A 99,541-nucleotide genomic window follows, 5' to 3' on the forward strand; every position below is an offset into this window, starting at 1 on the left:
CAGAAACCGGTCCTCGAACGCGCGCATCTGGTGGCTGGCGCGCACGAGAATCGCCATCGCATCAAGCCCCAAAGGCGCCATGCCACGGGTGCCGCGCTGGCTCGCCTCGATTTCCTCGCCGATCCAGCGCGCCTCTTCCTCGCCATCCCAATGGCCGATCAGGCGGACCTTTTCACCCTCTTTGACAGAGGTGAACAAGGTCTTGCCCAAACGCCCCTTGTTGGCGGCAATCACGCCGGAGGCAGCAGCCAGAATATGCGGGGTAGAGCGGTAATTCTCTTCCAGCCGCACCACATGCGCGCCCGGAAAATCCGCCTCGAACCGCAGGATATTGCCCACTTCCGCCCCGCGCCAACCATAGATCGACTGGTCGTCGTCCCCCACGCAACAGATGTTCTTGTGCCCCGCCGCGAGCAGGCGCAGCCACAGATACTGGGCGACGTTCGTATCCTGATATTCGTCCACAAGGATATAGCGGAACCGGGTCTGGTACTGGCGCAGCACATCGGGGTGTTTCTGGAAGATCGTGACCATATGCAACAGAATGTCACCGAAATCGACGGCGTTCAGGTCGATCAGACGGCGCTGATAGGCGGCATAAAGATCCACGCCCTTGCCATCAAAGGCCCCGCTTTCGGCAACGGGCACCTTGTCGGGCGTCAGCGCCTTGTTCTTCCAGCCGTCGATGATCCCCGCCAGCATCCGCGGCGGCCAGCGTTTTTCGTCGATGTCGGATGCAACCACCAACTGTTTCAACAGCCGCAACTGATCATCGGTATCGAGAATCGTGAAACTCGATTGCAGCCCCACCAGTTCGGCATGACGGCGCAGCAGTTTCGCGCTGACCGAATGGAACGTGCCCAGCCACGGCATCCCCTCGACCGCCTCGCCCATCAGGGCAGAAATGCGGTTCTTCATCTCGCGCGCGGCCTTGTTGGTAAAGGTGACGGCCAGCACCTCTTGCGGGCGGGCCGACCGCGTCGCCAGAAGATGCGCGATCCGGCTGGTCAGCGCCTTGGTCTTGCCCGTCCCTGCGCCCGCCAGCATCAGCACTGGCCCGTCCAGCGTTTCCACCGCCTGCCGCTGTGCGGGGTTCAGCCCGTCCAGATAGGGCATCGCAGGCCGCGCCATCGCGCGCTGGCTCAACGGCACCGCCGCCTCGAAGGCGTCATTTTCGGAATAATCACTCATCCCCCAGACATAGCGCCAACGCGGCCCCATGAAAAGCCTTGTTCTACTTCCGTTCCATCCCATCTTTCGAGCAAAAATATCCCCGCCGGAGGCCTCCCGGCCATTGCAAATGGCGGGAAATCCCCCCTAACGTCTGGGCATGAACGCCCATGCCCGATATCCCGCGATCTCTGACCTGAAATCCCGCGCACGCGGACGTATTCCGCATTTCGTCTGGGAATATCTCGACAGCGCCACGGGGGTCGAGGCGACGCAAAGGCGCAACCGCACCGCCCTTGATCGCGTACTGATGAATCCCTCGATCCTGCATGGCGAATTTGTGCCCGATCTGTCCACCACCCTGCTGGGGCGCGACTATCCCTTGCCCGTCGGGATCGCGCCCGTGGGCATGTCGGGGCTGATCTGGCCGGGGGCGGAACAGATGCTGGCGCGCACGGCAGCACGCGAGAAGATCCCCTACACCCTGTCCACCGTGGCCAGCCAATTGCCCGAGGATGTGGGGCCGCCGGCCGGCGATCAAGGCTGGTTCCAGCTTTATCCGCCGCGCGATCCGGTGATCCGCGACGATATCCTCAGCCGCGCCAAGGGGGCGGGTTTTCACACGCTGGTGCTGACGGTCGACGTGCCCGTCGCCTCGCGCCGCGAACGCCAGACGCGCGGCGGGCTGACGCAGCCGCCGAAACTGACGCCGCGGCTGGCCTTGCAGGCGGCGCGCTGCCCCGCTTGGCTGATGGGCATAAGGCAGACCGGCATGCCGCGCCTGCGGCTGATGGAAAGCTATAGTCAGGTCAAAGGCTCGCTGCCGTCCAACCAGCATGTCGGCTATCTTTTGCGGACCTCGCCGGATTGGGATTATTTCAAGGCCCTGCGCGATGCATGGGACGGCCCACTTGTGGTCAAGGGCGTCGGCCGCGCCGATGATGCCGCGCGCCTGACTGACGAAGGGGCCGATGCAATCTGGGTCAGTACCCATGCCGGCCGCCAGTTCGACGGTGGCCCCGCCAGTATCGAAACCCTGCCCGCGATCCGTGCCGCCACGACGCTGCCCGTCATCTTCGACAGTGGCATCGAAGGCGGGCTCGATATTTTGCGCGCGCTGGCCCTTGGCGCGGATTTCGTGATGCTGGGACGCGCCTTTCATTACGGCCTTGCCGCCTTGGGCGAACCGGGGGCGGCGCATGTACTGGATATCCTGCGGCAGGACATGATCTCCAACATGGGCCAACTGGGTGCGCGCAGCCTGAAAGATCTGCCTGCCTGCCTGCGCCAGAACCCGTAAACGTTCTAGACGCCCCGCCATTTGCCGCTTACCAATGCTGCAACTGCGAAGGAGACGACAATGGCCGATTTCAAGAAAATCCTGATTGCCAACCGTGGCGAAATCGCGATCCGCATCATGCGCGCCGCCAACGAGATGGGCAAGAAAACCGTCGCCGTCTTTGCCGAAGAGGACAAGCTGGGCCTGCACCGCTTCAAGGCGGACGAGGCCTACCGCATCGGCGAAGGCATGGGGCCGGTCGCCGCCTATCTGTCCATCGATGAGATCATCCGCGTCGCCAAGATGTCGGGCGCTGACGCGATCCACCCGGGTTATGGCCTTTTGTCGGAAAACCCCGATTTCGTGGATGCCTGCACGTCGAACGGGATCACCTTCATCGGCCCCCGGTCTGAGACCATGCGCCAATTGGGCGACAAGGCCAGCGCGCGCCGTGTCGCAATGGCCGCAGGCGTGCCTGTCATCCCCGCGACCGAAGTTTTGGGCGATGACATGGACGCCATCCGCAAGGAAGCAGCCGAGGTCGGCTATCCCCTGATGCTCAAGGCGTCATGGGGCGGCGGCGGACGCGGCATGCGCCCCATCATGAACGAAAAAGAGCTCGAGGAAAAAGTCCGCGAAGGCCGGCGCGAGGCCGAGGCCGCATTCGGCAACGGCGAAGGCTATCTCGAAAAGATGATCATGCGCGCACGCCACGTCGAGGTCCAGATATTGGGCGACAGCCACGGCAATATCTATCACCTGTGGGAACGCGATTGTTCGGTCCAGCGCCGCAATCAAAAGGTCGTCGAACGCGCCCCTGCCCCGTATCTCTCCGATGTGCAGCGCGAGCATATCTGCAACCTCGGCAAGAAAATCTGCGCCCATGTGAATTACGAATGTGCAGGCACCGTCGAATTCCTGATGGATATGGATTCGGGTGAATTCTATTTCATCGAGGTGAACCCCCGCGTGCAGGTCGAACATACGGTGACCGAAGAAGTCACCGGCATCGACATCGTGCGCGCGCAGATCCTGATCGCCGAAGGCAAATCACTGGTCGAGGCGACAGGCTGCGCATCGCAATATGATGTGAAACTCGACGGTCACGCCCTGCAATGCCGTGTGACGACCGAGGATCCGCAGAACAATTTCATCCCCGATTACGGCCGCATCCAGATGTATCGCAGCGCCACGGGTCCGGGCATCCGCCTTGACGGTGGCACCGCCTATTCCGGCGCCGTCATTACGCGCTATTACGACAGCCTGCTGACCAAGGTCACCGCCCGCGCCCCCACGCCTGAAATGGCGATTGCGCGGATGGACCGTGCCTTGCGCGAATTCCGTATCCGCGGCGTCAGCACCAATATCGCCTTTGTCGAAAACCTGCTGAAACATCCCACCTTCCTGAACAACGAATACCACACCAAATTCATCGACGAGACGCCGGATCTCTTCAATTTCACCAAGCGCCGCGACCGCGCGACGAAGATCCTGACCTATATCGCCGATATCACCGTGAACGGGCATCCCGAAACGGCGGGCCGCCCCCGCCCTGCCGCCGATGTCCGCCTGCCGCGCCCGCCCGTCAAACCCACGAGCAACCTGACCCCCGGCACGCGCAATATCCTCGACGCCCAAGGCCCCGAAGCGGTGGCGCAATGGATGCGCGACCAGAAACAGGTGCTGATCACCGACACGACGATGCGCGACGGGCACCAGTCCTTGCTGGCCACGCGGATGCGGTCGATCGACATGATCAACGCCGCCCCCGCCTATGCCGCGAAAATGCATGGCCTGTTCAGCGTTGAATGCTGGGGTGGTGCGACCTTTGATGTGGCCTATCGGTTCTTGCAGGAATGTCCGTGGCAGCGCCTGCGCGACATCCGCGCGGTCATGCCCAATATCATGACGCAGATGCTGCTGCGCGCCTCCAACGGTGTGGGCTATACCAACTATCCCGACAACGTGGTGCAAAGCTTCGTGGCACAGGCCGCGACATCGGGTGTCGATGTGTTCCGTGTGTTCGACAGCCTGAACTGGGTCGACAACATGCGCGTCGCGATGGATGCGGTGATTGCCGCGAACAAGGTCTGCGAAGGCACGATCTGCTATACCGGCGACATGCTGGACCCCGCGCGCAGCAAGTACGACCTGAAATACTACATCGGCATGGCCAAGGAACTGGAAGCCGCAGGCGCGCATGTGCTGGGGCTGAAGGACATGGCGGGGCTGCTCAAACCCGCCGCCGCCAGCGTGCTGATCAAGGCGCTCAAGGACGAGATCGGCCTGCCTGTGCATTTCCACACGCATGACACATCGGGTGCGGCGATTGCCACCGTGCTGGCTGCGTCAGCGGCAGGCGTGGATTGCATCGATGCGGCGATGGATTCGTTCTCGGGCAATACATCGCAGCCGACGCTTGGCTCTGTTGTCGAGGCGTTGCGCGGCACCGACCGCGACACCGGCCTCGATATCGCGGCGATCCGCGAGATCAGCAATTATTTAGAACAGGTCCGCGCGCATTACGCCGCCTTCGAATCGGGGCTGCAAGCGCCCGCTTCCGAGGTCTATCTGCACGAAATGCCCGGCGGCCAGTTCACCAACCTCAAGGCGCAGGCGCGCTCGCTCGGGCTGGAGGACCGCTGGCACGAGGTGGCACAAACCTATGCCGACGTGAACCAGATGTTCGGCGATATCGTGAAGGTCACGCCCTCCTCCAAGGTGGTGGGCGACATGGCGCTGATGATGGTCAGCCAGAACCTGACCCGCGCGCAGGTCGAAGACCCCAAGACGGATGTGTCCTTCCCCGACAGCGTGATTGACATGATGCGCGGCAATCTGGGCCAACCGCCGGGCGGCTGGCCTGCCGCCTTGCAGAAAAAGATCCTCAAAGGCGAAAAGGCGCAGACCGAACGCCCCGGCAAATCGCTGCCCCCTGTGGATCTGGCGAAAACCAAGGCGGATTTGCAGACGAAATTCGAGGATGTGATCATCGATGACGAGGATCTGAACGGGTATCTGATGTATCCCAAGGTCTTTCTTGATTACACCGCGCGGCATGAAATCTATGGCCCTGTGCGCACCCTGCCCACACGCACCTTCTTTTACGGGATGGAACCGGGCGAGGAAATCGCCGCCGAGATCGACCCCGGCAAGACGCTGGAAATCCGTATGCAGGCCGTGGCCGACATGAACGAGGATGGCGAGGTCAAGGTGTTCTTCGAACTCAACGGCCAGCCCCGCACGATCCGTGTGACGAACCGGCTTGCCGCCGCCGACAAGGTCAAGCGGCCCAAGGCGGAACTGGGCAATCCGGGCCATATCGGCGCACCGATGCCCGGTGTCGTGGCCAGCGTCGCGGCTGTCGCCGGCAAAGAGGTCAAGGCAGGCGATCTGCTCTTGACGATCGAGGCGATGAAGATGGAAACCGGCATCCACGCCGAACGCAATGCGGTGATCAAGGCGGTGCACGTGCAACCCGGCAGCCAGATCGACGCCAAGGATCTGCTGGTCGAGCTGGAGTGATGGCTGAAAAGACATTTGCATTGTTATTTGAAGCTATCTCAGCGGCGGAAACCGGTTTCAGAATTGGAGCGCGGCATGCGATATTAGCGTTCGCTCGTGGGCAGAATGGAGAAGATGCTAAATCCAGAGCTGCCGATCGTCTGCATGCCAATGGCTGGCTTCATCCAAATCTCAAGAAGGTCAAGGAAGCTGGCAATCCTGATCACATGTCAGACGATATACTTCGCTCTGCGGCACATGAAGCTCAGAAAGCGGGTTTTGGTTTTGTGGTCTATCGCGAGGAAATCAGACCGGATGCCTAATCATGCCGCTCTGTTCTGACTTTTGAGAAAATCTGGCGCGACCTGCAATTTTAGCCTTGCGGACTGCGCCAAGTGTTTGTAATCCACGCCTCACCAACGGACGCGGGCGTAGCTCAGGGGTAGAGCATAACCTTGCCAAGGTTAGGGTCGAGAGTTCGAATCTCTTCGCCCGCTCCAATTGGTTCACTGGCCCAGCGGGCCGTTTGCAAAGGCCGCCTGTCAGGGCGGCCTTTTGCATTTTGCTCAGGCCACCTTGACGGCAGGGTCGCGCGGCGGCAAGGACGGCGGGGTCATCACCAGATGCGGCCGCACATCGGCGAAATCGCCCCAGCCACGCCTGCGCGCCTGTCCGATTTCGTCCAGCGCAGGGCCGGCAAAGACCGCGTCGGCGGTATCGTCCTGATCTTCATCCTCCTGATCATCCTCATCCAAAAGCGACAGATCGGCGTCATCCGCCATCAGGTCGAAATCATCCGCTGGCGCTGCCAGTTCGGCGGCATCGGCGGCCAGTTGGCGGTCGATCCGGCGCGCAGCCTCTTCGGTATTGGCGACGGCGGACAGCACGATCTTGCCCAGAATATCCGCCCCCGTACGCGTACCGATCAAGGCATAAAGACTGGGGATCAGACCGTAAAGATCATCGGTCGCCTCTGCGCCCTTGTCGGTCATGATGATGGTGCTGACGAATGGATTGCGCCGTTCGGCTGACAGCGCCAGCGTGTGGGTCAGTTGCATGCCGATCCGTTCGTCCATCACCATCAGGTCGATCACATCGGCGCGGATCATCGCCTGCGCGATGTCGCGGCTGGTCACACAGAGGGTCTGGAACCCTTTGTTGGCCAGAATATGGGCTGTCTGCACCGCATCGGCGGCGTCGTCGCGCAAGATCATTGCTTTCATGGGATTCTCCTGACAAGGCTTCATGCCCCTCTGCATGACAGCGAATCTTTAAAACTTGCTGAAAAGCGCTGGCAGCGGGCCTGCGGACTTGGCGGTGGCGCGTGATGCCCCTATAGACATGGCCAACAAGGCCGAGGGACAGCAGAAGATGCGCACAGCCACCATCACCCGCAAGACAGCGGAAACCGATATCGCGGTCACCATCAATCTCGATGGCAGCGGCACTTATGACAACGACACGGGCGTCGGGTTTTTCGATCACATGCTGGATCAATTGTCGCGCCACGCGCTGATCGACATGAAAATCCGTGCCTCGGGCGATCTGCATATCGACGATCACCACACGGTCGAAGATGTGGGTATCGCCCTTGGTCAAGCGCTGACGCAGGCGCTTGGGGACAAGCGCGGCATCCGCCGCTATGGGTCCTGCCATCTGGCGATGGATGACGCGCAGGTGCGCGCCGCACTTGATCTGTCGGGGCGGCCTTATCTGATCTGCAATCTGGACCTGCCCTTTGGCAAGATCGGCACTTTCGACACCGAACTGGTGCGCGAATTCTTTCAGGCTTTGTCCACACATGGCGGCATTACCCTGCACATCGACCGGCTGCACGGCTTCAACGCGCATCACATCACCGAAGCCGCGTTCAAGGCGGTGGCGCGCGCCTTGCGCGACGCCGTCGAAGCCGACCCGCGCAAGGGCGATGCGATCCCGTCGACCAAGGGCAGCCTATGACCACGGCTCTGGTCGATTACGACAGCGGCAACCTGCATTCGGCGCAAAAGGCGTTCGAGCGGATGGCGGCAGAGGTGGGCGCAGGCCCGATCGTGGTGACCGCCGACCCCGATGTCGTGGCCAAGGCTGACCGGATCGTGCTGCCCGGCGACGGGGCCTTTCCGCATTGTCAGGCGCAGCTGCACGCGCATTCGGGTCTGGCCGAAGCGATCACTGACGCCGTCACCCGCCGCGCCGTGCCATTCTTTGGTATCTGCGTGGGGATGCAGATGCTGGCAAGCATGGGCCACGAATACGAGGACACCCCCGGTTTCGGCTGGATCGCGGGCGATATCCGCCGCATCACCCCCGCCGATCCCGCGCTGAAAGTGCCGCATATGGGCTGGAACGATCTGGTGATCGACACCCCCCATCCCGTGCTTGACGGCATCGCGACCGGCGAACACGCCTATTTCGTCCATTCCTATGCGATGCAGGTCACCAACCCTGCCGAACGGCTGGCCCATGTCGATTACGGCGGCGATGTCACCGCCATCATCGGGCGCGACAATATCATCGGCACGCAGTTCCATCCCGAGAAAAGCCAGCATGCGGGCCTGCGCATGATCGCCAATTTCCTGCTATGGAGACCCTGAGAATGACAGCCATCCGCCTTTTCCGACGCATGATGCTGCTTGGCGCAGCGGCCAGCTTTGCCGCCTGTGCGCGCGGTGGCGACGCGGTGGCCAGCCGCGCCACCTTTGACAGCAGCAACATCCCGCTGCACCCAAACGAGACCCCCGAACTGCGCGCGCTGATCAACAAATACGCCGACATCCATGATATGCCCGTGACCTTGCTGCACCGCGTGATCATCCGCGAAAGCACCCATAACCCCGCAGCGCGCAACGGTCCCTATTACGGATTGATGCAGATCCTGCCGCAGACGGCACGCACGATGGGGTTCCGCGGCGAACCGCGCGATCTGCTCGATGCGGAAACCAACCTGCGCTATGCGGGCCGCTATCTGCGCGGCGCGTGGCTGTTGTCCGACGGGGACGAGGCGACAGCGGTGGGCTGGTACGCACGCGGCTATTATTTCGAGGCCAAACGGCGCGGCATGCTGGTCGAAACCGGCCTGCGCGCGGCCTGAAGAAAAATGGCCCCGCACTGCGGGGCCATCCGTTTCACTCGACCCGGACCCAGTTCTGGCTGGCACAGATCAAGCCACCGGCCACACAGCCGCGCAGGCGCAGGGCGTTGCCCTCCACATCCATCTTGCCGACATAGATCCGGTCGTTCGACGGACGCCAGACTTGTCCGTTGTAAGACCCGTCACCGTTCGGCGCCATGTTGATGACGATCTGGCGGCCGATGTTGGGGGACGCATATTCGCCTTCGGTGTTGAAGGTGCGCGCGATGGTGCCACAAACGGCCGGACCGCATTGGTCCATCGTGACATAGGCGAACGCGCCGTCATCGACTTCGGTCTGCCATGTGCCAAGGGCGGCATCCTGTGCGCTGGCGGCGCCGGCCAAGGCAAAGGCCGCAACAGCGGCCAGGATTAGGTGTTTCATTTGATCTCCTCCCTGAAGATGCAGACAGTTTGATCCTGACGCATTTGCGCAATCAAGTCTGACGTTGGGTCCGGTGGCTGCGTTGCATTCCCTCGCGCGTCATGCATAACGGGCGCGACCATGCGAAAGGCTGCGACGATGATCCTTTACCCCGCCATCGACCTCAAGGATGGACAGGCCGTGCGCCTTGTGCATGGCGATATGGACCAGACCACCGTGTTCAACGACGACCCAGCCGCACAGGCGCGCGCCTTTGTGGATGCAGGCTGTCAGTGGCTTCATCTCGTGGATCTGAACGGCGCATTTGCAGGCATGCCCGTGAACGCGGCCCCGGTCGAGGCGATCCTGAAAGCCTGTCCTGTCCCTGCGCAACTTGGTGGCGGCATCCGCGATATGGCGACCATCGAGGCCTGGCTCGACAAAGGCCTCGCGCGGGTGATTCTGGGCACGGTGGCGGTGGAGAACCCCGATCTGGTGCGGCAGGCCGCGCGCGCCTTTCCGGGGCAGGTCGCTGTGGGCTTAGACGCCCGCAACGGGCGTGTGGCCACCCGTGGCTGGGCCGAGGAAACCGATGTGATGGTCACCGATCTGGCGCGCAGTTTCGAGGATGCAGGCATTGCCGCGATCATCTACACCGACATCCTGCGCGACGGCGCGATGAAAGGGCCCAATATCGCGGCCACTGCCGACCTCGCCCGCGCGGTCAGCATCCCCGTCATTGCCTCGGGCGGGGTGTCGTCACTGGCGGACCTTGCGGCGCTGCGCGATACCGGCGTCATCGCTGGCGCGATTTCGGGCCGCGCGCTCTATGATGGCGCGCTCGATCTGGCAGAGGCGCTGCGCCTGCTTGCCGAACCCCGCACGCGGGCCTAAACAAAGCCATGCTCAAGGTCCGTATCATCCCCTGCCTCGACGTCGCTGAAGGGCGCACCGTGAAAGGCGTGAATTTCGTCGATCTGGTCGACGCGGGCGATCCGGTCGAACAGGCCATCGCCTATAACGCGGCAGGCGCGGACGAGCTGGTCTTTCTCGACATCAAGGCCACGCATGAAAATCGCGGCACGATGTTCGATCTCGCGACCCGCACGGCGGAACAATGTTTCATGCCACTCACCATCGGCGGCGGGGTGCGCACGCATCATGATGTGCGCGACCTGTTGCTGGCGGGCGCGGACAAGGTCAGCTTCAATTCCGCCGCCGTCGCGAACCCCGATGTGGTGGCCGAAGCCGCGATGCGGTTCGGATCACAATGTATCGTGGTGGCCATCGACGCCAAAACCGTCAGCCCCGGCAAATGGGAGATTTTCACCCATGGCGGCAGGCGCGCGACCGGCATCGACGCGGTCGAATTTGCCCGCACCGTGGTGGAAAAAGGTGCAGGTGAAATCCTGCTGACCTCGATGGATCGCGACGGAACCAAGGCGGGGTTCAACCTGCCGCTGACACGCGCCATCGCGGACGCGGTCGATGTGCCGGTGATCGCCTCCGGCGGCGTTGGCACGCTCGACCATCTGGTCGAAGGGGTGACGATCGGCGGGGCCTCTGCCGTGCTCGCCGCCTCGATCTTCCACTTCGGGACCTACACGATCGCGCAGGCCAAGGCGCATATGGCCGCGGCCGGCATCGCGGTGCGGCCATGACGCTGGATGAGCTTGCAGCCCTGATCGCGTCCCGCAAGAACGCCGATCCCGCCAGCAGTTGGACCGCGCAACTCCTCGCCAAAGGCCCCGAGAAATGCGCCGAGAAATTCGGCGAAGAGGCCATCGAGGCGATCATCGAAGCCGTCAAAGGCGACCGCGAGAAACTCACGTCAGAGGCGGCGGATGTGCTCTACCACCTGCTCGTCATGCTGACCGCGCGCGATGTCACACTGGCCGAGGTCGTGGCCGAACTTGCCCGCCGCCAAGGCACCTCGGGCATAGATGAAAAAGCGGCCCGCCCTTCCTGATCCACACTTCTTATTTCCAAAAATACTCATCTTGTCCCGGACATCGTCCGGGAGAGGGGCGCTAGAGCTTCGACGAAATGATCCCCGTCGCAAAGCCGCCCATTCGCAATTCGCCGAACAGCCGCTGGTATTCGATCTTGGGGCAACGGTCCTGCACCACCGTCACACCGCGTGCGCGGGCCTTGGCCGCCGCCTCTGCGTGGGTCACACCGATCTGCATCCAGATCGTCTGCAAGGCGGGCCAGCGCGCCAGCGCCTCGTCGACCAGCGCAGGCACGGCATCGGGCTTGCGAAAGATGTCGACCATGTCCACGCCATCCGGGATATCGGCCAAGGTCGCATAAACCGTCTCGCCGAACAGGGTCTGGCCCGCCAACCCCGGATTGACAGGGATCACGCGAAACCCTTTCAGCCCCAGATAGCGCGCCACGAAATAGCTGGGGCGCACGGGATTGGCCGACACCCCCACAACCGCAATCTTGCGGGTACGTTTGAATATGATGCGCAGGCTGTCGTCACTGATGATCATGCGCCCACGCTAGCCCAAGGCCTGACAAGAAAAAAGCGCCCAAGGAAACCTTGGACGCCAGTTATGGAACGAGGGACAGTGAGTTTGGCACGACCGGTTCCAAAGGCCGCGCCACTCCACGTAGATGGTAAATCGCTTTGACGACAAAAGGTTCCCTCAGCAAGACGTGATAGTTGCGTGATGGCGTCCTTTAGTCGAACACGTCTTCGATGATATCCCACAGCTCTGAAAACACCTTGCGGCCAAAGCTTTTGCCCTTGCGCCGCTTGTGCGGGCGGGCGACCTGCATCCGTTCGGGGTGGGGCGGGGTATAAGGCCGCTTTTGCCGGGGGGCGGTGGGCGCTGCGGCGGTGGGCAGCATCTTCATCGCATGCAACGGCGCGCCGCAATTGCTGCAACTCAGCTCGTGCCGGTTCTGGCCGCGCAGCACCAGTGCCGCGCGTGTCCCGCAATAGCAGCAGGTCGCGATTTTCGTTCCAGCCATGGCAGGTCCCTTTTGTCAGCCTCTGGCTGCATATAGGGCGACGGCGGCCGCATTTGAAACGTTGAGAGAGCCGAAATCCGCACTTGCGTCGATCCTGACCAGAATGTCGCAGGTTTCGCGCGTCTTGTCGCGCAGCCCCGGACCTTCGGCCCCCATCACCAGCGCCACGGCGCGGTCGCGCTTGCCCTCGACGGCGGCTTCGATCGTGGTTTCCGCCGCGCCATCAAGCCCCAGCACCAGATAGCCCATCTGCTGCAGTTCCACGATGGCATCCGCCAGATTGCGCACCCGTAGATAGGGCTGGCGTTCCAGCGCGCCACTCGCCGTTTTGGCCAGCGCGCCGGTTTCGGGTGCGGCATGGCGCTGCATCGCGACCACCGCGCGCGCGCCGAACACCTCGGCCGAGCGCAGGATCGCGCCCACATTATGCGGGTCGGTCACACGGTCGAGCAGCACGATGCGCGGCGGCATCGGGCCTTGGCGCAAGGCCACATCCTGCAGACTGCCCCAGTCGAGCGGTTTGACCTCGAGCGCGGCACCCTGATGCACCGATTGCGGATCAAGGGGGGCCGCGAATTTGCGCGGATCGCTGATTTCGGGTTCCATCCCGCTGGCGGCCACCGCCTCGCCCAGACGTTCCAGCGCGTTGCGCGTCACGATCAGGCGCAATTTCTCGCGCGCGGGGTTTTCCAGCGCGTCGCGCACGGCGTGCAGGCCGAACAGCCAGACGGTTTCATTGGCCGCCACACGCTTGGCCTGTTCCTTGGCGATCACCCATGTCGGCTTTTTCATTCTGGCATCCGTCCTCGCTTTTCCTAGCCGATACGCGACATTGCCCGCGCTGTGAAGAGGCAGCCCGAAAGCCGCGACTTTTGCTGTTGACGCCAATCGGGGCCGCAGGTAATCACGCCCGCAGTGGGCGACAGGCCGCAAGGTGTGGCAGGGGACTGTAACTCCCTCGCGGAGACGCACGCCTGGTTCGATTCCAGGGTCGCCCACCACTTGCCCCCCTGTCTGCACTGTTATCCGACCGCATCTTGCCTTAGGCAAAAGCGCAAGCAGTGACACAGGAATCCGCCACATGCCGCAGCCTTTCAACATCATGATCGTCGGTCAGGGCGGGCGGCTGCAGTATGAGGCGCTGGTCTTTGTGGCCAGCCTGCGCGCCAATGCGCCGGGGTGCGTGGGGCGGATGATCGTCGCGGAACCGCAGCCGGGACCGCTTTGGGCCGACGATCCGCGGATGACGCCGGACATCAGGGGGGCGCTGGCCGATCTGGGGGCAGAAATCATCCCCTTCGCGTCGCGGCATTTCGGGCAAAGCTATCCGCATGGCAACAAGATCGAAGGGTTGCAAGTCCTGCCTGCGGGCGAACCATTCGTGTTTTTCGACAGCGATACGCTGATCACGGGCGACATCGGCACGGTGCCGTTCAATTTCACGCGGCCTGCCGCCTCGATGAACCGGACGGGGACATGGCCGGTGGAGGAGCTTTACTGGCCAGGCTACACGGCGATCTGGAAATCGCTTTACGACAAGTTCGGGCTGGATTTCGCATCCTCGCTTGATCTGTCAAAGCCGGATGAATTCTGGGAACGCTATCTCTATTTCAACGCAGGCTGGTTTTTCGGGGCCGATCCTGCGGCTTTCGGCGCGCTGTTCACCGAATATGCCGTGGCAATCCGGGATGCGCCGCCACCCGAACTGGTGATCCAGCCGCTGGACCCGTGGTTGGATCAGGTGGCCTTGCCGCTGGTCATCCACGCGCTTGGCGGTGGCAGGCCAGATGCGGCGCTGGCGGGGCTGGATGGTGACCTGACCTGTCACTACCGCCTGCTGCCCCTGCTTTACGCGCGCGGCAGTGATGCGCAGATCGCGAAGCTGGAAGATGTCTGCGCGCCCAACAAGATCAAGAAACACCTCAGGCAGCACATGCCTTTCAAGCGGATGGTCTATCAAGGCCAAGGGCAGAAGGTGCGCGCGCTGTTCGACAGGACCGCCCTGCCCCGCCATGAACGCGCGATCCGCAACCAGATCAGGGCGGCGGGATTCTGGATGCGCTAGGGCTGCCGGAACAAGGGGATTCCATGCAGAATCGCACCGTGGCTATCGCGTCCCGTGCCTGCACCCCGCCCGAAGCCGTGACCCCGACGGTCAGGATGAACACGGCAAGCGCGTAGATTTGCGGGGTGGTCATCCCGTTTTGCACGGACTTGGATCCGTGGCCCGCAGCAATCGTATCGGCTCGCCCGGTCGCGGCGGTGGCGGCGTATCCGGCGGCACGTGCCCAAGGTCGGGGTCCGGCATCGGATTGGGGTAATTGTCGGGATCAGGCCGTTCGTCGGGTGGTGGCAGATCAGCGGGTGGGATATCCGCCGGGTGCTGTGTTGCAACTACGGTCAGCATGATGTGTCCTTTCGTTTCTGACGAGGTCTGCGTTGTCGCGTTTCCAATGGGTCAACCCCGCAGACCCGTTGCATGTTCCCGAACGCCAAAAGCCGCATGCCTCCACGCCAGGTTTCGCTGTCGGCATAGGCTGCATGGCCGCTGGCGAGCGCGACAGGATCAGCACCGCCGCAAGCAAACGGGCACAGGTTTGTGCCTTGGTCGTGCCGCGATGCGGATTTCAAGCTTGGTCCGACGCGCAGCGCGCTGTCGTGCGCATCAGTGCCGGAACCACCAGGCACATGCGGATATTCACGGGTGTTCTCGGACGGGTGCTGCCCCAGATCGGCCTTGCTGATGAACCGGCTTTCGCCATCCGCCGCACGGGACGGATCGCGCTGCCCTCGTTCAAGTGCCTTTGCGCGCACCGTCCTTTTTGGGGTCAGTCTGTTTGTCGCCGGGATCGTCGTTCAATTCCTTGAGCGGCTGATCCTCGCGTTGATGATCCTGCTTCTGCGAGCTTTGTTTCGTTTTGCGCGTCGTGTCGTTGATATCATAAGCATTTGTCATTTCGTTCTCCGTCACTGTTGCTTTGAGAAAACGCACGACGGAAGCAACCGTTCCCCGCGCCATGCGCAAAACACGAAATGTATCTTTGAATAGACCCATTCCGAAATGAGCCAGTTTTCGCCCAAAGAGTAAATTTTCATTCAAATCACTGTCATGAACAGGAATTACATGTTGTCGTTCAAACGTAGAATCCAAGAAAGGATGCCGCGATGAGTGACTGGAAAAATATCAGTGTGATTTCATGTGTCGGTGGGTCTGGCGAGGAATTGTCCGTTATCAAGCAGTCCCGTACGGGCCGGACCAGCGCCACCTTGGCGATGGATTCGCAGGACGGCACCACCGACCGCTACGTTCTTGGCAACGGCGCCGAGGTCGAACCGCTGGACACGAACAGATTTGTCCTGCTCGACACCCGCGAGATCGTGACACGCGTTTCCTAAATGGCAATGCCGGAACAATGTGATGCCACATCCGTTGGCCTAGCATGGGCACCGCATTTTCACATTCGATCCTTGATACGATCGCGCGCATCCTTGAAGGTGCGGGCGTCGTGGCAATTCTGGTCGGCGCCGTTCTTGCCGTCTATGCGGGGGCGCGCGGGGTTTTGCGCCGCGATGACGGGCAAAAGGTGTTCGAATTATTTCGCACCCGTCTAGCGAAAAGCATCCTGATCGGTGTCGAATTCCTGATAGCGGCGGATATCATCGGCACCGTGATCGTCGCGCCGTCGATGGACAGTCTTGCTGTTCTGGCGCTGATCGTGCTGATCCGCACTTTCCTCAGTTTCAGTCTGGAGGTGGAAATCGAAGGCCGATGGCCGTGGCAACGACACATTGACCGCCGCCCGGACAAGTGACGAACATATCCCGAAGGAGCAAACCATGCCACGTGGCGACAAATCCAAATATACCGACAAGCAAAAGCGCAAGGCCGAACATATCGCCGAAAGCTACGAAGACCGCGGCGTCAGCCACGACGAAGCCGAAAGCCGGGCCTGGGCGACCGTCAACAAGGATGACGGCGGCGGCAACAAGAGCGGGTCCGGGCGCGGCACGCATACGGGAAACCCGGCCGCCACCAAAGGCGGCGAAAAGGGCGGCGCCGCATCTGCAGCCAGGCCCGAGGAGGACCGCAAAGCCGCTGCTCGCAAAGCGGCGCAGACCCGCAAAAAGACACAAGATTGACAGCACAGGTCGGCACTGCCGCCAAGTCCACAGCCTGCGTGACAAACCCATGACCCATCACGCGGTGACGCTCCTCAAGCGGCCGAGTTCGGACGATCTTCACACCGGTGCTGCCGCGCGGCATCAGCGCGTGGCAACTCTATCCGCAAAGATAATCGGGTCCCGCATGATCAAATCCGATTTTATCGGGAACAACCTTGGCAGATCGGTGTTGACACACTGAAGACCGGCACAGTCCCCGTCCGGTCCTTCTCGGTGACACATCCCTGCTTCCAGTCACCGGCAATACGCGGCGGCGTCGCCTGACCCCGCTCCCGTCCTCGTGACGCCGCCGTCCCTCATCCCGAAAAAAATCGCGAAGACGGTCGTCAAACCGCCGGTCACGTTTCAGGCCGCCCTGTGACGATGAACGGCAGATGTTTTCGAGCGGATCATTGTGCCGCAACCATCCTCCGGCCAAGGCTGGTTGCGGTTCCGTGCGCGCGGGCCGTCAGTGATGATCGGGCGCGTCCTTTGCCAAGGTCGATTTGTTTTCGTCCTTGTGGGCTTCAGGATCGTGCAAACGGTCCTCGGTCTTCTTTTTGCTGACCATTGCCGCGATGATGACGGCGGCAAAGGTAAAAATCGACAGAGCCGCAAGAAAATATCCGGGTTCCATGATGGTCTCCTTTTCGGTTCGGGTTCAGGAAATCAACAAGCGTCCCCAGCAAAGGTTCCGTCGCTGCAACCGCGACATTCTGACAGCGGAACAATTGCCCGCGCGGGTGGTTTTGCCTTCACAGGCACCCCGCCTTCACCGCGAACCACACAAACAGGAGAGACGCATGAGCCATTCAGAAGACAATATGGACCGCCAGGTCAAACGCCACAAAGGCCCGCTGGTCGGGTTCATCGCGATCATCGCCTTCGTTGCGGTTCTTCTCGTCTGGTGGTTAGGCGGCGAGGTGGAACAGGCACAAGACACGACTGCGCCAGGCGACGGCACAGCAACATCGGCGCCGGTGACTGGTCCGACGACGGACACGGCCGATGACGGCGTGGCGACCGTGCCCGCGCAGAACCCCGCTGCGGAAAGCGCCGATGAACCGACCGCACCAGTCGTCGCAGATTGATGCAGGCCCCTGCCGGGACGGTCGCCGGATCGCCCGGTCGCTATTGGATGAGCGGCCATGATCTCTGCCAGCGCGCGGGCTGCTGGTTCACATTCACCTAGGTCCGTTGCGGGGATGACCCGCCGCTGTCGCGACAGTTCGGCACCATGTCGCCACGCCACAATCGGTTCCTTAGGGTCAGACAGGGAACATCCCCCTGCCCCCGTCGTTGATGATCCAAGGACCGCAGCGACGGGATGGATGCAATGCCCTGCCGGCCAAGGATACTTGTGCCGCGCATGGGCCGCCCGCCGATGACGAAGGGCGTGCCAACCACGGTGCCGACCGGCACCCATGGCCCGGACCGTCGCTGCGGTGACCCTTGATAACAACCCAACGCAAGTCCAAGGAGGACGAAGATGACAGATATCGACCGCGCACGCACCGATCCCAAGGGAACAATCTGGAAAGAACTCGCGGCAGTTGAGGCCGGGATGCTGGGGATCACAGGCACCGGCCAGCACATGCAGCCGATGTCGCATCATGTCGACGAAAAGGGCGGACAGCTGTGGTTTCTGACGACCCGCGACACCGATCTGGCCAAGGCGTTGCAGCCCGGCAGTGCGGCTCATTTCGTGATCATATCCGACACCCATGATTTTTACGCCTGGATGACCGGCCCCATCGCGGAACAACAGAACAAGGACATCCTTGATACGCTTTGGACGAACACGGTCGCGGAGCTGTTCGTCGACGGCAAGGATGATCCGGCACTGATGCTGATCGCCCTCAAGCTGGAGGATGCTGCTCTCTGGTCGCTGCCCAAAGGCGGGTCGCATCACGGTTGGCATGTGCCCGACAACAAAGACCGCGATCCGGCATCGCTTGGCGTTCGCAACCATGTGTCGTTCGGCTGACTTGCGCTGACACGATGGACATGACAGGGCCCGCGGCACAATCTGCGGGGCCTGTCGCGTGATGGCCGCTGATCAGCGGTCAGGTCATCGCGTTGCCGCAGGTGACCGCAATCGTCGCGCCAGACACAGAGCGCGACATCGGGTCCGCCAGCATCACATAGGCCGATGCCAGTTCAACGGGCGGCGCGGGTCGCCTCATAGGATGACCGTCACCGCGTGCCGACGCAGGCTCGCCGGCCGCACTGCCGGGGACCAGCGGGGGCCAGACCGGACCGGGGGCGACGCAATTCACCCGGATCGCCTTTTCCGAGAGGATGTGCGCAAGACTGCTGGTGAAACCCTGAATCGCGCCCTGCGCCGTCGCCGCGGCCAAAAGCGCCCCGCCGGACTCACCGGCAGTGATCGCGGCAGTGTTGATGATCGATGCGCCTTCTTTCATATGCGGCACCGCAGCCTTGCACAGAGAGAACGTGCCATGGATCCTGAACGCAAAGGTCCGTTGCCATTCCTTGTCTGCGATACCGTCGAGATCATCGAAACGGTGCTGATGCGTGGCGTTGTTCACCAGAATGTCGATCCGACCGAATTCCTCGACCACGGCGGCGACGATGGCACGGCAATGCGCCGGATCAGAAATGTCGCCAGGCAGCAAAAGACACTGGCGGCCGGTATCGAGGATCAGGCGTTCGGTGTCCGTGGCGTCCCCGGTGTCGTTCAGATAGCTGATCGCGACATCAGCGCCTTCGCGGGCATAGGCGATGGCGACGGCGCGTCCGATGCCGCTGTCGCCGCCAGTGATCAGCGCGACGCGCCGTCGCAGCCGACCCGTCCCTTTCCAGGGCATATCCTCGGTCTGTGCGGAATAGGGCGGGCGCGGATCGGATTGGGCGCTGTTCCCATCGTCCGGCCAGGCCTGCTGGTACTTGTCGATCACGTGTGGGTCGTTGCGGTGCAGGTTCTGGCTTTTCGTCATAGCATCGGCGCGCGGCGCGTCGGGGTTCACGGGGCGGGAGGACATCAGGCGGCTTCCTTTCGCGATTGCTGCTGCGGTTACAACACCTCTGGTTGCACTCTTGTTCCCGGCTTGTCGCAAATATTGCATCGCGCGGGGTGTCGCATTGACCGGAACCGTGGTCTGATTAAAGCGTTAACATGAAGCTGCGGCACCGGGCTTGCGCCAAACGGGACAGAACACTGATGAAGGCAGATGATGTCCAAGAGGACGATCACAAGCTCGGGCACCTTGTCGCGCGGATGCGCGATGCCGCCAAGCAAGACACGGTCGCCATCAAAGACGTGATGGCCGCCATCGGTGGGCGCGGCATCATTCCGTTTTTGCTGGTGCCTGCATTGCTGACCATGTCACCCTTGTCGGGCATCCCCGGGTTCTCTGCGACAAGCGGTGTGATCATTGCGATCGTGTCGGTTTACATGCTGCTCAACCGCGACAGTATCAGCTTGCCCGACTGGATCGAGCGTCGGTCGGTCAGCGGACAGCGGCTCGACAAGGCGCTGGCGAAAATCGAACCCATGGTGAACTGGATCGACCGCCATACGCGGCGGCGGTGGCATTTGTTGTTCAACAGGCCGATCATCTGGGTGCCGCAGGGGCTGTGCCTTGCTTCTGGGCTGGTGATGCCGCTGCTGGAATTCATCCCGTTCACATCGTCGATCGTTGCTACGGGCGTCTTCTTGCTGGCGCTGTCGCTGTTGGTGCGGGATGGACGCTTGTTCATCATCGCATTGCTGCCCTATGCCGCCGTGATCGCCATCGCCGTGTCACGCCTGATCTGACGCGAGACCCAGACGGTTTGCCCAGCAACCAAGCGCGCACCGGGTGTTCCAAAATACGCACCCCACCACGGGTTGCGGGGTATCAATTGGGTCCGGCAAAGACTGCGCCCGTGCCGCCCGGGTCCGCCTTCAGCCGCAGTAGGTCGTCAGCACCGCAGGCAACATCGTCCAGACCGCTGCAATGACCCCGACCCATCCCGACGCGCGGCCAACGAAATTGACGAAAACCGAGGCGGATGAAAACCGGTCCTGATACAACGCCCACAGCAAGACGACCTGCACCAGGATTGCAAGGACATAGGCGGTGACCAGCAGCACACGCGCCAGCGACAGGCCAAAGACCGTGCCGTCGACCGCGAAACCGCAGATGACCCCGTGCAGGCCATAGACGGCACTGAACGCGGCCAGCCAGACCAGCGGGGCGATCAGGATGCGCACAAGGTCCTTCATAGCGACAGTCCCGACAGGTGCCCGACCAGCAGGACCAGCGATCCGATGACGGCAACATAATCGCCCCACAGGCTGACCACCGCGAATTCCGACCGGCGTGCGGGGGACGTGTAGCCTTGCCAGACCCGCGCGATCAGATGGCCGGTCATCAGCACGATCAGCACGGCATGGAACAGGCCATAGCTGCCCAGCACGAACAATGTCGCGGCATAGGCGTGGTCCACGGGCGGCGGTGCGCGCCACAGCATGACGGCACAGCAGGCCCCGAACACCACCGCGCCGGTCAGTGCGATGCCCAGCGCAGGCAGGGTCGCGCGGGCGTTGCGCACCGCTGCCATCGCGACCCGCAGCGCAAGTGCTGTGCCCAGCGCCGCCGCGACACCAACGCCAAGTTCGATGAAGGACGGCTCGAACCGGACCAACGGCGGCCAGCCGGGGGCGACGGTCCATAGAAACGCGAAACCGAACAGCAGGCAGCCGAACAGGGTGGCATTGGCGAACATCAAGAACAGCGACCCCCACCAGCCCGGCGACCGGTCGGTGGCACTTGCATGCGGCAGGATAACCCCCTGCCCCACGTGCTGCGCGCCCAGATCATCCCTGCGCCCCAGCATCCAGACCCAGCGCAGCGCCAGACCCGCGACGCCGACCATCCCGATGGGAACCATCCAATAGGTTTTCAGCAAAAGCCCCAGAAAGAAAATGCCCGTCACCGCCGACATCAGGATCGGCAGGCGGGTATTGGCAGGATAGATCACATGCGCCTCGGGGCGGCCTGTGGCTGCATCGACCATCAGCGTCTCGCGCCAGTCCGCGCGGGGGGTGCCCAGATAGCCATGGCCTTGGGCCAGCCTGACGGGCAGCGCAGGGTTGTCGGCCAGCGGATGGCGGCTGTCGACATGCGGCAGGCTGGCAAAGTTATAGGACGGCGGCGGGGTCATCATCGCCCAGTCCAGCGTGCCCGCCTGCCAGGGGTTGCGCCTGATCTTGCGCGACGACAAGACATGCAGGATCACGTCCAGCAGGACCATCGCGATCCCGATGGACAGAACGAAACTGCCGACGGACGAAATCAGGTTGATCAGGGTCCAGCCATCCTCGGGCGTGTAGGTGTCGATCCGGCGGCGCTGGCCCAGCAGGCCGACCCAATGCATCGCGAAAAACGTGACGTGAAAGCCCACGAAGATGAGCCAGAACGCGAATTCGCCCAAGCGAAAGAACCGCTTGCGCCCCGAGACATGCGGCAGCCAGTAATAGATGCCCGCAAAGACCGGAAAGACGAACCCGCCGAACAGCACGTAATGCAGATGGGCAGTGATAAAGGCCGTGTCATGGACCTGCCAGTTGAACGGCACCATCGCCACCATGACGCCGGTCAGGCCGCCGATCACGAAGGTCGCGAAAAACCCCATGATGTGCAGCATCGGCAAATGCAGTTCCGGCCGCCCTTTCCACATCGTGCCAATCCACGCAAAAAGCTGCACCGCCGTCGGCACCGCGACCAGCGTGGACGCTGCCGAAAAGAACGCCAGCCCCATATGCGGGATGCCGGTCGTGAACATGTGATGCACCCAGAGCCCGAAGGACAGGAAGGCAAGCGCGACAATCGCCGCCACGATCCAGCCATAGCCGATCAGCGTTGTGCGGCACATCACCGGCAGGACGGTGGACACGATGCCAGCGGCGGGCAGAAAGATGATATAGACCTCCGGATGCCCGAACAGCCAGAACAGGTGCTGCCACAGCAGGCTGTCACCGCCCAGTTCGACCTGAAAGAACGGAAAGCCGAAAGCGCGTTCGACCTCCAGCAGGATCGAGCCAAGGATCAGCGGCGGAAACCCCGTCAGGATCATCAGCGCCGTGACCAGCGCATACCACGCAAAGATCGGCATTTTCGCCAGCGTCATGCCGGGCGCGCGGAATTTCAGGATCGACACGCAAATCTCGGCCGCCGCCGCGATGGCCGAAATCTCGACAAAGGTGATCCCGATCAGCCAGAAATCGGTGTTGATCCCCGGCGAATAGATCGCATTGGACAGGGGCGTGTACATGAACCAGCCGCTGTCAGGCGCGATCCCCAGCAGCATCGCCACCAGCAGCATCGACCCGCCGAACACGTAACACCAATAGCCGTAGGCCGTCAGGCGCGGAAAGGCGAGATCGCGGGTGCCAAGGATCTTGGGCAAAAGATAGATCGCCAGCCCCTCGAACGCGGGGATCGCGAAGAGGAACATCATGATGGTCCCGTGCATCGTGAAGATCTGGTTATAGATATCCGGCCCCGCAAAGGCCGAATCCGGCGTCGCGAGCTGCGCGCGGATCAGCATCGCAAGGATGCCGCCGATAATGAAAAAGAAGAACGAGGTGACAAGGAACATCCGCCCCAGATCGGTGTGGTTCACGGTGGAAAACCAGCCCCGGAAACCCCGCTCTGACGCCCAGATTGCATCGAGCCTGCGATGGCGTGTGACGACGTTCACTCGGTCTCTCCTGCAATAAAATCGGCCCATCCGGCCGCGTCATGGGCCCTGACGGTGAACCCGAAATCGGCATAGTTTTCGCCGCTGAATTCCGCGCTCAGCCCCTGATAATCGCCCGGCGCATCCGCCTCGATCCGCAGCACGTTGGAACGGCCGGGAATGGCGTCGAGCTTGCCCGCCAAGCGCGGGACCCAGAAACTGTGGATCACATCGGCTGTGGTGATGGAAACGTCCACAGGTTGGCCTGCGGGAATGTGCAGGATATCCTCGGTCACGCGGCCTGGCGCATCGGCATAGCTGAAGGTCCAGACCCAGCGCTGGCCCTGCGCACTGACCTGCACAACAGTGACGTCGTCGCGCGGCAACAGCCGCTCGCCGATGACCAGCCCGAAACCTAGCAGAACCGCCAGCACGACCATCGGGAAAGCAAGGCCAAGAGCGATGATCCAGACCCGCACCTGCCCGCGCTCGTCAGCGGCCACGTCCGGACTGCGCCGCACGAAAGCCAGCACCACCAAGGCCATGACCAGCATGAAAATTAGGACCGCCCCGACCAGCATCGCCCACCACAGATCGGCGATCACACGGGCGGCGGGACCGGCTGTTTGCAGCGTCGATGTCGCACCATCGCAACCATTCAGCGCCAAAAGCGTTGTGGCAAGGATCACCCCCCGAGGAGCCAATGACCCATGCCTGAAGACAAAGTCGAAACCGAAGCGGACGAATTGATCGACCCGATCGGCGCATTGCCGGATTTCAACAAGACGGAATCGCGGATCGCGCTTGCAGGCCACCCGATCCACGCGATGAGCGTTGCCTTTCCCGTCGCGCTGACCTTCTGCACTTTCGGCGCGGATGTGTTCTATTGGCTGACGGGCGATATCTTCTGGGCGCGAGCCGCGGTCTGGGCGGCGGGCACTGGGTTTTTGCTGGGCATGGTCGCGGGCATCTCGGGGACAGCCGAATTGCTGCTCGTTTCGGGCATCCGCGCCCGCGCACCCGCGTGGACGCATTTCATCATCGCGGTCACGCTGCTGGCCGCACTGGGGGCGAATTGGGGTCACCGGCTGTCTGGCTACGAGACGGCCGTGCTGCCCTACGGCATCCTGCTGTCGGGGCTGTGCGTGCTGATGGTGATGTTCACAGGTTGGCATGGCGGCAAGCTCGTCTTTGACTATCAACTGGGCACATCGAAGGGGAAATCGTAGCCGCGCGGCTCAAGCAGCCAGTCCGGCATCACAAGCCAGTCCGCCGCAGGCTTGGCCAGCACCAGACACAGGATCGCAATGACCGCCAGCAGCACACCCCCTGTCGGGATCACCGGGGATGGTGGCGTGTGTTCGGTCGGCTCCTCGGCGGTCAGCACAAGGATGTGCCCGATCCACGCGTGCAAGGCGACCAGTATGGCGACAAAGACCATCTTGGCGTAAAACCACGGCACGAAAACCTCGCGCAGAAAGATCAGCCAGGTCCCCGCGATCACCGCGACAACCGCCGCAGGTGTCACGCAAAGCGTATAGGTGATGTGCGCCGCGCGCCGTATATGGATGTAATCATCGACGCCAATCGCCGGTTCATGCCGCGCCAGCATCACCGGCAGGATCAGCAGGCCGCTGCACCAGATCAGCAGTGCCGCGATATGGACCGACTTGAAAATCGGGACCAGCGTCATGAGCCACTCTACCACGACAGATCACCCCGCAGCCGTGTCCAGCTTTGGCGCGCCATGACAACGGCCGCCACCGCATAGGGCAGGCCCGCAGGCACCCACATGATCAGCCCGCCCAGTTGCTGGTCGCGCAGCGGGCTCATGCCCCAGTCGAACGGGGCAACAGCATGGACATCGTAAAGCGCCGAGGGTGCAAAGGTCAGGATCGCGCCCAACAGCCCCATCTGGCCAAAGTTGGCGATGATATAGACCAGTTGCAGCACCGGCGCGCCGTCGCGGGCGAACACCACCCGCCAAAACCAGACAGCACTTGCCAGCAGCGAAATCTGCATCACCCAATAGACCGCGACATGCGACAGCGCCGCGTCATAGGCCGCAGGCAGGTGCCAGCCCCAGAGCACCGCCGTCGCAACACCAAACGACAACCCCGGACCGGACCGGAACCTGCCGCGAAAGACCCAGCCCAGCAGGGGGGCGGCCACCGCGACCAGCAACACATGATGCACGACCCGCGCCGAAAACAATGCGGCAGACAGCGCGCAGAGCGGCGAGACAAAGGCCACAACCAGCACGAAAACCGCCGCAATCCCCGCAGGATTGCGCCGCAACAGCCAGGCCATCACGGCCAAAGCCACCAGCAGCGGCGGATCAAAGTTCCAGCTTGTCCATAGCTGATCGGGAAGCGGCGGCGGGCCGCAATAAATCCTGTCCATGGAAAAGCCTCTCGTCTGCGGTGCAGGGCTGTTCTTCAAGCCCCTTGCGACTTTGAACGCCCCGGTCAGGTGATTGTTCCACGCGCGTTCAGCAACCACGCGGCGCAGGCGGCGTTGTTGCCGCGTCCGCGACATGAAGTCCTTGATGACCCAGCAGGCCGTCGGTGGCCCGAATGTCGTCGCGCAAGACGTGGACCAGACCGTCAGTGAAGCCGCCACAGCTGGGGCGCGCTTTTCCTAGTTCTGCAAATCATCGCTCTGGCCGGTCCCGCGTGGGACGCGCGGCGCAACGATTGGCATCACCGCAAGGATAACCAGAACGACCGCTGTCGACAGGATCGCCGTCGCCTCGAGGCCCAGCCCGCAGATAATGCCGATACCAGCGGTCGCCCAGATGCTTGCCGCCGTCGTCAGCCCCTCGACCTGATGGCGCGACGACCGCACGATGATGGCGCCCGCGCCCAGAAAACCGATGCCCTGAACGATGCCTTGCAGGACGCGTGACATGTCCTCGATCGGCATGCCGGCCTGCATCGGGCCGATGACGAACAGCGTCGCACCCACCGCGACGAGCATATGCGTCCGCACGCCCGCGCTGCGCGCCTTGCGCTCACGCTCATAGCCCAGAATGCCGCCGAGGATCGCGGCAAGCAAAAGGCGCAGAGTGATGATGGTGATCGTGGCGACATCCGGCAGGTCAGAAAATTCGCCGATGATGGCCGTCCAGATTTCGTGCAGCATTCTTCTGTCTCATTGATTTTTGCCAAGGTGGCCTCGATCTAACCCGACACAGGCGTTCGGGTTCCCTCCGGGCCGACCCAGACTCGGCTCGCGCCGCCGGTGTGCTGGCAATCTAGGCAGGTCATGCGAGATCAGCGTGACGCGGGCGATTGCGCTGTATGGCCTAGTCAAAGCGCAGGCGCATCATCGCATAGATCGTCAACAGCCCACAGACCGCTGCGGCAAAAAGATAGGGCGTGTGAAGCGCTTCGTTCCGCCCCAGTACGGGCGTCAAGACTGTGACCAATACGCCCGCGCCCATGGCTCCGAACGGCATCGCACCCCAGCCAAAGAACCTGTAGACCGCGTTCACGCGGCCCAGCAGATGGTCGGGGATGAGCCGCTGACGGTAACTGACCGTCACAACGTTCCATAACATGCCTGCCGCCGCTTCGAAGAACAACGCAAGGGCGACCATGAATGCCGATCCGAAAAGGCCGATCATCAGATTCACCATGATGAACCCGACAAGTGCCACCAAAAGGCTGCGCCGCATCCCCAATCGTTTCGCGACGGTCGGCGCAACAAGCCCGCCAACCACTCCGCCCATCGCACCGAAGGTCAGCAGCAGGCCGTATCCAGTCGCGGAGAGGCCCAGCACCTCTTGGGCGTAAAGCACCAGAATGGTCAGGCCGCCAATAAACACAGCGTTGATGGCCCCCAGCATGATCGCCAGTCGCAGGATCACGGGATTGTGCCGCATCCATCCCAACCCCTCGCGCAGCGCTGCCCAGAAAGGCACCGCAACCACGGCACCGCGCGACGGCAACGCGATCATCCAGATCAGGACGGCGGACAGCGCATAGATCGACGCATCGACCCCGAAAGGCCACAGCACCGATGCTGCGATTAGCAGTCCCGCAAGGGGCGGCCCGATGAACTGGCCGGTGATCTGTTCGGCGCTCCACATCTGGCCGTTCGCGCGTTCCAGATCGGCGTGGGCGACGATGGACGGCAGGATTGTCTGGGCCGCATTGTCGCGCACCACCTCGGTCGAGCCGAACAGGAAGGCGATCAGGATCAGCGACAGGATCACGGTCGTCCCTGCGCCTTCCGGCAAGGGCAAGCCGGTCTGCGCCATCACCATCAGCACGATAAAAAGCATCAGGACCATCCGCATCAGATCGGCGCGCATCATCAGCAAGCGCCGGTCGGCGCGGTCGGTCCAGACGCCCGCAGGCAAGGCGAACAAGAGCCAAGGCAGTCTTTGCGCCGTGGCGACCGCTGCAATCAGCAGCGGGTCTCTTGTCAACAAGGTCGCAAGCCAGGGCAGCGCGACCATCGCGATCCCATCGCCGAGGTTAGACATCGCGCTGGCCGACAGCAGCAGGCGGTAATCACGGTTGGTGCGGACCAAAGCGCGGGCCATGCTGTAAACTTTCAAACACGTCTTATCGCCGCAGCCTAGCCGCGCGCGTGCCTGTGAGCAATGCAGACCGCCTCAGGTTGCAAAGACACCACTTTCCGCGGCGAACCCCTTGATCTCAATCGGGTTGCCGGACGGGTCGCGGAAGAACATCGTCCATTGCTCGCCCGGCTCGCCCTTGAACCGCACCGAGGGGGCGAGGATGAAATCGGTCTGCCGTTCTTCCAGACGGCCCGCAAGCTGCGTCCAGTCCTCCAGCGGCAGCACGACACCGAAATGCGGCATCGGCACCATGTGATCGCCCACCTTGCCGGTCGGGGCATTGGCAAAAGGTTCGCCCAGATGCAGGCTCAACTGATGGCCATAAAAATCGAAATCGACCCAAGTGTCGGTGGACCGGCCTTCGACGGCGCCCAGCGCGCCAGTGTAGAATGCGCGCGCCTCGTCCAGATCGGTGACGTGATAAGCGAAATGAAATGGCACGGGCATTGGCGTCTCCTTGACTGATATGCGGGTGATCTACACCTTGCGTTGCGCGAATTCAAAGCGGGAAACGTGGCATCATTGCGCCGCGCGCCTTAATTCTTCTTTACGGACAGCGAAACCGGATTGATGTTTCCTGAGGTTGCATGCAGCCTGTCCACGTCAGCATTTTTGCTGTCGGCGCTGCCCATCTCTGACGTTGAACTGGTCTCTCGATGCTTGATTTCCTGCTGTCGCCCGCCGTGGTCCCTTTTTCGATCGCCTTGGGCCTGCTGGCGGGGCTGCTCGTGCTGGAAATCGTGGCTCTTCTGCTCGGGGGCAGTGTACTGGGCAGCGGCGGCGAGGATCTCGATCTTGACGCGCCCGCCGGTTTCGACCCCGCTTTCGACCTTGGCGATCTGCCGGATCTGGACAAGATCGACACAGGCGGCATCGATCCCGCCGATCTTGATCTTGGACAAGGCGACACGCTGGCCCCGGCTGATCCTGGAACAGGGCTTGCGGGGGCTTTGGGCATCGGCAAGGTGCAGTTTCTGATCTGGCTTGCAGCATTGCTGGCGGGGTTCGGGCTGTCGGGCTATACGCTGCAAAGCGTGACGAACACGAGCATCGGCGCGCCGCTGCCTGCACTGATCGCCGTGCTGCCTGCGGGCCTGATCGGCCTGTGGTTCGCCCGTGCCTATGGCGGGTTGCTGGCGCGGCTTATCCCGAAAACGGAAACCTCGGTGCGGTCCGATGCGATGTTGAACCGGCGTCACGGCGTGGTCAGCCAAGGCACCGCGCGGCGCAACGCGCCCGCCGAGGTCCGCGTGCTGGATAGCTACGGCAATTTCCATTTCATCCGCGCCGAACCGCTTGACGCCAACGACGAAATCCCCGCCGGGACCGACGTGCTGGTGCTGCGCGTAAGGCTTGGCCCTGAACGCGGCAAATTCCGTATCGTGGCGCTCAGCCAAATCTAACTCCCCCCCCCCCGCTGCTCTCTGAAAAGGATTTCGACATGCCTCTCAACGAATTTCTGGTCATCATCGGCGTCATTCTGGGCCTTCTGGTCTTGACCGCCCTGATCATCGCCCGCCTGTACCGGCGCACGACGCGCGAAATCGCGCTCGTCAAGACAGGCTCGGGCGGCAAGCGGATCATCATGGATGGCGGCACGATCGTCATTCCGCTGCTGCACGAAGTCCGGTAGGTCAACATGAAGACGCTGCGCCTTGAGGTCACCCGCAACGGCGAGGCCGCGATGATCACGCGCGACCGGATGCGTGTCGATGTGGGGGTGGAATTCTACGTCTCGGTCATGGCCAACGAAGAAGGCATCAGCCGCGCCGCACAGACCCTGGGCGAACGCACCTTCCACATCGACCAGCTGCGCGAGATGATCGAAGGCAAGCTGATCGACGGTCTGCGCGCGGTGGCGGCCCAGCTGACGATGGATGAATTGCACGAAAGCCGTGCCGAATTCGTCCAGCAGGTGCAAAGTGCCGTCAGCGAGGATTTGCTGAAAAACGGTCTGATGCTGGAATCGGTGTCGCTGACGGCGCTTGACCAGACCCCTTTCGCGGCGCTGGATGAAAACAACGCCTTCAACGCGGTCGGGATGCGCAAGCTGGCCGAGGTGATCGCGAAATCCAAGATGGAACGCGCCGAGATCGAGGCGCAGGCCGATGTGAATGTCCGCCGCTCGGCCATGAACGCCGAACGCACCAAAATGGAAATCGACCGCGACGAACAGACCGCCCGCATCGCCCGCGAGGCCGAGGTCGCCACCTTGCGCGCGGCGCAGGAATCCGAGATCGCGCAGCGCCGTGCGGATGCCCAGCGCGAAATCGAACGCGCCCGCATCGCGCAGGATGAATCGATCCGCAGCGCCGAAATCGCCCGCGACCAGTCGGTCCGCGCCGCCGAGATCAACCGCGACCGCGCACTGGAAGTGGCCGAACAGGAACGCCAGATCATCGTCGCCGAAAAGTCCGAAAAGGAAAGCCAGGCGCGCGCCAGCGCCGACCGCGCCCGCGCCGAAGCCGCCGAAGCCTCCGAGGCGATCATCACCGCCCGCGCCGTCGCCGAGGCCGAGCGGATCAAGCAGATCGCGCTGATCGAGGCCGCGCGCGAGGCCGAACGCGAGGCGACCAAGATCAGGCTTGCCGCCGCTGCCGAACGCGCCGCCGCCGAAGACCGCGCGAATGCCCGTCTGGAAGAAGCCCGCGCCGAGGCAGAGTCGATCAAGATCCGCGCCGAGGCGATCAAGGCCGAACTTTTGGCGCAGGCCGAAGGCAATCAGGCACTTGCGGGTGCCGAAAACGTGCTCAGCGACGAGATCGTCAAGATGCGCATCGAACTGGCGCGTCTGCAGGCCCTGCCGGGCATCGTGGCCGAAATGGTCAAGCCCGCAGAAAAGATCGACACGATCCGCATCCACCAGATTTCGGGCCTGAATGGCAACGGGTCGGGCAATGGGTCAGGCGGGTCCGACAAACCGCCCGTCAATCAGGCGCTCGATTCCATCATGGGCATGGCCGTGCAACTGCCCGCCCTGCGCAAGATCGGCGAGGAACTGGGCATTTCCATGGACAGCGTGACCGGCGTGCTGGACAGCGCCGCCACGACGCCGCCATTAGACAAGGCCGCGCCCGACCTGCCTGCGGGCGAGGCTGCGCCAAAAACCAAAGACAAGGCATAACAACGCGGCATGGCGCAGCCTTGGGCATGGATCGGCGGCGCAACCTCGCTTGGGTTGATTGCAGCGGGTCTCTGGCTTGGTACGATCGAGCAAGAGACCCCGGCGATCGGCCCTGCCGACGTGCCACCACCGACGGCGACACCCGCGCCCGCGCCGCCCGCCGCACCTGAACCCGCTGTTACGCCAGAGCCGGAACCTGTCGTCTCGGAACCGGCCCCGCCGCCTGTCGTGCCTTTGGCGGGCGGGGTCTGGCTTTATGCCCCGGATGCGGGTCTGTCCGCCGAGGGTGCCGAGGATGCGATGCGACTGGTCGCGCAAGTCTCCTGGCAGGCGAAGCATTTTGGCGCGGTGGCCATCCCCCGCGCCTTTCCGGACTCTCAATATGTGATCGAAGGATACGGCGAACTGGCGCAGGCCGAAAACCACGCGCTGAACATCTGTGCGCAAACGGAAAGAGATTGCATCATCCTTGCCTGGCTGGTCCCGCCAGATTGGGATGGCACCTTTGAAGGCACGCTGAACGCCCGCCAGAAAAGCCTGTTCCATGCGTTCACCGCTGACCGGACAGGCAGATTTCTGGCCTTTGCAAGCTCGCCCGAAGGCGCCGCAGGGCACGGCGCTGGCGCAAGTCCTGATGAGGCCGCAGAGGCCGCGATGCTGGCTTGCAGGCTGATGCAACACCGCCAGTGGCAGGGACATCCGCGCAGGCGTGGCTGCGCCGTTATGGCGACACGGCAGGTAGACCCCTAGAACAGCTGTCCCAGCGCATGGGCAGGCAGCGGACATTCACCCCGTTGCCTGCGCGACTGCAGCGCGCGCGTTCTTTTCACACGCCGCGATGTTGTGGGCTTGCCGCTTTGCCCCTAAACCTCTGTCAAGTAATCCACAGGGAGAGAGACAATGACGGACACCCCCACCTACGGTTTCGACACGTTGCAGGTCCATGCGGGCGCACGGCCCGATCCTGCAACCGGCGCGCGGCAGGTGCCGATCTACCAGACCACCGCCTATGTGTTCCGCGATGCCGAACATGCAGCCGCGCTCTTCAACCTACAGGAGGTCGGCTATATCTATTCGCGCCTGACCAACCCCACGGTTGCGGCCTTGCAGGAACGCATCGCCACGCTCGAAGGCGGTGTGGGCGGTGTGTGCTGTTCGTCGGGTCACGCGGCCCAGATCATGGCGCTGTTTCCGCTGATGCAGCCCGGGCGCAATATCGTGGCCTCCAGCCGGCTTTATGGCGGCACGGTCACACAGTTCAGCCAGACGATCAAACGTTTCGGCTGGTCGGCCAAATTCGTCGATTTCGATGACCATGCCGCTGTCGCCGCCGCCATCGACGACGACACCCGTGCGGTGTTCTGCGAAGCCATCGCCAATCCCGGCGGGCATATCACCGATCTTGACGCGATTTCCGCGATCTCGGATGCGGCGGGTATCCCGCTGATCGTGGATAACACGACGGCGACGCCCTATCTTTGCCGCCCGATCGAACATGGCGCGACGCTGGTCGTGCATTCGACGACGAAATACCTGACCGGCAATGGAACAGTCACCGGCGGCTGCATCGTCGACAGCGGCAAGTTCGACTGGCGCGCGAATGACAAGTTCCCGTCGCTGTCGCAGCCCGAACCCGCCTATCACGGGCTGACCTTTGCCGAAACCTTCGGCCCGCTTGCCTATACTTTCCACGGCATCGCCATCGGTCTGCGCGATCTGGGCATGACGATGAACCCGCAAGCCGCACATTACACGCTGATGGGGATCGAAACGCTGTCCTTGCGCATGGACCGCCATGTGCAGAACGCGCAGACCATCGCCAAATGGCTGGAGGCCGATCCCCGCGTGGATTACGTCACCTACGCGGGCCTCGACAGTTCGCCCTATGCGCATCTGGTGCCCAAGATCTGCCCCAAGGGTGCGGGGGCTTTGTTCACCATCGCCGTCAAGGGCGGCTATGACGCCTGCGTCAAGCTGGTCGATAGTCTGGAGATATTCAGCCATGTGGCTAACCTTGGGGACACACGCTCGCTCGTGATCCATTCGGCCAGCACGACGCACCGGCAGTTGACGCCAGAGCAGCAAAAGGCCGCGGGGGCAGGCCCGAACATCGTGCGGCTGTCCATCGGGATCGAAGATGCCAAAGACCTGATCGCCGATCTGGATCAGGCTTTGGCCAAGGCGGTCGGTTGACACCGCGTCCCGCCCAAGCCCTTGGCCTGGGCGGGATTTTGCTATAGGGTTCTGGCATGGACGCAAAGGCGTTCAGATGCGACCTACAACCTGCTAGACGCGGCTTATGACAATCAATTTCGCTCTTTCGCTTTCCCTTGCAGGCATTGATCTGCTGCAACGTATCGACAGCGGCTGGCGGCGTGTCGGCACGGCGTCGCTGCTGTCCACCGACATTGCGGCGGAACTGGCCGATCTGCGCGCCAAAGGGCAGGCGCTCGCGCCGGACGGATTTCACACCAAGCTCGTGATCCCCATGGAACAGGTGAAATACCTGACCATCGAGACCGCGCAAACGACGCTGGCCGACATCACCGCAGCGCTGGACGGTGCGACGCCCTATGCGCTGGATGAACTGGCGATTGATTTCGAACGGTCCGGCGGGCGCACCCACATTGCCGCCGTTGCGCGCGAGACCCTGCGCGAGGCCGAGGATTTCGCCCATGCGCATGGGTTCAATCCGATAGCCTTTGTCGCGGTGCCCGACCCTGTGACCTTTGGTCAGGAAATATTCTTCGGGCCCACCTCTGTGGCGTCCCGCATCCTCGGGCCAGGCGTCACCGTGGCGCGCGACAGCGTGCCGGTCACGCTTGTCGGCACGCGGATCAAGTCGCATCTGCTCGTGCTCGACCCGTCCGAAAGCGTCGCGCCCGCCCTATCGGCAAAGCCGCAAGCGCCCCTTTGCGACCGGATCATCGCGGAATATCACGCACCCCGCGCGCCCGACCCTGTGGCGGCTGTCATCATGCGGATGGTGCTGGGGACGGCAACGCCTTCCGCGCCCGCGCATCTGGACCCGATCATTGCCGAACATCACCTGCCCGCGACACAAACCGAAGTTCCGCTGATCGCCGTTCCGGCCCCCGGATCGCCCAAGCCTCTGGTGCTGGGTGGCGTCATGGCGGTCCAGCCAAAGGCCATCGCCGCCGGCCCTGCCCGGTCCTTTGCCGTGCCGGGTGCGATTGCGGCAAGCCTTGTCGCCTTGGGCTTTTTCTGGTGGATGCAATCGGGGCCCGTGACCGTCACGACACCCGCGTCTGCCGTGCAGACACAAGCCACTGCCGAAACGACACCCGCCCCGGCTGTCATCGACATCGCCATCGCGTCGCCCCGGCAACGCCAGTTCGAAAACGACCTGCCAGCCAGCGACACGGCTGTGACCGCCAGCGTAGCGCCAGTGCCCTTGACCAGCGCCAATGTTGACAGCCCGATCATCGCCGTAGACCCTGCACCGGCTGCCGCAACGCCGACCGAGACCGCAGCGTCAGGCGGCGTGCTGAGCGCCGATGCCGCCGAGGCCGCCTATGCCGCGACAGGCGTCTGGCAGCGCCCGCCGCGTTTTGTCGATCTGCCGCCGAATATCGCAACCGACGATGTGATCTGGCCCGTCAGTAGTGCCGCCCCCGACCGCATGACCGTCCCCGCGCTGCCATCGCTTGAAGTGCTTGCGACGGATCTGGGATTTGTCCCGCTCGCGGACCCTCCGGCGGCCGATGCGGTGTTCGACCTTGATGAAGACGGCTTCGTGCGGGCCACCCCCGAAGGCGCGCTGACCCCAGATGGCGCCGTGGTTTATGCCGGACTGCCCGATCTGCCCTTCCGCGCAAGGCCCGTCACGGCTGCGGATGAAACCGCCGTGGCCGAGGATGAGGTCCTGCCGATAGACCCGCCGGTCGCGACTGCCGAGGCGGACGCTGCATCAACCCAGACAGCCGTCGATGATCCACTGGTTGATGTCGTCGTGATCCCCGGACGCCCGCCCGTCGTGCCGCCGCTGCGGCCCGATCTTGCCGCGGACACGGCATCTGTCGATGACGCCACACCTGGCGGTGTTTCGCTGGCGGGATTGCAGGCCGGTGCAGGCGGACCGGACGCGGCACTTGACCTTGCGCCGCCGCCCGGTGCGATCCGACCACAGGCCCGGCCCGCGCTTCCGGCTTTCGCAAACAACGCAAACGAGGTCACAGCCGTGTTGGGTGGCATCGCCTTGGCAGAGCCGGACCCGCGCATGACGGCATCTGCATTCGCGGTTGCCACATCGTTGCGCCCGACCAGCAGGCCCGTCAATTTTGATCGCGTCGTCGCATCGGTCCGCAATCGCCAACAGGCAGCGCCAGCGCCAGCCGCCGTGGCCGCAGCGCCAGCGGCACCTGCCCCACAGCCGCAAGTGCAGGCCGCAGCGCCCGTCGCCCCACAGAATTACGAGCCTGTGCCGGGTGGCGTCGCACGCGCCGCGACACAGGAAAGCGCGATTAGGCTGCGTGATATCAACCTGATCGGTGTCTTTGGCCAGCCAAGCGCACGGCGCGCGCTGGTCCGGCTTGGCAACGGGCAGTTGATCCGGGTGCAGGTCGGCAGCGAGCTTGACGGCGGGCAGGTCACGGCGATCGGGGAAAGCGCGCTCAACTATGTCAAGCGCGGCACGACCTACGCGTTGCAGATCCCGCAGGGTTAACTGGCCTTCAGAACACCGCGTGCGATCTGGTCAGCCTCGATGCTTTCGAACAGCGCTTTGAAGTTGCCTTCGCCAAAGCCGTCATCGCCCTTGCGCTGGATGAATTCGAAAAAGATGGGCCCGATCACCGTCTTGCTGAAGATTTGCAGCAGGATGCGGGTTTCGCCGCCGTCCACCACGCCTTCGCCGTCGATCAGGATGCCGTGTTTCATCATCCGGTCCAGCGGTTCGTCATGGCCGACCACGCGGGTCTTGCTCAACTCATAATAAGCGGCGGGGGGTTTGGGCATAAACCTGATCCCTTGTTCCGCAATCGCATCGGTCGCGTCGTAAAGATCCTGCGCGCCGACCGCGATATGCTGGATGCCTTCGCCGTTATAACGCCGCAGGTATTCGACGATCTGCCCCGTCTCGCCGCGATCCTCGTTGATGGGGATGCGGATGCGCCCGCAGGGGGACGTCAGCGCGCGCGACAACAGCCCCGTGAATTTGCCCGCGATATCGAAAAACCGGATTTCGCGGAAGTTGAACAGATCGCCGTAAAAAGCGAACCATTTGTCCATGTTCCCCTTGTGGACGTTATGCGTCAGATGGTCGAGGTAGTAGAACCCCACGCCCGCCGGATGAGCATCCGCAACCCAGTCGAATTCCGCGTTGTAGGGGTTGATGTCGTAATACTGGTCGATGAAATAAATCAGGCTGCCGCCGATGCCGACGATCGCGGGCACATCCATGGTCTTGCCAGCCCCATCATAAGGGGTCGCGCCTTTGCTGACCGCATGGTCATAGGCATGCTGCGCATCGACAACGCGCCAGCCCATCGACGGGGCGCAGGGCCCGTGTTCTTCGATGAACGCCGCCGCATGGCTGCCGGGTTCCATGTTCAGGATATAGGTGATGTCGCCTTGCTGCCACAGCTCGATGGCCTTGGTCTTGTGCGTGGCCGTGTGCTGATAGCCCATCTTGGCGAAAAGATCGCGCAGTACCAGCGGTTCGGGATGCGCGAATTCGACAAAGGCGAAACCGTCCGTGCCTGCGGGGTTTGCGGCGCTGATCACGGCCTTGGGGGCGTTGTGCGGGAAAGGGCCCATGTGCATGTCTCCTTGCTGGTTTCCACAAGTGTACCGCAACGAACCTGCGGTTTTGCGCCAAGGTCATGGACTTTTGGCCGTATTCATGCGGATATGGTGCATCTTTTGCCACCATGACGCGGGAATCACGCATGACACTCGACCCTGCCGACCTGAAACTCCTGGCCGCGCTGCAACGCGATTCAACGCTGACGGCGCAAGATCTGGGCGATGCGCTGAACATGTCGCCCTCGCAGGCCGGACGCAGGCGGCAACGGCTGGAGGCCGAAGGTTATATCGCGGGTTATCGCGCGACCCTGAACCCCGAAATGCTGGGCCTTGCGGTCGAGGCGTTCATGCAGGTCGTCATGGCCACCCATACTGAACAGAACGCGCGCGACTTCGTGCGCATGACCCGCACACGCCCCGAAATCGTCGGTGCTTGGACCCTGACGGGCGAGGCGGATTATCTTTTGCGCATCTATTGCGCCAATCTGGCCGCGCTGAACACGCTGGTGCAGCAGGTGTTGCTGCCGCATCCCGCCGTCAGCCGCGTGCAGAGCCAGATCGTGATGGAGCGCGTCAAGCCCGACGCGCCCCTGCCGGTTTAACCCGCTGCCACACCGGCCTCGGCAAAGGTCGCCATCCCGGAATGGCAGGCGACGGCGCCTTGCAGGATGGTGATCGCCAGCGCCGCACCCGAGCCTTCGCCCAGGCGCAGGCCCAGCGACAACAGGGGCTGTTTGCCCAAGGCATCGAGCAAGTTTTGATGCGCGCCTTCGACGCTTAGATGCCCCGCGACAGCGTGGTCGAGGGCGGTGGGGTGCAGCTTGTGCAATACACCCGCCGCTGCCGAACAGATGAACCCGTCAAGGATCACGGGAATCCGGTGCGCCCGTGCGGCGGCCATCGCACCCGCCATCGCCGCAATCTCGCGCCCGCCGAGGCAGCGCAGCGCCTCCAGCGTGTCACTGGTGTCGTGCAAGGCCAGCCCCGCATCGACCGCCGCCACCTTGCGCGCAAGGCCCGCGTCATCGACGCCGGTGCCCCGCCCCGCCCAATCGGCCCCCGTGCCGCCGAACAAGGCCGCTGCAAGGGCGGCCGCCGATGTGGTGTTGCCGATCCCCATTTCGCCTGTGACCAGCAGATCGGACTGCGGGTCGACCGCGTTCCAGCCTGTTTGCAAGGCGCTGACCAGCTCAGCTTCCGTCATCGCTGGGGCCTTGGTGAAATCGGCCGTGGGAGTGTCGAGCGACAGCGCATGCACATCCATCCGCGCACCTGCCGCCTTGGACAGCTGGTTGATCGCCGCCCCGCCATGTTCGAAATTCGCGACCATCTGCACGGTCACTTCCGGCGGAAAGGCCGATACGCCCTGCGCGCAGACACCATGGTTGCCCGCAAAGATGATGACTTGCGGGGCGCGGATTGTGGGGCGCGGGTCATTGCGCCAGCCTGCGTACCAGATCGCCAGATCCTCCAATCGCCCCAAGGCCCCCTGCGGTTTGGTCAACTGGCCGTTGCGGTCGGTCGCACCGGCGATGGCATTGGCGTCGGGGGCGGTCAGATCGGCAAAGATCGCGCGGAAATCGGCAAGGGTGGTGAAAGGGGCGGTCATCAGGTCCTCGTTGCGTAACATGTCCCGACTGTCTAACGATCACGCCAGAGATGAAAAGAGCCGCAAGGGGCAAACCGTTGACCAATCCCGACAATCGCCTTTTTGCCGCGATCGACCTGCCCGCCGCTTTGGGACTTTTGACGCGGTTGCCGGTGCCGGTCGATGGTGCTGCGGCGACGGCACGGGGTGCTGCGGCGGTCTGGGCCTATCCACTGGCAGGCGTTGTCGTGGGTGGGTTGCAGGCGCTGGCGATGGGGGGACTGCTCTGGCTTGGCGTGCCTGCCGCGATCACGGCGGCGCTGGTGCTGGCACTGGCGGTCACCCTGACGGGCGCGATGCACGAGGACGGGCTGGCCGACAGTATCGACGGTCTTTGGGGCGGCTGGGACAAGGCCCGCAGGTTGGCGATCATGAAGGACAGCCATATCGGCACTTACGGCGTAATCGCGCTGGTGCTGACGCTGGGGCTGCGCTGGACGGCGCTAGGGCTTATCGCGGGTGCCGGGGACTTTGCGCTGGTGCTGGTCGTCGTCGCGGCGGTCAGCCGTGCGGCAATGGTGGGCGTCATGGCCGCCCTGCCCCATGCGCGTGATGGCGGGTTGAGCCATGCGGTCGGGCGGCCTGCACCGCGCGTCGCATGGGTGGCTGTCGGCATCGGCGCGGGTCTGGCGCTGATCACGGGCCACGTGGGGCTGGTGATGGTGGCAACGGTGATCGCTGTGCTTTGGGTGGTGATCGCGCGGGCCAAGATCGGTGGTCAGACAGGCGATATCCTTGGCGCGACACAGCAACTGGTCGAGGTCGCGCTGCTGATCGCGGTCGTCTCGGCGCTGGATTAATCGGGCAACGGATCGCAGCGCAGGGCTGTGGCGAAACTGGCTCTATCGTCGTGTTGCCCGATATCGGTCTGCTGCAAGCTGCCATCCTGCAATCGTGTCGCGATGATTCTTGACCAATCGGCATTCGCGGTGATGATTTCCGGTCCTTGCCCGCAATCGCGGATGCCTCCGGCGATGTCGGTCTCTCCGATGCGGTGGTTGGTCAGGCCGGGGGTGCGGGCGATTTCGCGCAAGGACCACGCCCCGCCCTCCTGCCTCACACGCACCACGACCAGTTCGCGCGCCAGATGCGGCCGGTCGACATAGGCGGCCTCCATCGCGCCGTCACCGTCCAGATCGGCGGCACCGGCCACCGCCATCCAGCGGAACCGCGTGCCGATATGCGGACCGGCGACCAGCGGCACCAAGGCCCCGTCGCGCAGGCCCCAGACCGCCATCTGCGCGCCAAGGTTTTCGTGGCTTTGGACAACGATCACCTCGGGCGCACCATCGCCGTTCAGATCAACGACACGGGGGCTTGTGTCCTCGAACACCATCGGCGCGGGCCAGCGCGCAGAAAGCCGCGTGCCGTCCGACAGCGTGACTTGCAGCGTGTCATGCTCGCTCGGGTCACCAAGAACACCGTGCGGATAGCGGTCGGTCGGGCCGGTCAGCCGCGCATCACTGATGGACTGCGCCTGCGCCAGCCCCGGAAAAACCACCAAGGCCAGCAGGCAGGCGCGCATCAGATCTGCTTTTCGGGCATCTGCACGCGCAGGCCGTCCAGCGCATCGCTCACCTTCAACTGGCAGGTCAGGCGCGATTTGACAGGGTCGGGCTTGAAGGCGAAATCGAGCATGTCGTCTTCCATCGCGTCCTTGGCGGGCAGTTTGTCCACCCAGGCGTCATCGACATAGACATGGCAGGTCGAACAGGCGCAGGCCCCGCCGCAATCGGCCTCGATCCCCGGAATGCCGTTGTCGCGCGCGCCTTCCATGACGGTCAGCCCGTTGGCCACATCGACCACATGTTCCTTGCCGCCATATTCGACATAGGTAATTTTCGCCATTCTATCCGATCCCCTGTAGTGAAATGACACATCGCGACATTCCTAAATCACCGTTTGGGTCGGTGCCAGCGCAAAACGGCCACAACGACAAAGGGCGGCCCAGAAGGACCGCCCTTTCCCTCAAGAAAAGATGCCGCTTATTCCTGTTCCAGCACCAGCGCCACGAACCGTGGGTCGCCCCCGCGCCGGACGAGCATCAGGATCGACGTGCGCCCCGCTTCGGTGGCAAGGTCGATCTGTTCCTGCAGATCGGCGACCGAGCCGACAGGCTGACGTGACGCTTCGGTGATCACGTCGCCTTCGATCAGGCCCTTGGACGCCGCATCGGACTCGGGCGCGATCGCTGTGATGACAAGGCCCGCGTCGACATTCAGCGAAAATTGTTCCGTCAGTTCAGGGGTGATGGGTGACAGGGTCAGACCCAGAACTTCGTCAGGTTCGGCGGCGGGCGCCTCTGGCGCAGCGGCGGGGAAAGCCACAGCTTCGGAGGTTTCACGACGTCCGAGCACGACCGTCAATTGCGCCATTTCACCATCACGCAACACCTCGACGGGGACTTCCTTGCCGACGGGCGAATTGCCGACGATGCGCACCAGTTCGCGGGTATCCTCGATCTCGATCCCGTCAAACATCAGGATGACGTCGCCAGACAACATCCCCGAATTTTCGGCGGGTCCAGCAGGCACATCCGTCACCAGCGCGCCACGCGCCCCGTCCAGCCCGTCAATCGCCGAAACCATATCAGGCGTGACGTCCTGAATGCGAACGCCCAGCCAACCACGGCGGGTCTCGCCGAATTCGATCAGCTGATCGACCACATTGGTGACGACTTCGGACGACATCGCAAAGCCGATACCGATGGACCCACCCGTGGGCGACAGGATCGCCGTGTTCACGCCGATGACCTGACCGTCCATGTTGAACAGCGGGCCGCCGGAATTGCCCCGGTTGATCGCGGCATCGGTCTGGATATAATCGTCATAGGTGCCGGAAAGCGCACGGTTGCGTGCCGAAACGATCCCGACCGAGACCGAAAAGCCCTGCCCCAGCGGGTTCCCCATCGCCATCACCCAGTCACCGACGCGGGCGCCCACGCCGTTGCTGTCACCGAAAGCAACGAACGGCAGATCGGTCGCATCGACCTTGAGCACGGCGATATCGGTGTTTGGGTCAGTGCCGATCAATTCGGCTGGCAATTCCACGCCGGAAAAGAATTCGATCAGGATTTCGTCCGCACCTTCGATGACGTGGTTGTTGGTCACGATGAACCCATCAGACGAGATGACGAACCCCGACCCGAGGGCCGAGGACCTTTGTGGTCCGCCACCGGGGCCATTGTTGAAGAAATCCTCGAAGGGCGAGCCTTCGGGCACCACACCGCGTGGCATGGTGCGTTCTGCAACCGTCGTGCTGGTCGTGATGTTAACGACAGAGGGGCTGACCAGTTCGGCCAGATCGGCAAAGCTCGGCGGTCGGTCCTGTGACAGGGCAGCGGTGGCCTGCATGACAACGAAAGACAAGGCCAGCAGAATCGCGCTGACGAATGCGGTCGTCAACCGGCGCATCTGATGGAGGTCTTTCTGAATAGCAACTGCCTTGGCTTTCACGGATCATCTCCTTGAGGATTGGGTGGGCCGCAACCGCAGCCCGGCATGATGTCTGTATCCAAGCTAGCGTACCCGTTCAGCAACGCAATCCCCCTCACCTGCAAGTGATAGCCAACAAAAAAAGGCCAGCCCAAAGGCTGGCCTTTTCGTTGTGTGTATTTGTCCGCAGATCAGCGCAGCGCGGCTTCGTCCTCGACCGGCGGCAAGACCTGCAGCGCAGCCCCCGTTTCGCCGTTCCCCGTCGACCGCAGCGATTCCGCACCTTGTGCGGACCGCAGATAGTTGAAGAACTCGCTTTCAGGCGACATCACCATCATCGTGTTCCCCCCCTGCAGCGCCCGCTGGTAGGCCGTCATCGAGCGATAGAATTCAAAGAATTCCGGGTCTTCGCCAAAGGCTGTCGCAAAGATTTCGTTGCGCAGCGCGTCGGCCTCACCCTGGATGACCTGGGCTTCGCGTTCCGCCTCGGACACAAGCTCGATCACGGTACGGTCGGCCTGCGCCTGAATCCGCTGGGCCGCTTCACGACCGCGCGCGATTTCATCGGCGGCTTCACGTTCGCGTTCGGCCTTCATCCGCTCATACGTCGCGTTGAGGTTGGATTCCGGCAGGTCCGTCCGTTTCAGACGCACATCAAGCACCTGAAGACCCAAGGCGCGGGCTTCGGTGATCGCGCCATTGCGGATGCGCAGCATCAGCGCCGCACGATCGGTGGACAGGATGTCGTTGGATGACACAGACCCCAACACTTCACGTGTGCCGGCCCGCAGGATGCTGTCCAGACGCTGGGAGGCAGCGGCAAGGCCACCGGCACCGACGGCGCGACGGAACTGTTCGACATCTTCGATGCGGAACCGCGCAAAGGCATCGACCACCAGACGGCGATCATCGGCCGGGGTGACTTCGATCGGATCAAGGTCGCGGCTGAGAATACGGTCGTCGTATTTCACCACTTCCTGGATCAGCGGGATCTTGAACCCGATGCCGGGTTCTTCCTTGACGGTCACGATCTGGCCGAATTGCAGCACCAGCGCCTTTTCGCGTTCATCCACGATAAAGATCGACGAGACGCCCAGCACGATGATGACCACGAATGCGGGAATGAGAAGAGCAGTTTTCCGCATCAGTTGTTACCTCCTGTCGCGACGGGTGTGCGCCGCATTTCGTTCAGCGGCAGGTAAGGTACGACGCCCTGACTGCCTGCGGCGCTTTCGTCCATCATGATGATGTCGACGTCGCCCAGCACACCTTCGAGCGTTTCAAGATAGATCCGCTTGCGCGTCACGTCTGGTGCCTGAATGTATTCCGCAAGAATGGCCGAGAACCGACTTGCTTCACCCAGCGCTTCGTTGACGACGCGGGCCCGATAGCCTTCGGCCTGTTCAAGCACCTGTGCCGACTGACCGCGTGCTTCGGCGACAACGCGGTTTGCGTAGGCGTCAGCGACGTTCTGCAAACGGTCGCGTTCCTGCCGCGCATCCTGCACCTGACGGAAGGCCGCGATGACGGGTTCGGGCGGATCTGCCTTGTCAAAGTTGACACGGATGACGTTCACACCGGAATTGAAGCTGTCCAGCGACGCTTGGATATCATCACGCAGACGGTCTGCAATCGCACCACGGTCCCGGTTCAGAATTGGGGCCAGTTCGGATTGCGAGATAATCTCGCGCATTGCGGATTCCGACACGGCCGCGATGGTCTGAGGCGGATCGGCAAGGCTGAACAGGTACATCTGCGGGTCGATGATGTTCCATACGATCTGGAAATCAATATCGACGATATTCTCGTCGCCGGTCAGCATCAGGCCGGGATCGCGGCGGGTTGCGCTGGCGCCGACGTCGATCGTGCGTTCGGTCGATACCGCCAGCACCTCACGGGTGATGACAGGCCAGGGCGCAAAGTTCAGGCCGGGCTCTCCGGTCTGGTGATAGCTGCCCAGAAACAATTCGACGGACCGTTCTTCGGGCCGGACTGTGTAGAACGAGGCGAACAGCCACAGGGCCACAAGCGCGAGGATACCAAGCCCCACCGTCCCGCGGGTCAGTTGCGGTCCTTGACCGCCGCCTTCGCCGCCGGGCCCACGCGGCCCGCCGCGACCGCCGCCGCCCATCAGGACGCGCAATTGCTCGCGGCCCTTGTTCACCAATTCATCAATTTCGGGGATATTGGGTCCGTCATTGCCGGGCCTGCGGCCACCGCCGCGATTGCGGTCGTCGTCGCCGTTCCCGCCCTTGTTGCCGCCACCGCCCCACGGGCCTCCTGAATTTCCTGCCATCGTTTCCCTATGCTTCCTTTCCGTCTTACCCGGCGTGCCGGATGCTCGTTCGACATGTGTGTCCTTCCGGCGCGAATTCAAGCGCTGCGGACGGGGTCCTTCATCGTCACAAGTTCTTCCGCCATTGTTGGATGAACAGCGACAGTGCGGTCAAAGTCCTCTTTTGTCGCGCCCATCCTGATCGCGATTGCGGCAAGCTGGATCATTTCGCCCGCGTGGTCTGCGACGATATGACAGCCCAGAACCTTGCGGGTTTCACGGCTGACGACCAGTTTCATCATGACACGATCCGTCCGACCCGCAAAGGCATGGTTCATCGGCTTGAACGAGGTGCAATAAATCTCGACCGGCTCGATCTCGCGTGCTGCTTCTTCGGTCAGGCCGATCGTGCCCATTTCGGGCTGGGTAAAGATGGCCGACGGGATCAGGTCGTGATCGACCTTGGTCGGGTTGCCCTTGAAGACGGTTTCGACAAAGGCCATGCCTTCGCGGATCGCGACAGGGGTCAGCTGCACGCGGTTCGTCACGTCACCGATCGCGTAGATGGATGGCACGCCGGTCTGGCTGTAATCATCGACCAATATTTCCCCGCGCCGCCCGATCTGGACGCCCGCATCCTGCAGCCCCATGTTTTCGGTATTGGGTGCGCGACCGGTGGCGAACATCACCTGATCGAAGATGGCTTCTTTGCCATTGGTGGCCTTGACCCAGATCCCCTTTGACGGCCTGCCGGACGGGACCGACACAGGCTTGCCTTCTTCGACCGGCGCGCTCATCCCGTCGTCCTGAAGATCGTCGTCCGTCGCGGCGCGCATTTCGACGATGTTCGTTCCCAGATGCAGATTGACGCCTTTTTCGCGCATCCCTTCGGCGACAAGACCGCGCGCCTCGTCATCAAAGCCACGCAGGATCTGTGCGCCGCGATAGAATTGCGTCACCTTCACGCCTAGCCCGTTCAGGATGCCCGCGAATTCCGACGCGATATAGCCACCGCCGATGATCAGGATCGACTTTGGCAGGTCATCGAGCAGAAAGACGTCATTCGAGGTGATCCCAAGTTCCGCCCCCGGAATGTCAGGCACGACAGGCCGACCGCCCGTCGCGATCAGGATATGTTTCGCCGTCACCGTCCGGCCCGTGGACAGCGCGACGGTGTGCGCATCCTCGAGGCTGGCGCGCGCATCGCAGATTTCGACACCGGAAGTGTCCAGCAATTTGCGATAGATGCCTTCCAGCCGGTCGAGTTCCTTGTGCAGATGCGTGCGGAACTTTGGCCAGTCGAACGGCCCGTCGGTGACGTCCCAGCCGTAGGCGCGGGCATCGTCGAACATCTCGGCATAGGTCGAAGCGAAAACCATCAGTTTCTTGGGCACGCAGCCACGGATGACGCAGGTGCCGCCCATGCGGAATTCTTCGGCCAGGGCCACCTTGGCGCCTGTCGCCGCGGCCACGCGCGCCGCCCTGACACCGCCGGAGCCGCCGCCGATGACGAAAAGATCATAGTCAAAAGTCATATCAAGTCCTTGGGTCGGTGCAGGGGTCAGGTCGCCAGATCGGCGAACAGGTTGTCATCGTCCTGCACATCGAACTGCATCACGTCGCTGGTGTCGTTAGTGATGTCGCGTACTTCTACCTTGCCACTGCCGTGACCCACGATCACAACATCGCAGATGTCGATAAACAATCCGTTTTCCACCACGCCGGGGATCTGGTTCAGCACCATCGCCAACTGACGCGGATTGCCGATCCGCCGCAGGTGCAGATCGAGGATGAAATTGCCTTCGTCGGTGACATAGGGCGCATCGCCCTGCATCCGCTGGATCACGTCGCGGCCAAGCACATCGGCGCCGATCAGCGTTTCCTCGATCAGGCCGCGCGTGGTCTGCATCCCGAAAGGCAGCACCTCGACCGGCAGGGGAAAGGCCCCCAATGTGGCCACCTTCTTGGAGGCATCCGCGATCACGATCATCCGGTCGCTGGCGGTCGCCACGATCTTTTCGCGCAGATGCGCGCCGCCGCCGCCTTTGATCAGGTTCAGATTGTCGTCATATTCGTCGGTGCCGTCGATGGTCAGATCCAGCCATTTCGCCTCGTCCAGCGTGATGATCTCGATCCCCACATCGCGGGCCAGTTTCGCGGTGCGTGTCGATGTCGGCACGCCCTTGATCTGCAAGCCGTGGTCGCGCACCAATTCGCCCAGACATTGCACCAGCCACGCGGCGGTGGACCCCGTGCCCAGACCGACCTTCATGCCCGATTGCACATATTCGGTCGCCTGTTTGGCCGCGACGAATTTGGCGGTGTCGATGGGGGACAGTTCGATGGTCATGGCACGCCTCCGGTTTTGTTGCGCTCTTATAAGCAGTTTGCCGCCGGGGTGCGAGACCACAAATGCCCCGCTGCCGCAACCCGCAGGGCGGCTGTCGCTTTTGGGGGATGGGCCGCGCGCGAAAACCGCTAGCAAGATGCGACCTCAGCAAAGGTGCCGCGATGTTCCTGTCCGTCTTCGATATGTTCAAGGTCGGCATCGGGCCGTCATCATCCCATACGATCGGCCCGATGGTCGCGGCCGCACGGTTTCTGGACCATCTGCGCGCCTTGCCCTTCCGTGTGACGGGGCTGCGTGCGTCGCTGCATGGCTCGCTGGCCTTTACGGGCGTCGGCCATGCGACGGACCGCGCGGTGATCCTTGGGCTCGCAGGCATGCGCGCGGATGATTACGACGCGACACGGGCCGAGGCCGAGCTTGCCCGCATCAAGGCAGAGCACACCATCGCCCCAGAAGGTCTGGGCGTGCTGCGGTTCGATCCCTCCGCCGATCTACTGTTCGATTACGGCCCCGCCCTGCCCGGCCATGCCAATGGGCTGATCCTGTCGGGCACCGATGCGCAGGGCGACGTGATCACGCAAGTAACCTATTATTCCATCGGCGGCGGTTTTGTTCTGACGGCGGATGAACTGGCCGCAGGGCGCGACACCGACGCTGGCCCCGCCGTCCCCTATCCGTTCCGCACCGCGGCCGAGATGTTGCAGATGGCGCAGGCAAGCGGGCTGAGCATCGCCGCGATGAAACGCGCCAACGAGTTGACACGCATATCCGCCGCCGATCTCGACCGTGGCCTTGCGCGGATCTGGGAGGTGATGACCGCCTGCATCGACCGTGGGCTGGCGACCGACGGTATCCTGCCAGGGGGATTGTCTGTGCGCAGGCGGGCAAAGGGGATCTATGCCGCGCTGATGGCCGAACGCGGGCTGAACATGACCGCACCCCATACGATCAATGATTACATGTCCACCTATGCGATGGCCGTGAACGAGGAAAACGCCGCCGGCGGGCAGGTCGTGACTGCCCCCACCAATGGCGCCGCCGGTGTCGTGCCTGCGACGATCCGCTATTGGCTCGACCATGTGCCGGGGGCAGCGCCGTCCCGCGTCGGGGATTTCCTGCTGACGGCGGCGGCGGTGGGCGGGCTGATCAAGACCAATGCCTCGATTTCGGGTGCGGAATGCGGCTGTCAGGCCGAAGTCGGCAGCGCCGCCGCGATGGCCGCCGCAGGGCTGGCGGCCGTGCTGGGGGGAACGCCGGAACAGGTGGAAAACGCGGCTGAAATCGCGCTGGAGCATCACCTCGGAATGACCTGCGATCCGGTCAAGGGGCTGGTGCAGGTGCCCTGCATCGAACGCAACGGGCTGGGGGCCATCAAGGCGGTGTCGGCGGCGTCACTGGCGCTGCGCGGCGATGGCCAGCATCTGGTCGCACTCGATGTCGCGATCGAAACGATGCGCCAGACAGGGGCCGATATGAGCGTGAAATACAAGGAAACGGCGCTGGGTGGGCTGGCCGTGAATGTCCCCAATTGCTAGGCAATCGGGGAGGCGCGCCGCGCGGGGATATTTCGGCTCGGAAGATGATCCGTTGTCTTGCCAGCGGACGCGGGCTAGCCTGAGGGCATGACCACTGACCGGCCTTTTCTGGGCGTCCTTTTGATGCTGGCCTTTTGCGTGCTGGCCCCTTTGGGCGACAGCATGGCCAAGCTTCTGGGCGGGGTCGTGGCGCTGGGGGTGCTGGTGTTCGCGCGCTTTGCCGTGCAGGCGGTGATGCTTGTCCCGCTGGTCTGGGCAGGCGGGCAAAGCCTGCGGCTGCCGCGCGGTTTGCTGGGGCTGACACTGCTGCGCACGGCATTGCATATCACGGGGATCGGGCTGATGTTTTCGGCGCTGCGTTATCTGCCTTTGGCCGACGCGCTGGCAATTGCCTTTGTCATGCCCTTCATCATGCTGATCCTCGGCCATTTCTTCATGGGCGAGGAGGTCGGCCGCCAGCGCATGGCGGCCTGTGCAGTGGGGTTTATCGGCACGCTTTTGGTGATCCAGCCCAATTTCGTCGATGTCGGCGCGCCCGCGCTGCTGCCTTTGGGCGTCGCACTGGTATTTGCACTGTTCATGATGGTGACGCGCCGCGTGGCGCGCGCGCTTGATCCGATCCGGTTGCAGGCGATCAGCGGGGTGCAGGCGGTGCTTTTGCTGGGGCCTGTGCTGCTGCTGATGCCCGCCACACGCGGCGATGTCGCACTGGACGCGACGGGCTGGGGGTTGCTGCTGGCCTTGCGCGTGATCGGCACGCTGGCGCATCTGTTCATGACATGGAGCCTGCGGTTCGCACCCGCCTCGACACTCGCGCCGATGCAATATCTGGAGATTCCGATTGGCACCGCCTTTGGCTGGCTGATCTTTTCCGATCTGCCCAACGGGCTGGCCGCTGTCGGGATATGTGTCACCGTGGCGGCGGGGCTCTACATCATCCTGCGCGAACGTCGCCTGTCACGACAGCATGCAGATGCGCCTGCGGCAGTGTGACCAGAAGCGGGCCCTGTGCTGTGATCCGCACCGTGCCGCCTGTCGCCATATTCGACGCGCTGGTGCGTCCGACAGGATGCAGCGCCCAATCGCTGAAGGGCCATGCCACACCAGATACCGACGCCCGCACATCGCCCAGCGGCATCAGCGACACCCGCGTGCCTGCGGGCAGGTGGATGGTGCTGTCGCCCTGCGGCGCCAGATAGGAGACATCATCGGCATCGACCAGCAACACCGGCCTGCCGGGGATCCGCGCCATCACATTGAGCACAGCGAGCGTGTGATCCAACCTGCCACCGGTAAAGCCCAGCGCGATGATCTGTGGCGCGTCCACCCGCGACAGGGCCTTTTCAAAATCGGTCGTTTCCTGTTCGGGGATATGCCACAGACAGTCGGAAAATGTGGCGCGGGCCTGTGCTGTCAGGCTGTCGAGATCGCCGATCACGGCGAGCGGCGCAACCGCGCGCGCCAGCAGGTGATCCGCACCGCCATCCACGCCGACAAAGCCTTCCACGAAGGGCGCAACGGCGGCAAAGACCGCATCCGACACCGGCGCGCCTCCGACAAGACAGATTGCCCTGTTGCTGGAAACAATACTTTGATGCATCATCATATTCGGCCCAATTCACAAACATTCCCCAAAACGGTCACATTCTGATCCCCAAAGCAGGGACAATGTGATAGGAACACATCTCCGCTGCATGCTGTCGGACACCTGCGGACCAACGACGAAAGACCACGCCAATGACCGATAAGACCCAGATCCTTGATGTCACATATGGCACGTTCTCCTGCCGTCTAGAAGGTTTCGACGACAGCGTTGAGACGATGAAGCTGGTGGTCGGGTATTTCCACGAACTCGCCGGGCATGACCGCTTCCTGAACACTGCGCTGATTGCGCCGGACATGGACACGCTGGCCCGCTTGACGGGCGATCAGTCGGACGGCGACGTCGACGCAGAGATGGACGACGGCAAGCTGAGCCTGCGCCTGCGCGAGACCGCCGACACCACCAACGAGCGCCGGACGCCACTGCGGCTGACACCGGAACCGGCTGCCGAGGCCGAGACCTATGATGATGACGCCGATGAAGTTGAGGACATCGCTGATCCTGATATCGCCGACATCGCCGCCGATGAAGACGACGAGCGACCACTTTATGCCGAAAGCGTTTCGGCGAAACTTGATCGTATTCGCGCCGTTGTAGGCCGCGGGCATGTGCCCGAAACAACCGACAACTATTCCGAAGACCTCACCGAGGAAGACGCGATTGCGCCGCGCAGCGGCGTCAACCCCCTGGCCCAGCGTCTGGCGGAGCTGGCCAAGCGTAATTCGGATCTTGCCGCAATCGAAGCAGGGATCGCACCTGCGCCGTTGTCTGCGGCCGAGCCTGACGAAACCGAAAACTGGGACGAGGCCGATTTCGAGGATGAGCAGGACCTCGCCGATCTGGCGGCGCTTGATGGCGAGGAGGCCGAGGATCTTGTCGCACCAACCGATCTGGAAAGCGATGACGACATGACGGACGCGGTCGCTGAGGCCGCAGCAGAGGCAGAGGCAGAAGCCGAAGCCGACGAGACCCCGATGGTCCTGACCAATCCCGAAACCGCGCTGCTGGACGCAGATGACTACGAGGATGAGGACGACGAGGACCTGCATCTGGCCAATCTGGTCGCGGATGACGATCTGGACCTGCATGAAGAGGTCGCCGAGGTCGAGCGCGAAATCGAGGATCGCAACAGACGCCATGAATTGTCGCGCACCGCCGATGCTGCCGTCAGCCGAATTCTGTCGCATACCGATGCCGAACTGAACCAGCCCGAACGCCGTCGCCAACAGGACGCCTTTGCGCAGCTCAAGGCAGCCGTCGCCGCAACCGAGGCCGCGCGCCAATTGGGCGACGATGGCGGCCCGAAACGGCGCCCGAGCGAGGTGTATCGTCACGATCTGGGCGAATTCGAGGCCGAGGACGACATCGAGGACGTGCGGGCCGATCAGGACGAGACCGACGATATTGCGGAAATCGACGAACCGTCCGCGCCCGACGCAGCCGCACAAGACACGCGCGCAGACACAACGCCTCCGGCATCGGCCCGGCCCGCTGCCACCTTGCGCCTGGTTGCTTCACAGCGTGCGGATGAACCAGCCCAGGCGGTAGACCCGGCATCCCAGCGCCTGCGCCAGATCGCGGCCAAGGTGGATACAGCCGGTGCGCGTGTGGTCGGTTTTGCCGAATTCGCCGACGACCATGCCGCCACCGACCTCGAGGACATGATCGAAGCGGGGGCGGCCTATATCACCTTTCTGCTTGCCGAGGACGATTTCTCGCGGCCTCAGGTGATGAAACTGGTGCAGACCCTGACCGAGGACGAGATTTCCCGCGAAGACGGGCTGCGGTGTTTCGGTCGCTTGCTACGGCAGAACCGGATCATCAAGCTGGATAACGGCCGCTTTCAGGTGGCACCCGGCACCCGGTTCCGGCCTGACGACCTGACAGCGCGCGGCTGATGCCGCGGGCTCGCCGCCAAGGCGCGGTGGGGTCCTTTTTCAATGACAATGCTGTCGCGCACCACCGAGGCCTGACGCGGATGACAGCGCGGTGCGTGGATGATTGTTACGCAAAACGCTTTTGCAATTCGCTGTAAGGGCAGACGTCGTCTTCAAAAGGCACGTGGCGGCGGCGAAATCTTGTTCCCGCAACAGCCTCTGGCTGGCCGATCCGGTCCATGCGGAAGTGACGAAAACCCTCGCGCTTGAGGTCCCATCCGACAAGATACCAAAGCGGCGGCAGGATAAGGATGGCCTGCGGTTCGACCTCGCGCTGCGTCTGCTTACCCGTCGCATCGCGATAATCAAAGCGGATGAATGTGCGGTCAAGAAAAGCTGTTTCGAAAGCCGGTAGCAGGTCGCGGTCCATCGTGCCCATGTCCGACAGGTTCTGACTTGGCGAAAGCTGACCGATGTGCAGACAGCCGAGAAAGGCGCGCAAGTCTTTCACCTTGTCGGCAGGCAGCGATTTTTCGATCTTGGCCAGCCCGGCATCCGCAAGTTCCGAGAACGGCAGGTTACCAGCCGCGCGCATGGCGGCAACGCTGATCAGCAAGGCGAAAACTTCAGGCACAGAGAGCTTGGCCGTCGTTTGCATCGACTGCGGATCGAGCTGAAGCCCGCCACCCCGACCGACGTCGGAGTGGATCACATAGCCCTGGTCCCGCAGCGCAATGATGTCACGCAACACGGTGCGGCGCGAGGTGCCGACCTCTTGCGCCAACCTGTTGATCGTCGATGTCCCATTGCGGCGGAGCGTGCGCACGATGGCGTCTTGTCTGAGGCGAACATTCATGGACTCACCTTACCATGAAAGGTGCCATATTTTGGCACTTTTTCGATCTACACGGTTTTCAGGAACACAAAACAGGAGACTTTCAATATGGAACGGAAAGCTGTGAACCCTTGGGATTGGTCGGTCAAGCTGGGCTACAATCAGGCAGAGATCATCAGCGGGGCGACCCGTCAGGTGATCTGCGCGGGCCAAACCAGCGTGGACAGTGACGGGACACCACAACATCCCGACGACATGCGTGGCCAGATCGGCGTTGCGCTCGACAATCTCGAGGCGGTTCTGAAGGCCGCGGGCATGGACCTGAGCAATGTCGTGAGGCTCGGCGTTTATGCAACCGACGTCGATGAAGCGCTCAAAAACTTTGATCTGCTGGGCATGCGGTTCGGTGCGCATCGGGTGGCCCCGCCGATGACCCTCCTGGGGGTGACACGTCTCGCGGCGCCCGGACTGCTGTTCGAGATTGAGGCGACGGCGATGGCCTGACAAACAACAAGCAGCCGTTTGCCGTATAGTCCTTCGTGGCCCGCGCCAATGGACGAAAAAGGCCAGCGCGGGAGTCTGTCTTGGCTAGTTGCGGTCGCGGGGTTCGGGGTCGGGCTGGCCGATCCCCTTGAACACCCATTTCAGTGGAAACGCCCACCCGATCCCAAGTGCGACATAGACGACAAGCTCGATCCACAACGGCAAGCGGATCGCATCGGTCATCATGTTGCTCATGATCGTGACGGCAAAGACGATATAGACAGGCAGGCCGATCACCAGCACGAAAAGGGCAAGTCGTTTGCGGTTCTTGTAGGTCATCGGCCTCAGTCAGCGAAAGGATCTGTCACGAGGATCGTGTCCTCGCGTTCGGGTGAAGTGGAAACTAGGGCGACCGGGCAATCGATCAACTCTTCGATGCGGCGGACGTATTTGATCGCCTGCGCGGGCAGGTCGGCCCAGGACCGCGCGCCTTCGGTGGATTGCGACCAACCTTCGATTTCCTCGTAGATCGGGGTGCAGCGCGCCTGTTGGTCGGCGGCGGTGGGCAGATAGTCCAGCCGTTCGCCGTCCAGATCGTAGCCCACGCAGATTTTCAGCACGTCGAAACCGTCCAGCACATCGAGTTTGGTCAGCGCAATGCCGTTGACGCCCGACGTCGCACAGGTCTGGCGCAGCAGGCAGGCATCGAACCAGCCGCAACGGCGCTTGCGCCCGGTGGTGGTGCCGAATTCGTGGCCGCGTGTGCCAAGGCGTTCGCCGTCGGCATCCAGCAGTTCGGTCGGGAACGGGCCTTCGCCGACGCGGGTGGTATAGGCCTTGACGATGCCCAGCACGAAATCAATTGCGCCCGGCCCCATGCCGACGCCCGTCGCCGCCTGCCCTGCGATCACGTTCGACGACGTGACATAGGGATAGGTGCCGAAATCGATGTCGAGCAGCGCGCCTTGCGCCCCTTCGAACAGGATGCGTTTGCCCGCCTTGCGCTTTTCGTTGAGCACCTTCCAGACGGGCTTGGCGTAGGGCAGCAGCTTCGGCGCGATCTCACGCAGCTGCTGCAACACGCCGTCGCGGTCGATCGGGTCGAGGCCGAGCCCACGGCGCAGCGCATCGTGATGCACTAGCGCGCGATCAAGCCGCAGTTCCAGCGTCGCATCATCCGCAAGATCGGCGACGCGGATCACGCGGCGGCCGACCTTGTCCTCATAGCACGGGCCGATGCCGCGCCCCGTCGTGCCGATCTTGGCGACGGAATTGTGGTTTTCGCGGGCGCGGTCGAGTTCGCCGTGGAAAGGCAGGATCAGCGGGGTGTTTTCGGCCACCATCAGCGTCTCGGGCGTAATTTCGACGCCTTGGGCGCGCAGAGTCTCAATTTCCTTGAGCAGATGCCACGGGTCGAGCACCACGCCGTTGCCGATCACACTCAGCTTGCCCGCGCGCACCACACCCGAAGGCAGTGCATGCAGCTTGTAGACCGTCCCGTCGATGACAAGCGTGTGGCCTGCATTGTGTCCGCCCTGAAAGCGGGCGATGACATCGGCCCGTTCGGACAGCCAGTCCACAATCTTGCCTTTGCCTTCATCGCCCCACTGGGCACCGACGACCACCACATTTGCCATAGAACTGTCCTTTCGTGACCCGACGCCTCCTATAGCGATGCGGGCGCAGGCGCGAAACCGGAAAGTTGCGCCGTAGCGCTGGACAGCGCCCCACGCGGGCGGCATGGTCTGGGCGGACAAAGGAAAGGCCGACAATGGGTTTCATCATCCGCTGGATCTTCGCGTTCGGCCTGCTCGCACTGACCTACAACCCGACCGAGTGGAACTTCGTCCGCTGGGGCATGACGCACTACGACACGCAACTGCCGCTGACGGTTCTGGCAGGGCTGATCCTGCTGGTGGGCTACATCATCTATCTGCGCGCGACGCTGCGATCGATCGGGGTGTTCGGGATGGTGCTGATTACCGCCGTCGTCGGCACGACCATCTGGGTGCTGTTCGATCAGGGGCTGATCAGCCTGTCTGACCCGACCGTGAACACGTGGCTCGCCATCCTGACCCTGTCGCTGGTGCTGGCCATCGGGCTGAGCTGGTCCATCGTGCGGCGCAAGCTGAGCGGCCAGGCCGATGTCGATGATGTGGATGAACCGTGACTCCCTGCCGACGCTGTGAAAAGACAACAGGGGTTGCGGGGGGCGCTGTCTGCTTTTAGATACGCGCCAGTGCGCAAGCCCCGAAAGGCAAGAAATGGAAAACGTCGTCCTCATCATCCACCTGATCCTGGCGCTCAGCCTGATCGGTACCGTTCTGTTGCAGCGGTCCGAAGGTGGTGGCTTGGGGATGGGCGGCGGTGGCGGCACGGCGAACAGCCGCCCGCCTGCGTCGGCGATCAGCAAATTCACATGGATGCTGGCCGTGGCTTTCATCGCGACCTCGATCACCCTGACCTTGATCGCGGCTGGCAACACGGCGGGATCATCGGTGGCTGACCGCGTCGGCGGTGCGGACCTGAGCGCGCCTGTCTCGGTCCCCGACCTTGGCGAAAGCCTGTTGCCGCCGTCTCCGGCGGAAGAACCCTTGCTGCCAGCGGGCGACTGACCACAAGACATGGCTGGCCTGCAACGGTCGGCAACATGATCTTGCGTCACGAGGTTGCGTAACCGCACCGAATCCACTATGGGTCAAACCCCGTGATGATGCGATTTTAACGGGTCGCTTTCCCACTTATTCTGGACTTTTCACGGGGGCAGCCGCCTATGGCACGTTACATTTTCATCACTGGCGGCGTTGTGTCTTCCTTGGGCAAGGGGCTGGCCTCGGCCGCCCTTGGGGCGCTGTTGCAGGCGCGCGGGTTCTCGGTCCGGCTGCGCAAGCTGGACCCTTACCTGAACGTCGATCCGGGCACGATGTCGCCGTTCGAACATGGCGAGGTGTTCGTCACCGATGATGGGGCGGAAACCGATCTCGACCTTGGCCATTACGAACGCTTTACCGGCGTGCCTGCGCGAAAGACGGATTCGGTCAGTTCGGGGCGCATCTATTCCACTGTTCTCGAAAAGGAACGGCGTGGCGACTATCTGGGCAAGACGATCCAGGTCGTCCCGCACGTCACCAACGAGATCAAGGAATTCCTGAAGATCGGCGAAGACGAGGTCGATTTCATGCTCTGCGAGATCGGCGGCACAGTCGGCGATATCGAGGGCCTGCCGTTCTTCGAAGCGATCCGCCAATTTTCACATGATAAGAAGCGCGGTCAATGCATCTTCATGCACCTGACGCTGCTGCCCTATCTGGCCGCCAGCGGCGAATTGAAGACCAAGCCGACCCAACACAGCGTCAAGGAACTGCAATCCATCGGGATCGCGCCCGACATCCTTGTCTGCCGATCCGAACATCCGATCCCCGAAAAGGAACGCGAAAAAATCGCGCTGTTCTGCAACGTGCGGAAGGAAGCTGTCGTCGCGGCCTATGATCTGAAATCGATCTACGAGGCCCCGCTCGCCTATCACGAACAGGGGCTGGACCAAGCGGTGCTGGATGCCTTCGACATCTCCCCCGCCCCTGCCCCGAACCTCGCGATGTGGCATGACGTCCACGACCGCATCCACAACCCCGAAGGCCATGTGAAAGTCGCTATCGTCGGGAAATATACCCAGTTGGAAGACGCCTATAAATCCATCGCCGAGGCCCTGACCCATGGCGGCATGGCCAACCGCGTCAAGGTCAAGATCGAATGGGTCGATGCGGAATTGTTCGACCGTGAGGACGCCGCACCCTATCTGGAAGGCTACCACGCCATTCTGGTCCCCGGCGGCTTTGGCGAACGCGGTACCGAGGGCAAGATCAAGGCGGCGCAATTCGCCCGCGAAAAGAACATCCCCTATCTGGGCATTTGCCTTGGCATGCAAATGGCCGTGATCGAGGCCGCGCGCAACGTGGCCGGCCTGTCCAAGGCAGGTTCCGAGGAATTCGACCACGAGGCAGGCGGCAAGCGCTTCGAACCTGTGGTCTATCACCTCAAGGAATGGGTGCAGGGCAACCATACCGTCGCGCGCAAGGCCGATGACGACAAAGGTGGCACGATGCGCCTCGGTGCCTATACCGCCAGTCTGAAGGACGGCTCGAAGGTCGCAGAGATATATGGCACCACCACGATCGAGGAACGCCACCGCCACCGTTACGAGGTGGACACAAAATACCGCGAGCGGCTCGAAAACGCAGGGCTGATGTTCTCGGGCATGTCCCCTGACGGCAAACTGCCCGAGATCGTGGAATGGAAAGGCCATCCGTGGTTCATCGGCGTGCAGTTCCACCCCGAGTTGAAGTCGAAACCCTTTGCGCCGCACCCGCTGTTTGCAGATTTCGTGCGCGCGGCGGTGGAGATGTCGCGGTTGGTGTGAGGAGCACCTACTGCGAGTTCACCGAAGCCAGTGCCGCATCCCTGTAGCATTGCGGCATCGAAATGGTCTCTGGCCTTGCTTCGGGGGACATGCGCACCTCACCATACCGATAGGTCAGTTCCCTTGCTGCGCGGGCGGACGATGCATATTCCTGTAGCGTGATGACAGGCTCCCACCGGCCTTGGTTGCGGATCAACTGATCCAGTCGGCCCAAAGCGCCCGACGCAAGGCAGATGTTCACGCTGTCAGTGCAATGCATGGCGCAACTGTTCAAGATTGGCTGAAGGTCATAGGACCGTCCGGCATCTTCAAAGATAAATGATCCCAGAGTGTCAAGGTCGGCGTCGCTGATGATTAAGTCGGCGCGCGACCCGCGCCAGAAGGCGGACCTGACCATATCAATAAAGCGCTGTAGGTCTTGGTCGGGTGGGGGCAGCAACTCTTGGTTAGCGTCCTGTGCAAAAGAGAACATGACCGAGGCTATCCGTAAAGCTGCCCACTCGCCATCTGCCAGCGCATGCAAAAAGCTGTCTCGTTCTTGCGCAGTCCACGGCATCCCGTCCCAACTGGCGATCAGCGCGTCGCGCCTCTCCGGATCATTTAAATGAGGATAGTAGATCATAGCCTGATCAGTCAGACGGACCCCCACATATGTGACCGGATCGTCGGGTCATCCCCAAACTGGCTTTCGATGAATTTCATCGCCGGAATGTCGATCTCAGGTCGGGTTGAATGAAAGCCAGACAAGCCCCGCGTTTGGTCGATAAGCGGTTCAGTCAGCCCCGCATCCAGCAGCATTTGCGCGCCGGATATCCACTCTTCTGGCGTCGTCGCGTCTGTCATGCGTTGATGTGCCTCACCCAGGAGGTCGAGTGTCGCTGTGTCACGGTAAACACTGAGGGAAGAGACAGGTTGACCCTGATCAGGCAGCAGCAAAGCCCGCCGTTCTTCCCTGCTCATGTCCAGAAAATCGATATGCCCAAACCTGCGATCAATCGTATTCACTAACCCCCTCGCCGCGGAGTTCCCCTCTGCTGCGATTGTTGCCAGCGCAACCAGTGCGTCAGTCGACTCCTCCGCATGCAGCCAGGCCAATGCGGCAGCACGCAGATCGGGATTAACCGCGCTCAGAGTTTGCTCTGCCTGAGCGACGAGGCTACAGATACCCAGCACGACGGCAGTCAAGAAAAGATATTTCTTAGATTGCACTCTTGATTCCACTGCAACTTCAAGTGTTGAGACCTACTGTGCCGTGCCGAGACCTTCGGTGCAATCAATACCGCGCAAACACGTCAGCCTTAACAATCCCACGCCTGACACCAAGAAGGCACGATACGCAACTTTTTTGAAGTCCCCAGCGCCGTCCGACCAACACTGCTATCACCGCGTTCCTTTGTCGGGCGCTGGCAGGCGGCAGGAGGGGCGTGGCCGTCAGGGGTCACGCGCCTCTGGCCGTCAAAACCCGAACGACACCCGCCGTGTCACCACAAGGCTGACGCTGGTCTGATCCTTGCGCTGCACAATAGGGCTGCCCGCGGCATCGCCTTGCAATTCCTCGTAGAGGACCCTGCCGACCACGCCCCAGTCGGGTGTCGCCTGATAGGTCAGGCTCGCGGCAAGTCCGGCACGGACCAAGCCTGCGCCCGCGTCGTATTGCGCGAAAGCACTGACGTTGCTTTCCGCCTCGGTCACACCGAAATAGGTTTGCGCATAATCTTCGCTGCCCCAAAGCGCGCGCGGACCGGCGCGCAATTCCCATTGCGACCCCAGCGGCTGGATGAAATCGATCCCGAAATCTGCAACCACGCTGTCATGCCCGCCAAATCCGTTGCGCAGATTGGCGAAGGCGTCGAAATTCTGGCCGACGTACCGCAGCCCGCCGCCCAATTCGATGGCGGCGTCGATATCGGTCAATCCCTGCAATTCGCTGTGATCCACCGCCTCTCGCGCGGCGATATAGCGCAACGAACCACCAAAGCTGAACCCGGCCCCCGCGCCACTGCCCACCGACAGTCCGTTGAAATCCAGCTGATCAAGCGCAAAACTGCCGGTCGGCCCAACATCGTTGCTGTCGGCGCCGAAATAGGACGGAGCCGATTGCACGCCAAGGCCGATGGTCAACCCGATCTCGTTTTCGGATTGCGCCAAGGCCAAAGTGGGACAGCACAGGGCCACGATGAAAATGCCACGCATAGTTTACCTTTCGTAAATGCCTCATCCTCGGATAAACGACCCAAGCCCAGAGGCGAGCGGCTTGGCACGACCATCACACAAGGATAGGCACGGATCAGCCCAAGCAAAGGTTTCATGTCATGCTGTCCTATCAACATGCGTATCACGCCGGCAACCTCGCAGATGTGCAAAAACACAGCCTGCTTGCGTGGATGCTCGATTATCTGACCCAAAAGGACAAACCCCTGTCCTATCTGGAAACCCATGCCGGACGCGGGCTTTATGATCTGACCGATGACGCCGCCGTCAAAACCGGCGAGGCGGCGAAGGGGATCGCCGTCGCCGCCGACTGGTTCGCGCCGGATCATCCTTACCGGGCCGTGCTCGGACGTATCCGGGCGAAATATGGCACGCAGGCCTATCCCGGATCACCATTGGTTGCCGCGGAAATGCTGCGCCCGGTGGACAGCATCCATCTGGCCGAACTGCACCCGCAGGAATACGCGGCCCTTGCCATCACGATGGCGCCATATGGCGGCGTGTTCCGCCAGCGCGACGGATTCGAGATGGCGCTGTCGCTGTCCCCGCCAGATCCGCGCCGGGGGCTGATGCTGGTCGATCCCAGTTTCGAGGTGAAGGCGGATTACGACACGATCCCACCACTTCTGGCCAAGGTGCATCGCAAATGGGGCGTGGGCGTTCTGGTGCTGTGGTATCCGGTCCTGACCGATGGTCCGCACAAGCCGATGCTGCGCGCCTTGCAGGACGCATTCCCCGAAGGATTCCGGCATGAAGTGACATTTCCCCCGGCCCGCCCGGGGCATCGCATGGTCGGCTCTGGCCTCTTCGTGGTGAACCCGCCGTACGGGCTCCAGCACGAGGCCGCGCGCCTGTCAGCGATGTTCCGCCAGCACCTCATGCAGAATTGATGTTTGTTCCGGCAGCAAAACGTCTTATGTAATTGCCATGTTTGCAGACCTGATCAGGCGTATGACCGCCCCCGCCCCGCAGCCCCTGTCCGACCCCGATGCGCGTGTGGCGCTCGGCGCGCTTCTGGTGCGTATCGCGCGCACGGACGGCAGGTACGATCCATCCGAAAAGGCCCAGATCGACCGGACCATGATGTCCCGCTATGCCTTGACCGAGGCAGAGGCCGCGACGCTGCGCGCCGATTGCGAGGCGCTGGAGGCGGAAGCCCCCGACACCGTCCGTTTTACCCGTGCAATCAAGGATGCCGTGGCCTACGAACAGCGCCTGTCCGTGATTGAGGCTTTGTGGCGGGTCGTCATGGCCGACGGCGTGCGCGACGAACACGAGGACAGCATGATGCGGATGACCGCGTCCTTGCTGGGGATCACCGATCAGGACAGCAATGCGGCACGGCTGCGCGTCACGCCATCATGATCGCCAGCCTGCCGATGTACCTGCGCCCTGCCAACATGGCGGCGCATCACGCCCTCTGGGCGCTGATCCGCGTTGGCCTGCGCGACCACGGCCTGCCTGCGCCTGACGCCTTGGACGAGAACATCGATTTCGAGGCAAGCTGGGCGCATCCCGATCTGGTGCTGGGCCAGATCTGCAACCTGCCCTATCGTGCGCAGTTCCGCGACCATGTGACACCGATTGCCGCAATGGATTACGGCCTGCCCGGCTGCACGCCGGGGTATTACAATTCGGTTTTCATCGTGCATCGGGACAGCGCCATATCGGACCTGCGCCATCTGCGCGGTCGCCACATGGCCGCCAGCGCCCTTCTTTCGCAATCGGGCTATGGAGCGGCGCAGCAATGGGCGGCGGATCAGGGGTTCCTGTTTGCCGCCCCGCTGGTCACCGGCAGCCATGCCGCCAGCATCAAGGCTGTGGCGACGGGTGCTGCCGATTTCGCGGCCATCGACGCGCAGACATGGTGGATGGCCCAGCAGGACGATCCGCTGACGGGACAGGTCAAGGTCATCGGCACCACGCCCGCCAGCCCCTGCATGACGCTGATCACCCGTGCGGGGCAGGATGCCGCACCTTATCTGGCCGCGATCACCGCCGCTGTCGCGTCCCTGCCCGAAAGTCACCGCCAGACACTTGGCCTGCGCGGCGTCATGCCGCTTTCGCCGGATGCCTATGATATCCCCCTGCCGCCCGAACCCGAGGCGGTTTTGGCCTGACGTATCGTCAACCTTCACCAAACCGTTGCAAACGGCGCGAAAAGCGGGCCTAATCGGAGGCGGAACAACAAAAGAAGCCCGAACGTGTCCAACAGCGTCCCTGTGATCGAGATTCGCGACCTGCATAAATCCTATGGGTCGCTCGAAGTGCTGAAGGGCGTCGACATCACAGCCCCCGCTGGTCACGTCGTATCGCTGATCGGGTCGTCGGGGTCGGGCAAATCCACCTTGCTGCGTTGCGCCAACCTGCTGGAGGACAGCCAGCAAGGCGATGTGATCTTTTGTGGCGAGGCGGTGACCTGGAAAGGCACGGGCCTGAACCGCCGCCCCGGCGATCACGCGCAGATGATCCGCATCCGCACGAACCTGTCGATGGTGTTCCAGCAGTTCAATCTCTGGGCGCATATGACGATTCTGCAGAATGTGATGGAAGCGCCTGTCACCGTTCTCAAACGCCCCAAGGCCGAGGTCGAGGCATCGGCGCGCGCCTATCTGGACAAGGTCGGAATCGGCGACAAATGCGACGCCTATCCGGCACAGCTGTCGGGTGGCCAGCAACAGCGCGCGGCGATTGCACGCGCGCTCTGCATGGAACCCAAGGCGCTGCTGTTCGACGAACCCACCAGCGCGCTTGATCCCGAACTCGAACAAGAGGTGGTTCGCGTGATCAAGGATCTGGCCACCGAAGGGCGCACCATGATCATCGTCACGCATGACATGCGCCTTGCGGCCGATGTCAGCGACCATGTCGTGTTCCTGCATCAGGGCCGCATCGAAGAACAAGGCGCGCCTGACGCGCTTTTCGCCAATCCGACAACGGAAAGACTGCGCGGATTTCTGTCCGCAACAGTCGCATAATCATCAACGGGAGAAGTATGATGAACAAACTGATCGTTACAACTGCAACCATGGCCCTTCTGGGCGGCATGGCGATGGCGCAAGACGTGGTGCGTCTGGGCACCGAGGGCGCCTATCCTCCATACAACTTCATCAACGACGCAGGCGAAGTCGACGGGTTCGAGCGCGAACTGGGTGACGAGCTTTGCGCGCGCGCCGAACTGAACTGCACATGGGTCACCAACGACTGGGACAGCATCATTCCGAACCTCGTGTCCGGCAACTATGATGCGATTATCGCGGGCATGTCGATCACCGAAGAGCGCCGCGAAGTCATCGACTTTTCCGACCCCTACACCCAGCCCGATCCATCCGCCTTCCTTGCCTTGGCCGAGGTTGATCTGGACAACGCCGTGATCGCCGCACAATCCGGCACCATCCAGGCCAGCTATGTCACGGGCATGGCCGGTGCGACGCTGCTGGAATTCGCAACCCCGGATGAGACCATCTCGGCCGTCCGCAATGGCGAGGCGGATGCCGTTCTGGCCGACAAGGCGTTTCTTGAACCCATCGCGGAATCCGATGCCGAATTGTCCTTTGTCGGTGACGACGTGCTGATCGGTGGCGGTATCGGTCTGGGCGTGCGCCAGTCGGACACCGAACTGCGCGACACCTTCAGCGCGGCGATCCAGTCCATGAAGGACGATGGCAGCCTGAACGAACTGATCACCAAATGGCTGCCCGGCTCGGCCACGTTCTAAACGACCTGCGCCCCGGCCATTGCGCCGGGGCCTCACCCCCAGATAGTGCGGTCCCGCCATTTTCAGCTTTTGCACAGATCCTGCGACATTGGAGACATTCCAATGGTTTGCCTGCTACCTCACGACTGGCAAGCATATGGAGATCTATTATGCTGTCGGCACCGTGCTATTGCTGCTGGCCCTGACTGCGCCCACCGCACTTGCCTTCGGATTTGCCGGTGCCGCCGCCGCGCGCAGTGCCGTGGCCCCGCTGCGCTGGTTCGGCAAGACCTACATCGCCATCGTGCGCGGCGTGCCCGATATCGCGTTTTTTCTGTTTTTCGTCATCGCGCTGGATCAGGCGCTGGAATACGTCCGTCACCGGATCAAATGCCCCGACTGGGATCAGGCCGTCTGGCAAGGCAATGATTTCGTCGTCTGTCAGGCCGCCAAACTGCCTTTGGGCAATTCGCCGCAATGGGTGCATGACAGTTACGCTTTCCTTGTCGCCGCGCTGACCTTTGCCATCGTGTTCGGTGCTTTCGCCGCAAATGTCCTGTTCGGCGCGATGCGCGCCGTGCCGCGCGGCCAGCTGGAGACCGCCGAAGCCTATGGCATGAGCCAGCGCCAGACGTTCTGGCGGGTGCTGGTGCCGCAGATGTGGGTCTATGCGCTGCCCGGCCTGTCGAACCTGTGGATGGTGCTGATCAAGGCCACGCCGCTCTTGTTCCTTTTGGGCATTCAGGACATCGTCTATTGGGCGCGCGAACTGGGCGGCGCGGCCCAGCCCCGGTTCACCGATTATCCGCACCCCGACTGGCGGCAATGGTATTTCTTGGCGCTGCTGATCTTCTATCTTTGCTTTACCAAAGTGTCCGAGGTCGTGCTGGACCGTATCATGGCGCGGCTGACATTCGGGCAGGCTACCGCCGCAGGCGAAGCCCAGCGCAAGGCGGCCGCATGAGCTGTTGGGAAACGATCCTCGATTACGGGCTGCGCAGTCAGGGGCTAGGCGAACGGCTGCTGCCACAGCGCGACTTTACGCTCTGCCAGCAATTCACGCTGATCGGGTCGGGCATGATCTGGAATATCTATTTCGGTGTCGTGGCGCTCTGCACCGGCTTTTTCCTTGCGACCGCCGTAGCCGTCGGCAAGGCGTCGCGCAACGTGGTGATCCGCAAGGCATCGGGGTGGTTCATCTTCCTGTTCCGCGGATCGCCGTTGTTCATCCAGTTCTTTTTCGCATATTTCCTGTTTCTCAGCCTCAAGGGCCTGTCGCCATTCTTTGACCCGTTTACATCCGCCTGGCTGGGCGCGCTGGTCGTGTTGTTCCTGAACACCGCCGCCTATTCGGGCGAGATTTTCTATGGCGCTCTGCAATCCATCCCCAAAGGCGATCTGGAGGCTGCCGACGCTTACGGCCTGTCCGGCTGGGCGCGATTCCGGCGGATCACTTGGCCCACGATGCTGCGCCTTGCCTGGCCCGCCTATACGAACGAGGCGATTTTTCTGTTCCACGCGACGACGCTGGTGTTCTTTTCGGGCTTTCCCGCGATCCAGCAACGCGGCGACGCGCTTTACTATGCACGGTATTTCGCGGACAAGACGTTCAACCCGTTCATCCCCTACCCCATTCTGGCGGGCTATTTCATCCTGCTGACGCTGGTCATCATCAGCATTTTCGGGCTGGTCAATGGCCGGTTGAACCGCCATCTTCCCCAGAACGTGCGCGCAAAGCTGCGTTTCAAACCACAGGTAATCAGATGAGCTGGATCGACGATCGTCCCGAGGTCCGCAACGTGCGTTGCGGGGCCGCAGACCTGAATGGTCAGGCAAGGGGCAAACGTGTGCCGCGCAAATTCGCGGCCAAGCTCGAAGAAGAGGGGACGCGGTTCCCGTTCTCAATCCTCAACCTCGATATCTGGGGCGAGGATGTGGAGGACAGCCCGCTGGTGTTCGAAGCAGGCGATCCCGACGGCGTGCTGATGCCGACCGAGCGCGGCTATGTGCCGATGCCGTGGCTGAACAGCCCGTCCGCCCTGCTGCCGATGTGGATGTTCCACGAGGATGGCACGCCCTTTGCCGGCGATCCGCGGCAGGCGCTGGCGCGGGTGCTGGAAAAATACACGGCGCGCGGGCTGACGCCTGTGGTCGCCACGGAAATGGAATTCTATCTGGTCGATGACAGCGGCGACGGTATCCGCCAGCCCCGTTCACCACGGTCGGGCAAGCGCCGTCCGGGGGCGGAAATCCTGTCCTTGCGCGCGCTTGATGCCTTCGATGTATTCTTCAACGATCTTTATGACGCCTGCGACGCGATGAACATTCCCGCCGAGGCCGCGATTTCCGAGGTCGGGATGGGCCAGTTCGAGATCAACCTCGAACATGTCCCTGACGCGCTGAAGGCAGCCGATGATGCATGGCTGTTCAAGATGCTGGTGCGTGGTCTGGCCCGCAATCACGGGATGGCCGCGAGCTTTATGGCGAAACCTTACGAGGAATACGCCGGCAACGGGCTGCATACGCATTTCTCTGTCGTGGATGCGGACGGAAACAACCTGATGGCCAATGACACGTTCGAAGGCACGCGCATCCTGCACAATGCCATCGCGGGTTGCCTGAAGGGGATCCCCGACCTTGCGCTGATCTTTGCCCCGCATGGCAATTCCTATGAACGGCTGGTCCCCGAAAGCCACGCCCCGACGGGTGTGTGCTGGGCCTATGACAACCGGACCGCATCCGTGCGCGTGCCGGGCGGCAGTTTCAAGGCACGCCGCGTGGAACACCGCGTCGCGGGCGGCGATGTGAACCCCTATCTGTTCCTGGCCGGTGTGCTGGGGTCCGCCCTGATCGGGATCGAAGATGACCTGACACCGCCGCCACCGATTTTCGGCAATGCCTATGATCAGGATCTGGCCCAGATCCCCGACACATGGGCCGCCGCGATCGACGCCTTCGAGAACAGTCCGCTGGCGCGGCGCATTTTCGACGACACGCTGGTGGACAATTTCGTCATGACCAAGCGGCAGGAACTGCATTACTTCGCCGAATTGTCCGAGGAACAGCAATTGGAACTCTACCTCGATACGGTCTGACGGTCCCCGCTTGCGGCAATATCAACGGCAGGGTAGTTTAGCGGCGAAACCCAACACATGGTGAAAACATGAAAATCGGCATCCTGCAAACAGGGCACGCGCCGGACGAATTACGCCCGACCACTGGCGATTTCAGCGATCTGTTCCAACGCCTTCTGGATGGCCATGACTTCACCTTCGTGGTCTACAACGTCGTGGACATGGATTTTCCTGCGGCGATCACAGATTGCGATGGCTGGCTGATCACGGGCTCCAAGCATGGCGCCTACGAGGATCATCCGTTCATTCCCCCGCTTGAGGCGCTGATCCGCGAGATTTATGCCGCCGGTATTCCGCTGGTTGGTGTGTGTTTCGGCCACCAGATCATCGCGCAGGCCTTGGGCGGCAAGGTGTCGAAATTCGAAGGTGGCTGGGCGGTCGGGCGGCAAAATTATCAGATCAACGGCCATGATTACGCGCTGAACGCGTGGCACCAGGATCAGGTCGTGACCTTGCCAAAAGACGCGACCGTCATCGGCAGCAACGACTTCTGCACCAATGCCGCACTGGTCTATGGCAACCGGATTTTCACCGTGCAGCCACATCCTGAATTTGACACACAGGTCATCGACGGGCTGGTCACCTATCGGGGGCCCGGCAATGTGCCCGACGCGCAGTTGGCGCAGGTGCGCGACGATCTGGACAAGCCGGTCGACAGTGGCCGCCTTGCCACCCAGATCGCGCAGTTTTTCAAGGAAAGAGAGCTGGCATGAGCTGGACAGACAAAATCCCCGCCGCTGCCATGGCCTATCTCGAAGCCAACCGGCTGGACGAGGTCGAATGCGTCATCGCCGACCTGCCGGGCATTGCGCGCGGCAAGGCTGTACCTGCGGGCAAATGGGAAAAGCAGACACATTTCCATCTGCCGAATTCGATTTTCTTCCAGACCATCACGGGTGACTGGGGCGAAGCATCGGGGCCGGACGGTTTTCTGGAACCCGACATGATCCTGAAACCCGACCTGTCCACCGCGACCGCCGCCCCTTGGGCCGCCGATGGCACCTTGCAGGTGATCCACGACGCCTATGACCAGAAAGGCAAGCCTGTCGCCTTTTCGCCGCGCAACGTGCTGCGGCGCGTGGTGGACCTCTACAAGGCCGAAGGCTGGACGCCCGTCGTTGCCCCCGAGATGGAATTCTATCTGGTCGGGCGCAATATCGACCCCGCCAAGGCGATTGAACCGATGATGGGCCGCACCGGACGCCCCGCCGCCGGACGGCAGGCCTATTCGATGACCGCCGTGGATGATTATGGCCCTGTCATCGACGACATATATGAATATGCCGAAATCCAGGGATTCGAGATCGACGGCATCGCGCAGGAAGGCGGCGCTGGCCAGCTAGAAATCAACCTGCGCCATGGCGACCCGATCAAGCTCGCCGACGAAGTGTTCTATTTCAAGCGCCTGATCCGCGAGGCCGCGCTGAAACACGATTGTTTCGCCACCTTCATGGCCAAACCGATCGAAGGCGAACCGGGCTCGGCCATGCATGTCCACCATTCGGTGATCGACGAAAAAGGGCGCAATATCTTTACCGGACCGGGGGGCGGCGAAACCGACGCCTTCTTCCATTTCATTGGCGGCTTGCAGGAACATATGCCCAGCGCCATCGCGGTGATCGCACCCTATGTGAACAGCTACCGCCGCTATGTGCCGGATTCGGCCGCGCCCGTGAACCTTGAATGGGGCCGCGACAACCGCACCACGGGCATCCGCATCCCGATTTCCGACCCCGGTGCGCGCCGGATCGAAAACCGCCTGCCGGGGATGGATTGCAACCCCTATCTGTGCATCGCTGCCTCGCTGGCCTGCGGCTATCTGGGGCTGAAGAACGAGATCCGGCCCGACAAGCGCTGGGTCGGGGAAGCCTACGAATCCGAATCCGAGATCGCGGGGTCTTTGTCCGACGCGCTTGATCTGTTTGACGAGGCCACGGAATTGCAGGCCGTGCTCGGGGTGGATTTCGCGCGCGTCTATTCCATCGTCAAGCGGCTGGAATACAAGGAATTCCTGCAGGTCATCAGCCCGTGGGAGCGTGAACATCTGTTGCTGAACGTATGAACCCGCTTTACCGAAACGACCGTCCCGGCCAGATGCCGAAAAGCTGGTATGTCGCCAGCACCGACCTGCCTGCGGAACGCCCTGCCCTTTTCGGGGAAACCGTGGCCGATGTCTGCGTGATCGGCGCGGGTTATACCGGCCTGTCAGCGGCGTGGCATCTGGCGCAAAAGGGGCTCGATGTCGTCGTGCTGGATGCGCATCGTGCGGGCTTCGGCGCGTCGGGGCGCAACGGCGGTCAGGTCGGCACCGGCTTTAACGCCAGCCAGCAGAGCCTTGCACGCAAACTGGGGGCGGGCAATGCCGCAGCCCTCTGGGCGCTGGCCGAGGAGGCCAAGGCCGATGTCCGCCAGACCTGTGCGGATCATATCCCCGAAGCGCAGTACAAGCCGGGTGTGGCACACGGCTATTATTCCGCGTCCGAGGCGCGCGATTATGACGCCGATGCCGAGTATTTGGCGCAGACCTATGGTTATGACCAGATCGAAAAACTCAGCCCTGACGCGATGCGCGATCTGGTGAAATCGCCGCTCTACAAGGGCGGGTTGCTCGACATGGGCGCAGGCCATCTGCACCCGTTGCGCTATGCGCTGGGGCTGGCGCGGCTGGCCGAGGCGGCGGGCGCGCGGATCTATGACCGCTCCGAAGTTACTGGCATCGTCAATGGTGATCCCGCAGTCGTGCAGACAGGCCAAGGCCGGGTCAAGGCGCGGCATGTCATCATGGCGGGCAATGGCTATATGCCCAGTATCAACAGCGCTGTCGCGGCCAAGGTCATGCCGATCAATTCGTTCGTTTGCGCGACGGAACCCTTGGGGGATCGCGCGCGCGACGTGCTTGCGCGCGATATCGCCGTGGCGGACAGCAAGTTCGTCGTGAATTACTATCGCATGTCCGAGGATAACCGTTTCCTGTTCGGCGGGCGCGAAAGCTATTCAATCGGCTTTCCGCGTGACATCAGCACCGCACTGATCCAGCGGATGACGAACCTGTTTCCCCAACTGGACGGGGTGAAGGTGGATTATGTCTGGGGCGGAACCCTTGGCATCACGATGACCCGCCTGCCCGCGATCCAGCGGGTCGCCCCCAATGTGCTGTCGGGCGCAGGCTTTTCGGGGCATGGTGTGGCGCTGTCGGGTCTGGCAGGCAAGGTAATGGCCGAGGCTGTGGCCGGCCAAGCAGACCGTTTCGACACGCTTGCCGGTCTCAAGGTGCCCAGCTTTCCGGGCGGCCGCGCGTTTCGCGCACCTCTGCTGACGCTTGCGATGACATGGTACGCGCTGCGTGACAGGTTGGGGGTCTGAACCCTATTTGTTAATCTTCGACAGCTTCTCCTGAAGCTCGGCAAGCTGGGTCTTTATCTCGTTCAACTCGTCGCCTTCCTTCGCAGGGCCGGAGCTGGCACCCACCAGACCGCCGGTCATCGCCTTGAAGAACGCGGCTTGCTGGGCGCGCATCGCATCGAAACCCGGCATCGCGGTCATCGGGTTGGCCTTGGTCATGTTTTCCATGGCCTTGGACTGGCCTTCGCGCAGCATCTCGAAACTGGCGGCAAGGAATTGCGGCACCACAGACGCGGCCTGCGTGGTGTAGCTGCGCACCAGATCAGTCAGCACATCGACAGGCAGCACGCTTTCGCCGCGGCTTTCGTGTTCGGCGATGATCTGGAGAAGGTATTGCCGCGTCAGGTCGTCGCCGGATTTCAGATCGACGATCTGGACCTCGCGGCCTTCGCGGATGAACAGAGCGATGTCTTCGAGCGTGACGTAATCGCTGGTTTCGGTGTTATACAGGCGCCGGCTTGCGTAGCGCTTGATAAGCAGTGGTTTGTTGGTGTCAGCCAAGACGCGCCCTCCCCCGGACATGTTGCACTGCAGAGAAGCCTAGGCTGCGTCCGCAAAAAAGGAAAGCACTACCTCAAACGAAAAACGGCCCGCGTGATGCGGACCGTTTTCAGAACAAACCCCGAGGGAGGGCGGGGCCGTTCGTAAAGGCTTACTTGACGGTCGTTGCTTTTTTCGCAGCGGCGGTCACCTCGTTCGTCGCTTTCTTGGCAGCGGCGGTCATTTCTTCGGACATGTCCTTGCCAGCGGCCAGAACCAGTTCCATCGTCTGCGTCTGAACCTTTTTCGCGATCTCAGCGAAAGCGGCCATATGCTCGGCAGCGGATTCAGCGGATGCCGATGCGAAGTCGGTCATCGCTTTTGCATAATCAGCTGGTTCAGTCTTGGCGGAAGCCATCGACTGCAGCTTGCTCAGCGTGTCTTGCGTCCACTTTGCGGACAGTTCGGTCGACTTGCCTGCAGCGTCGATGGCGACGGCGGACATTTTCTCGGCCAGAGCGGTCTGGTTCTTGAATGTGTCTTCCATTGCCTTTGTGTCGACTGGGAACGCGCCCATCATGTCTTTGAACACGGCGGTGAAATCTTGGGTCTTGGCCATTGGAGTAATCCTTTGAGTTTGCGGATCAACATCCGCTGTTTTCGTCTGACACCAATATGCATGCTGCAGTGCAGCATTTCAAGTCTTTTTTCTGCACTGCAGCATGAAATTTTTGTAAAGCGGAAAAATCGCTTTGCGCTGGCTTACTTAGCGGAAACGTAGGTACCGGGTGCCGGGGCCAGAACCGGGTGATCGGCGTCGCCCGGCGTGCGGGCGGGCACCTTTTTGCCAGATTTCTGCGCCAGCCACGCATCCCAACGCGGCCACCATGACCCGTCATGGCGCACTGCTGTGTCGCGCCAATCCTCGACCGTCAGCCCCAGTTCCGGGTTGGTATAATGCCCGTATTTATTCTTGCTGGGCGGATTGACGATGCCCGCGATATGACCGGATTCCGACAGGATAAAGGTCTTGTCCTTCGATCCCATCTTTTGCACGCCGGTATAGCTGCTTTTCCACGCGGCGATGTGGTCCGTCTCGCAGGCGATGGCGCAAAGCGGGACGGTCACGTCCTTGAGATGGACTGTGGTGCCGCAAATCTCGAACCCATCGGTGGCGAAACGGTCGTCCTGACACAGACCGCGCAGGTATTCGACGGCCATCTTGGCAGGCAGGTTGGTCCCGTCGCCGTTCCAGTACAGCAGATCGAAGGCAGGCGGCGCCTTGCCCATCATGTAGCTTTTGATGGCTGGGCCATAGATCAGGTCGTTGGACCGCAGATAGGAAAACGTCCGTGACATGAAAAAGGAATCGAGGATTCCGTTCTGTGCGACTTCCGCCTCGATCCCGTCGACGAAATCGTCGTCAAGGAACACACCCACTTCGCCCCTGTCGGAGAAATCGGTCAGCGTGGTGAACAAGGTCGCGGAGTTCACGGACGTATCCTTGCGTTGCTTCATTAGCGCCAGCGTCAGCGACAGCGTGGTGCCCGCGATGCAATAGCCCACGGCGTTGATCTTTTTCACACCGCAGATCTTTTTCACCTCGGCCATGGCGGTCAGATAGCCGTCCTCGACATAGTCGGACATCGCGGTGTCGGCATAGGACGCGTCGGGGTTCACCCACGAGACGACGAAAACCGTATGGCCCTGATCCACCGCCCATTTGATCAGACTGTTCTGCGGTTTCAGGTCCAGAATATAGAATTTGTTGATCCATGGCGGAAAGATCAGCAGCGGGATGTCATGGACCGTGTCTGTGCTGGGCGCGTATTGGATCAGCTCAAACAGATGGTTGCGGAACACGACCGACCCCGGCGTCGTCGCCAGATTCTCGCCCAGTTTGAACGCCTTTTTGTCGGCCAGCGTCACGACCAGATCGCCGTCGTTCGCTTCCAGGTCGGCGATCATGTTCTCCAGACCCGCGACAAGACTTTCGCCTTCGGTCTCGGCCGCGAGCGCCAGCGCTTCGGGGTTGGTCGGCAGAAAATTCGTTGGGCTGATCATGTCGACAAGCTGCTGGCTGAAATAGCGCAGGCGCTTTTTCTCGCCGGCGTCCAGCGTGTCGATATCTTCGACCGCCTGCTGCACGGCAGCGGCGTTCATCAGGTATTGCTGCTTGATAAAGTTGAAATAGGGGTTGGTGTCCCAAAGCTCATGGCTGAAACGACGATCCTTGGGGGTGTCGTCGGTCGGTGGCGTCAGCTTGCCTTGGGCCAACAGGTGCTGGGCTTCGACATAATGCTTGACCGACTTGCCCCAAAATTCGAGCTGATGTTCGATCAGCTTGGCGGGATTCTGCATCATTTCGGTCATATAGGCGCTGGCGGCCTTGACATAAAGTTCCTGGCTGGGTCCCTGCAAGGATGGTGCCACCTTGCGGGACTGGCCCATTACCTTCAACAAACGCTGGGTCAGTTCTTCGACCCGCGCAAGATTTGCTTCCAGCTTGGCAACACCGTCGCCCATTTCTTTAGCAGAATCTAAATCGTTTGTTGTCATGTTCATTCGCCTATGCGTATGCTGCAAGTGCAGCATGTGTGCGTGACCGATCGGAGCTTTCGATGAAGTATATGATGACCTACGACCTTATGGAAAGCACGCGGAATACCTATCAGTGGCTGGGGGCCAGTGCGCGCGCCTATGCATCCTATCCGATGATGTCCTGGGCCGCAAATCCTGGGATGGACTGGCTCAAGGCCTGGGGCGAAGTGACCGAGCGCACCTTTTCGCGGATGGTGGTCAAGCCCGACTGGAACCTGCCCCCGATTTCCGATGACAAGGGTAAGGACCACACGATCGTCATCAAGCGCGTGCTCGAACGCCCCTTTGGCGACCTCATTCATTTCTCGACACCGAAACGCAAGGCCAGCAAGCGCCGCGTGCTGGTTGTGGCCCCGATGTCGGGCCATTATGCGACCCTGCTGCGCAAGACCGTGATCAGCCTTCTGCCCGATGCCGATGTCTATATCACCGACTGGCACAACGCCCGCGACATTCCCGTCAGCGCCGGCAAGTTCGATGTCGAGGATTACACGCTTTATCTGGTCGATTTCATGCGCGAGCTTGGCCCCGACACACATGTGATCGCCGTGTGCCAGCCCGTGCCGCTCGCGCTTGCCGCGACGGCCTATCTGGCGGCCGAGGACCCCAAGGCGCAGCCGCGGTCGCTGACCCTGATCGGCGGCCCTGTCGACCCCGAAGCGAACCACACCGAAGTCACCGATTTCGGCCGGTCCGTCACGATGGGCCAGCTCGAACAGACGATGATCCAGCGCGTGGGCTTCAAATATGCGGGCGTCGGGCGGATGGTCTATCCGGGGCTCTTGCAGCTTGCGTCCTTCATCTCGATGAACCTTGAGACGCATAGCAACGCCTTCCGCGACCAGATCATCAAGGCCGCCAAGGGCGAAGCGTCGGATTACGACAAGCACAACATGTTCTATGACGAATATCTGGCGGTCATGGACATGACGGCGGAATTCTATCTCTCGACAGTGGAACGCATCTTCAAGAACCGCGAAATCGCGCTCAACAGCTTTACCGTCAACGGCAAGGCGGTCGATCTGGGCAAGATCACCACCGTCGCCGTCAAGATCGTCGAAGGCGAAAAAGACGATATCTCCGCCCCCGGCCAGTGCCTCGCGGCACTTCCTTTGCTGACAGGCCTGCCGGAGTCCAAGAAATTCGCGCATCTGGAACCGGGCGCCGGGCATTACGGGATTTTCGCGGGCCGCAGCTGGCGGCACAACATCCGCCCGCTCGTGCTTGATTTCATCGACGCGAACTCCGGCGATACGGCGAAACCCGCCAACAAGAACGCCGCAGCCTGATCTACATCCGCAGCATCAGCGGCGCTTTCATCCAAGCCCGCAGGGCCGCCGTCACTTGATCAGGCGCTTCGAGCGTGGGCATATAGCCTGCGTCCTCGATCACCTCCAGCGTGGCATAGGGGATCAGTTCGGCCATGAATTCCTGCCGTTTCAACGGATATTGTCCGTCATGCCGCCCACAGATCACGAAGGCGGGCTGCTTGATCTGGCTGAGCGTCGATTGCTGGTCCTTGCGGCGCTGCATTGCACGCGACTGGCTGACATAGGCGGCAGGCCCCAGTGCCTCGCCCATCTGGCGCAGGTGGCGGACCAGCGCGACACGGTCGGTCGCGGGGGCCATCCATGTCGAATTGATCTCGTGCTGAAGGACCTCGTGCCAGCGCCCGCCGCCTTTGGCCGCGATGATGTGGGGCTCGCGCGCGGCGGCTGTTTCGGGTGTTTCGGCCTGCGCACTGGTCGCGATCAGCGCGATGCGGGTCACACGGTCCGGCGCGCGGCGTAGGATTTCCAGCGCGACCATGCCGCCCATCCCCATGCCCGCCAGCGCGAATTTCGCAGGCGCCCATGTCAGGATCTGGGAGGCGATTTCTTCCATCCGCTCGCCCTGCGTCGTGGGCGCGAACATCACCGCGTAATCATTGCCAAGCTCAAGGATCTGCGGCCCGAACACGCCCACATCGCACAGCATGGGGGGCACAAGGACGATCGGCTCTCGCGACATTGAATTGATCCCTAGTGTTTCCGGCTCCGGCCCTTTTGGCCTGCAAGCCCGCCCATCACAAGGGCCATCGGCGCGGGACCGCCGAAGGCGTCAGAGGCGCGCGATCACTTCCGTGATACTGTCCGCGATCAAGGCAAGGCAGCGATCATCGGAAAAGCGGTGGTCGGCCCCGTCCACCAGCGTCAGCCGCATGTCGGGCCCCTGCGCGTGATCCAGCAGGCGCAGCGCCACGGCCATGTCGACATCCTTGTCCGCCGTCCCTTGCAGGAACCGCACGGGGAATGGCAATGGCAGCGGCGCGCGCAGGACCAGATGGTCGCGCCCGTCCTCGATCAGGCGGCGGGTGATGATATAGGGATCGCCATAATCGGATGGCAGCGCGATCTGTCCGTCGGCCATCAGCGCCGCGCGTTGGTCCTCACTTGCGCTTGCCCACATGCTGTCCTCGGTGAAATCGGGCGCGGCGGCGATGGTGACAAGACCTGCCAGACGCTCGGGCATGTAGCGCGCCAAAAGTAGCGAGATCCAGCCGCCCATGCTGGACCCGACCAGAACGAGCGGTCCCGCGACCAGCCCGATGGCGGCCTGCGCATCCTCAAACCAGTCGCCGATGGCCCCGTCGGTGAATTCCCCGCCGCTTTCGCCGTGGCCGGAATAGTCGAACCGCAAAAACGCCCTGCCCTGCTGGCGTGCCCAGTCTTCCAGAAACACGGCCTTGGTGCCGCCCATGTCGGATTTGAACCCGCCAAGGAACACGACCGCAGGCCCTGTCCCGTCGGTCAGGTGATAGGCGATCTTGCGCCCTTGCGGGGTGATGAACGTGTCAGTCATGTTGCACCTGTTCCAGTCCGGCAGCCAAAGTCGCCGCACCAAAACACATCACACCAAAGAGGCCAAGCACCAGCGGCACACTGACCGACGCGAGCCCCGCAAACACCGCCCCGCCCCCGATCAGGACCACCCCGATCAGCGTGTTGGGCAACGCTGTAAAGGCGGTGCGCTGGTCCTCATCAGCCATATCCACCAGATGCGTGCTGCGCCCCTGCCGCACCCCGTGATGCGCGATCATCAGCCCGAACAGCGCCACCGGCAGCACCAGCGGCGCGCCGGTCAGGCCCGCGAGATGCAGCCCGACCGTGCCCAGCAACACCGTGCCGCCCGCGCCACCCGCAAGGATCAACACCCACCGCGATGAGCGGTCCGACAACCGCCCCCAGACGAAAGACGACAAAAGCGACGCCAGCGCCGAGGCCAGCACCAAGGCCCCCAATGCGCCCAGCCCGCTTTCGCTGTCAAGCAGCACCAGATAGGGCGGCGCCAGTGCGGTCCCGACCAGCAGCGCGCGCGTCAGAATGAACCGGCGCAACTGCGGCTGCGTGCGCAACAGCCCGATGGTCGCACGTTTCACATCGGTCGGGGCGGGGTCCGACGGGGTCTCGTCCAGACCGAAGAACATGGCCCCCGCCGCCAGCCAGCACCCCGCCGCCAAAAAGATGGCGGCGATGACGATTGTGTAACGGTCGCCCCAGCCCGTCAAAAGCAGCAGCGCGAACAGGATCACCCCGACCGCCCCCGTGGAACTTGCCAGCCCCATCGCCGTGCCGCGCCGCGCGTTGCCGACGGTCTTGCCCAGCACATCCTTGTAACTGGCCGAACAGACCGACCGCGCCACGGCCAGCACCGCCAGCAAGCCGATGATGGCGGCCCCCGCGACCATGCCGTCCTGCGTCAACCCGACCAGCGCGATGCCCGCCGCTGCCAACCCCTGCACCACGGCCCCGCCGGCCCAGAAGTATTTGCGCAGTTTGCTCCGCGAAATCACCGGCGTGACCAGCAGTTGCGGCAGAAGCGCGCCCGCCTCGCGCACGGGGACCAAGAGCCCGACCCAGAACGCGCCCGCGCCCAGATGGGTCAAAAGCCAGCTCAGCACCAGTTTGGGGTCGATCAGCCCGTCGGCCAGTTTGCTGCCGCCCAGCGCCAGCACATGGCGCAGAAAATTGCGCGGTTCGGCCTTTTGCGCGGCTTCGGGCAGATCGGGGTCAGGATCTGTCTTGCGCGTCAGCGCGTTGAAAACAGCGGTGACATAGGACAATGGCTTGCTCCCGCCGGACGGGAGGTCAGGCTTAAGGTGGCTAAAACAGGGTTGGGTCAGCCACCGACATAGACCGCTTTGCGCGGACGGTAAAAGATTTTCTGGTCATGCAAGCGGCCCAGCAATTCCTCGCCCGTGCGCTGGTCCTGTTCGATCACGCGGATCGAGTCCATGTGGGCGGGGTTTTCCTCGGACAAGGCCAGCCGCATGCGCGACAATTCACGGCCCCGCGCGCGCAGGGCTTCTTCGATCAGGTCGACATCGGCGATGCTCAGATCGAACGTGCGGTTGTAACTTGGCATGATCCCCCCCCCCTCTGCTGCGCGTTTCGTATCGGAAACTTAGGTCGGTTTTAGCGGGCAGGACGTCGCAGTCAACGTATATCTGTGCATACAAATCATGCGCCGGTTTCAATCAGCTTGACCATTCCGCGGCGCGGCGGCATCTAGGCCGCACATATCACCCGCAACCGGGCGTTCCGTGGGCGCCAAACCGACGAGGAGCTTGCCGATGGCACAGATTTCCCTGACCTTTCCCGATGGCAACAGCCGGTCCTATGCCGCAGGCATCACCGCTGCCGATGTCGCCAGCGACATTTCCCCTTCGCTGCGCAAAAAGGCGATTTCCGCCACCGTCAACGGCGCGCATTGGGACCTGCAATGGCCCATCGAGGCTGACGCAAAGATCGCCATCAACACGATGAAGGACGAAGCGCCAGCACTTGAACTCGTCCGCCACGACCTTGCGCATATCATGGCCCGCGCCGTGCAGGAAATCTGGCCCGATACTCAAGTCACCATCGGCCCCGTGATCAAGGACGGCTGGTATTACGATTTCGACCGCAAGGAACCCTTCACGCCCGAGGACCTTGGTCTGATCGAAAAGAAGATGAAGGAGATCATCAACAAACGCGATGATGTCCGCACCGAAATCTGGGACCGCGCCCGGGCTGTCCAGTATTACACTGATCGTGGCGAGCCCTATAAGGTCGAACTGATCGAGGCCATCCCCGGTGATGAGCCGTTGCGCATGTATTGGCACGGCGACTGGCAGGACCTGTGCCGTGGCCCGCATTTGCAGAATACCGGACAAGTGCCCGCCGACGCCTTCAAGCTGATGTCGATTGCGGGCGCCTATTGGCGCGGCGACAGCACCCGCCCGATGCTGCAACGCATATACGGCACCGCCTTTGCCAACAAGGGAGGTCTCAAGGACCACCTGCACCGGCTGGAAGAAGCCGCCAAACGCGACCACCGCAAATTGGGCCGCGAAATGGACCTGTTCCACATGCAGGAAGAAGCCCCCGGTCAGGTGTTCTGGCACCCCAACGGCTGGACGATCTATACGACCTTGCAGGACTACATGCGTCGCCGCCAGCGCGCGGGCGGCTATGTCGAGGTGAACACACCGCAGGTCGTCGACCGCAAGCTGTGGGAAAGATCGGGTCACTGGGACAAATATCAGGAAAACATGTTCATCGTCGAAGTGGACGAGGAACACGCACGCGAAAAGGCGGTCAATGCCCTGAAACCGATGAACTGCCCCTGTCACGTGCAGATCTTCAATCAGGGTCTGAAATCCTATCGCGACCTGCCGTTGCGGATGGCCGAATTCGGGTCTTGCGCGCGGTATGAACCCTCGGGCGCGCTGCACGGCATCATGCGGGTGCGCGGCTTTACGCAGGATGACGGGCATATCTTCTGCCGCGAGGATCAGATCGAATCGGAGACCGCGCGATTCATCGCGTTTTTGTCACAGGTCTATGCCGATCTTGGCTTTCACAACTGGACAATCAAACTGTCCACCCGCCCCGAACAACGGATCGGGTCGGACGCCACCTGGGATATGATGGAAGAGGCGTTGGGTGATGCCTGCCGTGCGGCGGGCTATGATTTCGAGATACTCGAAGGCGAAGGCGCGTTCTACGGGCCAAAACTTGAATTCACCCTGACCGATGCGATTGGCCGGAACTGGCAATGCGGCACGCTCCAGGTGGACGCGAACCTGCCCGAGCGGCTGGAGGCCGAATACATCGGAATGGACGGCGAAAAACACCGCCCCGTCATGCTGCACCGCGCGACCTTGGGGTCGTTCGAGCGGTTCATCGGCATCCTGATCGAGGAACATGCCGGCAAGCTGCCGTTCTGGCTTGCCCCGCGTCAGGTGGTGGTGGCGACCATCGTGTCCGACGCCGATGACTACGCGCGTGAACTCGTCGCCGCGCTGACTGCCGCCGGCGTGCGCGCCGAGGCCGACACCCGCAACGAAAAGATCAACTACAAGGTCCGCGAACATTCCGTCGGCAAGGTGCCCGTCATCCTTGCCGTCGGTGCCCGTGAGGTCGAGGAACGCACGGCGACAGCGCGTCAGCTGGGCGAAAACCAGACCCGCGTCGTGACGATGGACGAAATCGTGGCGGAACTGAAAATCCGCGCGACGCCGCCTGACCTGCTTTAGGCGCGCACCCTAGAAGTGGGCCTTTTCCTCATCCGGCTTGCCCGCGGCAATCGCGAGCAGGCCGCCGAGGGCAGCAAAGCCGATGGGGAACATCGTGCCGACATTGAACCCAAAGGCCGTGTAGAAAAACCCAGCCGCCAGAACCATCAGAATGCCGCCCCAGAGCGCGCGGGTCTTGGCCATCGCCCCGCCCGCAATTGCAAGCAAAGGCGCGATGAAACTGGCAAACCGGATGAAACCGGGGTTTTCGAGAACACCGAAAATCTCGCCGACTTCGGCGCGGTTCTGGGATAATTCGGCGTAGCCATAGCCGAACATCCCGACGACGATCCCGATCAGCCCGGCGATCAGGCCCAATATGGCGGCAGCGTTGCGCATCGTCGTCTCCCTTGTTGTGTGATGGTCAGATAGGCGCTGGCGTGTTAGCTGCCAAGGTGCTTCGCTTGCACGTCCGCTTTCCAGCCGATGGTCCAGCCGTCGTCGGTGGCGATCACTGGGCGTTTCATCAGCGTTGGATAGGCGGCCAGCAAGGCCGCGGTATCCTGCGCGCGGGCCTCTTCGGACAAGCCGCGCCATGTGGTCGAGGCGCGGTTGATCGCCGCATCGCCAAAGGCCATGACGATAGCCTGGATATCGTCATGATGCAGCCCGTCGGACCGCACGTCGATCACCTGCGGCGTGATGCCCTGCGCCTTGAGCGCGGCCAGCGCCTTGCGGCAGGTATCGCAGGTCTTCAGCCCGAAAAAGCGCATCATCAACTCCTTTATACTGCGACGTCGTGTCAATTGCGTTTTTCATAAAACACCGGAGTCTTGGGATTACAAGGCAAAGGGAAGGCCGCTTGTCGCGGAGCCCAAGTGCTGGCGACAAAAGGAGAGGACGACATGCCAAGCGGCACAGTAAAATGGTTCAACACGACCAAGGGGTTCGGGTTCATCGCCCCCGATGATGGCGGCAACGACATCTTCGTGCATATCTCGGCGGTGGAACAATCGGGGATGACGGGGTTGGCGGACAACCAGAAGATCACCTTCGATCTGGTCGAAGGGCGCGACGGGCGCAAGATGGCGGGCAATCTGGCGAAGGCCGATTAACCCAGCCAGACCGCCTGTGCGGGGGCGTCCCAGCCCAGCGTCCAGCGGGTGCCGTCCGTGATGACGGGGCGGGCCATCAAGGCAGGTTGCGCGTCCAACTGCGCCTCGGTTTCCGATTCGCGCAGCCAGGCATTCAGGTTGCGGTAGGCCTGCGATTTGCGGTCGATTAGCCTGTCGCCGAATTCCGCGATCAGCGGGGCCCATTCGGCGGCAGTCAGCGGGTCGGCGCGGATATCGCGAAAGGTCACGCCCTGATCCGCAAGCGCCCGCAGCGCCGCCTTGCAATCTGAACAGGTGGGCAGGCCATAGAGGATCATGGCGGTTCCAGTTTGTTAACAATGCCGCGCGATATTGCGCCGCATGTCCTGTTATCGCCGCCCCCGCCGCCCCGGCGCAACATTGTTCTTCACCGTCGCTCTGGCGGACCGCACGAGCGACCTGCTGCTGCGCGAGGTCGCTGCGCTGCGGTGGGCAGTGATGCGCACGCGGGCAGAACGGCCGTTCATGGTGGATGCCTGGGTCGTGCTGCCCGATCACATGCATTGCATCTGGACCCTGCCCGCAGGGGATGCGGATTATTCCACCCGGATGGGCGCGATCAAGGGGCGGTTCTCGCAGGCGGTCCGTAAGTCGGGGTTCACCCCGACACCCCACCCCTTCAATCCTCACGGCGTGGTCGCGGGACGTGTACGGGTCGGGGAGAACCCCGACCTACGGGCCGAGGCCCCCATTTGGCAAAAACGGTTCTGGGAACACCACATCCGCGACGATGCCGACTTTGCGGCGCTTATGGCGTATTGCCGCATCAACCCCGTCAAACACGGGCTGGTCGATGCCCCGCAGGATTGGCCCCTCTCCTCCTTCACCCGTAGGGCGGGGTTCACCCCGCCAGTGCCGGACCGGGGGGGGAGCGGGGGTGGGTAGAAAAAGCCGAGCTACGGTTGGTTATTTAGGTTACTCAAGACCTTTTGCACCCAAGCCTCATTATATGTATACGACCTAAACGTTGGGTTGTAGTAACAGTAGTCGAGATTAGTTGCTGAAGGCTTATCGGAATTTGCCGCAGGCCTAACCGATTCGCTCCTCCACATACTTGTATGGCTGTGTGAGTTAAAATTAGGATAACCCGCTCCTACAACTTTCTGAACAACTTGGCTTGGGCGATAAGGATGGCTATCAGCGGATGGCTTATGCTTTACAAGAACTGTGACAATATCTTTACCTTCAGCCGACAGTGGAGAGACAAACTGAAAAGTCGATTTTGATTTGGATGATGCGACTGTTGTGTAGACGACAGAGAATTGAAAGCTCTGATCGTTCTTCTGTGCCTCAGTCATTCCACCATAAAGTTCTGCGTTGATTGCTGCTACTTTTTCATCAGAGGTAGCAGTAGCCATTGACGCAACCTGCCCAAGACTGAGGGTTGACAGTTGCAAAGAAAACGCGATTTCTGCGGCTAGCGACAGTCGCGCACCAAAGTGCTTTGTAAGCTCTCTTTCATAGTTTACGCAAGTTGCTTGGAATATTCCCGCCCAAGTATCATCTCCAAAGCCAATTGCCGTGTGCTCAGTTGCATCTCTTATTTTTATCAATGCCTTCAGATTGTTTTTAGTACCGTCATCAAAAGGGCACTCATTTGCTCTAACAAAATCCGCTAAAGAGATTGCTAAACCATTTGCTCGTGTAGTTGGCATGTTATGGAGATCAGAGTACTTTAATGCAAAATATGTCCATGCAATGTTCGCTAAAATCGAAAAGTTCTCAGCACGGAAGTTAAGCGTCGGATTATTAAAGACCGATACAGCCAACTTCATCGCTTCTCGGGATTTTATCAATATTTCGTCAGTGAATGGGTTCAATCCGGTTCGAAAGTCAAACGATCTCTTAAAAACCTCGAAACTCCGAAATTCAACTTCAGAAGCTGCCGCTTGGTTTGGGTCATTTTTTACTGCTGATATCCTACCTGAGTTAACTGTCGCCGGACGGCACAAATTTATCTCAGCCTGTATATCTTGGTTAGTCGCTCCTCGGTTACAAAGGTATTTGACGATTCGTTTTTCGTTCTGATTCAGTGATCCAGTTTTTCCTTGCTTAAACATTCACCAACTCCATGAGTTTTAACACTACTCACCCAATCACCCCCATAAACTCCCGCCATTCCCCCTTGCTCATGCCCGAGGTTTCCTGCGTCACCTCTTCACCTTTAAGCATACGTTTCACGCAGTCAATCGCCTTGCCGGAGAGTGTGGCACCCCCCATCCGGTAATCCTCGAAGGCGCCATAGGCGGCGGGCACCCAGTCGGCGACGACCTTGCAGATTTCCTCGGCATAGACGCGGATCTCGTATTGCGCGTGGCTGTCGGCGCGCAGGCGCAGAAAGTGGAACAGGTTGTGCAGGTCCACTTTCCAGTACCATTGGGTATAGATATTGGCGGGCAGGTTCATCCGCGCCAGTTCGCGGGCAAGCCCCTGCTGGCCGTCGTCCGAGATCATCTCGGCGTAATGGTCATAACACCGCGCGGCATCGTCCTTGAGATAGGCCAGCACGCGCGCGGCCTCTTCGCCGGTCAGCGCCTCGCCCCGGCCCTGGTTGTTGATGACCGATTGCGCGGCCAGATGTTCGGGGGCGGGAATATAGAATTCACGGTCGAGGATCGAATAGCGCGCGGAATATTCGTTCACGTTGGCGGTCCGGTGCCGGATCCACTGGCGGGCGACGAAAACGGGCAGTTTGACGTGCAGCTTGATCTCGCACATCTCGAAGGGGGTCGAATGCCAGTGCCGCATCAGGTAGCGGATCAGCCCTTCGTCGTTCTGGACGGATTTGGTCCCTTTGCCATAGCTGACCCGCGCCGCCTGACAGATCGCGGCATCGTCGCCCATATAGTCGATCACCCGGATAAAGCCGTGGTCCAGCACGTCATGCGCCTTGTAAAGATGCGCCTCCATCCCCGGAGCGACAGCGCGCAGGGTCGGTTGCGGATTGGCGCGCAGGGTGTCGATTTCGGCCTGCTGGTCGGGGGTGATGGGCATCTGCGTCTCCGGTCTGGGGGATTCTGGTTGAGGCACTATAGGCAAAGCGGTGTTGTGGCAAAACCTCCATAGCGGGAAAACAATGCCCCGAAAGGGCGGGTCTTATGTTGACAGGTGGTTAACAGCGCCGAATAGTCGCGGAAAAGCTGTAACATTGAGGCGTAAATCATGAAGAATATTGCATATGCTGTCGCGGCTATGGCCGCACTGGGTGCTTGTGACGGTGTTGGTGGCGGTGATGGCGGGGCTGGTGGTCCGGGAACACCGCCCGTCACCGGTGATGCGAGCCTGCGGGGCGATCTGGATGCGTTTGCCTTCAACGGCACCGATACGCTGAGCGTGCAAATCTCGCTCGAAAGCGATGATGTGCTGCAAGCATATACACAAGACGGCGCTCCGATTAACGGTTACATCCGCTTTGTGCAGCAAGACGATCCGCTTGATCGGTTTGCGACCGCCTTTGCTAAGCGTTCGGACGATGGTAGCGTTGACGGGACAGTAGTTTTGGTCGGTGGTCAATTCAACCGCTTCTTCGGCGGCGCGGGAGCGACCCAGAACAATTACTCTGCACCCGCCGGCGGTCTCGCTAGCTATACCGGCGAGTACATTGGTCTGCTGAACCGTGGGCCCGCCGCACCAGGCGTCCCCGGCGGAACACCCGATGTATTGATCCCGCGCACCGCAACACCGGTGACTGGAGAAGTCTTCGTTAACGCCGATTTTGCGGACAATTTGATCAACGGTGCGATCTTCAATCGTGAATTCGGAGCAGACGGCACCGGGACGGAGCTAGCCGACATTGTGCTTGTGGTAGGAGGAATCCTACCTGACGGAACGTTTTCGGGCGATGTCGAGTTGCGAGACCTGACGGGCATTGGCTCGTATAGCGGGACTTTCGGCGGGCAAAATGCATCAGCTGTCGCTGGTATGGTTGAGTTGCAGCCTGGGTTTTTGCGTGACCGCGACAATGATCTTTTGCCTTCCGCAACCGCAACCGACAGCGAATACGGCATTTTCGTTTTGAGCCAATGCCCGACTTCACAACCGCGTTGTGCGACTGTAGACGGAATTAATGACTAAGCTGAAATCCTTCGCGCTGGCGGCCGTCCTTCTTGGATCGGCCGCCAGCGCACAGACCACCGTAGACCTGTCGCTTGACGACGCCCGCGCCATCGCGACGCGGGCTCTTTTTTCGGGGGACAGCGCTCTCGCGCTCGATGTTTCGCGGGCGATCCTGACGCAGGTGCCAGATGATCGTGCGTCCTTGCTCGTCGTCGCCGCTGCGGCCCCCCAGCAGGGTGACCCTGCCGCAGGTCGCCGTGCAGGTGCGCGGGCTTTTGCCCTGTCCGACACCGATCTGCAGCGCTACGAAGCAGCGCGCCTGACAGCCCTTGCCGCCGCCAATGAAGAGCGGTTCACGCTGGCAACCTTCTGGTTGCGCCGCGCCCTGATCGTGGCCCCGAATGAGGCAGAGCGGGATCAGACGCGCCAGGACGCCCGTTTCCTGCGCCAGCGCAACCCGTGGTCGTTCGATGTGTCGGCGTCGCTAGTGCCCTCGTCGAACGTGAATGGCGGCGCGGCCGATGCCATCGCGACAGCCCCCGGCAATCCGACCGGCACCTTGTCGGACGACGCACAAGCGCTTGCGGGCTGGCGCGGGTCGCTGGGGCTTGGCGCGACCTACAGGTTGCAGGAAAATGCCACCAGCCGCACGCTGATTGGCGCGCAATATCAAGCGACGCGCGTTCGGATCACCGATGACGTCGATGTCCCGGACGAGGCTTTGTCGACGGACAACCTCGCAGTCAACCTGCGCCACGACCGGGCGCTGGATACCGGCAGCATCGGGGCACAACTGTCCTATGCGATGATCGACTACCGCGATCTGGATAGCCTGACGCTGGAAACCGAAGTGCAGAAATTCGACGTTTTGCGCATCGACATCGATCGTCGCCTGCCTGTTGGGGAGGCTGCCGAACTGGGCCTTTCTGTCGGGCGCAGCCTGACCAGCTATGAGTTGGAGCGCATCGGTGACGTGACGCGCACGACGATTGGTGCATCGCTGACCTATCGCTTGCCCAGCACCGACCAGATGCGCCTGAGCCTGAGTTTTTCCGATAATGACGGCGACAATCCCAATTACATCTCGACCGACTGGGCGGCGCAACTGACCTATGCCTGGGCAGAGCCGATCGGCCCCGTCTCGCTCAGCCTGAGCGGCGGCATCAGCACAGCGGATTACCCGCAATATCGCCTGATCCTGCCGGTCGCAGGGGGGCGGCAGGACACGTCCTTTTTCTATTCCGCGAATATCGGCTTTCCCGAGGTCAGCTATGCGGGTTTCACCCCCGTTCTGACGATTTCGGGCAGCAATACCGACAGCAACGTCAGCCGCTTTACCCGCGACACGCTGTCAGCCGGCATCACGATCCGGTCCGAGTTCTGACGCCTACCACGCGGCCCCGATGGACCGCAGGTTGATCGTCGTGCCTTGCTGGCAGAACGGCATTTCCGCGACCTCGCCCGTGATGCGCACGCGGTCACCGGGCTGTAATCCTGCGGTCTGGCCCGTGACCGTGTAGAGCCGTCCGTCATCGCCGCGTAACGCGGTGCAGGTGACACCTTCGCGGGTGATGGTCCCGGTCAGGTCGATGCTGGCCGGGGCCACGCTGTTCAGCAGCACGACCTGCGTTGCGTTGATCGTGACACCCTGCTGACAGATCGACGCCCCAGCCCGGGTGCCTGTCACCTCGACCCTGTCGCCCGGACGAAGCGGACGTGTCGCGCTGCCCGCAAAAGTATAAAGCCTGCCATCATCGCCGCGAAATGCCTGACAGGTCACACCCTCGCCGGTGACGGTGCCGATGATCCGCAAGGCCTGTGCCGGGCGTGGCAGGGCAGGCGTCGGGGCGGTGGATGACGGCACGCGCAGGACCATCCCCGAAAAGATCAGGTTCGGGTTGTGCAGGCGCGGGTTCTCTGCCCGCAATTGCGCAGGCGTCACGCCGCAGCGCCGGGCGATGCCGCTGAACGTGTCGCCGCGGCGGACCTGCACGGTTGCACCGCAGCGCGCAAACGCGCCCTGCCCCCAGTGGTTCGGGACCGGCGTGGGCGCGGGGCGATGAACAGCGGCCGCCGGATTGCGCCCCGGCATCCACACAAGCTGCCCCACGAAAAGCCGGTTGGGCTGCGTGATCTCGGGATTGGCGGCAAGCAGGGCAGGCACCGTCGTGTCGCAGGCGGTCGCGACATGCAGCAAGGTGTCACCGGGCGTGATCCTGATCGCATCGCCACAGGCCGGATTGGACGCCATCGCCACAGGCGCCAAGGCGACCGCGCCCGCAGCCACGGCAGCCAGCCCCAGCACCTGCGGCAGGCGCAGGGCCTTTGCAATGAACGACATTCTTTTCTCGACAGCGGCTTTTGCCATGACCTTGCACCTTTTTGCAGACATCCCGAAGACGGACCGCCGGACGCGCGGCGGCGACGGTCACACCCACAGGTTCGGACAAGGCCGGAAGGTCGGGCAATATCAGCGCCGTGCTAGCCAATAACAGCGTGGCGATCGCGCTAGTCGATCATGTCCGTCGCCAGTCGCGTCTCGATCAATTCGCTTTCCACCAGCACGTAAATCTCGTCGGGTGGCGTCGACAATCCGTGGACCATCACGCCCGGATCAATGCCCATCTCGATCAGGTAGCGCATGGTTTCCCCCTGCCCGCGCTGGATATTCTCGACAGCAAAGAACACCGGCATATAGCCCGGTGTCTCGTAGTAATGTTGGTGCAGCCCGACGGCCCCGGTCGCCGACACATGCCGTTCGACACCGCCCGCCAGCATGTAGGGACAGGCCGAGAGGCAGGCCATGCCGGGCAGGATCAGCGTGTTCAGCGCTTGGGCGCGCAACGCCGCACCAATCTGCAAGGCCGCGTCGACACTGCCGCCGGGGCTGTTGATCGCGACGGTCGCTGGCACGGTATCCAGCGTGTCCAGATAAGCCGTCAGCCGCGCGGGATCGTCGGGATCGATCGCACCGTTCATCATCAGGATCATCCCGATATCCGGTTCGTCGCGCAGGGTGAATTCCAGCCGCGTCGGCAGATTGTCGGGCAAGTTGATGTTCGGAGTGGTCGCAGGATCGGCAAAGCGCGGTGTCGTCTCGCGCGGGTCGTATCGGCGGGTCTGGTCGCCTGGCGCAATCGGGCCGGTGGGCGCGGGCCGGTCGCCTGCCAGATCGAACCGCCACCGCGTTTCCAGATCGGTGACGATCAGAAATCCGGCGATGACGATTTGCAGGATGAAGATCAGCTTCAGCCCCCGCCCGATCGTGAACCCGCCGCCCTTTTGCACGGTCGGTTCAGTCATTCTGCCGCCGGCTTGTGGGTTTTCAGGACCGCCGGTTCATCCTGCACGCGGCGGAGGATCTCGGTGTCGGACTGGTCCATCGACGCCTCGACGTCCTTCATCGCGCTGATCGCCGCCTTGAGATCGGCCAGCGTCAGCGTTTCCTCGATGCTCAGCCCGTCGCGCCCGTTGCGGATCGCGGCCTGCGTGATCGCAAGGATGAAGACCAGCACACCCGGCAACAGGTCGATCGCGATGGCCCCCGCCCATGAGGGGACGAAATTGCCCGCATAGCGGATGACGGCATCGGCGCTGGAAATCGGGTTATAGGCGGTTTCCTGCGGCGGCTCCAGCGCCAGCACTTCGGCGGCGGCCTGCCCCAATGTCTGGCTGCGCTGGTCCAGCGCATCCAGCACCGACCCGATGGTCGAGCTTTGGGCGTCGCGGATCGTGGCGGTGCGCCCGTCAAGTTCGGGCAGCACGACCGAAGCAGGCAAATCTGCCGCCGCACGCGCGACAAGCAGGGCCACGGAATATTGGTTGAGGTTGGAAATCACCCCCGCCAGACGCACGCTTTCTTCGGAAAAAGCGACCGACCGCTGATCGACCCGCCCCGGTGCGACGGTCAGGCTGCGCATTCGGCCCAAGGTGGCGTTGCCTTGCTCGTAAGCTGCGGCGATCAACGGCTGCTGCTCGCCGATCTGTGTTTCAAGGCTTTGCAGTTCCTCGGTTTTCTGACGCAGGACGCGGTAGACGGCCCCTTCGCCCGCTGTCCCCGACAATTCGCCGGACCGTTCCTGTTCGGCCAATGCCTCGAACGCTTCACGCGCGCGGCGGACCTCTTGGCGGAGGGCTTGGGCAGACAATGCGATGTTATGCGCCTGTTCCAGCGATGTCTGGTAATCACGGACCGTGGTGTCCAGGTGCTGTTCCACCGCCGCCGATCCGGCCAGCGCGGCCGCGTTCAGCCAGCTTGACATCGCGATGATCGCAAGACTGCCCACGATCATCATGACCGTCAGCCCGATATAGCCCGCCGCATTGCGCATCGCGGGCAACAGCCGCAGCATGAAGCTCCAGAACACAAAGATACCGACAGAGACAGCCACAGAATAGGCCACCGCCGCAAAAAAGCTCATCGCGCCGGTATCTTCCAAGAGCGACGACACGCCAAGATAGGTGTAGATGCCAGATGCGATGGCAAGAATACCCAAGGCCGCAGGCGTGAATGTGTCAAGCCAGGCGATATGCGCCTCGAGTTCCTTGGCGGTGCGCAACCCCTTGGTTTCAGCCGCCGTCAGGCGCCGGTTCTGGTCTGTCATGCATCTCTCCTCACGCGGCTGTGCAGCCACTATTAACCAAAACCGCCACGCGTTCCTATCCTGATCCGTTCAAATCGTCGGCAACGCACTGCTAGCGATCGGCATTACTGGAGGTATGCGCTTTTTTGCAAAGAACTTGGCTGTCGCGCGTTTCGCATCGCATGCTGGATCAGAGGCGTCTGGGTTCATCGCGCGCGATGATGTAGACAGCGTGAACGATGCCCGGAATGTAGCCAAGCAAGGTCAGCAGGATATTGATCCAGAAATGCTTGCCCAGACCCTCTTGCAGAAAGACGCCGGCCGGGGGCAGAAAGATCGCGATGATGATGCGGATGAAATCCATGGTGATGCTCCTGTGGTTTGACCATCAACGTGCAACGGGATGGGTTCGTTCCGCAGTCCGGTCCACACGTGACAATCGCAAAAAAGACCGCGACAGGCTCAGCCGTCTTGGCTAGGCTTGCAGGGCAGACCCGTTGCGAAGGTATCCGGCAGATGCAGAGCGAAGAAAAAGCGCTTGGCCAGATGCAGGCGATCGTGACCACCGGGACCGGTGGCTATGACAGGCTCGTCTACACCCGCGTGCCGATGCCGGTTGCAGACAGCGGCATGGTGCTCTTGAAAGTGCTGGCCGCCGGCGTGAACAACACCGACATCAACACAAGACTTGGCTGGTATGCGGCCTCCGTCGATCAGGCGACCGAAGGAACGATCACCATCGACGACCGGCACGACGGCGGATGGAAAAACGCGACGCCCTTTCCCCTGATACAGGGCGCCGATTGCTGCGGCAAAGTGATGTCGGTCGGTCAGGCAGGCGATACGGCGCTGATCGGGCGGCGCGTTCTTGTCAGACCCTGTATGCGTGAACATGGCTTTGACCGTATGGATACACTCTGGCTGGGGTCGGATTGCGACGGGGCGTTTGCGCAATATGTGGCGGTGCCACAGGCCGAGGTCTTCGCGGTCGATTGCGACTGGACCGATGCCGAACTGGCCACGATCCCCTGTGCCTATGGCACGGCCGAGAACATGATCCACCGCGCAGATGTCGGGGCGGGGATGCGCGTTCTGGTGCCCGGCGCATCGGGTGGCGTCGGATCGGCGCTGGTCCAGCTTCTCAGGCGGCGCGGCGCCGAGGTCGTGGCCGTGACAAGCCCGTCGAAGGTTGACGATATCCGCGGGATCAGCGCTGACCACGTGCTGACGCGGGACAATGACCTGTCAGCGGCACTCGGCCCTGAATCCATCGACGTGGTCATCGACAACGTCGGCGGTCCCGGCTTTGGCACGATGCTCCGCTTGCTTCGGCGCGGCGGATGCTATGTGTCCTCCGGCGCGATCGCAGGACCGATCGTCAGCCTTGACCTGCGTGTGATGTATCTCAAGGACATCACGCTGATCGGCTGCACAGCGTGGGACGAGGCCGTTTTCCCGAACCTGATGTCATATATCACGAACGGCGAAATCCGCCCGTTGCTTGCCGCGACCTATTCTCTGGACCGCATTGCCGATGCGCAGCGCGATTTCCTGCAAAAGCGACATATCGGAAAGCTTGTACTGATCCCGCCCCAAGAATCGTAGCCAAGCCAGTTCTGCGGAAACGGTCGGCACCGCACCGACCGGCGGCGACCCAACACAGGAATCACTGCCCGGTCCGCACCACCGCAAAGTGGGCTTGGCACCTGCGGCACGCAGGTCCCCGGCCTGGTAGAGAGATCACGCTTGCGGTATCAGCCGGAATACCGGCGCAGAGACCGTCTTAGCCGCCTTCACCAAGCCGTTCCGCGACGGCCAATTGCCCACAGTCCTTTGCGGCCAAGGTCTTGCATCGACGCGAAGGGATCGGATGGTGCTGTGAGAGAGGATTGAACTCTCGACCTCACCCTTACCAAGGGTGTGCTCTACCACTGAGCTACCACAGCATCCGTTTTCCAGATAGCTACCCCGGGCGTTACCCCTGTGCAAGCGGGCTCTGGAAAAGCCCTTTAGTTTCAGCCGCCTTGCCGCCTAGAGCTTCCCCTTACCAAGGGTGTGCTCTGCCACTGAGCTACCACAGCATCCGTGAGGCGGGGGATTACCGACATTCGCCCGTCCGTGCAAGCCCTCTCTGGACGGTTTTTGCGCGTCTTGCTAACAGGGTTACATGGACAGCAAACACAGCAAGCCACAGTCTGCCAAGACAGCGACACCCCGCGAAGAACGGTTGAAAGCTGCGCTCAAGGCCAATATGGCCAAACGCAAGGCACAGGCGCGCGCACGCGCCGCTGATGCAGGCAAACAAAAGAAAGACTAGGCAGCATGGATTCCATTTTGGTCAAAGGCGGCGCGGCACTCAACGGCAAGATCCAGATCGCGGGTGCCAAGAACGCGGCGCTTGCGCTGATGCCTGCGACGCTGCTGTCGGAAGAGCCGCTGACGCTGATCAACGCGCCGCGCCTGTCGGATATCAAGACGATGACAGCGCTGCTGCAATCCTTGGGCGTCGAGGTCACGTCGATGCAGAACGGCAAGGTGCAGGTGCTGTCGTCGCATGCGATGACCTCGACCCGCGCGGATTATGAAATCGTGCGCAAGATGCGGGCGTCCAATCTGGTGCTTGGCCCGCTGTTGGCCCGGCATCATCAGGCCATTGTCTCCTTGCCCGGCGGTTGTGCCATTGGCGCGCGGCCGATGGATATCCATGTGACAGCGCTGGAAACGATGGGTGCGACGATCGAGCTGAAGGACGGCTATCTGCATGCCACCGCCAAGGGCGGGCTGAAAGGTGCGCGGGTGGGACTCCGCTTTGCCAGCGTGGGGGCCACCGAAAACGTGCTGATGGCCGCGACCTTGGCCAAAGGCACGACGATCATCGAAAACGCCGCGCGCGAACCCGAAATCGTGGACCTCGCGCAATGTCTGCGCCGCATGGGCGCGCAGATCGAGGGGGAAGGCACCAGCACGATCACCATTCAGGGTGTGGACCGTCTGGGCGCTGCGACCCATCCTGTCGTCACCGACCGGATCGAGCTTGGCACCTATATGCTGGCCCCGGTCTTTGCGGGGGGCGAGGTGGAATGTCTCGGCGGGCGCCTCGATCTGGTCGGCGCCTTTGCCGAAAAGCTGTCCGAGGCGGGTGTCGATGTGTCCGAGACCCCTGACGGCATCATGGTCAAACGCAACGGCAGCCGCGCAAAGGCCGTCAACGTCACCACCGCCGTCTTCCCCGGCTTTCCGACCGACCTTCAGGCGCAGATGATGGCGATGCTTTGCACGGCGCAGGGCACGTCGGTGCTGGAAGAAAAGATTTTCGAGAATCGCTTCATGCATGCCCCCGAACTGATCCGCATGGGGGCAAAGATCGACGTGCAGGGCGGCACCGCCACGGTGCAGGGTGTGGGCCGCCTGAAAGGCGCGCCGGTGATGGCGACAGACCTGCGGGCATCCGTCTCGCTGATCCTTGCGGGGCTGGCGGCAGAGGGCGAAACGCTGGTCAGCCGCGTTTATCACCTTGATCGCGGGTACGAGCATGTCGAGGAAAAGCTGCGCGCCGTCGGCGCCAATATAGAACGGGTGCCCGGATGACCGAGGACGCCAGTTTCCGCGACGGGGCGGACAAGCCGCTTCGCCTGCGCGCGCTGGATGCTGATGATCTGGCGGTGATCGCCGCGATTACGCAGGATGCCGTGTTTCCCGTGTCGGAAATGCGCTGGGACCGCAAGGCACGCCGTTTTGCCCTGCTCATCAACCGCTTTCGCTGGGAAAACGGGCGTCAGCAGCCCGAGCGCGTGCAATCGGTGCTCGCGTTCGAGGATGTGATGGCCGTGCAAAGCCAGGGCATCGCCAAGGCCGACAGCGATCTTGTCTGTTCGCTGTTGTCGATCAGCTTTGCCCCTGCCGCCGATGGCGCGGGACGGGTCGAGCTGACGCTGGCGGGTGACGGTGCCATTGCCTTGCAGGTCGAGGCTTTGGAAGCTGTGCTGCGCGATGTCACGCAACCCTATGCCGCCCCGTCGGGCAAGGCCCCATCACACCCCGACTGATACCATTGAAGCGGGTGGCGGTCCCCGCTATGTCCCCTGTCACGAAGGAGACACCGATGCCGCAATTCCTGTCCACGACCGATCCCGATTTCGAGGCCCGCTTTACCGCCCTTCTGGGCGCAAAACGCGAGGATAGCCCCGATGTCGATCATATCGTGGCCGAGATCATCGCCGATGTGCGCGCGCGCGGCGATCAGGCGGTCATTGATCTGACCTCGCGGTTCGACAGGCTGGACCTGACACCCGCAACTTTGCGCTTTACGCACGAAGAAATCGCCGCCGAATGTGCGCTGGTCTCGGACGCGGATCGCGCGGCACTCGAACTCGCCGCCGCGCGCATCCGCGCCTATCACAGCCGCCAGATGCCCGAGGATGCCAGTTGGACGGATGAGACAGGGGCCATGCTGGGCTGGCGCTGGACGCCGGTGTCCGCAGCGGGGCTTTATGTGCCGGGCGGGCTCGCCAGCTATCCGTCATCGGTGCTGATGAATGCGATTCCGGCCAAGGTCGCGGGTGTTGGGCGCCTTGCCATCGTGGTGCCGACGCCGGACGGCGTGACCAATCCGCTGGTCCTGATGGCGGCACAGATCGCAGGCGTGGACGAGATTTACCGCATCGGCGGCGCGCAAGCCATTGCGGCACTGGCCTATGGCACCCAGACCATCCCGCCCGTGGACAAGATCACCGGGCCGGGCAATGCCTTTGTCGCGGCGGCCAAACGGCGGGTGTTCGGCAAGGTGGGCATCGACATGATCGCGGGGCCGTCGGAAATCCTTGTCATCGCGGATCGCGACAACGACCCCGACTGGATCGCGCTTGATCTTCTGTCGCAGGCCGAACACGACGAAAGCGCGCAATCGCTGCTGATTACCGATGATGCGGCGTTCGGGCGCGCGGTGGCAGAGGCCGTGGACAAACGCCTGCAAACACTGGAACGCCGCGCGATTGCGGGCGCAAGCTGGCGCGATTTCGGCGCGATCATCTCGGTCGCGGATATGGACCAGGCGGTCGCCCTGTCCGACCGGATCGCCCCCGAACATCTGGAACTTTGCACCGCGGATGCCGATGCATTGGCAGGGCGGATCACCCATGCGGGCGCGATCTTCATTGGCGGTTGGACACCCGAGGCGATCGGCGATTACATAGGTGGGCCCAACCATGTTCTGCCGACCGCCCGGTCGGCACGTTTTTCGAGTGGATTATCAGTAATGGACTTTATCAAACGCACCACCCTGTCGCGCATGACGCCCGACGCGCTGGCCGCCATCGGCCCCGCCGCCGAACGGCTGGCGAAATCCGAAAGCCTGCAAGCCCACGGGCTGAGCGTGCGCGCGCGGCTTGACCGGCTGAACCGGGGGGTCTGAGATGACGCGCATCGTCAATATCATCCTCGATGACAGTGGCCTGCCCGCCCCCACGCCCGAGATCGATCAGGAACGCAAGGTCGCCATGTTCGACCTGTTGGAAGACAATAGTTTCGCGATGCCCCCGCGCGACGACCGTGCCGTGCCCGAAGGGCCGTTCCAGCTGGGCCTGTCGATCCGGGAAAAGCGGCTGGTGTTCGATATCCAGCTGGAAGACGGCACACCTGCGGGCGAATTCCATCTGTCGCTTGGGCCCTTCCGGCAGGTGGTGAAGGATTACTTCCAGATCTGCGCCAGCTATTTCGACGCCGTCAAAACCCTGCCCCCCAGCCAGATCGAGACCATCGACATGGCCCGCCGCGGCATCCACAACGAAGGCGCGCGGGTGTTGCAGGAACGGCTCGAAGGCAAGGCCATCGTCGACAACGACACCGCCCGCCGCCTGTTCACGCTGATCTGTGTGCTGCATTTTGGGGGCTGACGTGGACGAGACCGGCAAATACGCACCCCTGCCCCAATCGGTGCTGTTTTGCTGCGACCACAATTCTGTGCGATCCCCGATGGCCGAGGGGATCATGAAAAAGCTTTACGGCAAGCGGTGTTATGTCCAGTCGGTCGGCGTCAAGAACGATATGGAAATCGACGGTTTCGCAGTCACCGTCTGTGCCGAAATCGGGGTCGAGGTGGCGCGCCACCGGTCGCGGTCCTTTGACGAGATGGAACAATGGGGCGATGATCTGTCGTCCTTCGATCTGGTGCTGGCATTGTCGCCCGCCAGCCAGCGGCGCGCGCTGGACCTGACGCAATTCTTTCATATGGATGTCGAATACTGGCCGATCCTTGACCCCACCGGCATGGGCGACAACCGCGAGGCACGGCTGGCGCTTTACCGTCAGGCGCGTGACCAGATTTACGACCGGCTGGTCGCCCGCTTTGGCCCCGCAACCGACGATCCGGCCCAATGACGCGGCTTCCATTCGCGACACACGCATATTTGCCCTTGAAAAACGCACCGGACAGGCGCATTTAGCAGCGGTCCGCAAAGAGCGGACGAGATATACAGGAGATCACATGGCCAAGGAAGAACTGCTCGAATTCCCAGGTGTCGTGAAAGAACTTCTGCCGAACGCGACATTTCGGGTCGAGCTGGAAAACGGCCATGAGATCATCGCGCATACGGCAGGCAAGATGCGCAAGAACCGCATCCGCGTTCTAGCCGGCGACAAGGTGCAGGTCGAAATGACCCCCTATGACCTGACCAAGGGTCGGATCAATTACCGCTTCAAATAGCGTGAGACACAGTTTCACGCAGCAGGGGTAAGCGTTTGGCCGCAGGCGAAATGCGGCCCTGCAGCGGTTGCGGAGATCACATGACCACCCTGCCCCCCGACACCCCGTTGAAACTGATCCTCGGCTCTGGCTCGCCCCGGCGGCTGGAGCTTTTGGCGCAGCTTGGCGTCATCCCCGACGCCGTGCGCCCGCCCGATATCGACGAGGATGTGCGCCGCGCGGAACTGCCGCGCGATTACGTCAAGCGGATCGCCACGGAGAAACTCGCCGCGATGGTGGCGGATGACGACACCGTCGTGCTTTGCGCCGATACGACCGTCGCACTTGGCCGCCGGATCATGGGCAAACCGCGCGATGCGGGCGAGGCGGCGGCGTTTCTCTACGCGCTGTCGGGCCGTCGGCACAAGGTCATCACCGCCGTGGCCGTCAAGCGCGGCAGCCGCACATGGCTGCGCGACGTGCAAAGCACGGTCGCGTTCAAACAGCTTTCGGATACCGAAGTGAACGCCTATCTGGCCAGTGGTGACTGGCAAGGCAAAGCGGGCGGATATGCGATTCAGGGACCTGCGGGGGCCTTTATCCCGTGGATCAACGGGTCCTACACGGGCATCGTCGGCCTGCCGCTGACCGAAACCGCAGGCCTTTTGACGGCGGCGGGCTATCCACTCTACAAGGACGCATTATGAAGGGTCGCAGCATCATCCTCGATCACGCGGTCGGGCTGGAGGCTGCGGCCTATCTGGTCGACGGCAAACTGGATGATCTGCTGATCGACCAGACCGACGCCCCCCGCCCCGGTGCGATCTACCGGGCGATCTGCGACCGCCCGATCAAGGGACAAGGCGGCATGATGCTGCGCCTGCCCGACGGCGACACCGCATTTCTGCGCGCAGGCAAGGGGCTGCGGCAGGGTCAGGCGCTCTTGGTGCAGGTCACGGGCTATGCCGAAGGCAGCAAGGCTGTCCCCGTCACCGACCGCGTGCTGTTCAAAAGCCGCTATGCGATCGTCACACCGGGCAAGCCGGGGCTGAACATCTCGCGCCAGATCGTGGACGAAGATATCCGCGACAATCTGCTGGCAATCGCCCATGCCGCGCACGAAGGCGCCCACGGTCTGATCCTGCGTTCCTCCTGCCAAACGGCGACCGAGGACGAGATCACCGAGGATATCGCTGCAATGCTGGCATTGGCTGATGCGGTGCTGGCCGATGCGACGGGTGACAGCCCCGAGGCCCTGACCGAAGGCGACAGCCCGCATGTGCTGGCCTGGCGCGACTGGACGGGTGCGAGCGAGATCGTCACCGAACCGGGTGGTTTTGCCGCCCACGGCGTGCTGGACCAGATCGCGGCGCTGGGTCAGGCGCTGGTGCCGCTGGGCGAAGGGCAGATGTATGTCGAACCCACCCGCGCGCTGGTCGCCGTCGATGTGAACACCGGCAGCGACACGACCCCTGCTGCCGCACTCAAGGCCAATCTCGCCGCCGCCCGCGCCTTGCCACGCGCCTTGCGGCTGCGGGGGCTTGGTGGCCAGATCAGCGTGGATTTCGTGTCGATGTCCAAGACACATCGCAAACAGATCGAACAATCGCTGCGCGCTGCGTTCAAGAACGACCCGGTCGAGACATCGCTGGTCGGCTGGACCCCGATGGGCCTGTTCGAACTTCAGCGCAAACGCGAACGGCTGCCCTTGCCCGCGGACCTGCTGAGGCGTCTGTGATGGCTTGTCCGATCTGCAACCGCCCTACCGACAAGGCCTATCGCCCGTTCTGTTCGCGCCGCTGCGCAGATGTCGATCTGGGCAAATGGCTGACCGGCAGCTACACCATTCCGGTGGGCCGCGACGACGCCGAAGACGACGATCCAGACCTGCCGCAAGACGACGACGGGAAACTGCATTAAGCCCGCCTTTCCCTCTGGACACCCGTGCAGGCCGCGTCTAAAAGCGCGCTACCCGACGGTTCATCCGTCCCCGTGCCCGGGTAGCTCAGGGGTAGAGCAGTGGATTGAAAATCCTCGTGTCGGTGGTTCGATTCCGCCCCCGGGCACCATTTAACAAGCTGAAATGGTTGGGTTTTGTGGTCATATCTGGTCCTTGTCAGGGTCGGGTTTGACGCTTTTCGGGGACAGGTTTGACAATCTTCGCCCGCCTTGCGTTCTCTTTTTCCAAGGTCGCCATCGTCTCGCGGTTCTTGTCGGCAAGGTTCGCGGACCGCGAATAATGCCGCGCCATGGAGGGCGTTTTCTGCCCCAAGAGGTCCGCGATGCGCCGCTCATCCAGTCCCGCCTCGCGCAGCGTCGTCGCAACTGTGTGACGCAGGCCCTTGAGCGTGAGGCCGGGCGCGATCAGCCCTTCCTCCTCCAGTCCGCTCTTGAAACGGTGCCATAGGGTGGAAAACCCGTTGTAGGTCCATGCCGCACCCTGCGAGCTGGCCAGCACCGTGGCGGCCTCATGCGCGGGCATGCTGTCGAGGGCGGCCTGCAAGGTTGGGCTGACGGGAATCGCCACTTCCTCGCCGGTCTTGCCGCGCACGCCCCAGATCGTGTCACCGTCGATCTGATCCTTGCGCAGCTTCAAGGCGTCCGACGGGTCGAGGCCGGTATTCATCATCAGCGCCAGTGCCACCCGCACATGCGGCTTCGCGCGGGACAGGACGATGTCGCGCTCCTCGATGGTCCATGGCCGGTTGGATAGGCGCGGTCGCGCGGGCGGCACTTGGGGATCACGTCCTTGGCGTAGTTCGCCGAGATCAGGCCTTGGGGGATGGCATGGCGGAACACCTCGCTCAGCAGGGTGCGCACCATGTTGGCCCGCCGCCAGCCGATCTTTTTCGCGGCTTTGTCGTGGATGCGTGCGATCAGCGGAGTGTCGATCACATGGACCGGCGTGTCGCGGATGGGGGCCAGGAAATCGGCGCATTTGCGGTAATCGCGGCGCGTGGCTTCGGCCAGATTGGCGAAATGCCCGGTCTCGAAATAGCCCTTGATCAGCCCGCCAAGCGTGCCCGCACGAGGGCCCTTTTCCTTCTGCGCCACGGCGATGGCGCGGATCGTCTCGCATTGCGCGAGGAATTCGGCCGACCCTAGTGGCGCCTCGGTCAGGTCGATCTTGTGGCCCGTCGCGCGATGGTAGCAGCGCATCCGGCCGTGACGATCCTTGAATATCTTGAACCCCTTGACGCGCACATGGGTCATCAGAGCCGATCCAGGATGTCGTCGCGCGTCATCTCGACATGATCGGCCTTCATCGTGACGATCCAGCGGTCGATGTCGCGCCGGTCCCACAGCAGGGTGCCACGCGCCAGCTGCACGGGCCGCACCGGGCAGCTTGCCTTGAAATGTTTGATGGCGAGGCCCGTGTAGCTGGCGGCCTCGGATTGTTTCAGCATGCGCTTGTCGATCACGCTGATGTTGAGATTGGTCGTGCCCATCGGCTCTCCCCCTGATCAATTCACACTTGACACCGAACCATCCCTCTCCCTCTCTGTTGATTGTCACTGAGAACTGACCCGGCATTTTCATCGAGATCTGACCCACCCAGTCGTTATGATCTGCGTATTATGATGGCGTCAATGGTGGTGTCTCCTTTCGCTTTTTCTTGGCTGTTTCGGAGCTGGCCTTGAAGCGGTAGCTGTCATTGCCGGTTTCGAGGATGTGGCAGCGATGGGTGAGACGGTCGAGCAGTGCCGTGGTCATTTTGGCATCGCCAAAGACGCTGGCCCATTCGCTGAAGCTCAGGTTGGTGGTGATGATGACGCTGGTGCGTTCAT

At 62.2% G+C, this 99,541-nt stretch carries 114 protein-coding genes and 4 tRNA genes (1 of these 118 only partly in view); 63 read left to right on the forward strand and 55 right to left on the reverse strand.

What is annotated here, in order from left to right; all coding sequences use genetic code 11:
* A protein-coding gene (locus tag H147_RS0104115; RefSeq protein ID WP_026352239.1) for an ATP-dependent helicase crosses the window boundary here: on the reverse strand, positions 1 to 1,191 show its beginning. The gene continues 1,200 nt to the left of window position 1, outside the view; 1,191 of the gene's 2,391 nt are visible here — the first part of the coding sequence; its start codon is at positions 1,189 to 1,191; the stop codon falls past the left edge of the window.
* 139 nt (positions 1,192 to 1,330) lie between these two features.
* On the opposite strand from H147_RS0104115, the gene H147_RS0104120 reads away from it, so the two are divergent.
* From H147_RS0104120 to H147_RS0104135, 4 genes are all read left to right on the forward strand, one after another.
* Positions 1,331 to 2,470 (forward strand): alpha-hydroxy acid oxidase, encoded by a 1,140-nt coding sequence (locus H147_RS0104120; RefSeq protein WP_019954080.1) that lies wholly within the window; start codon positions 1,331 to 1,333, stop codon positions 2,468 to 2,470.
* Between the two features lie 60 nt (positions 2,471 to 2,530).
* Complete coding sequence (gene pyc / locus H147_RS0104125; RefSeq protein WP_019954081.1) at positions 2,531 to 5,974, forward strand: pyruvate carboxylase; 3,444 nt, start codon at positions 2,531 to 2,533, stop codon at positions 5,972 to 5,974.
* Positions 5,974 to 6,276: a hypothetical protein gene (locus H147_RS0104130; RefSeq protein ID WP_162561625.1), complete on the forward strand. Its 303-nt coding sequence runs from the start codon at positions 5,974 to 5,976 to the stop codon at positions 6,274 to 6,276. Before pyc ends, H147_RS0104130 begins: the two co-directional genes overlap by 1 nt.
* Positions 6,277 to 6,378: 102 nt before the next feature.
* Positions 6,379 to 6,453, forward strand: a tRNA-Gly gene (locus H147_RS0104135).
* Positions 6,454 to 6,519: 66 nt separating this feature from the next.
* On the opposite strand, the gene H147_RS0104140 is transcribed toward H147_RS0104135, so the two are convergent.
* A complete protein-coding gene (locus tag H147_RS0104140; RefSeq protein ID WP_019954083.1) occupies positions 6,520 to 7,176 on the reverse strand; it encodes a hypothetical protein in 657 nt (218 codons plus the stop codon).
* A 148-nt stretch (positions 7,177 to 7,324) separates the two neighbouring features.
* Here H147_RS0104140 and hisB point away from each other — a divergent pair, with 148 nt between their 5' ends.
* The 3 genes from hisB to H147_RS0104155 are packed head-to-tail and all read left to right on the forward strand — an operon-like array spanning position 7,325 to position 9,044.
* Positions 7,325 to 7,912, forward strand: coding sequence for an imidazoleglycerol-phosphate dehydratase HisB (gene hisB / locus H147_RS0104145; protein WP_026352240.1), 588 nt, complete (start codon positions 7,325 to 7,327; stop codon positions 7,910 to 7,912).
* Positions 7,909 to 8,547, forward strand: coding sequence for an imidazole glycerol phosphate synthase subunit HisH (hisH, locus tag H147_RS0104150; RefSeq protein WP_019954085.1), 639 nt, complete (start codon positions 7,909 to 7,911; stop codon positions 8,545 to 8,547). The genes hisB and hisH overlap by 4 nt, the downstream gene beginning before the upstream one ends.
* A gap of 2 nt (positions 8,548 to 8,549) precedes the next feature.
* Entirely contained in the window at positions 8,550 to 9,044 is a 495-nt protein-coding gene (locus tag H147_RS0104155; RefSeq protein WP_019954086.1) for a lytic transglycosylase domain-containing protein, read from the forward strand.
* Positions 9,045 to 9,078: 34 nt separating this feature from the next.
* On the opposite strand, the gene H147_RS0104160 is transcribed toward H147_RS0104155, so the two are convergent.
* On the reverse strand, positions 9,079 to 9,468 hold the full coding sequence (locus H147_RS0104160) for a DUF2147 domain-containing protein (RefSeq protein WP_019954087.1): 390 nt from the start codon (positions 9,466 to 9,468) through the stop codon (positions 9,079 to 9,081).
* 138 nt (positions 9,469 to 9,606) lie between these two features.
* Between H147_RS0104160 and hisA the strand changes: the two genes are divergently transcribed.
* The 3 genes from hisA to H147_RS0104180 are packed head-to-tail and all read left to right on the forward strand — an operon-like array spanning position 9,607 to position 11,416.
* Entirely contained in the window at positions 9,607 to 10,341 is a 735-nt protein-coding gene (gene hisA / locus H147_RS0104170) for a 1-(5-phosphoribosyl)-5-[(5-phosphoribosylamino)methylideneamino]imidazole-4-carboxamide isomerase (protein ID WP_026352241.1), read from the forward strand.
* 8 nt (positions 10,342 to 10,349) lie between these two features.
* Complete coding sequence (gene hisF / locus H147_RS0104175; protein WP_019954090.1) at positions 10,350 to 11,108, forward strand: imidazole glycerol phosphate synthase subunit HisF; 759 nt, start codon at positions 10,350 to 10,352, stop codon at positions 11,106 to 11,108.
* A complete protein-coding gene (locus H147_RS0104180) occupies positions 11,105 to 11,416 on the forward strand; it encodes a phosphoribosyl-ATP diphosphatase (protein WP_019954091.1) in 312 nt (103 codons plus the stop codon). The genes hisF and H147_RS0104180 overlap by 4 nt, the downstream gene beginning before the upstream one ends.
* Before the next feature lie 61 nt (positions 11,417 to 11,477).
* On the opposite strand, the gene H147_RS0104185 is transcribed toward H147_RS0104180, so the two are convergent.
* The 3 genes from H147_RS0104185 to rlmB form a co-directional block, all read right to left on the reverse strand.
* Entirely contained in the window at positions 11,478 to 11,945 is a 468-nt protein-coding gene (locus H147_RS0104185; protein ID WP_019954092.1) for a CoA-binding protein, read from the reverse strand.
* Positions 11,946 to 12,135: 190 nt separating this feature from the next.
* A complete protein-coding gene (locus H147_RS0104190) occupies positions 12,136 to 12,429 on the reverse strand; it encodes a hypothetical protein (protein ID WP_019954093.1) in 294 nt (97 codons plus the stop codon).
* Positions 12,430 to 12,444: 15 nt separating this feature from the next.
* Positions 12,445 to 13,221, reverse strand: a complete 777-nt coding sequence (gene rlmB / locus H147_RS0104195; RefSeq protein WP_019954094.1) for a 23S rRNA (guanosine(2251)-2'-O)-methyltransferase RlmB — start codon at positions 13,219 to 13,221, stop codon at positions 12,445 to 12,447.
* Between the two features lie 125 nt (positions 13,222 to 13,346).
* Between rlmB and H147_RS20910 the strand changes: the two genes are divergently transcribed.
* Both H147_RS20910 and H147_RS0104200 read left to right on the forward strand, forming a co-directional pair.
* Positions 13,347 to 13,430: transfer RNA gene (locus tag H147_RS20910), tRNA-Tyr, on the forward strand.
* 80 nt (positions 13,431 to 13,510) lie between these two features.
* A complete protein-coding gene (locus H147_RS0104200; protein ID WP_019954095.1) occupies positions 13,511 to 14,494 on the forward strand; it encodes a GT-B fold glycosyltransferase domain-containing protein in 984 nt (327 codons plus the stop codon).
* Positions 14,495 to 14,623: 129 nt separating this feature from the next.
* Here H147_RS0104200 and H147_RS20480 read toward each other — a convergent pair whose 3' ends face one another.
* Both H147_RS20480 and H147_RS0104210 read right to left on the reverse strand, forming a co-directional pair.
* Complete coding sequence (locus tag H147_RS20480) at positions 14,624 to 14,836, reverse strand: hypothetical protein (protein ID WP_081625817.1); 213 nt, start codon at positions 14,834 to 14,836, stop codon at positions 14,624 to 14,626.
* Positions 14,837 to 15,223: 387 nt separating this feature from the next.
* Positions 15,224 to 15,580, reverse strand: a complete 357-nt coding sequence (locus tag H147_RS0104210; protein ID WP_211216505.1) for a hypothetical protein — start codon at positions 15,578 to 15,580, stop codon at positions 15,224 to 15,226.
* A 14-nt stretch (positions 15,581 to 15,594) separates the two neighbouring features.
* Between H147_RS0104210 and H147_RS0104215 the strand changes: the two genes are divergently transcribed.
* The 3 genes from H147_RS0104215 to H147_RS0104225 are packed head-to-tail and all read left to right on the forward strand — an operon-like array spanning position 15,595 to position 16,569.
* On the forward strand, positions 15,595 to 15,825 hold the full coding sequence (locus tag H147_RS0104215) for a hypothetical protein (RefSeq protein WP_019954098.1): 231 nt from the start codon (positions 15,595 to 15,597) through the stop codon (positions 15,823 to 15,825).
* A 44-nt stretch (positions 15,826 to 15,869) separates the two neighbouring features.
* Positions 15,870 to 16,241, forward strand: a complete 372-nt coding sequence (locus tag H147_RS0104220; RefSeq protein WP_019954099.1) for a DUF1622 domain-containing protein — start codon at positions 15,870 to 15,872, stop codon at positions 16,239 to 16,241.
* Positions 16,219 to 16,569: a hypothetical protein gene (locus H147_RS0104225; RefSeq protein WP_019954100.1), complete on the forward strand. Its 351-nt coding sequence runs from the start codon at positions 16,219 to 16,221 to the stop codon at positions 16,567 to 16,569. Before H147_RS0104220 ends, H147_RS0104225 begins: the two co-directional genes overlap by 23 nt.
* 490 nt (positions 16,570 to 17,059) lie before the next feature.
* On the opposite strand, the gene H147_RS21150 is transcribed toward H147_RS0104225, so the two are convergent.
* Positions 17,060 to 17,227, reverse strand: coding sequence for a hypothetical protein (locus tag H147_RS21150; RefSeq protein WP_019954101.1), 168 nt, complete (start codon positions 17,225 to 17,227; stop codon positions 17,060 to 17,062).
* 166 nt (positions 17,228 to 17,393) lie between these two features.
* On the opposite strand from H147_RS21150, the gene H147_RS0104235 reads away from it, so the two are divergent.
* Positions 17,394 to 17,681: a hypothetical protein gene (locus H147_RS0104235; protein ID WP_019954102.1), complete on the forward strand. Its 288-nt coding sequence runs from the start codon at positions 17,394 to 17,396 to the stop codon at positions 17,679 to 17,681.
* Between the two features lie 398 nt (positions 17,682 to 18,079).
* Positions 18,080 to 18,577, forward strand: a complete 498-nt coding sequence (locus H147_RS0104240; protein WP_019954103.1) for a pyridoxamine 5'-phosphate oxidase family protein — start codon at positions 18,080 to 18,082, stop codon at positions 18,575 to 18,577.
* 79 nt (positions 18,578 to 18,656) lie between these two features.
* On the opposite strand, the gene H147_RS0104245 is transcribed toward H147_RS0104240, so the two are convergent.
* Positions 18,657 to 19,595, reverse strand: a complete 939-nt coding sequence (locus H147_RS0104245) for an SDR family oxidoreductase (protein WP_019954104.1) — start codon at positions 19,593 to 19,595, stop codon at positions 18,657 to 18,659.
* A 134-nt stretch (positions 19,596 to 19,729) separates the two neighbouring features.
* Between H147_RS0104245 and H147_RS0104250 the strand changes: the two genes are divergently transcribed.
* Positions 19,730 to 20,371 carry an exopolysaccharide biosynthesis protein gene (locus H147_RS0104250; protein WP_110570903.1) on the forward strand — a complete coding sequence of 214 codons (642 nt, stop codon included), beginning with the start codon at positions 19,730 to 19,732 and terminating at the stop codon, positions 20,369 to 20,371.
* Between the two features lie 129 nt (positions 20,372 to 20,500).
* On the opposite strand, the gene H147_RS0104255 is transcribed toward H147_RS0104250, so the two are convergent.
* The 3 genes from H147_RS0104255 to H147_RS0104265 are packed head-to-tail and all read right to left on the reverse strand — an operon-like array spanning position 20,501 to position 23,969.
* On the reverse strand, positions 20,501 to 20,821 hold the full coding sequence (locus H147_RS0104255; protein ID WP_019954106.1) for a hypothetical protein: 321 nt from the start codon (positions 20,819 to 20,821) through the stop codon (positions 20,501 to 20,503).
* A complete protein-coding gene (gene ctaD / locus H147_RS0104260; protein WP_019954107.1) occupies positions 20,818 to 23,301 on the reverse strand; it encodes a cytochrome c oxidase subunit I in 2,484 nt (827 codons plus the stop codon). Before ctaD ends, H147_RS0104255 begins: the two co-directional genes overlap by 4 nt.
* Positions 23,298 to 23,969, reverse strand: coding sequence for a cytochrome c oxidase subunit II (locus tag H147_RS0104265; protein ID WP_019954108.1), 672 nt, complete (start codon positions 23,967 to 23,969; stop codon positions 23,298 to 23,300). The genes ctaD and H147_RS0104265 overlap by 4 nt, the downstream gene beginning before the upstream one ends.
* A gap of 21 nt (positions 23,970 to 23,990) precedes the next feature.
* Between H147_RS0104265 and H147_RS0104270 the strand changes: the two genes are divergently transcribed.
* Entirely contained in the window at positions 23,991 to 24,509 is a 519-nt protein-coding gene (locus H147_RS0104270) for a DUF2231 domain-containing protein (RefSeq protein WP_019954109.1), read from the forward strand.
* On the opposite strand, the gene H147_RS0104275 is transcribed toward H147_RS0104270, so the two are convergent.
* The 5 genes from H147_RS0104275 to H147_RS0104300 all read right to left on the reverse strand — a co-directional run bounded on the left by H147_RS0104275 (position 24,479) and on the right by H147_RS0104300 (position 28,318).
* Complete coding sequence (locus H147_RS0104275) at positions 24,479 to 24,973, reverse strand: CopD family protein (RefSeq protein WP_019954110.1); 495 nt, start codon at positions 24,971 to 24,973, stop codon at positions 24,479 to 24,481. The two genes, H147_RS0104270 and H147_RS0104275, sit on opposite strands and share 31 nt — an antisense overlap.
* 8 nt (positions 24,974 to 24,981) lie before the next feature.
* Positions 24,982 to 25,683 carry a cytochrome c oxidase assembly protein gene (locus tag H147_RS0104280; RefSeq protein WP_019954111.1) on the reverse strand — a complete coding sequence of 234 codons (702 nt, stop codon included), beginning with the start codon at positions 25,681 to 25,683 and terminating at the stop codon, positions 24,982 to 24,984.
* Between the two features lie 237 nt (positions 25,684 to 25,920).
* Positions 25,921 to 26,424, reverse strand: a complete 504-nt coding sequence (locus tag H147_RS0104290; RefSeq protein ID WP_019954113.1) for an MgtC/SapB family protein — start codon at positions 26,422 to 26,424, stop codon at positions 25,921 to 25,923.
* A gap of 163 nt (positions 26,425 to 26,587) precedes the next feature.
* Positions 26,588 to 27,832 (reverse strand): MFS transporter, encoded by a 1,245-nt coding sequence (locus H147_RS0104295; RefSeq protein WP_019954114.1) that lies wholly within the window; start codon positions 27,830 to 27,832, stop codon positions 26,588 to 26,590.
* Positions 27,833 to 27,904: 72 nt separating this feature from the next.
* Positions 27,905 to 28,318 carry a VOC family protein gene (locus H147_RS0104300; protein WP_019954115.1) on the reverse strand — a complete coding sequence of 138 codons (414 nt, stop codon included), beginning with the start codon at positions 28,316 to 28,318 and terminating at the stop codon, positions 27,905 to 27,907.
* Between the two features lie 209 nt (positions 28,319 to 28,527).
* Here H147_RS0104300 and H147_RS0104305 point away from each other — a divergent pair, with 209 nt between their 5' ends.
* The 6 genes from H147_RS0104305 to H147_RS0104325 all read left to right on the forward strand — a co-directional run bounded on the left by H147_RS0104305 (position 28,528) and on the right by H147_RS0104325 (position 35,682).
* A complete protein-coding gene (locus H147_RS0104305; RefSeq protein WP_019954116.1) occupies positions 28,528 to 29,274 on the forward strand; it encodes an OB-fold-containig protein in 747 nt (248 codons plus the stop codon).
* Between the two features lie 38 nt (positions 29,275 to 29,312).
* On the forward strand, positions 29,313 to 29,504 hold the full coding sequence (locus tag H147_RS21530; protein ID WP_019954117.1) for a hypothetical protein: 192 nt from the start codon (positions 29,313 to 29,315) through the stop codon (positions 29,502 to 29,504).
* A 6-nt stretch (positions 29,505 to 29,510) separates the two neighbouring features.
* Positions 29,511 to 30,995: a flotillin family protein gene (locus H147_RS19300; RefSeq protein ID WP_019954118.1), complete on the forward strand. Its 1,485-nt coding sequence runs from the start codon at positions 29,511 to 29,513 to the stop codon at positions 30,993 to 30,995.
* A 9-nt stretch (positions 30,996 to 31,004) separates the two neighbouring features.
* A complete protein-coding gene (locus tag H147_RS20255; protein WP_019954119.1) occupies positions 31,005 to 31,745 on the forward strand; it encodes a hypothetical protein in 741 nt (246 codons plus the stop codon).
* A 150-nt stretch (positions 31,746 to 31,895) separates the two neighbouring features.
* Entirely contained in the window at positions 31,896 to 33,188 is a 1,293-nt protein-coding gene (locus H147_RS0104320; RefSeq protein ID WP_019954120.1) for an O-acetylhomoserine aminocarboxypropyltransferase/cysteine synthase family protein, read from the forward strand.
* Positions 33,189 to 33,294: 106 nt separating this feature from the next.
* Positions 33,295 to 35,682, forward strand: a complete 2,388-nt coding sequence (locus tag H147_RS0104325) for a hypothetical protein (RefSeq protein WP_019954121.1) — start codon at positions 33,295 to 33,297, stop codon at positions 35,680 to 35,682.
* Here H147_RS0104325 and hppD read toward each other — a convergent pair.
* On the reverse strand, positions 35,679 to 36,773 hold the full coding sequence (hppD, locus tag H147_RS0104330; protein WP_019954122.1) for a 4-hydroxyphenylpyruvate dioxygenase: 1,095 nt from the start codon (positions 36,771 to 36,773) through the stop codon (positions 35,679 to 35,681). The two genes, H147_RS0104325 and hppD, sit on opposite strands and share 4 nt — an antisense overlap.
* Positions 36,774 to 36,904: 131 nt before the next feature.
* On the opposite strand from hppD, the gene H147_RS0104335 reads away from it, so the two are divergent.
* Positions 36,905 to 37,363: an Lrp/AsnC family transcriptional regulator gene (locus tag H147_RS0104335; RefSeq protein WP_026352246.1), complete on the forward strand. Its 459-nt coding sequence runs from the start codon at positions 36,905 to 36,907 to the stop codon at positions 37,361 to 37,363.
* Here H147_RS0104335 and cobT read toward each other — a convergent pair.
* Positions 37,360 to 38,370 carry a nicotinate-nucleotide--dimethylbenzimidazole phosphoribosyltransferase gene (gene cobT / locus H147_RS0104340; RefSeq protein ID WP_026352247.1) on the reverse strand — a complete coding sequence of 337 codons (1,011 nt, stop codon included), beginning with the start codon at positions 38,368 to 38,370 and terminating at the stop codon, positions 37,360 to 37,362. The two genes, H147_RS0104335 and cobT, sit on opposite strands and share 4 nt — an antisense overlap.
* Before the next feature lie 50 nt (positions 38,371 to 38,420).
* On the opposite strand from cobT, the gene H147_RS0104345 reads away from it, so the two are divergent.
* Positions 38,421 to 39,209: an adenosylcobinamide-GDP ribazoletransferase gene (locus H147_RS0104345; RefSeq protein ID WP_019954125.1), complete on the forward strand. Its 789-nt coding sequence runs from the start codon at positions 38,421 to 38,423 to the stop codon at positions 39,207 to 39,209.
* Here the strand turns inward: H147_RS0104345 and H147_RS0104350 are convergent.
* The 7 genes from H147_RS0104350 to rpiA form a co-directional block, all read right to left on the reverse strand.
* On the reverse strand, positions 39,206 to 39,934 hold the full coding sequence (locus H147_RS0104350; RefSeq protein WP_019954126.1) for an FG-GAP repeat domain-containing protein: 729 nt from the start codon (positions 39,932 to 39,934) through the stop codon (positions 39,206 to 39,208). The genes H147_RS0104345 and H147_RS0104350 overlap by 4 nt on opposite strands.
* The gene (locus tag H147_RS0104355; RefSeq protein WP_019954127.1) at positions 39,934 to 40,257 is read right to left on the reverse strand and encodes a 2Fe-2S iron-sulfur cluster-binding protein; all 324 of its coding nucleotides are present in this window, start codon (positions 40,255 to 40,257) and stop codon (positions 39,934 to 39,936) included. Before H147_RS0104355 ends, H147_RS0104350 begins: the two co-directional genes overlap by 1 nt.
* Positions 40,258 to 40,394: 137 nt before the next feature.
* Positions 40,395 to 41,822, reverse strand: a complete 1,428-nt coding sequence (locus tag H147_RS0104360; protein ID WP_019954128.1) for a Do family serine endopeptidase — start codon at positions 41,820 to 41,822, stop codon at positions 40,395 to 40,397.
* 212 nt (positions 41,823 to 42,034) lie between these two features.
* Complete coding sequence (gene hflC / locus H147_RS0104365; protein ID WP_019954129.1) at positions 42,035 to 42,988, reverse strand: protease modulator HflC; 954 nt, start codon at positions 42,986 to 42,988, stop codon at positions 42,035 to 42,037.
* Positions 42,988 to 44,139, reverse strand: coding sequence for an FtsH protease activity modulator HflK (gene hflK / locus H147_RS0104370; protein ID WP_019954130.1), 1,152 nt, complete (start codon positions 44,137 to 44,139; stop codon positions 42,988 to 42,990). Before hflK ends, hflC begins: the two co-directional genes overlap by 1 nt.
* Positions 44,140 to 44,216: 77 nt before the next feature.
* Entirely contained in the window at positions 44,217 to 45,653 is a 1,437-nt protein-coding gene (locus H147_RS0104375; protein ID WP_019954131.1) for an FAD-dependent oxidoreductase, read from the reverse strand.
* A gap of 26 nt (positions 45,654 to 45,679) precedes the next feature.
* Complete coding sequence (gene rpiA / locus H147_RS0104380; RefSeq protein WP_019954132.1) at positions 45,680 to 46,468, reverse strand: ribose-5-phosphate isomerase RpiA; 789 nt, start codon at positions 46,466 to 46,468, stop codon at positions 45,680 to 45,682.
* Between the two features lie 161 nt (positions 46,469 to 46,629).
* Here rpiA and H147_RS0104385 point away from each other — a divergent pair, with 161 nt between their 5' ends.
* Both H147_RS0104385 and H147_RS0104390 read left to right on the forward strand, forming a co-directional pair.
* On the forward strand, positions 46,630 to 48,003 hold the full coding sequence (locus H147_RS0104385) for an L-serine ammonia-lyase (protein WP_019954133.1): 1,374 nt from the start codon (positions 46,630 to 46,632) through the stop codon (positions 48,001 to 48,003).
* Positions 48,004 to 48,090: 87 nt separating this feature from the next.
* Positions 48,091 to 48,996: a DMT family transporter gene (locus H147_RS0104390; protein WP_019954134.1), complete on the forward strand. Its 906-nt coding sequence runs from the start codon at positions 48,091 to 48,093 to the stop codon at positions 48,994 to 48,996.
* Here H147_RS0104390 and H147_RS0104395 read toward each other — a convergent pair.
* Complete coding sequence (locus H147_RS0104395) at positions 48,938 to 49,609, reverse strand: thiamine diphosphokinase (protein WP_019954135.1); 672 nt, start codon at positions 49,607 to 49,609, stop codon at positions 48,938 to 48,940. The two genes, H147_RS0104390 and H147_RS0104395, sit on opposite strands and share 59 nt — an antisense overlap.
* A gap of 131 nt (positions 49,610 to 49,740) precedes the next feature.
* On the opposite strand from H147_RS0104395, the gene H147_RS0104400 reads away from it, so the two are divergent.
* Positions 49,741 to 51,504, forward strand: coding sequence for a hypothetical protein (locus H147_RS0104400; protein WP_019954136.1), 1,764 nt, complete (start codon positions 49,741 to 49,743; stop codon positions 51,502 to 51,504).
* Between the two features lie 106 nt (positions 51,505 to 51,610).
* Here the strand turns inward: H147_RS0104400 and H147_RS0104405 are convergent, their stop codons facing one another.
* Entirely contained in the window at positions 51,611 to 52,339 is a 729-nt protein-coding gene (locus H147_RS0104405) for a helix-turn-helix transcriptional regulator (protein WP_019954137.1), read from the reverse strand.
* An 87-nt stretch (positions 52,340 to 52,426) separates the two neighbouring features.
* On the opposite strand from H147_RS0104405, the gene H147_RS0104410 reads away from it, so the two are divergent.
* The gene (locus tag H147_RS0104410) at positions 52,427 to 52,822 is read left to right on the forward strand and encodes a RidA family protein (RefSeq protein WP_019954138.1); all 396 of its coding nucleotides are present in this window, start codon (positions 52,427 to 52,429) and stop codon (positions 52,820 to 52,822) included.
* An 84-nt stretch (positions 52,823 to 52,906) separates the two neighbouring features.
* On the opposite strand, the gene H147_RS0104415 is transcribed toward H147_RS0104410, so the two are convergent.
* Together H147_RS0104415 and H147_RS0104420 are read right to left on the reverse strand one after the other, a co-directional pair.
* The gene (locus tag H147_RS0104415) at positions 52,907 to 53,140 is read right to left on the reverse strand and encodes a DUF2842 domain-containing protein (RefSeq protein WP_019954139.1); all 234 of its coding nucleotides are present in this window, start codon (positions 53,138 to 53,140) and stop codon (positions 52,907 to 52,909) included.
* Positions 53,141 to 53,145: 5 nt separating this feature from the next.
* On the reverse strand, positions 53,146 to 54,438 hold the full coding sequence (locus tag H147_RS0104420) for an adenylosuccinate synthase (protein WP_019954140.1): 1,293 nt from the start codon (positions 54,436 to 54,438) through the stop codon (positions 53,146 to 53,148).
* A 134-nt stretch (positions 54,439 to 54,572) separates the two neighbouring features.
* On the opposite strand from H147_RS0104420, the gene H147_RS0104425 reads away from it, so the two are divergent.
* From H147_RS0104425 to pyrG, 3 genes are all read left to right on the forward strand, one after another.
* The gene (locus tag H147_RS0104425) at positions 54,573 to 54,971 is read left to right on the forward strand and encodes a DUF6524 family protein (protein WP_019954141.1); all 399 of its coding nucleotides are present in this window, start codon (positions 54,573 to 54,575) and stop codon (positions 54,969 to 54,971) included.
* A gap of 94 nt (positions 54,972 to 55,065) precedes the next feature.
* Positions 55,066 to 55,416, forward strand: coding sequence for a preprotein translocase subunit SecG (gene secG / locus H147_RS0104430; protein WP_019954142.1), 351 nt, complete (start codon positions 55,066 to 55,068; stop codon positions 55,414 to 55,416).
* 158 nt (positions 55,417 to 55,574) lie between these two features.
* Positions 55,575 to 57,218, forward strand: a complete 1,644-nt coding sequence (gene pyrG / locus H147_RS0104435; protein ID WP_019954143.1) for a CTP synthase — start codon at positions 55,575 to 55,577, stop codon at positions 57,216 to 57,218.
* A gap of 7 nt (positions 57,219 to 57,225) precedes the next feature.
* Here pyrG and H147_RS0104440 read toward each other — a convergent pair whose 3' ends face one another.
* The 3 genes from H147_RS0104440 to H147_RS0104450 form a co-directional block, all read right to left on the reverse strand.
* Positions 57,226 to 57,840 carry a hypothetical protein gene (locus tag H147_RS0104440; RefSeq protein WP_019954144.1) on the reverse strand — a complete coding sequence of 205 codons (615 nt, stop codon included), beginning with the start codon at positions 57,838 to 57,840 and terminating at the stop codon, positions 57,226 to 57,228.
* Positions 57,841 to 57,851: 11 nt separating this feature from the next.
* Positions 57,852 to 58,427, reverse strand: a complete 576-nt coding sequence (locus H147_RS0104445; RefSeq protein ID WP_162561628.1) for a hypothetical protein — start codon at positions 58,425 to 58,427, stop codon at positions 57,852 to 57,854.
* 246 nt (positions 58,428 to 58,673) lie between these two features.
* The gene (locus H147_RS0104450; RefSeq protein ID WP_019954146.1) at positions 58,674 to 59,411 is read right to left on the reverse strand and encodes a MipA/OmpV family protein; all 738 of its coding nucleotides are present in this window, start codon (positions 59,409 to 59,411) and stop codon (positions 58,674 to 58,676) included.
* Positions 59,412 to 59,530: 119 nt separating this feature from the next.
* Here H147_RS0104450 and rlmJ point away from each other — a divergent pair, with 119 nt between their 5' ends.
* The 11 genes from rlmJ to H147_RS0104505 all read left to right on the forward strand — a co-directional run bounded on the left by rlmJ (position 59,531) and on the right by H147_RS0104505 (position 69,623).
* Positions 59,531 to 60,319: a 23S rRNA (adenine(2030)-N(6))-methyltransferase RlmJ gene (rlmJ, locus tag H147_RS0104455; RefSeq protein WP_019954147.1), complete on the forward strand. Its 789-nt coding sequence runs from the start codon at positions 59,531 to 59,533 to the stop codon at positions 60,317 to 60,319.
* A 37-nt stretch (positions 60,320 to 60,356) separates the two neighbouring features.
* Positions 60,357 to 60,794: a tellurite resistance TerB family protein gene (locus tag H147_RS0104460; protein ID WP_019954148.1), complete on the forward strand. Its 438-nt coding sequence runs from the start codon at positions 60,357 to 60,359 to the stop codon at positions 60,792 to 60,794.
* The gene (locus H147_RS0104465; RefSeq protein WP_019954149.1) at positions 60,791 to 61,549 is read left to right on the forward strand and encodes a phosphate/phosphite/phosphonate ABC transporter substrate-binding protein; all 759 of its coding nucleotides are present in this window, start codon (positions 60,791 to 60,793) and stop codon (positions 61,547 to 61,549) included. Before H147_RS0104460 ends, H147_RS0104465 begins: the two co-directional genes overlap by 4 nt.
* Positions 61,550 to 61,633: 84 nt before the next feature.
* A complete protein-coding gene (locus H147_RS0104470; protein WP_019954150.1) occupies positions 61,634 to 62,407 on the forward strand; it encodes an ABC transporter ATP-binding protein in 774 nt (257 codons plus the stop codon).
* A gap of 20 nt (positions 62,408 to 62,427) precedes the next feature.
* On the forward strand, positions 62,428 to 63,147 hold the full coding sequence (locus tag H147_RS0104475; RefSeq protein WP_026352249.1) for a transporter substrate-binding domain-containing protein: 720 nt from the start codon (positions 62,428 to 62,430) through the stop codon (positions 63,145 to 63,147).
* 58 nt (positions 63,148 to 63,205) lie between these two features.
* Complete coding sequence (locus tag H147_RS0104480; protein WP_043699332.1) at positions 63,206 to 64,090, forward strand: ABC transporter permease; 885 nt, start codon at positions 63,206 to 63,208, stop codon at positions 64,088 to 64,090.
* On the forward strand, positions 64,087 to 64,893 hold the full coding sequence (locus tag H147_RS0104485; protein WP_019954153.1) for an ABC transporter permease: 807 nt from the start codon (positions 64,087 to 64,089) through the stop codon (positions 64,891 to 64,893). The genes H147_RS0104480 and H147_RS0104485 overlap by 4 nt, the downstream gene beginning before the upstream one ends.
* Positions 64,890 to 66,221 (forward strand): glutamine synthetase family protein, encoded by a 1,332-nt coding sequence (locus H147_RS0104490; RefSeq protein ID WP_019954154.1) that lies wholly within the window; start codon positions 64,890 to 64,892, stop codon positions 66,219 to 66,221. Before H147_RS0104485 ends, H147_RS0104490 begins: the two co-directional genes overlap by 4 nt.
* A 68-nt stretch (positions 66,222 to 66,289) precedes the next feature.
* Positions 66,290 to 66,973, forward strand: coding sequence for a type 1 glutamine amidotransferase (locus H147_RS0104495; RefSeq protein WP_019954155.1), 684 nt, complete (start codon positions 66,290 to 66,292; stop codon positions 66,971 to 66,973).
* The gene (locus H147_RS0104500; protein WP_019954156.1) at positions 66,970 to 68,322 is read left to right on the forward strand and encodes a glutamine synthetase family protein; all 1,353 of its coding nucleotides are present in this window, start codon (positions 66,970 to 66,972) and stop codon (positions 68,320 to 68,322) included. The genes H147_RS0104495 and H147_RS0104500 overlap by 4 nt, the downstream gene beginning before the upstream one ends.
* Positions 68,319 to 69,623 carry an NAD(P)/FAD-dependent oxidoreductase gene (locus H147_RS0104505; protein ID WP_019954157.1) on the forward strand — a complete coding sequence of 435 codons (1,305 nt, stop codon included), beginning with the start codon at positions 68,319 to 68,321 and terminating at the stop codon, positions 69,621 to 69,623. The genes H147_RS0104500 and H147_RS0104505 overlap by 4 nt, the downstream gene beginning before the upstream one ends.
* Positions 69,624 to 69,626: 3 nt before the next feature.
* Here H147_RS0104505 and phaR read toward each other — a convergent pair whose 3' ends face one another.
* The 3 genes from phaR to H147_RS0104520 form a co-directional block, all read right to left on the reverse strand.
* Positions 69,627 to 70,163 carry a polyhydroxyalkanoate synthesis repressor PhaR gene (gene phaR, locus H147_RS0104510; protein ID WP_026352250.1) on the reverse strand — a complete coding sequence of 179 codons (537 nt, stop codon included), beginning with the start codon at positions 70,161 to 70,163 and terminating at the stop codon, positions 69,627 to 69,629.
* A gap of 151 nt (positions 70,164 to 70,314) precedes the next feature.
* Positions 70,315 to 70,761, reverse strand: a complete 447-nt coding sequence (locus tag H147_RS0104515) for a phasin family protein (protein WP_019954159.1) — start codon at positions 70,759 to 70,761, stop codon at positions 70,315 to 70,317.
* Positions 70,762 to 70,904: 143 nt separating this feature from the next.
* Positions 70,905 to 72,668, reverse strand: a complete 1,764-nt coding sequence (locus tag H147_RS0104520; RefSeq protein ID WP_019954160.1) for a PHA/PHB synthase family protein — start codon at positions 72,666 to 72,668, stop codon at positions 70,905 to 70,907.
* A 95-nt stretch (positions 72,669 to 72,763) separates the two neighbouring features.
* On the opposite strand from H147_RS0104520, the gene phaZ reads away from it, so the two are divergent.
* Positions 72,764 to 74,032, forward strand: a complete 1,269-nt coding sequence (gene phaZ, locus H147_RS0104525; protein WP_019954161.1) for a polyhydroxyalkanoate depolymerase — start codon at positions 72,764 to 72,766, stop codon at positions 74,030 to 74,032.
* Between the two features lies 1 nt (position 74,033).
* Here the strand turns inward: phaZ and H147_RS0104530 are convergent, their stop codons facing one another.
* The 4 genes from H147_RS0104530 to H147_RS0104545 all read right to left on the reverse strand — a co-directional run bounded on the left by H147_RS0104530 (position 74,034) and on the right by H147_RS0104545 (position 77,147).
* A complete protein-coding gene (locus H147_RS0104530) occupies positions 74,034 to 74,753 on the reverse strand; it encodes an alpha/beta fold hydrolase (RefSeq protein WP_026352251.1) in 720 nt (239 codons plus the stop codon).
* Between the two features lie 90 nt (positions 74,754 to 74,843).
* Positions 74,844 to 75,584: an alpha/beta hydrolase gene (locus tag H147_RS0104535; RefSeq protein WP_019954163.1), complete on the reverse strand. Its 741-nt coding sequence runs from the start codon at positions 75,582 to 75,584 to the stop codon at positions 74,844 to 74,846.
* On the reverse strand, positions 75,577 to 76,845 hold the full coding sequence (locus tag H147_RS0104540) for an MFS transporter (protein WP_019954164.1): 1,269 nt from the start codon (positions 76,843 to 76,845) through the stop codon (positions 75,577 to 75,579). The genes H147_RS0104535 and H147_RS0104540 overlap by 8 nt, the downstream gene beginning before the upstream one ends.
* A 56-nt stretch (positions 76,846 to 76,901) precedes the next feature.
* Positions 76,902 to 77,147: a hypothetical protein gene (locus tag H147_RS0104545; RefSeq protein ID WP_019954165.1), complete on the reverse strand. Its 246-nt coding sequence runs from the start codon at positions 77,145 to 77,147 to the stop codon at positions 76,902 to 76,904.
* Positions 77,148 to 77,355: 208 nt separating this feature from the next.
* Between H147_RS0104545 and thrS the strand changes: the two genes are divergently transcribed.
* On the forward strand, positions 77,356 to 79,302 hold the full coding sequence (thrS, locus tag H147_RS0104550) for a threonine--tRNA ligase (protein ID WP_019954166.1): 1,947 nt from the start codon (positions 77,356 to 77,358) through the stop codon (positions 79,300 to 79,302).
* 9 nt (positions 79,303 to 79,311) lie between these two features.
* On the opposite strand, the gene H147_RS0104555 is transcribed toward thrS, so the two are convergent.
* Complete coding sequence (locus H147_RS0104555) at positions 79,312 to 79,680, reverse strand: hypothetical protein (protein WP_019954167.1); 369 nt, start codon at positions 79,678 to 79,680, stop codon at positions 79,312 to 79,314.
* A gap of 44 nt (positions 79,681 to 79,724) precedes the next feature.
* Positions 79,725 to 80,054, reverse strand: a complete 330-nt coding sequence (locus H147_RS0104560; protein ID WP_026352252.1) for an arsenate reductase family protein — start codon at positions 80,052 to 80,054, stop codon at positions 79,725 to 79,727.
* Between the two features lie 132 nt (positions 80,055 to 80,186).
* Here H147_RS0104560 and H147_RS0104565 point away from each other — a divergent pair, with 132 nt between their 5' ends.
* Positions 80,187 to 80,396 carry a cold-shock protein gene (locus tag H147_RS0104565; RefSeq protein WP_007205475.1) on the forward strand — a complete coding sequence of 70 codons (210 nt, stop codon included), beginning with the start codon at positions 80,187 to 80,189 and terminating at the stop codon, positions 80,394 to 80,396.
* Here the strand turns inward: H147_RS0104565 and H147_RS0104570 are convergent.
* The gene (locus H147_RS0104570) at positions 80,393 to 80,713 is read right to left on the reverse strand and encodes an arsenate reductase family protein (RefSeq protein ID WP_019954170.1); all 321 of its coding nucleotides are present in this window, start codon (positions 80,711 to 80,713) and stop codon (positions 80,393 to 80,395) included. The two genes, H147_RS0104565 and H147_RS0104570, sit on opposite strands and share 4 nt — an antisense overlap.
* Before the next feature lie 43 nt (positions 80,714 to 80,756).
* Here H147_RS0104570 and H147_RS19315 point away from each other — a divergent pair, with 43 nt between their 5' ends.
* Entirely contained in the window at positions 80,757 to 81,320 is a 564-nt protein-coding gene (locus H147_RS19315; RefSeq protein ID WP_043699336.1) for an REP-associated tyrosine transposase, read from the forward strand.
* 11 nt (positions 81,321 to 81,331) lie between these two features.
* Here the strand turns inward: H147_RS19315 and H147_RS20915 are convergent, their stop codons facing one another.
* Positions 81,332 to 82,495, reverse strand: a complete 1,164-nt coding sequence (locus tag H147_RS20915) for a DUF3644 domain-containing protein (protein ID WP_162561629.1) — start codon at positions 82,493 to 82,495, stop codon at positions 81,332 to 81,334.
* 28 nt (positions 82,496 to 82,523) lie between these two features.
* The gene (thyX, locus tag H147_RS0104580; protein ID WP_019954172.1) at positions 82,524 to 83,429 is read right to left on the reverse strand and encodes an FAD-dependent thymidylate synthase; all 906 of its coding nucleotides are present in this window, start codon (positions 83,427 to 83,429) and stop codon (positions 82,524 to 82,526) included.
* A 168-nt stretch (positions 83,430 to 83,597) separates the two neighbouring features.
* Here thyX and H147_RS19320 point away from each other — a divergent pair, with 168 nt between their 5' ends.
* Positions 83,598 to 84,509 (forward strand): HupA family protein, encoded by a 912-nt coding sequence (locus tag H147_RS19320; protein ID WP_019954173.1) that lies wholly within the window; start codon positions 83,598 to 83,600, stop codon positions 84,507 to 84,509.
* Positions 84,502 to 85,875 carry a surface lipoprotein assembly modifier gene (locus tag H147_RS0104590; RefSeq protein ID WP_019954174.1) on the forward strand — a complete coding sequence of 458 codons (1,374 nt, stop codon included), beginning with the start codon at positions 84,502 to 84,504 and terminating at the stop codon, positions 85,873 to 85,875. The genes H147_RS19320 and H147_RS0104590 overlap by 8 nt, the downstream gene beginning before the upstream one ends.
* A 3-nt stretch (positions 85,876 to 85,878) precedes the next feature.
* Here H147_RS0104590 and H147_RS0104595 read toward each other — a convergent pair whose 3' ends face one another.
* The 4 genes from H147_RS0104595 to H147_RS20485 all read right to left on the reverse strand — a co-directional run bounded on the left by H147_RS0104595 (position 85,879) and on the right by H147_RS20485 (position 89,438).
* The gene (locus tag H147_RS0104595) at positions 85,879 to 86,859 is read right to left on the reverse strand and encodes a LysM peptidoglycan-binding domain-containing protein (RefSeq protein ID WP_019954175.1); all 981 of its coding nucleotides are present in this window, start codon (positions 86,857 to 86,859) and stop codon (positions 85,879 to 85,881) included.
* A gap of 140 nt (positions 86,860 to 86,999) precedes the next feature.
* Entirely contained in the window at positions 87,000 to 87,794 is a 795-nt protein-coding gene (locus H147_RS19325) for a COG3904 family protein (protein WP_019954177.1), read from the reverse strand.
* Positions 87,791 to 89,095 (reverse strand): hypothetical protein, encoded by a 1,305-nt coding sequence (locus H147_RS0104610; protein ID WP_019954178.1) that lies wholly within the window; start codon positions 89,093 to 89,095, stop codon positions 87,791 to 87,793. The genes H147_RS19325 and H147_RS0104610 overlap by 4 nt, the downstream gene beginning before the upstream one ends.
* 169 nt (positions 89,096 to 89,264) lie before the next feature.
* Positions 89,265 to 89,438: a YqaE/Pmp3 family membrane protein gene (locus H147_RS20485; protein WP_019954179.1), complete on the reverse strand. Its 174-nt coding sequence runs from the start codon at positions 89,436 to 89,438 to the stop codon at positions 89,265 to 89,267.
* A 152-nt stretch (positions 89,439 to 89,590) separates the two neighbouring features.
* Between H147_RS20485 and H147_RS0104620 the strand changes: the two genes are divergently transcribed.
* Entirely contained in the window at positions 89,591 to 90,679 is a 1,089-nt protein-coding gene (locus H147_RS0104620) for an alcohol dehydrogenase family protein (RefSeq protein WP_019954180.1), read from the forward strand.
* Between the two features lie 266 nt (positions 90,680 to 90,945).
* Here H147_RS0104620 and H147_RS0104625 read toward each other — a convergent pair.
* Positions 90,946 to 91,020, reverse strand: a tRNA-Thr gene (locus H147_RS0104625).
* A 221-nt stretch (positions 91,021 to 91,241) separates the two neighbouring features.
* Between H147_RS0104625 and H147_RS21155 the strand changes: the two genes are divergently transcribed.
* From H147_RS21155 to H147_RS0104680, 11 genes are all read left to right on the forward strand, one after another.
* Complete coding sequence (locus H147_RS21155; RefSeq protein WP_019954181.1) at positions 91,242 to 91,391, forward strand: hypothetical protein; 150 nt, start codon at positions 91,242 to 91,244, stop codon at positions 91,389 to 91,391.
* A 5-nt stretch (positions 91,392 to 91,396) separates the two neighbouring features.
* On the forward strand, positions 91,397 to 92,662 hold the full coding sequence (gene murA, locus H147_RS0104635) for a UDP-N-acetylglucosamine 1-carboxyvinyltransferase (RefSeq protein ID WP_019954182.1): 1,266 nt from the start codon (positions 91,397 to 91,399) through the stop codon (positions 92,660 to 92,662).
* On the forward strand, positions 92,659 to 93,120 hold the full coding sequence (locus H147_RS0104640; RefSeq protein ID WP_019954183.1) for a DUF2948 family protein: 462 nt from the start codon (positions 92,659 to 92,661) through the stop codon (positions 93,118 to 93,120). Before murA ends, H147_RS0104640 begins: the two co-directional genes overlap by 4 nt.
* A gap of 56 nt (positions 93,121 to 93,176) precedes the next feature.
* Positions 93,177 to 94,484 carry a histidinol dehydrogenase gene (gene hisD / locus H147_RS0104645; protein ID WP_019954184.1) on the forward strand — a complete coding sequence of 436 codons (1,308 nt, stop codon included), beginning with the start codon at positions 93,177 to 93,179 and terminating at the stop codon, positions 94,482 to 94,484.
* A 1-nt stretch (position 94,485) separates the two neighbouring features.
* The gene (locus H147_RS0104650) at positions 94,486 to 94,965 is read left to right on the forward strand and encodes a UPF0262 family protein (RefSeq protein ID WP_019954185.1); all 480 of its coding nucleotides are present in this window, start codon (positions 94,486 to 94,488) and stop codon (positions 94,963 to 94,965) included.
* Position 94,966: 1 nt separating this feature from the next.
* Complete coding sequence (locus H147_RS0104655; protein WP_019954186.1) at positions 94,967 to 95,449, forward strand: arsenate-mycothiol transferase ArsC; 483 nt, start codon at positions 94,967 to 94,969, stop codon at positions 95,447 to 95,449.
* 106 nt (positions 95,450 to 95,555) lie between these two features.
* Positions 95,556 to 95,774: a translation initiation factor IF-1 gene (gene infA, locus H147_RS0104660; RefSeq protein ID WP_007205486.1), complete on the forward strand. Its 219-nt coding sequence runs from the start codon at positions 95,556 to 95,558 to the stop codon at positions 95,772 to 95,774.
* An 80-nt stretch (positions 95,775 to 95,854) separates the two neighbouring features.
* A complete protein-coding gene (locus H147_RS0104665; protein WP_019954187.1) occupies positions 95,855 to 96,460 on the forward strand; it encodes a Maf family protein in 606 nt (201 codons plus the stop codon).
* Entirely contained in the window at positions 96,457 to 97,491 is a 1,035-nt protein-coding gene (locus tag H147_RS0104670; protein WP_019954188.1) for a ribonuclease E/G, read from the forward strand. The genes H147_RS0104665 and H147_RS0104670 overlap by 4 nt, the downstream gene beginning before the upstream one ends.
* The gene (locus H147_RS0104675) at positions 97,491 to 97,673 is read left to right on the forward strand and encodes a DNA gyrase inhibitor YacG (RefSeq protein WP_019954189.1); all 183 of its coding nucleotides are present in this window, start codon (positions 97,491 to 97,493) and stop codon (positions 97,671 to 97,673) included. Before H147_RS0104670 ends, H147_RS0104675 begins: the two co-directional genes overlap by 1 nt.
* 74 nt (positions 97,674 to 97,747) lie before the next feature.
* Positions 97,748 to 97,822, forward strand: a tRNA-Phe gene (locus H147_RS0104680).
* A gap of 47 nt (positions 97,823 to 97,869) precedes the next feature.
* On the opposite strand, the gene H147_RS20920 is transcribed toward H147_RS0104680, so the two are convergent.
* The 4 genes from H147_RS20920 to H147_RS0104695 all read right to left on the reverse strand — a co-directional run.
* The gene (locus H147_RS20920) at positions 97,870 to 98,382 is read right to left on the reverse strand and encodes a tyrosine-type recombinase/integrase (RefSeq protein ID WP_162561630.1); all 513 of its coding nucleotides are present in this window, start codon (positions 98,380 to 98,382) and stop codon (positions 97,870 to 97,872) included.
* On the reverse strand, positions 98,382 to 98,966 hold the full coding sequence (locus tag H147_RS20925; RefSeq protein ID WP_019954191.1) for a hypothetical protein: 585 nt from the start codon (positions 98,964 to 98,966) through the stop codon (positions 98,382 to 98,384). The genes H147_RS20920 and H147_RS20925 overlap by 1 nt, the downstream gene beginning before the upstream one ends.
* The gene (locus tag H147_RS0104690) at positions 98,966 to 99,202 is read right to left on the reverse strand and encodes a hypothetical protein (RefSeq protein WP_019954192.1); all 237 of its coding nucleotides are present in this window, start codon (positions 99,200 to 99,202) and stop codon (positions 98,966 to 98,968) included. Before H147_RS0104690 ends, H147_RS20925 begins: the two co-directional genes overlap by 1 nt.
* Positions 99,203 to 99,329: 127 nt before the next feature.
* Positions 99,330 to 99,541 (reverse strand): ATP-binding protein (locus H147_RS0104695; RefSeq protein WP_019954193.1); only part of this gene is annotated, 212 nt, incomplete at its 5' end.

It is taken from the genome of Yoonia vestfoldensis DSM 16212 (assembly GCF_000382265.1).
Lineage (GTDB): Bacteria > Pseudomonadota > Alphaproteobacteria > Rhodobacterales > Rhodobacteraceae > Yoonia > Yoonia vestfoldensis.

Coding starts and splice junctions, on each gene's coding strand:
- H147_RS0104120 (WP_019954080.1), top strand. CDS start 1,331: ATGAACGCCCATGCCCGATATCCCGCGATCTCTGACCTGAAATCCCGC.
- pyc (WP_019954081.1), top strand. CDS start 2,531: ATGGCCGATTTCAAGAAAATCCTGATTGCCAACCGTGGCGAAATCGCG.
- H147_RS0104130 (WP_162561625.1), top strand. CDS start 5,974: ATGGCTGAAAAGACATTTGCATTGTTATTTGAAGCTATCTCAGCGGCG.
- H147_RS0104140 (WP_019954083.1), bottom strand. CDS start 7,176: ATGAAAGCAATGATCTTGCGCGACGACGCCGCCGATGCGGTGCAGACA.
- hisB (WP_026352240.1), top strand. CDS start 7,325: ATGCGCACAGCCACCATCACCCGCAAGACAGCGGAAACCGATATCGCG.
- hisH (WP_019954085.1), top strand. CDS start 7,909: ATGACCACGGCTCTGGTCGATTACGACAGCGGCAACCTGCATTCGGCG.
- H147_RS0104155 (WP_019954086.1), top strand. CDS start 8,550: ATGACAGCCATCCGCCTTTTCCGACGCATGATGCTGCTTGGCGCAGCG.
- H147_RS0104160 (WP_019954087.1), bottom strand. CDS start 9,468: ATGAAACACCTAATCCTGGCCGCTGTTGCGGCCTTTGCCTTGGCCGGC.
- hisA (WP_026352241.1), top strand. CDS start 9,607: ATGATCCTTTACCCCGCCATCGACCTCAAGGATGGACAGGCCGTGCGC.
- hisF (WP_019954090.1), top strand. CDS start 10,350: ATGCTCAAGGTCCGTATCATCCCCTGCCTCGACGTCGCTGAAGGGCGC.
- H147_RS0104180 (WP_019954091.1), top strand. CDS start 11,105: ATGACGCTGGATGAGCTTGCAGCCCTGATCGCGTCCCGCAAGAACGCC.
- H147_RS0104185 (WP_019954092.1), bottom strand. CDS start 11,945: ATGATCATCAGTGACGACAGCCTGCGCATCATATTCAAACGTACCCGC.
- H147_RS0104190 (WP_019954093.1), bottom strand. CDS start 12,429: ATGGCTGGAACGAAAATCGCGACCTGCTGCTATTGCGGGACACGCGCG.
- rlmB (WP_019954094.1), bottom strand. CDS start 13,221: ATGAAAAAGCCGACATGGGTGATCGCCAAGGAACAGGCCAAGCGTGTG.
- H147_RS0104200 (WP_019954095.1), top strand. CDS start 13,511: ATGCCGCAGCCTTTCAACATCATGATCGTCGGTCAGGGCGGGCGGCTG.
- H147_RS20480 (WP_081625817.1), bottom strand. CDS start 14,836: ATGCTGACCGTAGTTGCAACACAGCACCCGGCGGATATCCCACCCGCT.
- H147_RS0104215 (WP_019954098.1), top strand. CDS start 15,595: ATGAGTGACTGGAAAAATATCAGTGTGATTTCATGTGTCGGTGGGTCT.
- H147_RS0104220 (WP_019954099.1), top strand. CDS start 15,870: ATGGGCACCGCATTTTCACATTCGATCCTTGATACGATCGCGCGCATC.
- H147_RS21150 (WP_019954101.1), bottom strand. CDS start 17,227: ATGGAACCCGGATATTTTCTTGCGGCTCTGTCGATTTTTACCTTTGCC.
- H147_RS0104235 (WP_019954102.1), top strand. CDS start 17,394: ATGAGCCATTCAGAAGACAATATGGACCGCCAGGTCAAACGCCACAAA.
- H147_RS0104240 (WP_019954103.1), top strand. CDS start 18,080: ATGACAGATATCGACCGCGCACGCACCGATCCCAAGGGAACAATCTGG.
- H147_RS0104245 (WP_019954104.1), bottom strand. CDS start 19,595: ATGTCCTCCCGCCCCGTGAACCCCGACGCGCCGCGCGCCGATGCTATG.
- H147_RS0104250 (WP_110570903.1), top strand. CDS start 19,730: ATGAAGCTGCGGCACCGGGCTTGCGCCAAACGGGACAGAACACTGATG.
- H147_RS0104255 (WP_019954106.1), bottom strand. CDS start 20,821: ATGAAGGACCTTGTGCGCATCCTGATCGCCCCGCTGGTCTGGCTGGCC.
- H147_RS0104270 (WP_019954109.1), top strand. CDS start 23,991: ATGCCTGAAGACAAAGTCGAAACCGAAGCGGACGAATTGATCGACCCG.
- H147_RS0104275 (WP_019954110.1), bottom strand. CDS start 24,973: ATGACGCTGGTCCCGATTTTCAAGTCGGTCCATATCGCGGCACTGCTG.
- H147_RS0104280 (WP_019954111.1), bottom strand. CDS start 25,683: ATGGACAGGATTTATTGCGGCCCGCCGCCGCTTCCCGATCAGCTATGG.
- H147_RS0104290 (WP_019954113.1), bottom strand. CDS start 26,424: ATGCTGCACGAAATCTGGACGGCCATCATCGGCGAATTTTCTGACCTG.
- H147_RS0104295 (WP_019954114.1), bottom strand. CDS start 27,832: ATGGCCCGCGCTTTGGTCCGCACCAACCGTGATTACCGCCTGCTGCTG.
- H147_RS0104300 (WP_019954115.1), bottom strand. CDS start 28,318: ATGCCCGTGCCATTTCATTTCGCTTATCACGTCACCGATCTGGACGAG.
- H147_RS0104305 (WP_019954116.1), top strand. CDS start 28,528: ATGCTTGATTTCCTGCTGTCGCCCGCCGTGGTCCCTTTTTCGATCGCC.
- H147_RS21530 (WP_019954117.1), top strand. CDS start 29,313: ATGCCTCTCAACGAATTTCTGGTCATCATCGGCGTCATTCTGGGCCTT.
- H147_RS19300 (WP_019954118.1), top strand. CDS start 29,511: ATGAAGACGCTGCGCCTTGAGGTCACCCGCAACGGCGAGGCCGCGATG.
- H147_RS20255 (WP_019954119.1), top strand. CDS start 31,005: ATGGCGCAGCCTTGGGCATGGATCGGCGGCGCAACCTCGCTTGGGTTG.
- H147_RS0104320 (WP_019954120.1), top strand. CDS start 31,896: ATGACGGACACCCCCACCTACGGTTTCGACACGTTGCAGGTCCATGCG.
- H147_RS0104325 (WP_019954121.1), top strand. CDS start 33,295: ATGACAATCAATTTCGCTCTTTCGCTTTCCCTTGCAGGCATTGATCTG.
- hppD (WP_019954122.1), bottom strand. CDS start 36,773: ATGGGCCCTTTCCCGCACAACGCCCCCAAGGCCGTGATCAGCGCCGCA.
- H147_RS0104335 (WP_026352246.1), top strand. CDS start 36,905: ATGACACTCGACCCTGCCGACCTGAAACTCCTGGCCGCGCTGCAACGC.
- cobT (WP_026352247.1), bottom strand. CDS start 38,370: ATGACCGCCCCTTTCACCACCCTTGCCGATTTCCGCGCGATCTTTGCC.
- H147_RS0104345 (WP_019954125.1), top strand. CDS start 38,421: ATGAAAAGAGCCGCAAGGGGCAAACCGTTGACCAATCCCGACAATCGC.
- H147_RS0104350 (WP_019954126.1), bottom strand. CDS start 39,934: ATGCGCGCCTGCCTGCTGGCCTTGGTGGTTTTTCCGGGGCTGGCGCAG.
- H147_RS0104355 (WP_019954127.1), bottom strand. CDS start 40,257: ATGGCGAAAATTACCTATGTCGAATATGGCGGCAAGGAACATGTGGTC.
- H147_RS0104360 (WP_019954128.1), bottom strand. CDS start 41,822: ATGCGCCGGTTGACGACCGCATTCGTCAGCGCGATTCTGCTGGCCTTG.
- hflC (WP_019954129.1), bottom strand. CDS start 42,988: ATGCGGAAAACTGCTCTTCTCATTCCCGCATTCGTGGTCATCATCGTG.
- hflK (WP_019954130.1), bottom strand. CDS start 44,139: ATGGCAGGAAATTCAGGAGGCCCGTGGGGCGGTGGCGGCAACAAGGGC.
- H147_RS0104375 (WP_019954131.1), bottom strand. CDS start 45,653: ATGACTTTTGACTATGATCTTTTCGTCATCGGCGGCGGCTCCGGCGGT.
- rpiA (WP_019954132.1), bottom strand. CDS start 46,468: ATGACCATCGAACTGTCCCCCATCGACACCGCCAAATTCGTCGCGGCC.
- H147_RS0104385 (WP_019954133.1), top strand. CDS start 46,630: ATGTTCCTGTCCGTCTTCGATATGTTCAAGGTCGGCATCGGGCCGTCA.
- H147_RS0104390 (WP_019954134.1), top strand. CDS start 48,091: ATGACCACTGACCGGCCTTTTCTGGGCGTCCTTTTGATGCTGGCCTTT.
- H147_RS0104395 (WP_019954135.1), bottom strand. CDS start 49,609: ATGATGATGCATCAAAGTATTGTTTCCAGCAACAGGGCAATCTGTCTT.
- H147_RS0104400 (WP_019954136.1), top strand. CDS start 49,741: ATGACCGATAAGACCCAGATCCTTGATGTCACATATGGCACGTTCTCC.
- H147_RS0104405 (WP_019954137.1), bottom strand. CDS start 52,339: ATGAATGTTCGCCTCAGACAAGACGCCATCGTGCGCACGCTCCGCCGC.
- H147_RS0104410 (WP_019954138.1), top strand. CDS start 52,427: ATGGAACGGAAAGCTGTGAACCCTTGGGATTGGTCGGTCAAGCTGGGC.
- H147_RS0104415 (WP_019954139.1), bottom strand. CDS start 53,140: ATGACCTACAAGAACCGCAAACGACTTGCCCTTTTCGTGCTGGTGATC.
- H147_RS0104420 (WP_019954140.1), bottom strand. CDS start 54,438: ATGGCAAATGTGGTGGTCGTCGGTGCCCAGTGGGGCGATGAAGGCAAA.
- H147_RS0104425 (WP_019954141.1), top strand. CDS start 54,573: ATGGGTTTCATCATCCGCTGGATCTTCGCGTTCGGCCTGCTCGCACTG.
- secG (WP_019954142.1), top strand. CDS start 55,066: ATGGAAAACGTCGTCCTCATCATCCACCTGATCCTGGCGCTCAGCCTG.
- pyrG (WP_019954143.1), top strand. CDS start 55,575: ATGGCACGTTACATTTTCATCACTGGCGGCGTTGTGTCTTCCTTGGGC.
- H147_RS0104440 (WP_019954144.1), bottom strand. CDS start 57,840: ATGATCTACTATCCTCATTTAAATGATCCGGAGAGGCGCGACGCGCTG.
- H147_RS0104450 (WP_019954146.1), bottom strand. CDS start 59,411: ATGCGTGGCATTTTCATCGTGGCCCTGTGCTGTCCCACTTTGGCCTTG.
- rlmJ (WP_019954147.1), top strand. CDS start 59,531: ATGCTGTCCTATCAACATGCGTATCACGCCGGCAACCTCGCAGATGTG.
- H147_RS0104460 (WP_019954148.1), top strand. CDS start 60,357: ATGTTTGCAGACCTGATCAGGCGTATGACCGCCCCCGCCCCGCAGCCC.
- H147_RS0104465 (WP_019954149.1), top strand. CDS start 60,791: ATGATCGCCAGCCTGCCGATGTACCTGCGCCCTGCCAACATGGCGGCG.
- H147_RS0104475 (WP_026352249.1), top strand. CDS start 62,428: ATGAACAAACTGATCGTTACAACTGCAACCATGGCCCTTCTGGGCGGC.
- H147_RS0104485 (WP_019954153.1), top strand. CDS start 64,087: ATGAGCTGTTGGGAAACGATCCTCGATTACGGGCTGCGCAGTCAGGGG.
- H147_RS0104490 (WP_019954154.1), top strand. CDS start 64,890: ATGAGCTGGATCGACGATCGTCCCGAGGTCCGCAACGTGCGTTGCGGG.
- H147_RS0104495 (WP_019954155.1), top strand. CDS start 66,290: ATGAAAATCGGCATCCTGCAAACAGGGCACGCGCCGGACGAATTACGC.
- H147_RS0104500 (WP_019954156.1), top strand. CDS start 66,970: ATGAGCTGGACAGACAAAATCCCCGCCGCTGCCATGGCCTATCTCGAA.
- H147_RS0104505 (WP_019954157.1), top strand. CDS start 68,319: ATGAACCCGCTTTACCGAAACGACCGTCCCGGCCAGATGCCGAAAAGC.
- H147_RS0104515 (WP_019954159.1), bottom strand. CDS start 70,761: ATGGCCAAGACCCAAGATTTCACCGCCGTGTTCAAAGACATGATGGGC.
- H147_RS0104520 (WP_019954160.1), bottom strand. CDS start 72,668: ATGGGCGACGGTGTTGCCAAGCTGGAAGCAAATCTTGCGCGGGTCGAA.
- phaZ (WP_019954161.1), top strand. CDS start 72,764: ATGAAGTATATGATGACCTACGACCTTATGGAAAGCACGCGGAATACC.
- H147_RS0104530 (WP_026352251.1), bottom strand. CDS start 74,753: ATGTCGCGAGAGCCGATCGTCCTTGTGCCCCCCATGCTGTGCGATGTG.
- H147_RS0104535 (WP_019954163.1), bottom strand. CDS start 75,584: ATGACTGACACGTTCATCACCCCGCAAGGGCGCAAGATCGCCTATCAC.
- H147_RS0104545 (WP_019954165.1), bottom strand. CDS start 77,147: ATGCCAAGTTACAACCGCACGTTCGATCTGAGCATCGCCGATGTCGAC.
- thrS (WP_019954166.1), top strand. CDS start 77,356: ATGGCACAGATTTCCCTGACCTTTCCCGATGGCAACAGCCGGTCCTAT.
- H147_RS0104555 (WP_019954167.1), bottom strand. CDS start 79,680: ATGCGCAACGCTGCCGCCATATTGGGCCTGATCGCCGGGCTGATCGGG.
- H147_RS0104560 (WP_026352252.1), bottom strand. CDS start 80,054: ATGCGCTTTTTCGGGCTGAAGACCTGCGATACCTGCCGCAAGGCGCTG.
- H147_RS0104565 (WP_007205475.1), top strand. CDS start 80,187: ATGCCAAGCGGCACAGTAAAATGGTTCAACACGACCAAGGGGTTCGGG.
- H147_RS0104570 (WP_019954170.1), bottom strand. CDS start 80,713: ATGATCCTCTATGGCCTGCCCACCTGTTCAGATTGCAAGGCGGCGCTG.
- H147_RS19315 (WP_043699336.1), top strand. CDS start 80,757: ATGTCCTGTTATCGCCGCCCCCGCCGCCCCGGCGCAACATTGTTCTTC.
- H147_RS20915 (WP_162561629.1), bottom strand. CDS start 82,495: ATGTTTAAGCAAGGAAAAACTGGATCACTGAATCAGAACGAAAAACGA.
- thyX (WP_019954172.1), bottom strand. CDS start 83,429: ATGCCCATCACCCCCGACCAGCAGGCCGAAATCGACACCCTGCGCGCC.
- H147_RS19320 (WP_019954173.1), top strand. CDS start 83,598: ATGAAGAATATTGCATATGCTGTCGCGGCTATGGCCGCACTGGGTGCT.
- H147_RS0104590 (WP_019954174.1), top strand. CDS start 84,502: ATGACTAAGCTGAAATCCTTCGCGCTGGCGGCCGTCCTTCTTGGATCG.
- H147_RS0104595 (WP_019954175.1), bottom strand. CDS start 86,859: ATGGCAAAAGCCGCTGTCGAGAAAAGAATGTCGTTCATTGCAAAGGCC.
- H147_RS19325 (WP_019954177.1), bottom strand. CDS start 87,794: ATGACTGAACCGACCGTGCAAAAGGGCGGCGGGTTCACGATCGGGCGG.
- H147_RS0104610 (WP_019954178.1), bottom strand. CDS start 89,095: ATGACAGACCAGAACCGGCGCCTGACGGCGGCTGAAACCAAGGGGTTG.
- H147_RS20485 (WP_019954179.1), bottom strand. CDS start 89,438: ATGGATTTCATCCGCATCATCATCGCGATCTTTCTGCCCCCGGCCGGC.
- H147_RS0104620 (WP_019954180.1), top strand. CDS start 89,591: ATGCAGAGCGAAGAAAAAGCGCTTGGCCAGATGCAGGCGATCGTGACC.
- H147_RS21155 (WP_019954181.1), top strand. CDS start 91,242: ATGGACAGCAAACACAGCAAGCCACAGTCTGCCAAGACAGCGACACCC.
- murA (WP_019954182.1), top strand. CDS start 91,397: ATGGATTCCATTTTGGTCAAAGGCGGCGCGGCACTCAACGGCAAGATC.
- H147_RS0104640 (WP_019954183.1), top strand. CDS start 92,659: ATGACCGAGGACGCCAGTTTCCGCGACGGGGCGGACAAGCCGCTTCGC.
- hisD (WP_019954184.1), top strand. CDS start 93,177: ATGCCGCAATTCCTGTCCACGACCGATCCCGATTTCGAGGCCCGCTTT.
- H147_RS0104650 (WP_019954185.1), top strand. CDS start 94,486: ATGACGCGCATCGTCAATATCATCCTCGATGACAGTGGCCTGCCCGCC.
- infA (WP_007205486.1), top strand. CDS start 95,556: ATGGCCAAGGAAGAACTGCTCGAATTCCCAGGTGTCGTGAAAGAACTT.
- H147_RS0104665 (WP_019954187.1), top strand. CDS start 95,855: ATGACCACCCTGCCCCCCGACACCCCGTTGAAACTGATCCTCGGCTCT.
- H147_RS0104670 (WP_019954188.1), top strand. CDS start 96,457: ATGAAGGGTCGCAGCATCATCCTCGATCACGCGGTCGGGCTGGAGGCT.
- H147_RS0104675 (WP_019954189.1), top strand. CDS start 97,491: ATGGCTTGTCCGATCTGCAACCGCCCTACCGACAAGGCCTATCGCCCG.
- H147_RS20920 (WP_162561630.1), bottom strand. CDS start 98,382: ATGATGAATACCGGCCTCGACCCGTCGGACGCCTTGAAGCTGCGCAAG.
- H147_RS20925 (WP_019954191.1), bottom strand. CDS start 98,966: ATGACCCATGTGCGCGTCAAGGGGTTCAAGATATTCAAGGATCGTCAC.
- H147_RS0104690 (WP_019954192.1), bottom strand. CDS start 99,202: ATGGGCACGACCAATCTCAACATCAGCGTGATCGACAAGCGCATGCTG.